The 112,240-nt window shown below is 69.2% G+C and carries 116 protein-coding genes, 4 tRNA genes and 1 pseudogene (2 of these 121 cut by a window edge); 100 read left to right on the forward strand and 21 right to left on the reverse strand.

The window, feature by feature from the left end:
• The 5 genes from ACFPZI_RS05390 to ACFPZI_RS05410 form a co-directional block, all read left to right on the forward strand.
• Positions 1–34 carry the final stretch of an NADH-quinone oxidoreductase subunit 5 family protein gene (locus ACFPZI_RS05390; RefSeq protein WP_381358879.1) on the forward strand. Its footprint begins 1,961 nt before the window's first position, so only the last 34 of its 1,995 coding nucleotides appear in the window; the start codon falls outside the window, past its left edge; it ends in the stop codon at positions 32–34.
• A gap of 6 nt (positions 35–40) precedes the next feature.
• Complete coding sequence (locus tag ACFPZI_RS05395; protein ID WP_381358881.1) at positions 41–1,669, forward strand: complex I subunit 4 family protein; 1,629 nt, start codon at positions 41–43, stop codon at positions 1,667–1,669.
• Positions 1,666–3,165: an NADH-quinone oxidoreductase subunit N gene (locus tag ACFPZI_RS05400; protein ID WP_381358884.1), complete on the forward strand. Its 1,500-nt coding sequence runs from the start codon at positions 1,666–1,668 to the stop codon at positions 3,163–3,165. The genes ACFPZI_RS05395 and ACFPZI_RS05400 overlap by 4 nt, the downstream gene beginning before the upstream one ends.
• Positions 3,166–3,483: 318 nt before the next feature.
• Positions 3,484–4,347, forward strand: coding sequence for a zinc metalloprotease HtpX (htpX, locus tag ACFPZI_RS05405; RefSeq protein ID WP_381358887.1), 864 nt, complete (start codon positions 3,484–3,486; stop codon positions 4,345–4,347).
• On the forward strand, positions 4,344–4,736 hold the full coding sequence (locus tag ACFPZI_RS05410; protein WP_381358890.1) for a YccF domain-containing protein: 393 nt from the start codon (positions 4,344–4,346) through the stop codon (positions 4,734–4,736). Before htpX ends, ACFPZI_RS05410 begins: the two co-directional genes overlap by 4 nt.
• A gap of 247 nt (positions 4,737–4,983) precedes the next feature.
• Here ACFPZI_RS05410 and ACFPZI_RS05415 read toward each other — a convergent pair whose 3' ends face one another.
• The gene (locus ACFPZI_RS05415) at positions 4,984–6,234 is read right to left on the reverse strand and encodes an APC family permease (RefSeq protein ID WP_381358893.1); all 1,251 of its coding nucleotides are present in this window, start codon (positions 6,232–6,234) and stop codon (positions 4,984–4,986) included.
• A 140-nt stretch (positions 6,235–6,374) separates the two neighbouring features.
• On the opposite strand from ACFPZI_RS05415, the gene ACFPZI_RS05420 reads away from it, so the two are divergent.
• Positions 6,375–6,641: a GlsB/YeaQ/YmgE family stress response membrane protein gene (locus tag ACFPZI_RS05420; RefSeq protein ID WP_381358895.1), complete on the forward strand. Its 267-nt coding sequence runs from the start codon at positions 6,375–6,377 to the stop codon at positions 6,639–6,641.
• 125 nt (positions 6,642–6,766) lie between these two features.
• Here the strand turns inward: ACFPZI_RS05420 and ACFPZI_RS05425 are convergent, their stop codons facing one another.
• Positions 6,767–7,255: a YajQ family cyclic di-GMP-binding protein gene (locus ACFPZI_RS05425; RefSeq protein WP_381358897.1), complete on the reverse strand. Its 489-nt coding sequence runs from the start codon at positions 7,253–7,255 to the stop codon at positions 6,767–6,769.
• A 242-nt stretch (positions 7,256–7,497) separates the two neighbouring features.
• On the opposite strand from ACFPZI_RS05425, the gene ACFPZI_RS05430 reads away from it, so the two are divergent.
• The 4 genes from ACFPZI_RS05430 to ACFPZI_RS05445 all read left to right on the forward strand — a co-directional run bounded on the left by ACFPZI_RS05430 (position 7,498) and on the right by ACFPZI_RS05445 (position 10,220).
• Positions 7,498–7,579, forward strand: a tRNA-Tyr gene (locus ACFPZI_RS05430).
• Positions 7,580–7,925: 346 nt separating this feature from the next.
• Positions 7,926–8,663 carry a DUF4328 domain-containing protein gene (locus ACFPZI_RS05435; protein WP_332429983.1) on the forward strand — a complete coding sequence of 246 codons (738 nt, stop codon included), beginning with the start codon at positions 7,926–7,928 and terminating at the stop codon, positions 8,661–8,663.
• Positions 8,664–8,869: 206 nt separating this feature from the next.
• Positions 8,870–9,712 (forward strand): IS5 family transposase, encoded by an 843-nt coding sequence (locus tag ACFPZI_RS05440; protein ID WP_381358900.1) that lies wholly within the window; start codon positions 8,870–8,872, stop codon positions 9,710–9,712.
• A gap of 295 nt (positions 9,713–10,007) precedes the next feature.
• Positions 10,008–10,220, forward strand: a complete 213-nt coding sequence (locus ACFPZI_RS05445; protein WP_381358903.1) for a hypothetical protein — start codon at positions 10,008–10,010, stop codon at positions 10,218–10,220.
• Between the two features lie 85 nt (positions 10,221–10,305).
• Here the strand turns inward: ACFPZI_RS05445 and ACFPZI_RS05450 are convergent, their stop codons facing one another.
• From ACFPZI_RS05450 to ACFPZI_RS05465, 4 genes and pseudogenes are all read right to left on the reverse strand, one after another.
• Positions 10,306–11,673 (reverse strand): tyrosine-type recombinase/integrase, encoded by a 1,368-nt coding sequence (locus ACFPZI_RS05450; protein WP_381358906.1) that lies wholly within the window; start codon positions 11,671–11,673, stop codon positions 10,306–10,308.
• Between the two features lie 69 nt (positions 11,674–11,742).
• Positions 11,743–11,916, reverse strand: coding sequence for a helix-turn-helix transcriptional regulator (locus ACFPZI_RS05455; protein WP_381359515.1), 174 nt, complete (start codon positions 11,914–11,916; stop codon positions 11,743–11,745).
• Between the two features lie 190 nt (positions 11,917–12,106).
• Positions 12,107–12,901, reverse strand: a pseudogene (locus ACFPZI_RS05460) (DUF3631 domain-containing protein); the annotation flags it as partial.
• A gap of 84 nt (positions 12,902–12,985) precedes the next feature.
• Positions 12,986–14,599 (reverse strand): ISL3 family transposase, encoded by a 1,614-nt coding sequence (locus ACFPZI_RS05465; RefSeq protein ID WP_381358909.1) that lies wholly within the window; start codon positions 14,597–14,599, stop codon positions 12,986–12,988.
• 66 nt (positions 14,600–14,665) lie between these two features.
• Between ACFPZI_RS05465 and ACFPZI_RS05470 the strand changes: the two genes are divergently transcribed.
• Positions 14,666–14,833 (forward strand): hypothetical protein, encoded by a 168-nt coding sequence (locus ACFPZI_RS05470; protein WP_381359575.1) that lies wholly within the window; start codon positions 14,666–14,668, stop codon positions 14,831–14,833.
• A 407-nt stretch (positions 14,834–15,240) separates the two neighbouring features.
• On the opposite strand, the gene ACFPZI_RS05475 is transcribed toward ACFPZI_RS05470, so the two are convergent.
• Together ACFPZI_RS05475 and ACFPZI_RS05480 are read right to left on the reverse strand one after the other, a co-directional pair.
• A complete protein-coding gene (locus tag ACFPZI_RS05475; protein WP_381358911.1) occupies positions 15,241–16,038 on the reverse strand; it encodes a bestrophin-like domain in 798 nt (265 codons plus the stop codon).
• 373 nt (positions 16,039–16,411) lie between these two features.
• Positions 16,412–17,107: a hypothetical protein gene (locus tag ACFPZI_RS05480; protein WP_381358914.1), complete on the reverse strand. Its 696-nt coding sequence runs from the start codon at positions 17,105–17,107 to the stop codon at positions 16,412–16,414.
• A gap of 839 nt (positions 17,108–17,946) precedes the next feature.
• Between ACFPZI_RS05480 and ACFPZI_RS05485 the strand changes: the two genes are divergently transcribed.
• Positions 17,947–18,159, forward strand: coding sequence for a hypothetical protein (locus ACFPZI_RS05485; RefSeq protein ID WP_381358917.1), 213 nt, complete (start codon positions 17,947–17,949; stop codon positions 18,157–18,159).
• Positions 18,160–18,204: 45 nt separating this feature from the next.
• On the opposite strand, the gene ACFPZI_RS05490 is transcribed toward ACFPZI_RS05485, so the two are convergent.
• Entirely contained in the window at positions 18,205–18,861 is a 657-nt protein-coding gene (locus tag ACFPZI_RS05490) for an NAD(P)H-binding protein (RefSeq protein ID WP_381358919.1), read from the reverse strand.
• A 104-nt stretch (positions 18,862–18,965) separates the two neighbouring features.
• Positions 18,966–20,258: an amidohydrolase family protein gene (locus tag ACFPZI_RS05495; protein ID WP_381358921.1), complete on the reverse strand. Its 1,293-nt coding sequence runs from the start codon at positions 20,256–20,258 to the stop codon at positions 18,966–18,968.
• A 294-nt stretch (positions 20,259–20,552) separates the two neighbouring features.
• On the opposite strand from ACFPZI_RS05495, the gene ACFPZI_RS05500 reads away from it, so the two are divergent.
• The 9 genes from ACFPZI_RS05500 (at position 20,553) to ACFPZI_RS05540 (ending at position 25,933) form a co-directional block, all read left to right on the forward strand.
• A tRNA-Thr gene (locus tag ACFPZI_RS05500) sits at positions 20,553–20,625 on the forward strand.
• Positions 20,626–20,671: 46 nt separating this feature from the next.
• A tRNA-Met gene (locus ACFPZI_RS05505) sits at positions 20,672–20,744 on the forward strand.
• A gap of 94 nt (positions 20,745–20,838) precedes the next feature.
• Positions 20,839–21,003, forward strand: coding sequence for a 50S ribosomal protein L33 (gene rpmG / locus ACFPZI_RS05510; RefSeq protein ID WP_006347275.1), 165 nt, complete (start codon positions 20,839–20,841; stop codon positions 21,001–21,003).
• 104 nt (positions 21,004–21,107) lie between these two features.
• On the forward strand, positions 21,108–21,560 hold the full coding sequence (locus ACFPZI_RS05515) for an FAS1-like dehydratase domain-containing protein (protein WP_381358924.1): 453 nt from the start codon (positions 21,108–21,110) through the stop codon (positions 21,558–21,560).
• An 8-nt stretch (positions 21,561–21,568) separates the two neighbouring features.
• On the forward strand, positions 21,569–21,997 hold the full coding sequence (locus ACFPZI_RS05520; protein WP_381359518.1) for a MaoC family dehydratase: 429 nt from the start codon (positions 21,569–21,571) through the stop codon (positions 21,995–21,997).
• A 124-nt stretch (positions 21,998–22,121) separates the two neighbouring features.
• Positions 22,122–22,691 carry a TetR/AcrR family transcriptional regulator gene (locus ACFPZI_RS05525; RefSeq protein ID WP_381358926.1) on the forward strand — a complete coding sequence of 190 codons (570 nt, stop codon included), beginning with the start codon at positions 22,122–22,124 and terminating at the stop codon, positions 22,689–22,691.
• A 124-nt stretch (positions 22,692–22,815) separates the two neighbouring features.
• Positions 22,816–24,258, forward strand: a complete 1,443-nt coding sequence (locus tag ACFPZI_RS05530; protein ID WP_381358928.1) for a DHA2 family efflux MFS transporter permease subunit — start codon at positions 22,816–22,818, stop codon at positions 24,256–24,258.
• A gap of 101 nt (positions 24,259–24,359) precedes the next feature.
• Complete coding sequence (locus ACFPZI_RS05535) at positions 24,360–24,740, forward strand: DUF3291 domain-containing protein (protein WP_381358931.1); 381 nt, start codon at positions 24,360–24,362, stop codon at positions 24,738–24,740.
• 137 nt (positions 24,741–24,877) lie between these two features.
• Positions 24,878–25,933, forward strand: coding sequence for a UDP-N-acetylmuramate dehydrogenase (locus ACFPZI_RS05540; RefSeq protein ID WP_381358933.1), 1,056 nt, complete (start codon positions 24,878–24,880; stop codon positions 25,931–25,933).
• A 78-nt stretch (positions 25,934–26,011) separates the two neighbouring features.
• On the opposite strand, the gene ACFPZI_RS05545 is transcribed toward ACFPZI_RS05540, so the two are convergent.
• Positions 26,012–27,052: an adenosine deaminase gene (locus ACFPZI_RS05545; RefSeq protein ID WP_381358936.1), complete on the reverse strand. Its 1,041-nt coding sequence runs from the start codon at positions 27,050–27,052 to the stop codon at positions 26,012–26,014.
• A 146-nt stretch (positions 27,053–27,198) separates the two neighbouring features.
• Entirely contained in the window at positions 27,199–28,425 is a 1,227-nt protein-coding gene (locus tag ACFPZI_RS05550; RefSeq protein ID WP_381358939.1) for a pyridoxal phosphate-dependent aminotransferase, read from the reverse strand.
• Positions 28,426–28,694: 269 nt separating this feature from the next.
• On the opposite strand from ACFPZI_RS05550, the gene ACFPZI_RS05555 reads away from it, so the two are divergent.
• From ACFPZI_RS05555 to tuf, 15 genes are all read left to right on the forward strand, one after another.
• Positions 28,695–28,767, forward strand: a tRNA-Trp gene (locus tag ACFPZI_RS05555).
• 109 nt (positions 28,768–28,876) lie between these two features.
• A complete protein-coding gene (secE, locus tag ACFPZI_RS05560) occupies positions 28,877–29,164 on the forward strand; it encodes a preprotein translocase subunit SecE (protein WP_381358942.1) in 288 nt (95 codons plus the stop codon).
• A gap of 80 nt (positions 29,165–29,244) precedes the next feature.
• Complete coding sequence (gene nusG / locus ACFPZI_RS05565; RefSeq protein ID WP_381358945.1) at positions 29,245–30,105, forward strand: transcription termination/antitermination protein NusG; 861 nt, start codon at positions 29,245–29,247, stop codon at positions 30,103–30,105.
• A 190-nt stretch (positions 30,106–30,295) separates the two neighbouring features.
• Complete coding sequence (rplK, locus tag ACFPZI_RS05570) at positions 30,296–30,730, forward strand: 50S ribosomal protein L11 (protein ID WP_055570301.1); 435 nt, start codon at positions 30,296–30,298, stop codon at positions 30,728–30,730.
• Between the two features lie 84 nt (positions 30,731–30,814).
• On the forward strand, positions 30,815–31,540 hold the full coding sequence (rplA, locus tag ACFPZI_RS05575) for a 50S ribosomal protein L1 (protein WP_381358947.1): 726 nt from the start codon (positions 30,815–30,817) through the stop codon (positions 31,538–31,540).
• A 638-nt stretch (positions 31,541–32,178) separates the two neighbouring features.
• Complete coding sequence (locus ACFPZI_RS05580) at positions 32,179–32,730, forward strand: SCO4651 family lipoprotein (RefSeq protein ID WP_381358950.1); 552 nt, start codon at positions 32,179–32,181, stop codon at positions 32,728–32,730.
• Between the two features lie 344 nt (positions 32,731–33,074).
• Positions 33,075–33,605 carry a 50S ribosomal protein L10 gene (rplJ, locus tag ACFPZI_RS05585; RefSeq protein WP_381358953.1) on the forward strand — a complete coding sequence of 177 codons (531 nt, stop codon included), beginning with the start codon at positions 33,075–33,077 and terminating at the stop codon, positions 33,603–33,605.
• Between the two features lie 115 nt (positions 33,606–33,720).
• A complete protein-coding gene (gene rplL, locus ACFPZI_RS05590; RefSeq protein WP_381358956.1) occupies positions 33,721–34,104 on the forward strand; it encodes a 50S ribosomal protein L7/L12 in 384 nt (127 codons plus the stop codon).
• 625 nt (positions 34,105–34,729) lie between these two features.
• Positions 34,730–38,215 carry a DNA-directed RNA polymerase subunit beta gene (gene rpoB / locus ACFPZI_RS05595; RefSeq protein WP_381358958.1) on the forward strand — a complete coding sequence of 1,162 codons (3,486 nt, stop codon included), beginning with the start codon at positions 34,730–34,732 and terminating at the stop codon, positions 38,213–38,215.
• A 111-nt stretch (positions 38,216–38,326) separates the two neighbouring features.
• The gene (locus tag ACFPZI_RS05600) at positions 38,327–42,226 is read left to right on the forward strand and encodes a DNA-directed RNA polymerase subunit beta' (protein ID WP_381358961.1); all 3,900 of its coding nucleotides are present in this window, start codon (positions 38,327–38,329) and stop codon (positions 42,224–42,226) included.
• Between the two features lie 267 nt (positions 42,227–42,493).
• A complete protein-coding gene (locus tag ACFPZI_RS05605; protein ID WP_381358964.1) occupies positions 42,494–42,967 on the forward strand; it encodes a DUF1707 and DUF4190 domain-containing protein in 474 nt (157 codons plus the stop codon).
• 329 nt (positions 42,968–43,296) lie between these two features.
• Positions 43,297–43,668, forward strand: a complete 372-nt coding sequence (gene rpsL / locus ACFPZI_RS05610; protein WP_003948652.1) for a 30S ribosomal protein S12 — start codon at positions 43,297–43,299, stop codon at positions 43,666–43,668.
• A 2-nt stretch (positions 43,669–43,670) separates the two neighbouring features.
• Positions 43,671–44,141, forward strand: coding sequence for a 30S ribosomal protein S7 (gene rpsG / locus ACFPZI_RS05615; protein WP_055597737.1), 471 nt, complete (start codon positions 43,671–43,673; stop codon positions 44,139–44,141).
• 39 nt (positions 44,142–44,180) lie between these two features.
• Positions 44,181–46,307 (forward strand): elongation factor G, encoded by a 2,127-nt coding sequence (gene fusA / locus ACFPZI_RS05620; RefSeq protein ID WP_381358967.1) that lies wholly within the window; start codon positions 44,181–44,183, stop codon positions 46,305–46,307.
• Between the two features lie 154 nt (positions 46,308–46,461).
• Positions 46,462–47,655 (forward strand): elongation factor Tu, encoded by a 1,194-nt coding sequence (gene tuf / locus ACFPZI_RS05625; protein WP_381358969.1) that lies wholly within the window; start codon positions 46,462–46,464, stop codon positions 47,653–47,655.
• 192 nt (positions 47,656–47,847) lie between these two features.
• Here the strand turns inward: tuf and ACFPZI_RS05630 are convergent, their stop codons facing one another.
• Positions 47,848–48,375 carry a hypothetical protein gene (locus ACFPZI_RS05630; protein ID WP_381358972.1) on the reverse strand — a complete coding sequence of 176 codons (528 nt, stop codon included), beginning with the start codon at positions 48,373–48,375 and terminating at the stop codon, positions 47,848–47,850.
• Between the two features lie 461 nt (positions 48,376–48,836).
• Between ACFPZI_RS05630 and gdhA the strand changes: the two genes are divergently transcribed.
• The 36 genes from gdhA (at position 48,837) to truA (ending at position 71,030) form a co-directional block, all read left to right on the forward strand.
• On the forward strand, positions 48,837–50,195 hold the full coding sequence (gdhA, locus tag ACFPZI_RS05635; RefSeq protein WP_381358974.1) for an NADP-specific glutamate dehydrogenase: 1,359 nt from the start codon (positions 48,837–48,839) through the stop codon (positions 50,193–50,195).
• A gap of 309 nt (positions 50,196–50,504) precedes the next feature.
• Entirely contained in the window at positions 50,505–50,837 is a 333-nt protein-coding gene (locus ACFPZI_RS05640; protein ID WP_381358976.1) for a cupin domain-containing protein, read from the forward strand.
• Between the two features lie 110 nt (positions 50,838–50,947).
• Positions 50,948–51,595, forward strand: coding sequence for a hypothetical protein (locus ACFPZI_RS05645; RefSeq protein WP_381358979.1), 648 nt, complete (start codon positions 50,948–50,950; stop codon positions 51,593–51,595).
• Between the two features lie 99 nt (positions 51,596–51,694).
• The gene (locus ACFPZI_RS05650; protein ID WP_381358981.1) at positions 51,695–51,964 is read left to right on the forward strand and encodes a hypothetical protein; all 270 of its coding nucleotides are present in this window, start codon (positions 51,695–51,697) and stop codon (positions 51,962–51,964) included.
• Positions 51,961–52,806, forward strand: a complete 846-nt coding sequence (locus ACFPZI_RS05655) for a hypothetical protein (protein ID WP_381358984.1) — start codon at positions 51,961–51,963, stop codon at positions 52,804–52,806. Before ACFPZI_RS05650 ends, ACFPZI_RS05655 begins: the two co-directional genes overlap by 4 nt.
• 739 nt (positions 52,807–53,545) lie before the next feature.
• Positions 53,546–53,854, forward strand: a complete 309-nt coding sequence (rpsJ, locus tag ACFPZI_RS05660) for a 30S ribosomal protein S10 (protein WP_003948644.1) — start codon at positions 53,546–53,548, stop codon at positions 53,852–53,854.
• A gap of 18 nt (positions 53,855–53,872) precedes the next feature.
• A complete protein-coding gene (gene rplC / locus ACFPZI_RS05665; RefSeq protein WP_326754270.1) occupies positions 53,873–54,517 on the forward strand; it encodes a 50S ribosomal protein L3 in 645 nt (214 codons plus the stop codon).
• Between the two features lie 8 nt (positions 54,518–54,525).
• The gene (rplD, locus tag ACFPZI_RS05670) at positions 54,526–55,185 is read left to right on the forward strand and encodes a 50S ribosomal protein L4 (RefSeq protein ID WP_381358986.1); all 660 of its coding nucleotides are present in this window, start codon (positions 54,526–54,528) and stop codon (positions 55,183–55,185) included.
• Entirely contained in the window at positions 55,185–55,604 is a 420-nt protein-coding gene (gene rplW, locus ACFPZI_RS05675) for a 50S ribosomal protein L23 (protein WP_326754271.1), read from the forward strand. Before rplD ends, rplW begins: the two co-directional genes overlap by 1 nt.
• A gap of 40 nt (positions 55,605–55,644) precedes the next feature.
• Positions 55,645–56,481, forward strand: a complete 837-nt coding sequence (gene rplB / locus ACFPZI_RS05680) for a 50S ribosomal protein L2 (protein WP_381358989.1) — start codon at positions 55,645–55,647, stop codon at positions 56,479–56,481.
• A 12-nt stretch (positions 56,482–56,493) separates the two neighbouring features.
• Positions 56,494–56,775, forward strand: a complete 282-nt coding sequence (gene rpsS / locus ACFPZI_RS05685) for a 30S ribosomal protein S19 (RefSeq protein ID WP_003948639.1) — start codon at positions 56,494–56,496, stop codon at positions 56,773–56,775.
• 41 nt (positions 56,776–56,816) lie between these two features.
• Positions 56,817–57,164 carry a 50S ribosomal protein L22 gene (gene rplV, locus ACFPZI_RS05690; RefSeq protein WP_030619142.1) on the forward strand — a complete coding sequence of 116 codons (348 nt, stop codon included), beginning with the start codon at positions 56,817–56,819 and terminating at the stop codon, positions 57,162–57,164.
• On the forward strand, positions 57,164–57,994 hold the full coding sequence (gene rpsC, locus ACFPZI_RS05695) for a 30S ribosomal protein S3 (RefSeq protein ID WP_381358992.1): 831 nt from the start codon (positions 57,164–57,166) through the stop codon (positions 57,992–57,994). The genes rplV and rpsC overlap by 1 nt, the downstream gene beginning before the upstream one ends.
• A 5-nt stretch (positions 57,995–57,999) precedes the next feature.
• Complete coding sequence (rplP, locus tag ACFPZI_RS05700; RefSeq protein ID WP_004927269.1) at positions 58,000–58,419, forward strand: 50S ribosomal protein L16; 420 nt, start codon at positions 58,000–58,002, stop codon at positions 58,417–58,419.
• A complete protein-coding gene (gene rpmC / locus ACFPZI_RS05705; protein WP_030831683.1) occupies positions 58,419–58,643 on the forward strand; it encodes a 50S ribosomal protein L29 in 225 nt (74 codons plus the stop codon). The genes rplP and rpmC overlap by 1 nt, the downstream gene beginning before the upstream one ends.
• Complete coding sequence (gene rpsQ / locus ACFPZI_RS05710; RefSeq protein WP_055570326.1) at positions 58,643–58,930, forward strand: 30S ribosomal protein S17; 288 nt, start codon at positions 58,643–58,645, stop codon at positions 58,928–58,930. Before rpmC ends, rpsQ begins: the two co-directional genes overlap by 1 nt.
• Positions 58,931–59,026: 96 nt before the next feature.
• A complete protein-coding gene (rplN, locus tag ACFPZI_RS05715; protein ID WP_003992364.1) occupies positions 59,027–59,395 on the forward strand; it encodes a 50S ribosomal protein L14 in 369 nt (122 codons plus the stop codon).
• 2 nt (positions 59,396–59,397) lie between these two features.
• A complete protein-coding gene (gene rplX / locus ACFPZI_RS05720; RefSeq protein WP_381358996.1) occupies positions 59,398–59,721 on the forward strand; it encodes a 50S ribosomal protein L24 in 324 nt (107 codons plus the stop codon).
• The gene (rplE, locus tag ACFPZI_RS05725; protein WP_042165103.1) at positions 59,721–60,278 is read left to right on the forward strand and encodes a 50S ribosomal protein L5; all 558 of its coding nucleotides are present in this window, start codon (positions 59,721–59,723) and stop codon (positions 60,276–60,278) included. The genes rplX and rplE overlap by 1 nt, the downstream gene beginning before the upstream one ends.
• Positions 60,279–60,283: 5 nt before the next feature.
• Entirely contained in the window at positions 60,284–60,469 is a 186-nt protein-coding gene (locus ACFPZI_RS05730) for a type Z 30S ribosomal protein S14 (protein WP_003948630.1), read from the forward strand.
• A 237-nt stretch (positions 60,470–60,706) separates the two neighbouring features.
• On the forward strand, positions 60,707–61,105 hold the full coding sequence (gene rpsH, locus ACFPZI_RS05735; protein WP_055592171.1) for a 30S ribosomal protein S8: 399 nt from the start codon (positions 60,707–60,709) through the stop codon (positions 61,103–61,105).
• Between the two features lie 24 nt (positions 61,106–61,129).
• Complete coding sequence (gene rplF / locus ACFPZI_RS05740) at positions 61,130–61,669, forward strand: 50S ribosomal protein L6 (protein WP_381359003.1); 540 nt, start codon at positions 61,130–61,132, stop codon at positions 61,667–61,669.
• Between the two features lie 3 nt (positions 61,670–61,672).
• The gene (gene rplR / locus ACFPZI_RS05745; protein ID WP_055592173.1) at positions 61,673–62,056 is read left to right on the forward strand and encodes a 50S ribosomal protein L18; all 384 of its coding nucleotides are present in this window, start codon (positions 61,673–61,675) and stop codon (positions 62,054–62,056) included.
• A gap of 41 nt (positions 62,057–62,097) precedes the next feature.
• Positions 62,098–62,703, forward strand: a complete 606-nt coding sequence (gene rpsE, locus ACFPZI_RS05750) for a 30S ribosomal protein S5 (protein ID WP_030221015.1) — start codon at positions 62,098–62,100, stop codon at positions 62,701–62,703.
• Between the two features lie 2 nt (positions 62,704–62,705).
• Positions 62,706–62,888 (forward strand): 50S ribosomal protein L30, encoded by a 183-nt coding sequence (gene rpmD / locus ACFPZI_RS05755; protein WP_381359008.1) that lies wholly within the window; start codon positions 62,706–62,708, stop codon positions 62,886–62,888.
• A gap of 2 nt (positions 62,889–62,890) precedes the next feature.
• Positions 62,891–63,346, forward strand: a complete 456-nt coding sequence (gene rplO, locus ACFPZI_RS05760; RefSeq protein ID WP_381359011.1) for a 50S ribosomal protein L15 — start codon at positions 62,891–62,893, stop codon at positions 63,344–63,346.
• 232 nt (positions 63,347–63,578) lie between these two features.
• The gene (secY, locus tag ACFPZI_RS05765) at positions 63,579–64,892 is read left to right on the forward strand and encodes a preprotein translocase subunit SecY (protein ID WP_381359013.1); all 1,314 of its coding nucleotides are present in this window, start codon (positions 63,579–63,581) and stop codon (positions 64,890–64,892) included.
• Complete coding sequence (locus tag ACFPZI_RS05770; protein ID WP_381359016.1) at positions 64,892–65,545, forward strand: adenylate kinase; 654 nt, start codon at positions 64,892–64,894, stop codon at positions 65,543–65,545. The genes secY and ACFPZI_RS05770 overlap by 1 nt, the downstream gene beginning before the upstream one ends.
• 133 nt (positions 65,546–65,678) lie before the next feature.
• Positions 65,679–66,515 carry a type I methionyl aminopeptidase gene (map, locus tag ACFPZI_RS05775; RefSeq protein ID WP_381359018.1) on the forward strand — a complete coding sequence of 279 codons (837 nt, stop codon included), beginning with the start codon at positions 65,679–65,681 and terminating at the stop codon, positions 66,513–66,515.
• Between the two features lie 189 nt (positions 66,516–66,704).
• Entirely contained in the window at positions 66,705–66,926 is a 222-nt protein-coding gene (gene infA / locus ACFPZI_RS05780; protein ID WP_003948620.1) for a translation initiation factor IF-1, read from the forward strand.
• Between the two features lie 64 nt (positions 66,927–66,990).
• Complete coding sequence (gene rpmJ, locus ACFPZI_RS05785) at positions 66,991–67,104, forward strand: 50S ribosomal protein L36 (protein ID WP_003974245.1); 114 nt, start codon at positions 66,991–66,993, stop codon at positions 67,102–67,104.
• 207 nt (positions 67,105–67,311) lie between these two features.
• Positions 67,312–67,692, forward strand: a complete 381-nt coding sequence (gene rpsM, locus ACFPZI_RS05790) for a 30S ribosomal protein S13 (RefSeq protein WP_381359021.1) — start codon at positions 67,312–67,314, stop codon at positions 67,690–67,692.
• 65 nt (positions 67,693–67,757) lie between these two features.
• Complete coding sequence (gene rpsK / locus ACFPZI_RS05795; RefSeq protein WP_003956432.1) at positions 67,758–68,162, forward strand: 30S ribosomal protein S11; 405 nt, start codon at positions 67,758–67,760, stop codon at positions 68,160–68,162.
• Between the two features lie 256 nt (positions 68,163–68,418).
• Positions 68,419–69,441 (forward strand): DNA-directed RNA polymerase subunit alpha, encoded by a 1,023-nt coding sequence (locus tag ACFPZI_RS05800; RefSeq protein ID WP_042165128.1) that lies wholly within the window; start codon positions 68,419–68,421, stop codon positions 69,439–69,441.
• 114 nt (positions 69,442–69,555) lie between these two features.
• A complete protein-coding gene (rplQ, locus tag ACFPZI_RS05805; protein ID WP_381359024.1) occupies positions 69,556–70,089 on the forward strand; it encodes a 50S ribosomal protein L17 in 534 nt (177 codons plus the stop codon).
• A gap of 77 nt (positions 70,090–70,166) precedes the next feature.
• Complete coding sequence (gene truA, locus ACFPZI_RS05810; protein WP_381359027.1) at positions 70,167–71,030, forward strand: tRNA pseudouridine(38-40) synthase TruA; 864 nt, start codon at positions 70,167–70,169, stop codon at positions 71,028–71,030.
• 37 nt (positions 71,031–71,067) lie between these two features.
• Here truA and ACFPZI_RS05815 read toward each other — a convergent pair whose 3' ends face one another.
• Complete coding sequence (locus ACFPZI_RS05815) at positions 71,068–71,895, reverse strand: hypothetical protein (RefSeq protein ID WP_381359029.1); 828 nt, start codon at positions 71,893–71,895, stop codon at positions 71,068–71,070.
• A gap of 200 nt (positions 71,896–72,095) precedes the next feature.
• On the opposite strand from ACFPZI_RS05815, the gene ACFPZI_RS05820 reads away from it, so the two are divergent.
• From ACFPZI_RS05820 to ACFPZI_RS05840, 5 genes are all read left to right on the forward strand, one after another.
• A complete protein-coding gene (locus tag ACFPZI_RS05820) occupies positions 72,096–73,271 on the forward strand; it encodes a CapA family protein (protein ID WP_381359031.1) in 1,176 nt (391 codons plus the stop codon).
• Between the two features lie 207 nt (positions 73,272–73,478).
• Entirely contained in the window at positions 73,479–75,818 is a 2,340-nt protein-coding gene (locus ACFPZI_RS05825) for a HAMP domain-containing protein (protein WP_381359521.1), read from the forward strand.
• Between the two features lie 6 nt (positions 75,819–75,824).
• Positions 75,825–77,546: a poly-gamma-glutamate synthase PgsB gene (gene pgsB, locus ACFPZI_RS05830; protein ID WP_381359033.1), complete on the forward strand. Its 1,722-nt coding sequence runs from the start codon at positions 75,825–75,827 to the stop codon at positions 77,544–77,546.
• A gap of 54 nt (positions 77,547–77,600) precedes the next feature.
• On the forward strand, positions 77,601–78,083 hold the full coding sequence (locus tag ACFPZI_RS05835) for a poly-gamma-glutamate biosynthesis protein PgsC/CapC (RefSeq protein ID WP_381359036.1): 483 nt from the start codon (positions 77,601–77,603) through the stop codon (positions 78,081–78,083).
• A 21-nt stretch (positions 78,084–78,104) separates the two neighbouring features.
• Complete coding sequence (locus ACFPZI_RS05840) at positions 78,105–79,190, forward strand: NlpC/P60 family protein (RefSeq protein ID WP_381359039.1); 1,086 nt, start codon at positions 78,105–78,107, stop codon at positions 79,188–79,190.
• A gap of 124 nt (positions 79,191–79,314) precedes the next feature.
• Here ACFPZI_RS05840 and ACFPZI_RS05845 read toward each other — a convergent pair whose 3' ends face one another.
• Positions 79,315–80,202 (reverse strand): hypothetical protein, encoded by an 888-nt coding sequence (locus ACFPZI_RS05845; RefSeq protein WP_381359042.1) that lies wholly within the window; start codon positions 80,200–80,202, stop codon positions 79,315–79,317.
• A gap of 444 nt (positions 80,203–80,646) precedes the next feature.
• Here ACFPZI_RS05845 and rplM point away from each other — a divergent pair, with 444 nt between their 5' ends.
• The 3 genes from rplM to glmM all read left to right on the forward strand — a co-directional run bounded on the left by rplM (position 80,647) and on the right by glmM (position 83,404).
• The gene (gene rplM, locus ACFPZI_RS05850; RefSeq protein WP_381359045.1) at positions 80,647–81,090 is read left to right on the forward strand and encodes a 50S ribosomal protein L13; all 444 of its coding nucleotides are present in this window, start codon (positions 80,647–80,649) and stop codon (positions 81,088–81,090) included.
• A 42-nt stretch (positions 81,091–81,132) separates the two neighbouring features.
• Complete coding sequence (gene rpsI / locus ACFPZI_RS05855; protein ID WP_381359048.1) at positions 81,133–81,663, forward strand: 30S ribosomal protein S9; 531 nt, start codon at positions 81,133–81,135, stop codon at positions 81,661–81,663.
• A 382-nt stretch (positions 81,664–82,045) separates the two neighbouring features.
• Complete coding sequence (gene glmM, locus ACFPZI_RS05860; protein ID WP_381359051.1) at positions 82,046–83,404, forward strand: phosphoglucosamine mutase; 1,359 nt, start codon at positions 82,046–82,048, stop codon at positions 83,402–83,404.
• Between the two features lie 179 nt (positions 83,405–83,583).
• Here the strand turns inward: glmM and coaA are convergent, their stop codons facing one another.
• A complete protein-coding gene (gene coaA / locus ACFPZI_RS05865; RefSeq protein ID WP_381359054.1) occupies positions 83,584–84,573 on the reverse strand; it encodes a type I pantothenate kinase in 990 nt (329 codons plus the stop codon).
• 431 nt (positions 84,574–85,004) lie between these two features.
• On the opposite strand from coaA, the gene ACFPZI_RS05870 reads away from it, so the two are divergent.
• The 4 genes from ACFPZI_RS05870 to ACFPZI_RS05885 all read left to right on the forward strand — a co-directional run bounded on the left by ACFPZI_RS05870 (position 85,005) and on the right by ACFPZI_RS05885 (position 89,944).
• The gene (locus ACFPZI_RS05870; RefSeq protein WP_381359056.1) at positions 85,005–85,796 is read left to right on the forward strand and encodes a hypothetical protein; all 792 of its coding nucleotides are present in this window, start codon (positions 85,005–85,007) and stop codon (positions 85,794–85,796) included.
• Positions 85,797–85,967: 171 nt separating this feature from the next.
• A complete protein-coding gene (glmS, locus tag ACFPZI_RS05875) occupies positions 85,968–87,815 on the forward strand; it encodes a glutamine--fructose-6-phosphate transaminase (isomerizing) (RefSeq protein ID WP_381359057.1) in 1,848 nt (615 codons plus the stop codon).
• Positions 87,816–88,198: 383 nt separating this feature from the next.
• Positions 88,199–89,227, forward strand: coding sequence for a S66 family peptidase (locus ACFPZI_RS05880; RefSeq protein WP_381359060.1), 1,029 nt, complete (start codon positions 88,199–88,201; stop codon positions 89,225–89,227).
• Positions 89,228–89,572: 345 nt separating this feature from the next.
• Positions 89,573–89,944 carry a holo-ACP synthase gene (locus ACFPZI_RS05885; RefSeq protein WP_381359063.1) on the forward strand — a complete coding sequence of 124 codons (372 nt, stop codon included), beginning with the start codon at positions 89,573–89,575 and terminating at the stop codon, positions 89,942–89,944.
• A gap of 245 nt (positions 89,945–90,189) precedes the next feature.
• Here ACFPZI_RS05885 and ACFPZI_RS05890 read toward each other — a convergent pair whose 3' ends face one another.
• Complete coding sequence (locus tag ACFPZI_RS05890; protein WP_381359524.1) at positions 90,190–91,722, reverse strand: right-handed parallel beta-helix repeat-containing protein; 1,533 nt, start codon at positions 91,720–91,722, stop codon at positions 90,190–90,192.
• On the opposite strand from ACFPZI_RS05890, the gene ACFPZI_RS05895 reads away from it, so the two are divergent.
• From ACFPZI_RS05895 to ACFPZI_RS05915, 5 genes are all read left to right on the forward strand, one after another.
• Positions 91,639–93,135 carry an NAD(P)H-hydrate dehydratase gene (locus ACFPZI_RS05895; RefSeq protein WP_381359066.1) on the forward strand — a complete coding sequence of 499 codons (1,497 nt, stop codon included), beginning with the start codon at positions 91,639–91,641 and terminating at the stop codon, positions 93,133–93,135. The genes ACFPZI_RS05890 and ACFPZI_RS05895 overlap by 84 nt on opposite strands.
• A gap of 143 nt (positions 93,136–93,278) precedes the next feature.
• Positions 93,279–94,454 carry an alanine racemase gene (gene alr / locus ACFPZI_RS05900; protein WP_381359069.1) on the forward strand — a complete coding sequence of 392 codons (1,176 nt, stop codon included), beginning with the start codon at positions 93,279–93,281 and terminating at the stop codon, positions 94,452–94,454.
• A gap of 112 nt (positions 94,455–94,566) precedes the next feature.
• Positions 94,567–95,805, forward strand: coding sequence for an alpha/beta fold hydrolase (locus ACFPZI_RS05905; protein WP_381359072.1), 1,239 nt, complete (start codon positions 94,567–94,569; stop codon positions 95,803–95,805).
• Between the two features lie 90 nt (positions 95,806–95,895).
• A complete protein-coding gene (tsaE, locus tag ACFPZI_RS05910) occupies positions 95,896–96,402 on the forward strand; it encodes a tRNA (adenosine(37)-N6)-threonylcarbamoyltransferase complex ATPase subunit type 1 TsaE (protein WP_381359074.1) in 507 nt (168 codons plus the stop codon).
• A 179-nt stretch (positions 96,403–96,581) separates the two neighbouring features.
• Entirely contained in the window at positions 96,582–96,767 is a 186-nt protein-coding gene (locus tag ACFPZI_RS05915; RefSeq protein WP_381359076.1) for a hypothetical protein, read from the forward strand.
• An 89-nt stretch (positions 96,768–96,856) separates the two neighbouring features.
• Here the strand turns inward: ACFPZI_RS05915 and ACFPZI_RS05920 are convergent, their stop codons facing one another.
• A complete protein-coding gene (locus ACFPZI_RS05920) occupies positions 96,857–97,411 on the reverse strand; it encodes a hypothetical protein (RefSeq protein ID WP_381359527.1) in 555 nt (184 codons plus the stop codon).
• Between the two features lie 209 nt (positions 97,412–97,620).
• Here ACFPZI_RS05920 and tsaB point away from each other — a divergent pair, with 209 nt between their 5' ends.
• Genes tsaB through ACFPZI_RS05940 form a run of 4 tightly spaced genes read left to right on the forward strand, consistent with a single transcriptional unit; the run spans position 97,621 to position 100,232 of the window.
• Positions 97,621–98,274 carry a tRNA (adenosine(37)-N6)-threonylcarbamoyltransferase complex dimerization subunit type 1 TsaB gene (gene tsaB / locus ACFPZI_RS05925; protein ID WP_381359079.1) on the forward strand — a complete coding sequence of 218 codons (654 nt, stop codon included), beginning with the start codon at positions 97,621–97,623 and terminating at the stop codon, positions 98,272–98,274.
• 5 nt (positions 98,275–98,279) lie between these two features.
• Entirely contained in the window at positions 98,280–98,870 is a 591-nt protein-coding gene (rimI, locus tag ACFPZI_RS05930; protein ID WP_381359529.1) for a ribosomal protein S18-alanine N-acetyltransferase, read from the forward strand.
• Positions 98,863–99,966: a tRNA (adenosine(37)-N6)-threonylcarbamoyltransferase complex transferase subunit TsaD gene (gene tsaD, locus ACFPZI_RS05935; RefSeq protein WP_381359082.1), complete on the forward strand. Its 1,104-nt coding sequence runs from the start codon at positions 98,863–98,865 to the stop codon at positions 99,964–99,966. The genes rimI and tsaD overlap by 8 nt, the downstream gene beginning before the upstream one ends.
• A complete protein-coding gene (locus tag ACFPZI_RS05940; RefSeq protein ID WP_381359084.1) occupies positions 99,963–100,232 on the forward strand; it encodes a hypothetical protein in 270 nt (89 codons plus the stop codon). The genes tsaD and ACFPZI_RS05940 overlap by 4 nt, the downstream gene beginning before the upstream one ends.
• Before the next feature lie 396 nt (positions 100,233–100,628).
• Here the strand turns inward: ACFPZI_RS05940 and ACFPZI_RS05945 are convergent, their stop codons facing one another.
• Complete coding sequence (locus tag ACFPZI_RS05945) at positions 100,629–102,941, reverse strand: beta-xylosidase/alpha-l-arabinosidase (protein WP_381359087.1); 2,313 nt, start codon at positions 102,939–102,941, stop codon at positions 100,629–100,631.
• Between the two features lie 184 nt (positions 102,942–103,125).
• Here ACFPZI_RS05945 and ACFPZI_RS05950 point away from each other — a divergent pair, with 184 nt between their 5' ends.
• From ACFPZI_RS05950 to ACFPZI_RS05960, 3 genes are all read left to right on the forward strand, one after another.
• Complete coding sequence (locus ACFPZI_RS05950) at positions 103,126–104,184, forward strand: LacI family DNA-binding transcriptional regulator (protein WP_381359090.1); 1,059 nt, start codon at positions 103,126–103,128, stop codon at positions 104,182–104,184.
• 424 nt (positions 104,185–104,608) lie between these two features.
• Entirely contained in the window at positions 104,609–104,965 is a 357-nt protein-coding gene (locus ACFPZI_RS05955; protein WP_381359093.1) for a YciI family protein, read from the forward strand.
• 135 nt (positions 104,966–105,100) lie between these two features.
• A complete protein-coding gene (locus ACFPZI_RS05960; protein ID WP_381359532.1) occupies positions 105,101–106,381 on the forward strand; it encodes an RNA polymerase sigma factor in 1,281 nt (426 codons plus the stop codon).
• A gap of 39 nt (positions 106,382–106,420) precedes the next feature.
• Here the strand turns inward: ACFPZI_RS05960 and ACFPZI_RS05965 are convergent, their stop codons facing one another.
• Positions 106,421–107,656: a THUMP-like domain-containing protein gene (locus ACFPZI_RS05965; RefSeq protein ID WP_381359095.1), complete on the reverse strand. Its 1,236-nt coding sequence runs from the start codon at positions 107,654–107,656 to the stop codon at positions 106,421–106,423.
• A gap of 112 nt (positions 107,657–107,768) precedes the next feature.
• On the opposite strand from ACFPZI_RS05965, the gene ACFPZI_RS05970 reads away from it, so the two are divergent.
• The 4 genes from ACFPZI_RS05970 (at position 107,769) to groL (ending at position 111,988) form a co-directional block, all read left to right on the forward strand.
• Entirely contained in the window at positions 107,769–108,689 is a 921-nt protein-coding gene (locus ACFPZI_RS05970) for a polysaccharide deacetylase family protein (RefSeq protein ID WP_381359098.1), read from the forward strand.
• A gap of 197 nt (positions 108,690–108,886) precedes the next feature.
• Positions 108,887–109,594 carry a polysaccharide deacetylase family protein gene (locus tag ACFPZI_RS05975; RefSeq protein ID WP_381359535.1) on the forward strand — a complete coding sequence of 236 codons (708 nt, stop codon included), beginning with the start codon at positions 108,887–108,889 and terminating at the stop codon, positions 109,592–109,594.
• A gap of 348 nt (positions 109,595–109,942) precedes the next feature.
• Entirely contained in the window at positions 109,943–110,251 is a 309-nt protein-coding gene (gene groES / locus ACFPZI_RS05980) for a co-chaperone GroES (protein WP_381359101.1), read from the forward strand.
• A gap of 117 nt (positions 110,252–110,368) precedes the next feature.
• Complete coding sequence (groL, locus tag ACFPZI_RS05985; RefSeq protein WP_381359104.1) at positions 110,369–111,988, forward strand: chaperonin GroEL; 1,620 nt, start codon at positions 110,369–110,371, stop codon at positions 111,986–111,988.
• A gap of 73 nt (positions 111,989–112,061) precedes the next feature.
• Here groL and ACFPZI_RS05990 read toward each other — a convergent pair whose 3' ends face one another.
• Positions 112,062–112,240, reverse strand: partial view of an AAA family ATPase gene (locus ACFPZI_RS05990; RefSeq protein WP_381359107.1) — the 3' end only. Its footprint extends 688 nt past the window's final position; the window shows 179 of its 867 coding nt (coding positions 689–867); its start codon lies beyond the right edge, outside the window — the gene reads right to left on this strand; the stop codon is at positions 112,062–112,064.

The following is a 112,240-nucleotide window of genomic DNA, read 5'->3' on the forward strand; positions in this document are numbered from 1 at the left end:
GGTCGCCGTCGTCCTCGCCGCCACGGGAGCGTGACCAGACGTGATCGATATCAGCGAGTCCGTGATGCAGTTCCTTCTGGCGTTCCTCGTTGTCGGCCCGCTCCTGGGAGCCGCCGCCGCTCTCCTCCCGGCCCCGCCGGGACTCAAGGGAAAGTCACCCGACCAGGCCGTGCTCCGGCACGGCATGACCGTCACCGGCGTCGTCCTCATCGCGGCGATCGTCCTCGCGCTCGGCTTCGACCACGACCAGCCGTCGACGATGCAGGCCACGACCGACATCAGCTGGATCCCCGCACTCGACGTGCGGATCCATCTCGGCACCGACGGCATCTCCCTCCCCCTTCTGGTCCTGACCGCACTGCTGACCTTCCTCAGCGCGCTCTACACGTACTTCAAACCGCCCGCGGGCCCGTCCCCGAAGGCATTCGTCGCCCTGCTGCTCGTCCTTGAGTCCGGCACCCTCGCGGCCTTCGCCGTCCTCGACCTGATCCTGTTCTTCCTCGCCTTCGAGATGGTCCTGATGCCGATGTACTTCCTCATCGCCCGCTGGGGCGGCGAGGGCCGGGCCGAGGCCGCCTGGAAGTTCATCCTCTACACGCTGCTCGGCTCCGTGGTCATGCTGCTCGGCCTGCTCCTGATCGGAATCAAGGCGGGCACATTCGACATGGTGGCACTCGCCACTGACAACGGCCGGTCACTGACCGTATCCGTGCAGGTCATCGCCGTATTGGCGATCGGGATCGGACTCGCGGTCAAGACCCCGATGTGGCCGCTGCACAGCTGGCTGCCCGACGCCCACACCGCCGCCCCGACCGTCGGCTCCGTCCTGCTGGCCGGCGTCCTGCTGAAGATGGGCACGTACGGGTTCGTGCGGATCCTGCTCCCCGCCGCACCCGACGGCTTCCGCACGTTCGCGCCCTACCTCGCCGCCTTCGCCGTCGTCGGCATCATCTACGGATCCCTCGCCTGCCTCGCCCTCGCCAGGGAAGGCGCGAAGGGCGACCTCAAACGCCTCATCGCCTACTCCTCCGTCGGCCACATGGGCTTCGTCCTCCTCGGCATCGCCACCATGACCCCGACCGGCGTCAACGGCGCCCTCTTCGCCAACATCGCCCACGGCCTCATCACCGGCCTGCTCTTCTTCCTCGTCGGCGCCCTCAAGGACCGCACCGGCACCGTCGACCTCGACACCCTGTCCCGTCCGTGGCCCGACCACCGCCCCTCAACGAGCGGCTCCGCCGCACCGGATCGAGTCCAGACCGGCGCCGCCCTCTACGGCAGGGCGCCGCGTCTCGGCGGACTGCTCGCCTTCGCCGCCGTCGCCTCCCTCGGCCTGCCCGGCCTCGCCGGGTTCTGGGGAGAAATGCTCGCCCTCTTCGGCGCGTTCGACCCCGCCGCCGGGCTCAGCCGCCCCGCCTTCCTCGTCTTCATGTCGATCGGAGCCTTCGGCACCCTGCTGACCGCCGCGTACCTGCTCGTCGTGGTCCGCAGGGTCTGCATGGGCGCCCTGCCGGAACAGGCCCCCGCGCTCACCGACGTCCGCGGCTACGAGTTCGCGGCCTGGACCCCGCTCGTCGTCCTCACCGTCGTCGCCGGACTGTGGCCCGGGGCCCTGATCGGACTGACCGACCCGGCCGTGCAGCAGCTCCTCACAGGAGGCACCCGATGAGCTCCCTCGTCCAGTCCGTCGACTGGCTGGCCATCGCGCCGCCCGTCATCGCGGCCGCGGTGGGACTCGCCGTCCTCGTCGCCGACCTGTTCGTGGGCGACGCCAGAAAGCCCGTGCTCGGCTGGCTCGCGGTGACCGGACTCGCCGCCGCCACGCTCATGCTGCTGCCCCTCCTCGACGCCGACCGCAGCACGTTCTGCCTGGTCGGCGACCCCGGAGTGTGCAGCTACACCGCCGACCGGTTCACCCTCGTCATCCAGTTCCTGGTGCTCGGCGGCGCGCTCCTGACCGCCCTCCTGTCGGTCACCGCCCTCAAGGACGCCGACAAGCGGCTTCCCGAGGGCGAGTACTGGTTCCTGCTCCTGTCCTCCGCCGCGGGCGCCGCTCTCCTGCCCGCCTCCCGCGACCTCGCGACCCTCGTCGTCGCCCTGGAGGTCGCCTCCCTGCCCGCCTTCGCCCTGGTCGGCCTCAGACACGGTGACCGGAAGTCGTCCGAAGCGGCGCTGAAGTTCTTCCTGTCCTCGGTCACCGCCACCGCGGTCAGCCTCCTCGGCATCAGCTTCGTCTACGCCGCCACCGGGACCCTCCACCTCACCCTGGTGGCCGAACGCGTCCAGACCGTCGACGGACAGCTCCACACCCTCGCCCAGACCGGCGTCGTCCTCACCCTCGTCGGCTTCGCCTTCAAGACGGCCGCCGTCCCCTTCCACTTCTGGGTGCCCGACACCTACGTGGGTGCCCCTCTGCCGATCGCCGCCTACCTGTCGGTCATCGGCAAGGCGGTCGGCTTCACCGGCCTGATCCTCGTCACCGTCGTCGCCCTCCCGTCGTACGCCGAGGTCTGGGGCCCGGCCCTCGCCGCGCTCGCCGCCCTCACCATGACCGTCGGCAACGTCGGCGCCCTCGGACAGCAGGCCACGCGCGCGTACAGCGCGGTACGCCTCCTGGCCTGGTCCTCCGTCGGCCAGGCCGGCTACCTCCTGGTGCCGATCGCCGCCGCCGCTTACTCCGGCGACGCCGAGAAGTCGATCGGCTCCACCCTCGCCTACGCCCTCATGTACGGCGCGGTGAACCTCGGCGCCTTCGCCGTCGCCGCCCTGGTAGGCCGTACGAAGTTCCTCAACCGGGTCTCCGACTACCGCGGCCTGTACGCCTCCAACCCGCTCACCGCCCTGCTCCTGGCCTTCTTCCTGCTGTGTCTCGCCGGACTCCCGCCCGGCATCATCGGCCTCTTCGCCAAGGTCACCGTCTTCTCCGCGGCCGTCGATGCCGGACTCGGCTGGCTCGCCGTCGTCATGGCCGTCAACGTCGTCATCGCGCTGGTGTACTACCTCCGCTGGACGGCCCTGCTGTTCCGTGCCCCCGACGGCGAACCGGCCGTGCACCGCGTCCCGGTCCCGCTCACCGCCGCGATCGCCCTCACCGGAGTCCTCGGCATCGCCCTGTCCGGCGCACCACAACTGATCCTGCGCTTCACCGACACCGGGCTCTTCTGATCCGCCCCCCGGGGCACGCCGGCACCCGACACTCCAAGGCCCCGAGGCCTTCCGGGCCTCCGGCACCCCTGCCCTCATCCACCGGCCGCGCTTTTCGGCCACCGGACGGGGCACGGCCGGCACGGTGCCCAGGGCGGCCGTCACCCGGACGGTTTGCACGCGCCCCCACGCGCCCCAGGGAACCTGTGCCGCCCGTCCGGCGTTGACGAATACGGGAGGGTCCACTGGACGTGAGGCCAAAGCACCCGGGGCCATCGCAGGTCAGAAGGAAGATCGGCAGACAAGGGTCCCCCCGCCGCACGATTTGGAGGGCGTACCGTGCACCGCCGGCACAACGGGCTCAGGACGGCGGTCCTCCTCGGGGGACTGTCCGCACTCATCATCGTCATCGGCAGCTTCTTCGGCCGTATGGGCCTCGTTGTCGCTGTCGTGATCGCGCTGGGCACCAACGCGTACGCGTACTGGAACAGCGACAAGCTCGCCCTGCGCGCGATGCGGGCCCGCCCCGTGAGCGAGTTCGAGGCCCCCGGCCTGTACCGCATGGTCCGCGAACTCTCCACCCAGGCCCGCCAGCCCATGCCCCGCCTGTACATCTCCCCGACCGAGGCGCCCAACGCCTTCGCCACCGGCCGCAACCCGCGCAACGCCGCCGTGTGCTGTACCGAAGGCATCCTGCGCCTGCTCGACGAGCGTGAACTGCGCGGCGTCATCGGCCATGAGCTCAGCCATGTCTACAACCGGGACATCCTGATCTCCTCGGTCGCCGGCGCCCTCGCCTCCGTGATCATGTTCCTGGTCAACTTCGCCTGGCTGATCCCGGTCGGCCGTTCCAGCGACGACGACGGCCCCGGCATCCTCGGCATGCTGCTGATCATGATTCTGGGCCCGCTCGCCGCCTCCCTCATCAAGCTGGCCATCAGCCGCTCCCGCGAGTACGAGGCCGATGCCTCCGGCGCTCAGCTGACCGGCGACCCTCTCGCCCTGGCAAGCGCCCTGCGTAAGCTGGAAACGGGCACCAAGCAGCTTCCCCTGCCCCCCGAGCCCCGCATCGAGACCGCCAGCCACATGATGATCGCGAACCCGTTCCGTCCGGGCCAGGGGTTCGCGAAGATGTTCTCGACCCACCCGCCCATGGCGGAACGCATTGCTCGACTCGAGAAGATGGCAGGTCGAACGCAGTGAAGACCATCCTGAACGTCATATGGCTCGTTCTGAGCGGCTTCTGGCTGTTCCTCGCCTACCTGCTCGCCGGCGTCCTGTTGTGCATCACGATCATCGGTATTCCTTTCGGCATCGCCGCCTTCCGGATCGGCGTCTATGCCCTGTGGCCGTTCGGGTACACGGCGGTCAAGCGCAGGGACGCGGGTGCCGCCTCCTGCGTCGGCAACGTGCTGTGGGTGGTCCTCGCGGGCTGGTGGCTGGCCATCGGCCACATCGTCACCGGCCTCGCCCTGTGCGTGACGGTCATCGGCATCCCGCTCGGCATCGCCAACTTCAAGCTGATCCCGGTCTCGTTGTTCCCGATGGGCCGCGAGATCGTACGCACCGACCAGCCGTTCGCGTCCCGCTAGTCCCGCCGGTTCGACTCGGTTTTCCACAGCCCGCAAGCGTGCCGACGAGGGTTTTCCACAGGCTTCCACGACTGTCAGCGGCGGCGTGCATCATGGATTCATGACTGATTGTGAGCATTCGCTGACACTTGGTGGTGGCCAAGTCCCGGGTGACCCAGAAGGCCGGGCCCCACCCGGAACGCCACCTGTTCCTGCCCCGCCATGGAGCTGCCCTGCCGGCCCCCGGCCCGCCCGGACCCGGGACGGTCTACCGCCCGGCAGCCCTCCACCGCCGTACCCCGTAAGCGGCCGCACCCACCGCCAGCACCCCCGCGCCGACGGCCACGGACATTCCCGGCAGCGAGAACGCCAGCACCAGACACCCGGCGAGCCCGACCGCCGGCAGTACCCGCGCCACCGGTCCCGGCCGAAGCGTCCAGGCCGACGCGTTGGCCACCGCGTAGTACGCCAGCACCCCGAAGGAGGAGAACCCGATCGCGCCCCGTACATCCACCGTGGCGGCCAGGACGGCGACCACCGCTCCCACGGCCAGCTCCGCCCGGTGCGGTACCTGGAACCGGGGATGGACGGCGGCCAGTGCGCCCGGCAGATGCCGGTCCCGGGCCATGGCCAGCGTCGTCCGCGAGACACCCAGGATCAGAGCGAGCAACGAACCCAGCGCGGCCGCGGCCGCCCCCACCCGTACCACCGGTGTCATTTCCGGAACCCCGGCCGACCGCACCGCGTCGGCCAGCGGCGCGCCCGAGTCACCCAGCCCCTGTGCCCCCAACACCGAAAGGACGGCGACCGCGACAGCCACGTACACGACCAGCGCGATACCCAACGCCAGCGGGATCGCGCGCGGGACGGTGCGCGCCGGATCCCGTACCTCCTCGCCGAGGGTCGCGATCCGTGCGTACCCGGCGAAGGCGAAGAACAGCAGACCGGCCGCCTGGAGCACGCCACCCGCGCCGCCCGGTGCCGCGAAGGAGAGGCGCCCTGCGTCGGCCTGCCCCGAGGTCAGGCACACGACCACCACGGAAGCGAGGACGGCGAGGACCACGGCCACGATCACCCGCGTCAGCCACGCGGACTTCTGCACGCCGCCGTAGTTCACCGCGGTCAGCGCCACGACAGCGGCGACCGCCACGGCGTTGGCCTGCCCCGGCCAGAGGTACGCGCCGACGGTGAGCGCCATCGCCGCGCAGGAGGTGGTCTTCCCGACCACGAACGCCCAGCCCGCGAGGAACCCCCAGAACTCGCCGAGCCGCTCCCGCCCGTAGACGTAGGTGCCGCCCGATTCGGGATACAGCACGGCCAGCCGTGCTGATGACGTGGCGTTGCAGTAGGCGACCACGGCGGCGACCGCGAGCCCGAGGAGCAGCCCGGAGCCGGCCGCCTGCGCCGCGGGCGCCAGAGCGGCGAAGATCCCGGCCCCCACCATGGAGCCGAGACCGATGACGACGGCGTCTCCCACGCCGAGCGTGCGGCGCAGTTCGGAACCGGAGTGGGCTGTCATGAGGCCGCACCCTACTGATCGCGGGAACCGTCGCACGTACACAAGCCGTCCTCCACCCCAGCACGGCATGAACGGAATACCGGGCCCGGAATCACCGCCGGGGCAGGTGAGAGCAGGGCACGAGAGGGCAGGGACAGGGCATGACGATCATTAGCTGGATCATTCTGGGACTGCTGGCCGGAGCGATCGCGAAGTTCCTGCTGCCGGGCCGCGACCCGGGCGGCTTCATCGGGACGACCCTCATCGGCGTCGCCGGAGCATTCATCGGCGGCTGGGTTTCGGCCCGTTGGCTCGACCACCCGATCACCAAGGACTTCTACGACGGCGCCACCTGGGCCGCCGCGATAGGCGGCTCCCTGGTCCTCCTGATCGCCTACCGACTCCTCTTCGGCCACTCACGCAACTGACGCCACCGGCATCTCGGGAAACAGCCGACAGCCGAGCAGGGTGGGTGCCCGGAGACACCCACCCTCCCGCATACACGCATACACGCGATGCCCGAGGCGCACGCGGCTTCGTTCTCCGCCCGGACCTAGCGGTAGTTCACGAACTGCAGGGCGAAGTCGAAGTCCTGGCCCTTGAGCAGGGAGATGACGGCCTGCAGGTCGTCACGGCTCTTGGAGGAGACCCGGAGTTCCTCACCCTGAACCTGGGCCTTCACGGCCTTGGGGCCCTCGTCCCGGATGAGCTTCGCCACCTTCTTCGCGTTCTCCTGGGAGATACCCTCCTGGATCGACGCGAAGATCTTGTACTCCTTGCCGGAGAGCTGCGGCTCCCCGGCGTCCAGGGACTTCAACGAGATGCCACGCTTGATCAGCTTGGACTGGAAGACATCGAGGACAGCCTTCACCCGGTCCTCGGAGTTGGCCTCCAGGAGGATCTTCTCCCCGGACCATGAGATCGAGGCACCTACGCCCTTGAAGTCGTAGCGCTGCGAGATCTCCTTGGCGGTCTGGTTGAGGGCGTTGTCGACCTCCTGCCGCTCGACCTTCGAGACGATGTCGAAACTGGAGTCGGCCATGTCCTGTGGCTCCTTGTATCGGGGTTGGGTATGGGACTGGGAGCCGGATGCGTACCGGCTACCGGCGTATGTGGGCGGCCGTCGAGCCCGGCATCGGTCCCGGGCCGCATCCGTACAAGCCTAGCCACCCCGGGGTCCCCGGGTGGCGATCAATCGGGTGGCGAACCACCCCTCCCCATCAGGTATCGTTTACGTCGTTGCCACGGAGCACCGCCACAAGGCGGTTCGGGGGCAGCGACCTTGGCGGTGTGCCCGAGCGGCCAAAGGGAGCAGACTGTAAATCTGCCGGCTCAGCCTTCCCAGGTTCGAATCCTGGCGCCGCCACAAGACCGAAAGGGTCTGTGACCAGCAGAAATGCTGACCGCAGACCCTTTCGGCGTTGACGGGCCACGCTTGGCCGCTATGGGTGCTTTTCCCCAGTGTGTCTCACTCTGATTCGCGTGCTGGCCAGCGCGTGTGGGGCAGGCGTGGGGCAGCTTTCGGGCCCGCTAGGCGGGTTGACCGAAGTCATGTGCTGAACCCGGGGGCTGCCAAGGGGCCGATGGGCTGGGCCAGCTGCGCTGCGGGGCCCGTGAACTGCTTGGACAGCGGCGGACAGCCTGACTATCGTCCTGTCTGGCCCGCCGGTCGGCGAGCGTTTCGCTGCCCATGGGGGGGGGCTTGCTCAGCCATGTCCGACACTTCGCAGAACACATTCGATCCGCCTCCGGCGACCACCGGACACCTTCCGCCGTACGTCGCGCCGTTCCGATCGCCGAGGGGTCTCGCGACGGCGCTCACCGCACTCTTCAGCCTCACTATCGGGGTGGACCTGCTCGCCGCTGTCTTCGACGTCAATATGTGGCGGCTGATGGACGAGATACTGGGCGGCGGGTCCGTCGAGGACGCCGATCTGACGCGGGCCGACTACCTCCAGGCTGTGGGAGGCGTGCTGCAAGTGACGCTCCTGGTGGCGACGGCTGTGGTCTTCGTCATCTGGTTCTACCGGGTGCGCAGGAACGCCGACTTCTTCGCGCTCGACTCCTGCGAGATGAAGAGCGGCTGGGCCATCGGCGCCTGGTTCATACCGATCGGCAACCTATGGTTGCCGCGCAAGGTCGCGGGCGAGGTGTGGAACGCCAGCACTGACTGGGACTCCGAGGCGCGCCGCACGTCCCGCACCCCGATGAACGTCTGGTGGGCGTTGTTCGTGGCGACATGGTTGGTCGACCGGGTCGCAGGCTCGGCCTATGAGGACGCCGCCAGCGCGGCGAAGTTGAAGCAGGCCGCGGGAATGATGATGTTCTCCGACGTCCTCGACGCGGTGGCAGCAGTCTTCGCGCTCCTCTTCGTACGGAAGCTGACCCGCATGCAACTCGACAAGGCGACCGCGCGCCAAGAGCAGATCCTGCCGCAGACCCAACCGTAGTCCTGACGGGTCGGGCGAGGTCAGATGCCCGCGTTCTAGGCTACCAAGGCACCAACCTGAATGAGAGCACGAGGATCAGCACCGCGCTTTCTCCAGGCCGCTTAGAGGGCGCGCGGATAGGCGTGGTCGAGTACTCCCGGGCGGTGGGCGGGCACAGGTCGAGGCGATCATGGAGTTATTACGCTCTGTGACCACCGGAGAGACCTGTGCCTGTACTGCCATCATGGCTGGCCGAACCGCTGTGGAACCAATTCGCGGCACTGTTGCCGAAGCGGCCGGTCTATCACCCGGATCATCCCCTGGGTTGCCATCGTCCCCGGATCAGCGACCGGGTCGTCTTCGACAAGCTGCTGCAACTGCTGCGGTTCGGTTGCTCCTACGAGGCGATCGCTGATACCACGTGTTCCGCCAGTACGATCCGCAGCCGTCGCGACGAATGGATCCGGCTCGGGGTGTTCAGCCGCTTCAAGCAGATCGCGCTGGAGTCCTACGACCGGATTGTCGGCCTCGTCCTCGACCAGATAGCAATCGACGGTGCCATCACCAAGGCCCCCGGCGGCGGCGAGGTCGCTGGCCGTTCCCCGGTCGACCGGGGCAAGCAGGGGCTGAAACGCTCCGGCATGACCGATGGGTACGGCATCCCGCTGGGACGGGTCTTGAGCGGAGCCAACCGCCACGACTCCCCACTGCTGGCCCCCACCCTGGACCTCCTGGACGGTCTTGGCCCACTGCCCGATGAGATCACCGTGCACCTGGACGCCGGCTACGACTCCGCCGCTACCCGTGCCGAACTTGACGGACGCGGCCTGCACGGCAGGATCGCTCACAAAGGCGAGAAGGCCCCGATCCAGGCCGGCCAGCGTTGGCACATCGAACGCACCCACGCCTGGCAGAACAGTTTCCACCGCCTCGCCCGCTGCCACGAACGCCGCACCATCGTCATCGACGCCTTCTTCGACCTCGCCGACACGGTCATCGCCGTCCGCGGTCTCATTCGCCGCTCCTGGAAAACCCACCGCTGGGACGCGCGGCCTTCTCGGTGCCCGTGACCCTCACCGCGGGCCGACATCGGGAGGCGTACGAGCGAGAATGGGCGCCACCATGGACGACAAGACACCACGACCCAGGTGGCGATTCACCCTGCCCTGGGGAATCCTCGACGTGTTCGCCGACGGCCCCGTCCCCTTGGCGCTGCAACCCACTGCCGCAGTCCTCGCTCACATGGAAGACCGCTTCCGTCCCGCGCTGCTCCGCCCGCACCGATGGCCGGAGGGCGCCTACGCGGCAGTCTGGCCTGCAAACCGACCGGTGCCTGAGCATGCCGAAACTTCAACCGAACCGGGCTTGCAGAAGTTGGAAGACGTCGTCCTCGCCGAGATCCACCCCCTGGCCTGCCACGTCTGCACGGCACGCTTCCAAGCGGTCTACCCAGCCCCGGGCATCCCGTTCTTCGGTCCCCACCTGGCAGCACACCAACTGATCCGCGGATGCACCGTCTGCGGCAGCGACTTCGCAACCTCCCGGCTCCAGGCTCTCGCCCTGCTACCGGCCCCGTAACAATCAGCCTGTCACAATCCGTCACCGTGGCACGAAATACAGACCCTGATTCGCTGTCCCCGGCTTCACCAATCCGCGTGAGTTCTTAGCCGCCGTTCTTCAGGGCCCGTTCGATTCGGGCGTTCGCCGTGGCGGCAGCGTCGTCCAGGCACTTCGCGTACACCCGGAACAGCACTGCCACACTGTGGCCGGCGCGCGCGGCGACGACCTGTGGTTCCACCCCAGAGCTGAGCCATGTGGAGACGGCAGCGTGGCGGAGATCATAGGGACGCTTGGCCAACTGCGACGCGCGCTGAGCGGGTGTGAGGGCGCGTAAGCGAGCCTCGGCCCAGACTTCGCCGTATCCGGTGTCCTGGACGAGTCCGCCGCGCTGGGTCCGGAACAGCCGGCCGTCGGGGGCGACGCCGTAGGCGGTGACGTGCCACCGCAGCAGGGCGACAAGGTCAGGCGGAATCGGCACGGTGCGGACCGCCTTCCGGGGTCGGTGCTTGAGCCCGCGCCGGTCGTGTGCTTCACCGCTGTCGGTCCACGCCGACCCCGAGCGCGGGCGGGTCTCCCGGAGCCGCAGGGTTCCCCACCCACGGCGGGGCAGGTCGCAGTCCGACAGACGGAGGCCGATGACTTCGGCCGGCCGCGCCGCCGCGTAGTACATGCACCCGAAGAACGCCACCAGACGGCGCCCACGTGGGCTCTGCGTGCGCACGGCATCGAGCAGGGCGAGAGCCTGGCGAGGGTCCGGGACAGAGGCAAGGTCCAGTTCCTCGGCCACCTGCTCCGGAGCCTTCCACTGCACCTGCGGCAGCGGGTTGTCCATGAGACGGCCGGCGTCGACGGCGTAGCCAAGCGCGTTGTGGAAGATGGCCCGCTTGCGACGGATGGTCGACGCGGATGCCGTGGCGCCGTCCAGCTTCTTGGTCAGGGCGTCCAGGGCGGCGCGTACCTGCATGCGGTCGGCAAGCGCGGACGTGGGGAGGGACTTCCGCTCGAACCAGGCGAGCACCGCGGCGACTTCGGCCGGGGGCTCCTCACTGCGGCGGCTCACGTTGAATGCCCAGCTGTAGAGAGCCGTCCGCACCGTTCTGGCATCGGCCATGCCCGCTGTGTCCTTCACCAGGGCGGGCGTGACTGTGGCCATGGCTTCGGCAAGCGTTCGCCGGGTCGACCCGGGGGAGTGCTGCCACTTCATCTCGATGTATTCGCGTGCGTGGCGGTACCAACTGACGTCGTTGCGCTGCCGCAGTTCGGCGACCGGCATCCCGGTCGACTCGTCGAAGGGTTCACCGGCGTGCGCGGCTCGCAGCAGCTCGGCCCGCCGGCCCTCGGCCAGTGTCTTGGTGCGGAACGTTTGGGAGTGCGGAGTCTCACCAGTCTTCCAGCGCAGTTCCGCAGATGCCTGCCGGCGGTCCTTCCGTTGCCGAACGGCCCAGATACGAACGTCGTACGTCTTCCCCATCGGGGGCCTTCCTACGAAAGGGGCCCGGCTAGTGCCGGGCCCCTCGGTGGTGTTGGCGAATCGGTGATGTCAGTAGGCGGGCGAGTCGAGGTTGCTGAGCCACATGTCGAGGTCGCTACGACGCACCCGCAGGTGCCCGTTCGGCAGTTTCACCAGCCGCGGCGCCTGCCCACGGGCGCGCATGCGGTAGAAGGCGGCGCGGCTCATGCCGATCTCGGAGAGGACTTCGGGGAGCTTGAGCATTTTGGTGCCGACCAAGGTGGTGACTCCTTCTCGGAGGTGAGGGGTCTGGGGGCCGTCTCAGAAGTCCGCTACATCCGCTACAGCGCTACATCGCAGGTCAGCGGGTGGTTTTTTGTAGCGGACGGGTGGCGTGTAGCGGCTACGCACGCGCTACGGGGTAGCGGACGTAGCCGCTACACGTTGGGTGCCGCTACAGATTCAGGGGCTCTGAGCTGGGCTGTAGCGGTGTAGCGGATGTAGCGGAGTCCTGGGGAGGGGGCGGGCAGTAGCGGGCCCACGCGTCTTCCAGGTCGGCGGCGTGGAATCCCTTGAGGACTCCGCCGGCGGTGCGGATGTTGCGGGAGCGGATCGGCTCGTTGTCGGCCGTCATGTACTCCCCGAGCATCCGGGACAGGCGTCGGTTGTCGAGCGGCTTGCCGTTCAGGTCGGCCCAGGGTGCGTCGTCGAGGGCGTTGAGCCGGTCGATGATGGCGATGGTGGGAAGGCGGTCGATGCCGATGAGGACGTGGTCGCGCAGGTCGGTGAGCAGCCGGATGCCGAGGCTGTGTTTGTCGGTGTACTGCGCGGCCTTGACCAGCGTCATGCACGCCTCGCGGGCCCGGTGGGGCCAGTCGCCCCCGGCGGCGTCGGCGACGGCGAGCAGGGGTTCCCACACGTCGGCGGGCCGGTCGGTGACCCCGTCGGGCATCTGGGGCCACGCGCCGGTGACCTGGGCGCGGGCGTGTTCGGCCCACTGTGCGAGCCGGTCGCGCAGCTTGTGCCCCTCGGCTTCATGGATGCGGGCCCGGAAGGGTTCCACCTTCTCGTTGCGGGCGCGGCGGCGCATGCGGATGACGACGGAGCGGGTCAGGATCGTGTCCGGCAGCGACCCGAGACCGGCGACCGCGACCGCGCAGTACGAGGGGAAGGCCTGCACGGTCTGGTTCCCTCCGTCCCCGATGCACCGGTAGGTGACCCCGGAGCGGCGGTGACCGGCGTTGAGGAATGTCGGGGGCGTCTGAACTCGGGTTCTGGATCACTTTTGGTGCAGGACTGACGGACGGTCACCGTCACGGGGTGTCCGGCACGGTCAGCGGCTGAGGAGGATGCGCTTTCGCAGGAGGTCCACGCCGGCCCGGCCGAACATCTGTCGCTTCAGCATCTTGATCCGGTTCACCTGCCCCTCCACTGCGCCCGAACTGAACGGCAGCGTCAACCCCGCCGTCACCGCCTCAAGATCAGACCTGATCCCCACCACAAACGACTGCAACTCGGGCAGGTCGGTGGCGTGGGCCTCGGTGAGCCACTCGGTGAGGTGGTGGCCGGCGCGGTCGCGCATCATCTCCGCGAAGGAGCGGACATGTGCGGCGGCGGTGCTGAGCTGGGGACAGCGGGCGAGGATGCTCTTGATCTTGACGGTTTCCTCGGAGGTCAGGCTGTCGGGGTGCTTGGTGATCCAGCCCGTCACGTCCCGCACCGAGGGCGGCTTGGGCGCGCGGCCTGCTGGGTTCAGTCCGGATCGAAGCGGGCGCAGGTACTCGCGGACGATCGTGCACTGGCCCCGGAATCCGGCGGACCTGATCTCCTCGAACAGTGTTCGGGCGTTGGTGCAGCCTTCCTGCCAGCGCTGATGCAGGTAGGGCTTGAAGGGGTCCAGGATGCTGGGGAGGTTCTGCCACTTCCCTGTGCTGAGTTCTTCGGGGGTGGCGGCGCGGGCGAACCTGCGCACGGTGTTGCGGGCCAGGCCGAGTTCGTGGGCGATCGCACGCTGGCTGTGTCCCCGGTCGAGCAGGTCGTGGACTGCTCGGTGGCGCTCGCGGGTGCGGTCCGCGTAACGATGAGCGGATCCCACCACCTTGCCCGCCCGGGCGGCGCTCTCCAGTTCGGCGACCGCGGCTGCTGTGGCGGCCTGGGTCGGGACCTGGGCGGGTTCGCGCAGATCGGAGGAGTGGCGGGTGACGCATCTATCGACGGCTTCGCAGAGGTTGTGCCACAGGTGCCACCTGTCGGCGACCTGGACCGCGGCGGGTGCGCCGAGTCGGGAGCCCTCGGCGTAGGCGCTGGCTCGGTCGCGGCAGATGACCTCCACTCCGGGATGGTCGACCAGCCACCGGGTCAAGGTGGCTGCTTCCCGATCAGGGAGTACGTCCACGGGCCGGCGTGTCTCGACGTTGATCAGGATGGTTCCGTAGACATGCCCCTTACGCAGGGCGAAGTCGTCGACCCCCAGCACCCGGGGCGTGGATATCTGTGGGTCGGGCAGCGCCCGGATCAGACGCAGCAGGGTGGAGCGGCTGACTGAGGTGTCGAGTGCTTTGGCCAGCCGGGCCCCGGCCCTGCCCGCGAGCATCAGAGCGATGGCCTGCAGGTTCGTGTGCAGGCGAGCACTTCGGCGCCCGTGGCGGAAGGTCAGGCCGGCGACCTGCTCGACGAAGGTCGTGCGTGGGCACCAGGCCGTCGCGCAGCGGAACCGCCGGACCCGCAGCCGGACGACGACACGGCGGCCACCCACCGCCGCGTCCGTGAGCCGGCGTTCGTAGCCGCTGTGGACCCGCAGCGACAGCGCGCCGCAGGTCGGACACCCCGCCCCGGTCGCGCAGGTCCGTGCCGCTACCTGCACTTCGTCCCCGACGAGTTGGACGTCCTGCACCAGCAGGCCGTCCAGGTCTGGGAAAAGCACGTCTTCCACGATCACGTCGCTCATCGTCACACCAGCTGGGACCCCCGCCGACCAGAGACCGAAAGTGATCACAAGAGGTTGCAGTCGTTTGTGGTGGGGATCAGGTCTGATCTTGAGGCGGTGACGGCGGGGTTGACGCTGCCGTTCAGTTCGGGCGCAGTGGAGGGGCAGGTGAACCGGATCAAGATGCTGAAGCGACAGATGTTCGGCCGGGCCGGCGTGGACCTCCTGCGAAAGCGCATCCTCCTCAGCCGCTGACCGTGCCGGACACCCCGTGACGGTGACCGTCCGTCAGTCCTGCACCAAAAGTGATCCAGAACCACGGTTCAAGCGACGCCGACAGCCGGGCTGGGTTCAGCGCTTCGTGTGGCCCCTGACATCCACCGCTGACATCAACGGCGGTGGATGTCAGCGGACTCGCGTGGCCCCTGGGAGACGACGCGACGGCATGCTTCTTGGCTGAGTAGCGTCCGGATCGAACTCCTAATGCGGTGCTCACGCACGAGCGCCCTCCCGGGCCGTCCGGGGGTCGTGAAAGGGCTCAATGGTGACCAACATCGACAGCTGTCGCCAGCTCGACAGCAGGTCGGGGCGTTGATCGATTAGGCGGCCGCAGGTCACGGCAGCCGGTGATCAGTTGTCGGCGTACTGATCGCACCCGCCGCTTACGGCCCGCCGGTGAAGAAGCCGGACTTCAGGTCCCCGATGACGGCGTCGAGTGGATGCCCACTGACGATCAACGGTCCACTCCAGGGCGCGCTGAGTGCGAAGAGCAACGCCAGGCTCAGCCCGACCACACTTGCCACACCCGCGACGAGCAGTGACGTTCGCAGGCTGCTGCGGAAGACCAGTGCGCCGGAGTTCACGATCAAGGCCAGTCCGCTGACCACAAGCGTGACGACGTAGAGCGTGGGAACGTCGCGCGAGGCGGCCGCGATGCGGGCGCGACGACTATTGGTGACACCGTCCAGGGAAACCACCAGCTCCGTGCCTGTCGTGGTTCCCACCTCGGGCCGGGCTGCCTCGGTGCGCACGCTCCGCTCCAGCCATGCGATCGCGCGAGCGGTGGCAGGGTCGTCACCGGACGCCGCTGCTGGACTCTTCCATTCCTTGGCACGCGTGGTCTGCAAGTAGTCCAGCAGTGCCGCATGGATCGGCTCCGACTGGACTCGCGGACTTGTCGCCGCCCATGCCAGGCGGGAGGCCGCGGCCGCCTCGTCGCTCACCAGCCCCTCGGCTGCGCGCAGGTAGCCAGCCTCGCTGGCCAGTGAGAGTGCCGCAAAGATCGCGAAGGCAGCGCCGAGCGTCGGCATCAGGGGCGTGGCGATCTGCGGCACCCGGTCCCGTTCCTCGGCCGGTACGAGCGCCCGGACGCCGATCCGCGCCACGGCCGCGACCAGTAAGGCAAGTAAGAGCCCGCCCACAACCAGCACCGCCGCCGGCAGCGAAGTCAACCAGTCCACCACATCACCTACAGCGCGTTCCCGCGAGCGTCCCACGGCGGCGGCACATCGGCCCCCGCGACCTGGAACTCCTCGTCGATCACTTTCAATGAACGCTCCATGGTCACAGGTCGAAGGCCTTTGACGCTCGCGACGCCCGGCACGGCATCTCGCTTCGTCGGCCAAACAGCCGAGTACGGCCCAGTACGAGGCTGTACTGACAACGACCGCCGCGCCCGTCTCACTTTCCGTCTCATTCGGCCTGGTTCACCGTCATTCAGCCGAGACCGGAAGCCGATCTCCATCCGGTGGCGAGCCGCCCATGAATGCAGGTGAACGCCCCCGTACACACACCCACACCCAACCAACACAGTTGGAAAGCGTGCGCCCTGCATCAGCAGGTGCGAGTGCCGGCAAGCCACGTCCTCCAAACGTGTCGGGTGTTCGGCACCTCGGGATGGTCCAGGAGCCAGAGAACGTAGCCCGAGTGGAGCTGTGCCCACGAGTTCCCCGAGCGATGAGCCCTGTGGAGCCTGCCGCGCAGCTCGTCTCCGTCTACCGCCCGGGCCACACGCACGTATTCACGGTCCTTGCACCGATAGGGTCGCTGGACAGCGAGGTCGACCAGATCGACGAGTTTCGTTCTCACCTGGTCGTCGTGGTTGGCAGTGGCCAGCTTCCTGATCAGAGATTGCTTCGTACCCCACGCCTTCGCGTGCTGGGTCCACTCCTGTGGGTACCGGGCCTCCCATTCCAGGAACAGCAGGGCGAAGGGCAGCCCCGCCCACGTGTTGATCTCCCCGGGGGGCTGCCTGCTCCACAGGGCTTCGGGCAGACAGCGACTTGCGGCCTCGTCGTAAGCCTCCTGGGCAGCTGCCCGGTCCCGCGCCTTGAACCGCAACCGAGGGGCCGGGAGCCAAGCCTTGGTGACCCGGAGACGAGCAGACTCGACCTCTCCTCGGGCACTGGCCAGTCGATCAAGGGCAGCGGCACGTTCGGCAGGGTCCGGTGCTATCAAGCCGTAAGCCCACGCCAAACGCTCAGTCCACCCGTGGTCGTCGTCGACGCCCGAGCCTGCCCTCTCTGTCACGCGGCAGATCATCGCCTGATCGGCACGCCGGCGCGATCCCTTATCCGCATGGCAGCGAAGGCGAGGTGACATCAACGACGCCGGACGGGGACGTACACCAGCGTCTCTGTCCGGCCGTCGCACCAGCCGCCGACAGAGCTGCGGGATCGGATCGAACTTCTTAATGCGGTGTTCTCGGGGGCTTTCCCCCAGGTGTGCCCCAGCGGCCTCCAGTGGTGGAGAAGCCGCAGGTGAGCGGGGTTGAGGGGAGCCCGCTGTAAATCTGCCGGCTCAGCCTTCCCAGGTTCGAATCCTGGCGCCGTCACAAGGTGAACGAGGGGCCCGTTACCTGCTGAAACAGGTAACGGGCCCCTCGTCATGCCATCTCGGAGGTGGCCCCTGTTTCACCCTGTTTCGCGTTCGAACAATCCGTCTCGGAGTGTGTGGACGCGTGGCGTCCAGCGGAGTAGGTGGGTCTCTCAAGGTCTGCGTGGAAGCGGCCCGCCCCGGGATGTGTCGGTGCCCATGGTCACTGTCCGGTGGTCACTGTCCGGCCGGCCAGGACGGTCGTAGCCGCGGAGACTCTTCGACGCGAAGTGCAGCGGGCGTCATGATCGTGGGGCGTTCGGTGGAGATCCGGCGTGCGGACCGGGAACGACAGCACAGCGGCATGCCCTGGCCGGTCGTGGAAACGGTTCGGCTTGGGCGCGGCCTTGCGCTTGCTCCCCTTCGGGGAAGCGAGGAACCCGACGCCCTCGGGAGCGACGTCCACCACGCCGCGGGAGTGGGCCGACTGGGCCGTGACCGGTCTCCTCGTCATGGCGTGTGTGGAAGTCGGGAGGCTCGGGGACACTGGCGGGATGTCGTCGCGTCGTAGGGGTTGTCCCGAGTGTCGTCGTGAGATCGCCGTCGTCGCCGGGCGGTACGCGCGTCACGATCCGCCCGGCGCCCGGGGGAGCGGGGAACTCACCTCGTGCCCGGGGTCCCGCCGGTACGCCCAGGCCGGCGCCGAACAGCCGTCGCTGGACGGATACGTCGTACCGGAGTTTCCGGGGCAGATGCCGCTGTTCTAGCCGTCCTCGAGAAGCTTTCCGGATCCTCCCGGCTCCCCCCGCGGCTCACTCGCCCGCCACCGCCTTCACCGCCACCGGGACCGGCACGGGGCCGCTGATCAGTTCCAGGGTCAGGCCGGCCGTCGAGGAGCCCTCCACCAGCTCGGCCAGGACGGCGGCCACATCGTCGCGGGGGATCGGGCCGCGGCCGGTGTGGGCCTCCAGGCGGACCAGGCCGGTGCCGGCGTCGCCGGTGAGCAGGCCGGGGCGCAGGATCGTCCATTCGAGGGCGTCCAGGCCGCGGACGTACGAGTCGGCCTCGCCCTTGGCGCGCTGGTACACGTCGAAGACCTCGTCCCCCTCATGGGCCGGGTCCGCGCCCATCGACGAGACGACCACGAACCGCCGCACGCCCGCGCGGACCGCGGCGTCGGCGAAGAGGACCGCCGCGGCCTTGTCCACCGTCTCCTTGCGTGCCGCGCCGCTCCCCGGACCGGCGCCTGCGGCGAACACCGCGGCGTCCGCGCCCCGGAGTTGCTCCGCGACGTCCGCCACCGACGCCGACTCCAGGTCGAGTACGACCGGCTCGGCACCCAATTGTCGCAGCGCGTCGGCCTGTTCGGGCTTGCGGATGATGCCCGCCACTTCGTCCCCGCGCGCGGCGAGCAACCGCTCCAGCCGCAGCGCGATCTGACCATGACCACCAGCGATGACAATGCGCATGCCTTCGACCGTACGCCGCGACGATCGCATCCGCCGCACGGCACGGCCTGGAAGGAGAGGAGCGGAAGGAACAGCAGGAAGAACGGGAGGAACTGGCGGAGGGGCTACGTGGTTCCTGCCCACCCCTGTCGGGGCAGGCCCGTTGCCGGTTCCGTTGCCGGTTCCATGGTCGTCGTCAACGGACCGCAGTACTCCCGTACCGCGCTCGTCCGTGCGACCACGCGTCCCTGGTGCACCACGATCCGGCTGTACGCCAGGGACAGTGCCGCCGACAGCCGGTCGCCGCGGACCGCGAGCAGTTCGGCGGGGAAGCCCGCCTCCACCCGTACCTCGGGCAGTCCGAGGGCAGCGCGAGCCGACGTGCTCACCGCCTGGTAGGCGTCCTCGGGGGACAGCCCGTGGCGGGAGGCCAGCAGGTACGCCGCCTCCAGTGGGTCGCCGCGGCCGACCGGGTTCGACGCATCCCGCAGGGCACCGCTTCCGGCCGCCACCCGTACACCCGCCGCGCGCAGCAGCCGTACCGGAGCCGTGCCCGTGCCCCGGCGGTCGAGGCCTCCGCAGCCGCCCTGGGGCAGGCACACCACCGTCACTCCGGCCGCCGCCAGTTGGTCCGCGGTACGTGCGGCGGCCTCGGCGGGCAGCCGGCCGAGGCCGCCGCACGGGCTGAGCGTCACCCCCGGCCGCAGCCCGCCCGCCATCGCGGCGAGCCGGGCCACGCGGGCGGGGTCGGCGGTGTCCGTGTGCAGGTCGACGGGGCAGCCGTGCTCGGCGGCGACCTCCAGGACCGCTTCCACGTACCCCGTGGGATCGGGGTCGACGTCCGGGCAGCCGCCCACCACCGACGCGCCCATCTTCATTGCGTCCCGCAGCATCGCGATCCCGTCGGCCCCGGCCACCCCGGTCAGCACGCGCGGCATCGCCACCGTGGTCAGTTCGGTCAGTCCACGCAGCGAACGCCCCGCCTGCAGAACGGCGGTGAGTGCGTCGAGTCCGGTCATGTCGTCCACGCGCACGTGCGCCCGAAGTGCCGTCGCCCCGTGTCCGAGCTGGAGCAGCGCGGCCTCCGTCGCCCGGCTCCGGACGTCGTGGGGGTCGTACGAGACGGGGCCGTCGGATGCTGCGGACAGGGCGGTGTCGGAGTGGGCGTGCGGCTCGGCGGGGGCCGGGAGGAGCAGATGGCCGGTCAGGTCGACCCGGGTGCCGCCCGTACGGGTGCCGTCCACGGTCAGGCTGCCGGCCGTGCCGACCGCCTCGATGTGCCCGCCGCCCAGCCGTACGTCCACGGTCCGGCCGTCGGTGAGCCGCGCGCCGCACAGCAGGAGTGGCGCCGGGTCGGACGGGTCCGGGGACGGTACGGGCGACGAGGGGGGCGGCGGCTGCGGCCGGTTGTCGGGCATCGCGCTCCTGAGGCTCGGACTGCGCACGGTTGTCGCAGGATCACACAGAGAGAAGATCACGCAGAGTGAGTCGAGCCTAGGGCGGAGGCTCCTTCCTCGCCGGGAGGAGCGTAAGAGTCAGCAATAGTCGTACTGGTGTGGCCGGGTAGGGGCCGCCGTGGTCCGGTGCGGGTGTCGCGGAGGGCCGGACGTGGCGTCCGAGACCGCCGGGAGGGAGTGGCCGACAGGGTGGGACAGGGGCCGCGAAACGGATTTGGGTGAACGGCGGCAGAGCGTGTAATGTCTTCCTCGCTCGCCCCAATAGCTCAGTCGGCAGAGCGTCTCCATGGTAAGGAGAAGGTCAACGGTTCGATTCCGTTTTGGGGCTCTGGTGTGTGAGGTTCCCGTCGCGAGGCGGGAATCGATCGCATCACAGCGGTGTAGCTCAGTCGGTAGAGCAAGCGGCTCATAATCGCTGTGTCACCGGTTCAAGTCCGGTCACCGCTACACACAGTAGCCGATTGCGGGGTCGGTCCTTCGATCGGCTACTCTTTCTGCGTTCATTCAGTTTCATTATCCCGTCCGTCCAAGGAGCACTCACGTGGCTGCCACCGACGTCCGCCCGAAGATCACGCTGGCCTGCGTGGAGTGCAAGGAGCGGAACTACATCACCAAGAAGAACCGGCGTAACAACCCGGACCGTCTGGAGATGAAGAAGCACTGCCCGCGTTGCAAGGCGCACACCGCGCACCGCGAAACGCGATAAATCAGGCTCGTACGCGAGGCCGTCCCCCTTGTCGGGGGGCGGCCTCGCGTTGTTCTTCCCGCCGGCCGACCAGGGCCGCACGAGACACAGGAGGTGCCGCGCGCATGGCGCTCGACCAGTCCTTCGTGGGGCGGAGCTACCCGCCCACTGTTCCTTATGAAGTGGGCCGGGAGAAGATCCGCGAGTTCGCCGAGGCGGTGGGGGACACCAACCCGGCGTACACGGATGCGGAGGCCGCCAAGGCGCTCGGCCACCCCGATGTGATCGCCCCGCCGACCTTTGTGTTCGCGATCACCTTCAAGGCCGCCGGGCAGGTCTTCACCGATCCCCAGCTCGGCCTGGACTACAGCAGGGTGGTGCACGGCGACCAGAAGTTCGCCTACCGCCGTCCGGTGCGCGCCGGTGACCGGCTCACCGTCACCTCGACCATCGAGGCGATCAAGTCCATGGCGGGCAACGACATCCTGGACGTCCGCGGCGAGGTGCACGACGAGGCCGGCGAGCACGTCGTGACCGCCTGGACCAAGCTGGTGGCCCGCGCCGCCGAGAGGGCGTGAGCAGCATCATGACGGCGAAGATCTCCTACGCCGACGTCGAGGTCGGCACCGAGCTGCCCGCACAGACGTTTCCCGTGACCCGGGCCACCCTCGTTCAGTACGCGGGTGCCTCCGGCGACTTCAACCCCATTCACTGGAACGAGAAGTTCGCCAAGGAGGTCGGCCTGCCCGACGTCATCGCGCACGGCATGTTCACCATGGCCGAGGCGATCCGCGTGGTCACCGACTGGGTGGGCGATCCGGGTGTGATCGTCGAGTACGGCGTCCGCTTCACCAGGCCGGTCGTCGTCCCCAACGACGATCAGGGTGCCACCGTCGAGGTCATCGGCAAGGTCGCGGCCAAGCTCGACGACCACACCGTCCGCGTCGACCTCACGGCGACCAGCGCCGGGCAGAAGGTGCTGGGGATGTCGCGGGCGGTCGTACGGCTCGCCTGACCGGGAGACCGGACTGCGGGGCATGACGTAAGGGGCGTTCTCCATGGAGAACGCCCCTTACGTCGTACCGGGTGCACCGGACCCACTCTTGACGTAGTTAGTGATTGCGTACTAACTTGCAGACATGGTCAGGATGAGTGCGGCGGAGAGGCGCGAGAGCATCGTCCGCGCGGCGAGTGCCGAGTTCGCCCGCGGTGGGTATCACGGCACGTCGACCGAGGCGATCGCCAGGCGGGTCGGTGTCTCGCAGCCGTATCTCTTCCGGCTCTTCCCGGGCAAGAAGGCCATCTTCCTGGCGGCGGCGGAACGCTGCGTGGAGGACACCATCCGCATGTTCACGGAGGCGTCCGAAGGGCTGGAAGGTGAAGAAGCCCTGCACGCCATGGCGAACGCCTATACGCGGACCATCGCGGAGCGGCCCGAGCTGCTCATGATGCAGATGCAGATGTACCTCGCGGTGGCGGCCGCCGAGCAGGAGGGCGATCAGGAGTTCGGTGCGACCGTGCGCGCCGGCTGGCTGCGGCTGTGGGACACCGTCCACCTCGCGCTGGGGGCCGACGTCAACGAGACGACGACCTTCATGGCGTACGGCATGCTCGTCAACTGCGTGGCCGCCATGGGGTTCCCGCCCGGACACCGGATCTGGGAAGGGATGTACCCGTCGGCGCGGCTCAAGGGTCCGCTGAAGAAATAGGAAGCAGTGCAATCGGTGGATCCGGTGGAGGCGACCGAAGTGGAGGAAGGCGTTATGGTGCCGCCTTTTTCTGCGTGTGAAAGTTAGTCATCAATAACTAACACCAGCATCTCCTGGGGGAGCGATGTCACAACAGACCGCACGCGGCGGCTCGGCCGCCTGGGCGCTCGTCATCACCAGCGTCGCCGGCTTCATGGCGGCCCTCGACAATCTCGTCGTCACCACCGCGCTGCCCTCCATCCGCAAGGACCTGGGCGGCGCCCTGCACGACCTGGAATGGACCGTGAGCGCCTACACGCTCACCTTCGCCGTCCTGCTGATGTTCGGCGCGGCACTCGGCGACCGCTTCGGCCGCCGTCGGCTCTTCATCGCCGGCATCACCGTCTTCACCGCGTCCTCCGCCGCCGCGGCCATGGCCCCCGGCATCGACTCCCTGATCGCCGCCCGCGCGGTGCAGGGCGCCGGTGCCGCGGTCATGATGCCCCTCACCCTGACCCTGCTCACCGCAGCGGTACCCGAGGCGCGGCGCGGCATGGCGTACGGCATCTGGGGTGCCGTGAACGGCCTCGCGGTGGCCTCCGGACCGCTGGTCGGCGGCAGCCTCACCGAACACATCTCCTGGCAGTGGATCTTCTGGCTGAACGTCCCGCTCGGTCTGGTCCTCATCCCGCTCGCCCGCCTGCGCCTCGCCGAGTCCCACGGCACCGGAGCCCCGCTCGACCTGCCCGGCACCCTGCTCGCCAGCGGCGGACTCTTCGGCATCGTCTACGGACTGGTCCGGGGACCCGTCGACGGCTGGACCGGCGCCGTCGTCCTGACCGGCCTGTTCGCCGGGACGGCGCTGCTCGTGGGCTTCGTGCTCTACAGCATCCGCGCCGAGAACCCCATGCTGCCGATGCGGCTGTTCCGCTCCCGCGCCTTCGCCGGCATCAACGCGGCGAGCCTGCTGATGTTCCTCGGCATGTTCGGCTCGATCTTCCTGCTCAGCCAGTACATGCAGGGCGTGCTCGGCTACTCGCCCACCGAGGCGGGCCTGCGGATGCTGCCCTGGACCGGCATGCCGATGCTCGTGGCCCCGATCGCCGGCATCCTCTCCGACCGCGTCGGCGGCCGTCCGGTCGTCGCCACCGGCCTCTTCCTGCAGGCCCTCGGCCTCGGCCACCTGGCCGTGGTGGCGACCGCCGACGCCTCCTACGCCGCCCAGCTGCCCGCCCTGATCATCAGCGGCATCGGTATGGCGCTGTACTTCGCCCCGGCCTCCAACCTGGTGATGTCCAGCGTCCGCCCGAAGGAACAGGGCATCGCCTCCGGAGCCAACAACGCCCTGCGCGAGGTGGGCGGCGCCCTCGGCATCGCGATCATGGCGTCGATCTTCGCGTCCCGGGGCGGTTACGAATCCGGCCGGGCATTCGTCGACGGTATGCGTCCGGCGCTGGTGACCGGCGCCGCGGCGGTCGCCCTCGCGGGCGTCGCGACCCTGTTCATACCGGCCCGCAGGCGGCCCACCGCCCCCACCGCGCCCCCGGCCGGTCCGACGCCGGAACCGGTACTGGAAACGGCCTCCTGAACCCCGTGGAACCCCTCGGAACCCCGTGGAACCCCGTGGAACCCCTCGGAACCCCTCGGAATCCCATGGATCCCTCCACCCACCACGGAAGGACACCGGTCATGCCCACGCTTCCCTGGACCGTCCCGACCACCCCGCCGCCCCACACCGAAGTGCACGTCTTCGCCTCCCGCTTCGAGACCCACACCCTCTGGGGAGCCCTGCGGTTCTTCCTCAAAACCCCCAGTGTCTGGCGACAGGTGAGCAGGGCCCCCGGCGCGTACGGAGCCTCCCTGAAGGCGCAGCCGCTGCGGCGGACGTTCTGGACCGTGTCCGCCTGGGAGTCCCCGAAGGCCCTCGGCGCCTTCGCCCGTACCGGCCCGCACGCGCCGACCGCCCGCGGGCTCGTCCCGCGGATGCGTGACGCCAAGTTCGTCGGCTGGACCGCGAAGAGCGAGGACCTCCCCGTCGACTGGACCGAAGTACGGCGCCGCCTCACCTGAACACCCGCCCGCGCGTGCGTACGACAACACCCGCCCGCGCGTGCGTACGACAACACCCCGCGCGGACACGGCACCCGCGCACGACAGCACGCACGGCCCCCGCCGCCCCGTCCGGCGGGGGCCTTAGTCTTGAGCCCGTGCAGGAACTCCACGACGCCCCCCTCGCCCCGCTGACCACGTTCCGCCTGGGCGGCCCCGCGACCCGGCTGGTCACCGCGACGACCGACGACGAAGTGATCGCCGTCGTCCGTGCGGCCGACGACAGCGGTACGCCCCTGCTGATCATCGGCGGTGGCTCGAACCTGGTCATCGGCGACAAGGGCTTCGACGGCACCGCACTCGTCATCGCCACCCGGGGCCTCACCCTGGACGGCACGCGCCTGGAACTGGCTGCCGGAGAGGTGTGGACCGACGCCGTCGCCCGCACCGTGGAGGCCGGCCTGGCCGGCCTCGAGTGCCTGGCCGGCATCCCCGGCTCGGTGGGCGCGACCCCCATCCAGAACGTCGGCGCGTACGGCCAGGAGGTCTCCTCCACCATCACCGAGGTCGTCGCCTACGACCGCCGGGCCCACGAGACGGTCACCCTTACGAACGAGGAGTGCGCCTTCTCCTACCGGCACAGCCGCTTCAAGGCCGACCCCGAGCGCTACGTCGTCCTGCGTGTCCGCTTCGGCCTGGAGGACGCCGACGGTCTCTCCGGCCCCATCCGGTACGCCGAGACGGCCCGCGTCCTCGGCGTCGCACCGGGCGACCGCGTCCCCTTGTCCACGGCCCGCGAGACGGTCCTGAAGCTCCGTGCCGGAAAGGGCATGGTCCTGGACCCCGAGGACCACGACACCTGGTCGGCCGGCTCCTTCTTCACCAACCCGATCCTCACGGGTGAGGAGTTCACGGCCTTCCGGACCCGGGCGAAGCAGCACCTCGGCCCCGACACCGAGCCCCCGGCGTACCCCGCCGGCGAGGGCCGTACCAAGACCTCCGCCGCCTGGCTGATCGACAAGGCCGGCTTCACCAAGGGCTACGGCGAAGGCCCGGCCCGCATCTCCACCAAACACACTCTCGCCCTCACCAATCGCGGCGAGGCGACCACCGAGGACCTGCTGGCACTCGCCCGCGAGGTGGTGGCCGGCGTGCGCGAAACCTTCGGCATCACCCTGGTCAACGAGCCGGTGACGGTGGGGGTCGGCCTCTGAGGGGCCGCGGATCGCCCGCCCCCGCCCCGCCCCGCCCCGCCCCGCCCCGCCCCGCCTCGGCCCGCCCCGACCTCGCCCTCACCTCATCGGGGCCGTCAGCCACCGGTCGACCCCCGCCAGCAGCTCCGCCCTGACCGCCTCCGGCGCCGTCGACCCGCGCACCGACTGCCGCGCCAGCTCCGCCAGCTCGGCGTCCGTGAACCCGTGGTGCTCGCGCGCGATCTCGTACTGGGCCGCCAGCCGCGAGCCGAACAGCAGTGGATCGTCCGCCCCCAGCGCCAACGGCACGCCCGCGTCGAACAGCTTCCGCAACGGCACGTCCCCCGGCTTCTCGTACACACCCAGTGCCACGTTCGACGCCGGGCACACCTCGCATGTGATCTGCCGGTCCGCGAGCCGCTGGAGCAGCCGCGGGTCCTCCGCCGCCCGCACCCCGTGCCCGATCCGGTCGGCCTCCAGGTCGTCCAGGCAGTCCCGCACGGACGCGGGCCCGCTCAGCTCACCGCCGTGCGGCGCGGACAGCAGCCCGCCCTCGCGCGCGATGGCGAACGCCCGGTCGAAGTCCCGGGCCATGCCACGCCGCTCGTCGTTGGACAGCCCGAAGCCGATGACCCCCCGGTCCGCGTACCGCACCGCCAGCCGGGCCAGCGTGCGCGCGTCAAGGTGGTGCTTCATCCGGTTCGCGGCGACCAGCACCCGGATCCCGAGCCCGGTGTCCCGCCGCGCCGAGTCCACCGCGTCCAGGATGACCTCCAGCGCCGGGATCAGCCCGCCCAGCCGCGGCGCGTACGACGTCGGATCGACCTGGATCTCCAGCCAGCTCGAGCCGTCCTTGAGGTCCTCCTCCGCGGCCTCCCGCACCAGCCGCTGGATGTCCTCCGGCTCCCTCAGGCACGAGCGCGCCGCATCGTACAGCCGCTGGAACCGGAACCAGCCCCGCTCGTCCGTGGCCCGCAGACTCGGCGGCTCCCCGCTGGTCAGCGCGTCGGTCAGCGCCTCGGGGAGGCGCACGCCGTACTTGTCGGCCAGTTCCAGCACGGTGGCGGGGCGCATCGACCCGGTGAAGTGCAGGTGCAGATGGGCCTTCGGCAGCAGGGAGAGGTCACGTACACGTTCCATCCCGAAATCCTGCCGCACCTCCCGGGGGCCCCGGTAGCGCTTTCCCCGAACGTGGCCTTGCTCGCACGTCAGCACGAGGGAAACGGAAGCGGGCCGCCTCCCCCGAGGGGAAACGGCCCGCCGTGCACTCACGTGAGTACACGGGATCAGTCCTGAGCCTCCGCCAGCAGCTTCTGGATCCGGCTCACGCCCTCCACCAGGTCCTCGTCGCCCAGCGCGTAGGACAGCCGCAGGTATCCCGGCGTACCGAAGGCCTCACCGGGTACGACCGCGACCTCGACCTCCTCAAGGATGAGCGCGGCCAGCTCCACGGAGTTCCGCGGCCGCTTGCCCCGGATCTCCTTGCCGATCAGGGCCTTCACCGACGGGTAGGCGTAGAAGGCGCCCTCGGGCTCCGGGCAGAGCACGCCGTCGATCTCGTTGAGCATCCGCACGATGGTCCTGCGCCGGCGGTCGAAGGCCTCGCGCATCGTGGCGACCGCGTCCAGGGAGCCGGAGACCGCGGCCAGCGCCGCCACCTGGGCGACGTTCGACACGTTGGACGTGGCGTGCGACTGCAGGTTGGTGGCGGCCTTCACGACGTCCTTCGGAGCGATGAGCCACCCGACCCGCCAGCCGGTCATCGCGTACGTCTTCGCGACACCGTTGACCACGATGCACTTGTCCCGCAGCTCCGGCAGGACGGCGGGCAGCGAGGTGAAGGTGGCGTCGCCGTAGACCAGGTGCTCGTAGATCTCGTCGGTCAGCACCCACAGACCGTGCTCGACCGCCCAGCGGCCGATCGCCTCGGCGTCCTCGGCGCTGTAGACCGCGCCGGTGGGGTTAGAGGGGGAGACGAACAGGACGACCTTGGTCTTCTCCGTTCGCGCGGCCTCCAGCTGCTCCACGCTGACGCGGTAGCCAGTCGTCTCGTCGGCGACGACCTCGACCGGGACACCGCCGGCCAGGCGGATCGACTCCGGGTACGTCGTCCAGTACGGGGCCGGGACGATGACCTCGTCGCCCGGGTCGAGGATCGCGGCGAAGGCTTCGTAGATGGCCTGCTTGCCGCCGTTGGTGACGAGGACCTGGGCGGGGTCCACTTCGTAGCCGGAGTCGCGCAGCGTCTTCGCGGCGATCGCGGCCTTCAGCTCGGGCAGCCCGCCGGCCGGCGTGTAGCGGTGGTACTTCGGGTTCCGGCACGCCTCGATCGCGGCGTCGACGATGTAGTCCGGAGTCGGGAAGTCGGGTTCACCGGCGCCGAAGCCGATCACCGGTCGCCCGGCGGCCTTGAGGGCCTTGGCCTTGGCGTCCACGGCGAGGGTGGCGGACTCGGAGATCGCACCGACCCGGGCGGAGACCCGGCGCTCGGTGGGAGGGGTTGCAGCGCTCATGGACCCATCGTTCCAGACCGGGAACCTGCCCGGCACGGGGGTTTCACAGACTGAACAGGTCCTGGCCAACCTCTGAACACCAGTCCGGATCCGTCCCGCCGACCCCCTCCGTCAGGACGATCTTCGGTCGGGAGACCGGCCACGGGCGCTTTCTGTTCGACGCCCGGCCCCGGAACACGTACACTCACACCTCGTTGGCCTTCTGCGGCCGCGCTCACCGGGTTCACACCAAGCATCCGGTTGGATGCGGTACGTTGGGGGGCACGCAAAGGGTCGTAGCTCAATTGGTAGAGCACTGGTCTCCAAAACCAGCGGTTGGGGGTTCAAGTCCCTCCGGCCCTGCTATGCACAACCTTAGCCAGGATGTGTACGCATGTACGTACAGCAATGCACCGCCGTGCGGCTCCTACCGGGCGCGGCACGGCCATGACCCGGAATCAGGTGAGGACGAGTGACGGACGCCGTGGGCTCCATCGACATGCCTGATGCCGAGGACGAGGCGCCGGACTCCCAGAAGAAGACCCGTAAGGGCGGGAAGCGGGCCAAGAAAGGCCCGTTGAAGCGCCTCGCGCTCTTCTACCGCCAGATCGTGGCGGAGCTTCGCAAGGTTGTCTGGCCGACCCGGAACCAGCTGTCGTCGTACACAACCGCAGTGATCATCTTTGTGGTCGTCATGATCGGCCTCATTACTCTGATCGACTACGGGCTCAGTCACGTTGCCAAGTACGTCTTCGGCTGAGCAGCCTGCGAAGAGCGCCGAGGTACCCGGCGCTCCTTTCGCGTGTTCCACCCCTATGTATCCAGGAAGAAGCAGCCACCGTGTCTGACCCGAACGTGAACGACGCCATCGAGCCGGTCGAGTCCGTCGAGGACGAGCTCGACACCGTCGGGGGCGCGGACAGTGAGGCCTCCGAGGCCTCCGCCGAGGTCGAGGCTGCCGACGCCGCCGCGGACGAGTCCGAGACGGCGGCCGATCCGACCCCCGAGGCCGAAGAGGCCGACGACGCGGACTCCGACGAGGAAGCCGCCGCCGAGGACGAGGCCGAAGAGGTCGAGGCCGACCGCGACCCGGTCGAGGAGCTCCGCGAGGAACTGCGGACGCTGCCCGGTGAGTGGTACGTCATCCACACGTACGCGGGGTACGAGAACCGGGTGAAGACCAACCTGGAGCAGCGCGCCGTCTCGCTGAACGTCGAGGACTTCATCTTCCAGGCCGAGGTGCCGCAGGAAGAGGTCGTCCAGATCAAGAACGGCGACCGCAAGACGATCAAGCAGAACAAGCTCCCGGGTTACGTCCTGGTCCGCATGGACCTGACGAACGAGTCCTGGGGCGTCGTCCGCAACACCCCCGGTGTCACCGGCTTCGTGGGCAACGCCTACGACCCGTACCCGCTGACCCTGGACGAGATCGTCAAGATGCTCGCCCCGGAGGCCGAGGAGAAGGCCGCCCGCGAGGCCGCCGAGGCCGCGGGCAAGCCGGTTCCGCAGCGCAAGGTCGAGGTCCAGGTGCTGGACTTCGAGGTCGGCGACTCGGTCACTGTCACCGACGGCCCGTTCGCCACCCTCCAGGCGACCATCAACGAGATCAACCCCGACTCCAAGAAGGTCAAGGGCCTGGTGGAGATCTTCGGCCGCGAGACGCCGGTCGAGCTCTCCTTCGACCAGATCCAGAAGAACTGACCCGGTTCCGGGCAGTTCCGGAGAGTCTGGACAGCAGCTTCCGAGCAGGTCAGGCGAACGCTCAGGCGTCTGCCTGACCTGCTCGGTTTTTGGCCGCACACCCATACCCGCTATCGTTGTGCGGTATGCCTGTGTCCGGGTTGATTCCCGGTACGCGGGCAGGACCCGAATCGAAAGGACCCGGAGAGTCATGCCTCCCAAGAAGAAGAAGGTCACGGGGCTCATCAAGCTCCAGATCCAGGCCGGTGCCGCCAACCCGGCTCCGCCGGTGGGCCCCGCGCTGGGTCAGCACGGCGTCAACATCATGGAGTTCTGCAAGGCCTACAACGCCGCGACCGAGTCGCAGCGTGGCTGGGTCATCCCGGTGGAGATCACGGTCTACGAGGACCGTTCCTTCACCTTCATCACCAAGACCCCGCCGGCCGCGAAGATGATCCTCAAGGCCGCGGGTGTGGAGAAGGGCTCCGGCGAGCCGCACAAGACCAAGGTCGCGAAGATCACCGCTGCCCAGGTCCGTGAGATCGCCACGACCAAGCTGCCCGACCTCAACGCCAACGACCTGGACGCCGCGTCGAAGATCATCGCCGGCACCGCCCGTTCCATGGGCGTCACGGTCGAGGGCTGATCTCCACCCCCGTAAACCAAGCAGAAGTGTGGATGGGCCCGCTCGGCCCGGACCACGACTCCTAAGAACCCACAGGAGCTATACGTGAGCAAGCGCAGCAAGTCTCTCCGCGCTGCGGACGCCAAGATCGACCGGGAGAAGCAGTACGCCCCGCTCGAGGCCGTCCGTCTCGCCAAGGAGACCTCCACCTCGAAGTTCGACGGCACCGTCGAGGTCGCCTTCCGCCTGGGCGTTGACCCGCGCAAGGCCGACCAGATGGTCCGTGGCACCGTGAACCTCCCGCACGGCACCGGCAAGACCGCCCGGGTCCTGGTCTTCGCGACCGGCGACCGTGCCGAGGCCGCGCGTGCCGCGGGCGCCGACATCGTCGGCGCCGACGAACTGATCGACGAGGTGTCGAAGGGCCGTCTGGACTTCGACGCCGTCGTCGCCACCCCGGACCTCATGGGCAAGGTCGGCCGCCTCGGCCGCGTGCTCGGTCCCCGTGGTCTCATGCCGAACCCCAAGACCGGCACCGTCACCCCGGACGTCACCAAGGCTGTCAACGACATCAAGGGTGGCAAGATCGAGTTCCGCGTCGACAAGCACTCGAACCTGCACTTCATCATCGGCAAGACGTCCTTCGACGACACCAAGCTGGTGGAGAACTACGGCGCCGCGCTGGACGAGATCCTCCGTCTGAAGCCGTCCGCCGCGAAGGGCCGGTACATCAGGAAGGCCGCGATCACCACCACGATCGGCCCCAGCATTCCGCTCGACTCGAACCGCACCCGCAACCTCCTCGTCGAGGAGGACCCGGCGGCGGTCTGAGCCCGTCGGGCCGGCCCGTCCGGCCCGCGCGCCCACCGAGCATGCCCCGAACCCGTCCCCGTGCCTTCCCAGGCGCGGGGACGGGTTTTTCTTCGTGCAGCGGTGTCAGTCAGGCGGGTTACGGTTCAACGGACTTCACTGAGTAGGCGAAACAACCAGAGGTCGTCAGCTGCTTGCCGGAGGGCGCGCGAGGGCGGTTTAACTCGATCGTGTGGTGGTCGGCTTCCGGGCTTGCGGCGTGGTGGGCCGTCCGGGTCAGCGTGGTCGTGCGATCTGGGACGTCGGGTACGGCGCCAGTGAGCGGGGCCCCTGCTCCACCGGCGTGATGGTTCGGGGCCTCCCCGTTGCCTCTGGCTGTACTCATGTGGCCAGGTCGCTCAGGGAACTGGCCTCCCGGGCTCGGACCACGCACAGGGTGCGTGTCGCCGCCCCGGGGTTGAGTACGCCGGGGACCTGGGGGTACCTCCCACGCCCTTGAGGCAGTGGGGGAGCGCCCAAGACCGTTCGGGGCGTGCGGCCGAGCAGGCTCACCCCTGCTCAGTCCAGAGGAACGGTGGGATTCATGGGCATGTCCGCATGGAAGCGCGTGGGTGTCTGTGTGACGGTCGTCGCGGGTGGCGCGGGCTGTCAGGCCGGTGATGGGGGAACGAAGGGCAAGGCGACGGCGGAGCCCAAGGTCCTCTCCTGGGGGAGGCGGCCGAGGCCTTGCAGGCCGCCCTCAAGAAGACGACGGAGGCGAAGTCCGCCAAGGTTCGGATGACCACCAGGACCCGGCCCGGCAGCTGGCCCTGCTGCTCGAGTCGCCCAACCTGAAGCACGTCGGTCCGCAGAAGGTCGACGGCGTCCAGGCGCAGCACTACAAGGGCACCCTGACCTTCGAGGAGATCATCAAGGGCAACGAGTCCCTCGACCTCCTCTCCGAGAAGGAGCGCAAGGAGCTCATCGCCAACGCCGGGAAGTCGGGCGTGAAGGGCTACGACACCGAGGTCTGGGTCAACGAGGACGACTACCCGGTCAAGATGGTCCTCGGCATGGAGTCGGACGAGGGCACGGTCGACATCACGACGCACTACTCCGACTACGGGGCCCGGGCCGAGGTCGAGGCGCCGCCGGCCAAGGACACGGTCGACCTCTTCGAGATGCTGCAGGGCTTCGAGGAGGGGCTCACGGACATCGGAGCGGACGTCTGAGTGTCGTGACTGTCCCGATGGCTCGACCGTCCTGACGGTCCGTCCCGAACGTCCCGACGGGAACGGATTTGCCTCGTGGCGATCGGTTCCCGTACTCTCCAGAGGAAGCCAAAGACCGCTGGTCGTTGCCGTGCACTCGCAAGAGGGTGCGGTGGCCGAAGGATCCGCTGAACTGCGGACGACCCGCGCAGGTGACTGTGGAAGAGTTCCCGGAATTCGCGGCCGCGAGGATGTGAATACCGGTTGAGCCTCGCCCCGTGCGCCTGCGCCCGGGGCGTTTCGTTTTTCCCAGTCCTCCTTCGGGTCCGCGCGGTCCGAATCACCCGGAAGGAGGCCGAGACTCTATGGCGAGGCCCGACAAGGCTGCCGCGGTTGCCGAGCTGACGGACAAGTTCCGCAGCTCCAACGCCGCCATGCTGACCGAGTACCGCGGTCTCACCGTGGCGCAGCTCAAGACGCTGCGTCGTTCGCTCGGTGAGAACGCCCAGTACGCCGTGGTGAAGAACACGCTGACCAAGATTGCGGCCAACGAGGCCGGGATCACGCTGGACGATCAGCTCTTCGCTGGTCCGACGGCTGTCGCCTTCGTCACCGGTGACCCGGTGGAGTCGGCGAAGGGTCTTCGTGACTTCGCCAAGGACAACCCGAATCTCGTCATCAAGGGCGGTGTCCTTGACGGCAAGGCGCTGTCCGCCGACGAGATCAAGAAGCTCGCGGACCTCGAGTCCCGCGAGGTTCTGCTCTCCAAGCTGGCGGGTGCCTTCAAGGGCAAGCAGTCCCAGACTGCTCAGCTCTTCCAGGCGCTTCCGTCGAAGCTCGTCCGCACGGTGGACGCGCTGCGCGCCAAGCAGGACGAGCAGGGCGGTGCCGAGTAATTCGGCTCGCTTTCCGACCCTGGCCGATATGAGGCAAGGGTCATAGCGGGCCCGACGTACGCCCGCCTCACCCAGTACATCCGGCACCTGCCGATTTAGTGGAAGGACCGCCATCATGGCGAAGCTCACCCAGGACGAGCTGCTGGCCCAGTTCGAGGGCATGACTCTCATCGAGCTCTCCGAGTTCGTGAAGGCCTTCGAGGAGAAGTTCGACGTCACCGCCGCCGCCGCGGTCGCCGTGGCCGGCCCCGCCGCCCCGGGCGCCCCGGTCGAGGCCGAGGCCGAGCAGGACGAGTTCGACGTCATCCTCACGGGCACCGGCGACAAGAAGATCCAGGTCATCAAGGTCGTGCGCGAGCTGACCTCCCTCGGCCTGAAGGAGGCCAAGGACCTGGTCGACGGTGCGCCGAAGCCCGTCGTCGAGAAGGTCAACAAGGAAGCCGCGAACAAGGCCAAGGAGGCCCTCGAGGGCGCCGGTGCCTCCGTCGAGGTCAAGTAAGACCTTCCGGGTCCGACAGGACCCCAGCGGCCCGGCAGTGCCGGATCCGCACCGCGTCCACCAGGGCGTGTAACGCGTAAGCGCCGAGGAGCGATCATCCATCCGGGTGGTCGCTCCTCGGTGTCTCCGGGACCGGTGGCGGTTGCCTCGGACCCGGGACGGCGGGGGTAGGCTGATCTTCGTCGTGGCCCTGTGCGGGCTGCGGCGGATCGCCTGTCGAAGCGCGGTATCGGGCAAGGAGGCCTTGACGAACCGCACGTGGCGCGCAATTCTCAGGACGCGTCGTCACACGGATCCGAATCCGAGGCATGGATCGACGGCGAAGAGGGCAGTATCACGGTGCGTTGAGGGACAGGACCGTGTCACAGGAGTTGAGAGCAACGAGGGCCTCCGAGGGTCTTGAAAACCCGCACTGGACATCAGTGTGCCAAGTGGCTACACTGACCCTTTGCGCTGCCTGTTAGCTGTCCCCTGCCCGTCACCAGGGGCGTGCCCTCACTTGAGCACTGACGATCAGAGCCTCTCTGACCTGGCCTTTCCCGCCGGGAAGTGAAGTGTCTGCCGTGGTGTCCCGTGGGGGGCCGGTACGCGCGTAGTGAGTCCGAGCCCTCGGAAGGACCCCCTCTTGGCCGCCTCGCGCAATGCCTCGACCGCGAATACGAACAATGCTGCCAGCACCGCCCCGCTGCGCATCTCTTTTGCAAAGATCAAGGAGCCCCTCGAGGTTCCGAACCTTCTCGCGCTGCAGACCGAGAGCTTCGACTGGCTGCTCGGCAACGACGCCTGGAAGACTCGCGTCGAGGCCGCTCTGGAGAACGGTCAGGACGTCCCCACCAAGTCCGGTCTTGAAGAGATCTTCGAGGAGATCTCGCCGATCGAGGACTTCTCCGGGTCGATGTCGCTGACCTTCCGCGACCACCGCTTCGAGCCGTCGAAGAACTCCATCGACGAGTGCAAGGACCGCGACTTCACGTATGCGGCGCCGCTCTTCGTCACCGCCGAGTTCACCAACAACGAGACCGGCGAGATCAAGTCCCAGACCGTCTTCATGGGCGACTTCCCGCTCATGACGAACAAGGGCACCTTCGTCATCAACGGCACCGAGCGTGTCGTGGTGTCGCAGCTGGTCCGTTCGCCGGGTGTCTACTTCGACTCCAGCATCGACAAGACGTCCGACAAGGACATCTTCTCCGCCAAGATCATCCCGTCCCGGGGTGCCTGGCTGGAGATGGAGATCGACAAGCGCGACATGGTCGGCGTCCGCGTCGACCGCAAGCGCAAGCAGTCCGTCACCGTCCTGCTCAAGGCGCTCGGCTGGACCACCGAGCAGATCCTCGAGGAGTTCGGCGAGTACGAGTCCATGCGCGCCACCCTGGAGAAGGACCACACCCAGGACCAAAACGACGCGCTGCTCGACATCTACCGCAAGCTGCGTCCGGGCGAGCCCCCCACCCGCGAGGCCGCGCAGACGCTGCTCGAGAACCTCTACTTCAACCCCAAGCGCTACGACCTTGCCAAGGTCGGCCGCTACAAGGTCAACAAGAAGCTGGGTGCCGACGCGCCGCTCGACGCGGGCGTGCTGACCGTCGAGGACGTCATCTCGACGATCAAGTACCTGGTGAAGCTGCACGCCGGCGAGATCGAGACCGTCGGTGACAGCGGTCAGACGATCGTCGTCGAGACGGACGACATCGACCACTTCGGCAACCGCCGCCTGCGCAGCGTCGGCGAGCTCATCCAGAACCAGGTCCGTACGGGTCTGGCCCGGATGGAGCGCGTCGTGCGTGAGCGCATGACGACCCAGGACGTCGAGGCGATCACGCCGCAGACCCTGATCAACATCCGGCCGGTCGTCGCCTCCATCAAGGAGTTCTTCGGCACCAGCCAGCTGTCGCAGTTCATGGACCAGAACAACCCGCTGTCCGGGCTGACGCACAAGCGCCGTCTGTCCGCGCTCGGCCCGGGTGGTCTCTCCCGTGAGCGGGCCGGCTTCGAGGTCCGTGACGTGCACCCCTCGCACTACGGCCGCATGTGCCCGATCGAGACGCCCGAAGGCCCGAACATCGGTCTGATCGGCTCGCTCGCCTCCTACGGCCGGGTCAACGCGTTCGGTTTCGTCGAGACCCCGTACCGCAAGGTCATCGACGGCCAGGTCACCGACGACGTCGACTACCTGACCGCCGACGAGGAGGACCGCTTCGTCATCGCGCAGGCCAACGCCCCGCTGAGTGACGATATGCGGTTCGCCGAGGCCCGCGTGCTGGTCCGCCGCAAGGGCGGCGAGGTCGACTACGTCAGCCCCGACGAGGTCGACTACATGGACGTCTCGCCGCGCCAGATGGTGTCGGTCGCGACCGCCATGATCCCCTTCCTCGAGCACGACGACGCCAACCGTGCCCTCATGGGCGCGAACATGATGCGTCAGGCCGTGCCGCTGATCAGGTCCGAGGCCCCGCTCGTCGGCACCGGCATGGAGTACCGCTCCGCCGCCGACGCCGGTGACGTGGTCAAGGCCGAGAAGGCGGGTGTGGTCCAGGAGGTCTCCGCGGACTACATCACCACCACCAACGACGACGGCACGTACATCACGTACCGCCTGGCCAAGTTCGCCCGCTCCAACCAGGGCACCTCGGTCAACCAGAAGGTCATCGTCAACGAGGGCGACCGCGTCATCGAGGGCCAGGTCCTCGCCGACGGTCCGGCCACCGAGAACGGCGAGATGGCGCTCGGCAAGAACCTGCTGGTCGCGTTCATGCCGTGGGAGGGCCACAACTACGAGGACGCGATCATCCTGTCGCAGCGCCTCGTCCAGGACGACGTCCTCTCCTCGATCCACATCGAGGAGCACGAGGTCGACGCCCGTGACACCAAGCTCGGCCCCGAGGAGATCACCCGGGACATCCCGAACGTCTCCGAGGAGGTCCTCGCCGACCTCGACGAGCGCGGCATCATCCGTATCGGTGCCGAGGTCGTCGCCGGTGACATCCTCGTCGGCAAGGTCACGCCCAAGGGTGAGACCGAGCTGACCCCGGAAGAGCGACTGCTGCGCGCGATCTTCGGAGAGAAGGCCCGCGAGGTCCGTGACACCTCCCTGAAGGTGCCGCACGGCGAGATCGGCAAGATCATCGGCGTGCGCGTCTTCGACCGTGAGGAGGGCGACGAGCTTCCCCCCGGTGTGAACCAGCTGGTGCGCGTCTACGTCGCGCAGAAGCGCAAGATCACCGACGGTGACAAGCTCGCCGGCCGTCACGGCAACAAGGGCGTCATCTCGAAGATCCTGCCGATCGAGGACATGCCGTTCCTGGAGGACGGCACCCCGGTCGACATCATCCTCAACCCCCTCGGTGTGCCGTCCCGAATGAACCCGGGACAGGTTCTGGAGATCCACCTCGGCTGGCTCGCCAGCCGCGGCTGGGACGTCTCCGGCCTCGCCGAGGAATGGGCGGAGCGCCTGCAGACCATCGGCGCCGACAAGGTCGAGCCCGGCACCAACGTCGCCACCCCCGTCTTCGACGGTGCGCGCGAGGACGAGCTGGCCGGCCTGCTGCAGCACACCATCCCGAACCGGGACGGCGAGCGCATGGTGCTCCCGACCGGCAAGGCGAGGCTGTACGACGGCCGCTCCGGCGAGCCGTTCCCGGAGCCGATCTCGATCGGCTACATGTACATCCTCAAGCTGCACCACCTGGTCGACGACAAGCTGCACGCCCGCTCGACCGGTCCGTACTCGATGATCACCCAGCAGCCGCTGGGTGGTAAGGCCCAGTTCGGTGGCCAGCGCTTCGGTGAGATGGAGGTGTGGGCGCTGGAGGCGTACGGCGCCGCTTACGCCCTCCAGGAACTGCTGACCATCAAGTCCGACGACGTGACCGGCCGCGTGAAGGTCTACGAGGCCATCGTCAAGGGCGAGAACATCCCCGAGCCGGGCATCCCCGAGTCCTTCAAGGTCCTCATCAAGGAGATGCAGTCCCTGTGCCTCAACGTGGAGGTGCTGTCCTCGGACGGCATGTCCATCGAGATGCGCGACACCGACGAGGACGTCTTCCGCGCTGCGGAGGAGCTCGGCATCGACCTGTCGCGGCGCGAGCCGAGCAGCGTCGAAGAGGTCTGACGGGAGTTCCGGCCAGGAGGTTCGGTGATGAAGATCCCTGAGCCTCCGGCCGGCCCCAGGACCCCCGTATCAGACCCCATGACTTACAACCCTGAGAGGGATTGACGCATAGTGCTCGACGTCAACTTCTTCGATGAGCTCCGGATCGGCCTGGCCACCGCGGACGACATCCGTCAGTGGAGCCACGGCGAGGTCAAGAAGCCCGAGACCATCAACTACCGCACCCTCAAGCCCGAGAAGGACGGACTCTTCTGCGAGAAGATCTTCGGTCCGACCCGGGACTGGGAGTGCTACTGCGGCAAGTACAAGCGTGTCCGCTTCAAGGGCATCATCTGTGAGCGCTGTGGCGTCGAGGTCACGCGCGCCAAGGTGCGCCGTGAGCGGATGGGCCACATCGAGCTCGCCGCGCCCGTCACGCACATCTGGTACTTCAAGGGCGTTCCGTCGCGCCTCGGCTACCTGCTCGACCTCGCCCCGAAGGACCTGGAAAAGGTCATCTACTTCGCGGCGTACATGATCACGTTCGTCGACGAGGAGCGCCGCACCCGCGACCTGCCCTCGCTGGAGGCGCACGTCTCCGTCGAGCGCCAGCAGGTGGAGAACCGTCGCGACGCCGACCTGGAGGCCCGGGCCAAGAAGCTCGAGACCGACCTGGCCGAGCTCGAGGCCGAGGGTGCCAAGGCCGATGTGCGCCGCAAGGTGCGCGAGGGTGCCGAGCGTGAGATGAAGCAGCTGCGCGACCGTGCGCAGCGCGAGATCGACCGCCTCGACGAGGTGTGGAACCGGTTCAAGAACCTCAAGGTCCAGGACCTCGAGGGCGACGAACTGCTCTACCGCGAGCTGCGTGACCGCTTCGGCACGTACTTCGACGGCTCGATGGGTGCCGCGGCGTTGCAGAAGCGCCTGGAGTCCTTCGACCTCGAGGAGGAGGCCGAGCGTCTCCGCGAGATCATCCGCACCGGCAAGGGCCAGAAGAAGACCCGTGCGCTCAAGCGCCTCAAGGTCGTCTCCGCGTTCCTGCAGACCAGCAACAGCCCCAAGGGCATGGTGCTGGACTGCGTGCCGGTCATCCCGCCGGACCTGCGTCCGATGGTGCAGCTGGACGGTGGCCGCTTCGCGACCTCCGACCTGAACGACCTGTACCGCCGTGTCATCAACCGCAACAACCGCCTGAAGCGGCTTCTCGACCTCGGCGCGCCCGAGATCATCGTGAACAACGAGAAGCGCATGCTCCAGGAGGCCGTCGACGCGCTCTTCGACAACGGCCGTCGCGGCCGCCCGGTGACGGGCCCCGGCAACCGTCCGCTGAAGTCGCTGTCCGACATGCTCAAGGGCAAGCAGGGCCGCTTCCGTCAGAACCTGCTCGGCAAGCGCGTGGACTACTCGGCGCGTTCCGTGATCGTCGTCGGTCCGCAGCTGAAGCTGCACCAGTGCGGTCTGCCGAAGGCGATGGCGCTGGAGCTGTTCAAGCCGTTCGTGATGAAGCGCCTGGTCGACCTGAACCACGCGCAGAACATCAAGAGCGCCAAGCGCATGGTCGAGCGCGGCCGCACGGTCGTGTACGACGTGCTGGAAGAGGTCATCGCGGAGCACCCGGTTCTGCTGAACCGTGCGCCCACGCTGCACCGCCTCGGCATCCAGGCCTTCGAGCCGCAGCTGGTCGAGGGCAAGGCCATTCAGATCCACCCGCTCGTCTGCACCGCGTTCAACGCGGACTTCGACGGTGACCAGATGGCCGTGCACCTGCCGCTGTCCGCGGAGGCGCAGGCCGAGGCCCGCATCCTGATGCTGTCCTCGAACAACATCCTCAAGCCCGCCGACGGCCGTCCGGTGACGATGCCGACCCAGGACATGGTCCTCGGTCTGTTCTTCCTCACCACCGATGGCGAGATGCGCGAGCTCAGGGGCGAGAGCCGTTCCTTCTCCTCCGTCGCCGAAGCGATCATGGCCTTCGACGCGGGCGAGCTGTCGCTCCAGTCGAGGATCGACGTCCGCTTCCCGGTCGGCACCATCCCGCCGCGTGGCTGGATGCCGCCGGCGCGCGAGGAGGGCGAGCCGGAGTGGCAGCAGGGTGACACCTTCCGCCTGAACACCACCCTGGGCCGTGCGCTCTTCAACGAGCTGCTGCCCGAGGACTACCCGTTCGTCGACTACGAGGTCAGCAAGAAGCAGCTCTCCGAGATCGTCAACGACCTCGCCGAGCGCTACCCGAAGGTCATCGTGGCGGCGACGCTCGACAACCTGAAGGCGTCCGGCTTCCACTGGGCGACCCGTTCCGGCGTCACCGTCGCCATCTCCGACGTCGTCGTTCCCGAGGCGAAGAAGGAGATCGTCAAGGGTTACGAGGCGCAGGACGAGAAGGTCCAGAAGCAGTACGAGCGCGGTCTGATCACCAAGGACGAGCGCACGCAGGAGCTCATCGCGATCTGGACCAAGGCGACCAACGAGGTCGCCGAGGCGATGAACGACAACTTCCCGAAGACCAACCCGATCTTCATGATGGTGAACTCGGGCGCACGAGGCAACATGATGCAGATGCGTCAGATCGCCGGTATGCGTGGTCTGGTGTCGAACGCGAAGAACGAGACGATCCCGCGGCCCATCAAGGCCTCGTTCCGTGAGGGTCTGTCCGTGCTGGAGTACTTCATCTCCACGCACGGTGCCCGTAAGGGTCTGGCGGACACCGCTCTGCGTACCGCCGACTCGGGTTACCTCACCCGTCGTCTGGTCGACGTCTCCCAGGACGTCATCATCCGCGAGGAGGACTGCGGCACCGAGCGCGGTCTGAAGCTGCGGATCGCCTCGCGCGCCGCCGACGGGACGCTGCGCAAGACGGACGACGTCGAGACCAGCGTGTACGCCCGCATGCTCGCCGAGGACGTCGTCATCGACGGCAAGGTGATCGCGCCGGCCAACGTGGACCTCGGTGACGTGCTCATCGACCAGCTGGTGCACCACGGTGTCGAGCAGGTCAAGACCCGTTCGATCCTGACCTGCGAGTCCGCCGTCGGCACCTGCGCCATGTGCTACGGCCGTTCGCTGGCCACCGGCAAGCTGGTCGACATCGGTGAGGCGGTCGGCATCATCGCCGCCCAGTCCATCGGTGAGCCCGGCACCCAGCTGACGATGCGTACCTTCCACACCGGTGGTGTGGCCGGTGACGACATCACCCAGGGTCTGCCGCGTGTCGTCGAGCTCTTCGAGGCCCGTACCCCGAAGGGTGTCGCCCCGATCTCCGAGGCCGCCGGCCGCATCCGGATCGAGGAGACCGAGAAGACGAAGAAGATCGTCGTCACCCCGGACGACGGCAGCGAGGAGACGGCGTTCCCGATCTCGAAGCGTGCCCGTCTGCTGGTCGGCGAGGGCGATCACGTCGAGGTGGGTCAGAAGCTCACCGTGGGTGCCACCAACCCGCACGACGTGCTGCGCATCCTGGGTCAGCGGCAGGTCCAGATCCACCTGGTCGGCGAGGTCCAGAAGGTCTACAACTCGCAGGGCGTGTCGATCCACGACAAGCACATCGAGATCATCATCCGGCAGATGCTCCGCCGCGTGACGATCATCGAGTCCGGCGACGCCGAGCTGCTGCCCGGCGAGCTGGTCGAGCGGTCGAAGTTCGAGACCGAGAACCGTCGTGTGGTGCAGGAGGGCGGTCACCCCGCTTCCGGCCGTCCGCAGCTGATGGGTATCACCAAGGCCTCGCTGGCGACCGAGTCGTGGCTGTCGGCGGCGTCCTTCCAGGAGACGACCAGGGTCCTCACGGACGCGGCGATCAACGCCAAGTCCGACTCCCTGATCGGCCTCAAGGAGAACGTCATCATCGGTAAGCTCATCCCGGCCGGTACGGGTCTGTCCCGCTACCGCAACATCCGGGTCGAGCCGACCGAGGAGGCCAAGGCCGCGATGTACTCGGCCGTCGGCTACGACGACATCGACTACTCGCCGTTCGGCACGGGCTCCGGCCAGGCCGTTCCGCTGGAGGACTACGACTACGGTCCGTACAACCAGTAAGCGAGTCGCCCGACGTACCGCAGGGGCGGTCACTCCCGTTTCGTACGGGGTGGCCGCCCCTGCGGCGTTCCCACGACCTGTACCGGTTTCGTGACGTGCTGCGGTGCCGGAAGGCGTCGCGGGGGCGCATCATGGGATGACGTGTGCAGTCGGGGGAGGTACCTGGTGTCGCAGTCGCCGTATCCGTCGTGGCAGCCCTGGCAGGGGCGGGGTGTTCCGCAGCCGTGGGGTGGGCCGGGGGGACCGGTCGGACCGGGCGGGCCGCCGATGTTGGCCTCGCACGCCGACCGGGAGCGCACCGTGGACGTGCTCCGGGCCGGGTATGCCGAGGGCAGGCTGGACCAGCAGGAGCTCGAGCGACGGGTGGAGCGGGCCTACCAGGCGCGTACGGTGGCGGATCTGGCGCTGCTGGTGGCCGACCTGCCGCAGGGGCCCGTGCCGCAGACCGCGCCGGTGCAGCACGTCGTGCCCATGGCGCCGGCGACGTTCCTGCCCCGGCCGCCGAAGACCAACGAGAAGGCGGTCGGGGCCATGGTGTGCGGGGTGCTGTGCCTGGCGACGGGTGGTCTGACCGGCATTCCGGCCGTGATCCTCGGGCATACGGCCCGCGCGGAGATCCGGCGGACGGGCGACGGCGGCGACGCGTACGCGATGACCGGTCTGGTGCTCGGCTGGCTGTCCACGGCCGGCTGGGCCCTGCTGATCATGCTGACGGTCTTGTTCGGCGTCTCGTCGGGCTGACGACCGGGCGGTGTCCGAAGGGCCGGAGACCGCCCATTCGAAGATCATTACCCGTGTCCGGGCTTCACTCGCTTCGTGCGGCGGTGGGGTGAAGGCCCATTTGTTTTGACCGCAGCCAATGCTATAGGTACGCTCAGACCTTGTGCCTGGGGTGTGCCCTGGCCTCCGTGCGTGCCATCACCCGCATCGGGGGTTGTGAACGGCCACCGTGATCATGCGTTTCTTTCCGCTTTGCGGCGGAAGTCCGCGGGATTCGACACACCCGACCGCGTGGGTCGGTGGCGTTCCAGGTTAGCTCTACCTATCGGCACACAGAAACCGGAGAAGTAGTGCCTACGATCCAGCAGCTGGTCCGGAAGGGCCGGCAAGACAAGGTCGAGAAGAACAAGACGCCCGCACTCGAGGGTTCCCCTCAGCGTCGTGGCGTCTGCACGCGTGTGTTCACGACCACCCCGAAGAAGCCGAACTCGGCCCTGCGCAAGGTCGCGCGTGTGCGTCTGACCAGCGGTATCGAGGTCACTGCTTACATTCCGGGTGAGGGACACAACCTGCAGGAGCACTCCATCGTGCTCGTGCGCGGCGGCCGTGTGAAGGACCTGCCGGGTGTTCGCTACAAGATCATCCGTGGTTCGCTCGACACCCAGGGTGTCAAGAACCGCAAGCAGGCCCGCAGCCGCTACGGCGCCAAGAAGGAGAAGTAAGAATGCCTCGTAAGGGCCCTGCCCCGAAGCGCCCGGTCATCATCGACCCGGTCTACGGTTCTCCTCTTGTCACGTCGCTCATCAACAAGGTGCTGATGAACGGTAAGCGCTCCACCGCCGAGCGCATCGTCTACGGCGCCATGGAGGGCCTTCGCGAGAAGACCGGCAACGACCCGGTCATCACGCTGAAGCGCGCTCTCGAGAACATCAAGCCGACCCTCGAGGTCAAGTCCCGCCGCGTCGGTGGCGCCACCTACCAGGTGCCGATCGAGGTCAAGCCCGGCCGTGCCAACACCCTGGCGCTGCGCTGGCTGGTGGGTTACTCCCGCGCCCGTCGCGAGAAGACCATGACCGAGCGTCTGCTCAACGAACTCCTCGACGCCAGCAACGGCCTCGGTGCCGCGGTGAAGAAGCGCGAGGACACGCACAAGATGGCCGAGTCCAACAAGGCCTTCGCGCACTACCGCTGGTAGTCGCTACCCACATCGAGACCGAGAGAAGACCGAAGCCTTATGGCTACTACTTCACTTGACCTGGCCCATGTCCGCAACATCGGGATCATGGCCCACATCGACGCGGGCAAGACGACCACCACCGAGCGGATCCTGTTCTACACCGGCGTGTCGTACAAGATCGGCGAGACCCACGAGGGTTCCGCCACGATGGACTGGATGGAGCAGGAGCAGGAGCGTGGCATCACGATCACCTCTGCTGCGACCACCTGTCACTGGCCGCTCGAGGACAACGACTACACGATCAACATCATCGACACCCCGGGGCACGTCGACTTCACCGTAGAGGTGGAGCGTTCCCTGCGAGTGCTCGACGGTGCCGTGACCGTGTTCGACGGTGTCGCCGGTGTCGAGCCGCAGTCCGAGACGGTGTGGCGTCAGGCCGACCGTTACGGCGTGCCGCGTATCTGCTTCGTCAACAAGCTTGACCGTACCGGCGCGGAGTTCCACCGCTGCGTCGACATGATCAAGGACCGCCTGGGTGCGCAGCCGCTGGTCATGCAGCTGCCGATCGGCGCCGAGGCCGACTTCACGGGCGTCGTGGACCTGGTCCGCATGAAGGCGTTCGTGTGGTCCGCCGAGGCCGCCAAGGGCGAGATGTACGACGTCGTCGACATCCCGGCCACGCACGCCGAGGCCGCCGAGGAGTGGCGCGGCAAGCTGATCGAGGCCGTCGCGGAGAACGACGAAGAGATCATGGAGCTGTACCTGGAGGGCCAGGAGCCCACCGAGGAGCAGCTGCACGCCGCGATCCGTCGTATCACCATCGCGTCCGGCAAGTCCGACGAGATCACGGTCACCCCGGTGTTCTGTGGCACCGCGTTCAAGAACAAGGGCGTTCAGCCCCTGCTCGACGCGGTCGTGCGCTACCTCCCGACCCCGCTCGACATCGAGGCCATCGAGGGCCACGACGTCAAGGACCCCGCGGTCGTGGTCAAGCGCAAGCCGTCCGAGGACGAGCCGCTGTCGGCCCTCGCGTTCAAGATCGCGAGCGACCCGCACCTCGGCAAGCTCACCTACGTCCGGGTCTACTCGGGCCGCCTGGAGTCCGGCACCGCCGTGCTGAACTCCGTCAAGGGCAAGAAGGAGCGCATCGGCAAGATCTACCGCATGCACGCGAACAAGCGTGAGGAGATCGCGTCGGTGGGCGCCGGTGACATCGTCGCCGTCATGGGCCTGAAGCAGACCACCACCGGTGAGACGCTGTCCGACGACAAGCAGCCGGTGATCCTGGAGTCCATGGACTTCCCGGCGCCGGTCATCCAGGTCGCCATCGAGCCCAAGTCGAAGGGCGACCAGGAGAAGCTGGGCGTCGCGATCCAGCGTCTGGCCGAGGAGGACCCGTCCTTCCAGGTCCACTCGGACGAGGAGACCGGCCAGACCATCATCGGTGGTATGGGCGAGCTGCACCTCGAGGTGCTGGTCGACCGTATGCGCCGTGAGTTCAAGGTCGAGGCCAACGTCGGTAAGCCGCAGGTCGCCTACCGTGAGACGATCCGCAAGGCCGTCGAGCGCGTGGACTACACCCACAAGAAGCAGACCGGTGGTACCGGTCAGTTCGCCAAGGTGCAGATCGCGATCGAGCCCATCGAGGGCGGCGACACCTCGTACGAGTTCGTGAACAAGGTGACCGGTGGCCGTATCCCGAAGGAGTACATTCCTTCGGTGGACGCCGGCGCGCAGGAGGCCATGCAGTTCGGTATCCTCGCCGGCTACGAGATGACGGGCGTGCGCGTCACGCTCATCGACGGTGGCTACCACGAGGTGGACTCCTCCGAGCTCGCGTTCAAGATCGCCGGTTCGCAGGCCTTCAAGGAGGCCGCGCGCAAGGCTTCGCCCGTGCTCCTCGAACCGATGATGGCCGTCGAGGTCACCACGCCCGAGGACTACATGGGTGAGGTCATCGGCGACATCAACTCCCGCCGTGGCCAGATCCAGGCCATGGACGAGCGCGCGGGTGCTCGTGTCGTGAAGGGGCTCGTGCCCCTGTCGGAGATGTTCGGCTACGTCGGGGACCTCCGCAGCAAGACGTCGGGTCGCGCAAGCTACTCGATGCAGTTCGACTCCTACGCCGAGGTTCCGCGGAACGTCGCCGAGGAGATCATCGCGAAGGCCAAGGGCGAGTAACGGTCTCCGTTCACACGCTTTAGGCTTGACCCCGGAGCCTGCTTGGGGCATTTCACCGAGAACCGGTGGAATGCCCCCGGCCCCGGGCTTTCCAGCAAAGATCACCTGGCGCCGATGAGTAAGGCGTACAGAACCACTCCACAGGAGGACCCCAGTGGCGAAGGCGAAGTTCGAGCGGACTAAGCCGCACGTCAACATCGGCACCATCGGTCACATCGACCACGGTAAGACGACCCTCACGGCCGCCATTACCAAGGTGCTGCACGACGCGTACCCCGACCTGAACGAGGCCTCGGCCTTCGACATGATCGACAAGGCGCCCGAAGAGCGCCAGCGTGGTATCACGATCTCGATCTCGCACGTCGAGTACCAGACCGAGTCGCGTCACTACGCCCACGTCGACTGCCCTGGTCACGCGGACTACATCAAGAACATGATCACGGGTGCGGCGCAGATGGACGGCGCCATCCTCGTGGTCGCCGCCACCGACGGCCCGATGCCGCAGACCAAGGAGCACGTGCTCCTGGCCCGCCAGGTCGGCGTGCCGTACATCGTTGTCGCCCTGAACAAGGCCGACATGGTGGACGACGAGGAGATCCTGGAGCTCGTCGAGCTCGAGGTCCGCGAGCTGCTCTCCGAGTACGAGTTCCCGGGCGACGACCTGCCGGTCGTCAAGGTCTCGGCGCTCAAGGCCCTTGAGGGCGACAAGGAGTGGGGTCAGACCGTCCTCGACCTGATGAAGGCCGTCGACGAGAACATCCCGCAGCCCGAGCGTGACATCGACAAGCCGTTCCTCATGCCGGTCGAGGACGTCTTCACGATCACCGGTCGCGGTACGGTCGTCACCGGCCGTATCGAGCGTGGTGTCCTGAAGGTCAACGAGACCGTCGACATCATCGGTATCAAGCAGGACAAGACCACCACCACGGTCACCGGTATCGAGATGTTCCGCAAGCTGCTCGACGAGGGCCAGGCCGGTGAGAACGTCGGTCTGCTGCTCCGCGGCATCAAGCGCGAGGACGTCGAGCGCGGCCAGGTCATCATCAAGCCTGGCTCGGTCACCCCGCACACCGAGTTCGAGGCCCAGGCCTACATCCTGTCGAAGGACGAGGGTGGCCGTCACACCCCCTTCTTCAACAACTACCGCCCGCAGTTCTACTTCCGTACGACGGACGTGACCGGCGTCGTGACCCTCCCCGAGGGCACCGAGATGGTCATGCCGGGTGACAACACCGAGATGAAGGTGGAGCTCATCCAGCCCATCGCCATGGAAGAGGGCCTGAAGTTCGCCATCCGTGAGGGTGGCCGGACCGTGGGCGCCGGCCAGGTCACCAAGATCAACAAGTAGGCTCCGGCTGCTTGCTGATCCGACCTGGTAGCTCCACCGCGAGCACCTGAGAGGGCCCGCACGACTTCGGTCGTGCGGGCCCTTTCGTGTCTCGGGCGGACGCGCGGGTGGGCCGAGGACCGGGAGCGTGTCATCGGATGCCGTGACCTGGGCACACTGGATGTCTGGTTCACCCGGGCGACGGCCGCTTCCTCATGTTCCAGGATCATGGATGACGGGCTGATGGCAGGGCCCGGCGGTGGCGTCGGAGCACGGCGGACCGCTCAAGTCTCCAGTGGGAGCGAAGGCTGTTCCGCAGCCGGCCCCAGGGACGTGTACGCGGTGGCACGCGCGATGCCGACGGCGTCCAGGCGTTGTCTGAACCGGGACGTTGTCCCCGAGGCCGGGGCGCATGCGGAGCAGGGTCTCGGGGTCCTCGAAGTGGACGTCGTAGGCGGGGGCGTTCTTGGCCGTGCCCGTCTTCACCTTGACCCAGCCGCTCTCCCGCAGTTCGGTGATACGGCCGGAGATGGTGATCTCCTGGTCGCGGGGCCGGGTGTCGCGGAGACGTTCGACGTACTGCCGGCCGCGTTCGCCGAGCCGGGCGCTGCGCATGCCTCCGCCAGTATCCGGCCGGCACACCGCATCCCGTTCCCGCACAGCAGCGCCTCGGACCCGTCCGGGGTCGGCGGCCCCGGCGCTGCGGGCGGGATCGTCGGTGGTCAGGGTGGAACGGGTCACCTCCGTCACCACCCAGGGGCGGTTGCGCACGGTCACCAGCCGGCCGGGGCGACGGGCGCCGCGCCGTCGGCCGGGCGCGTCAGGTCGGCGCCGCCGTCGGCCGCCGCGTCGGCGGTGTCATCGGTTCCCGGCCCCGTTTTCCCGTCCCGCCCCGATCAGCGACTACCCCACATGGGGGCAGCACCGTCACGAAAGCCTGAGGGGCGGTGTGGGAGATGTGGGCAGGTATGACAAAGGGGGTACCTGAACCCGGTCAGCTGTCCCGCGCTCTGTACGAAGGGTCTCGAATAGCGGACATTCCTGCGGGGCCCTTGGCCTTCCGCTTAACACATGAGTAACACTGAAGGGTCGACTGCCGTACCGAGGGCTCCCCGGGCAGTCGCCGTCCCCGCGCGAGGCAATGGCGCCGCGCGCCCATCACCGGGCCCGTTCCGGTGTCAGCCGCGCCAGAAAGGGACCCCGTGACCTCACGACCCGACCGCACCACAACGCTCGCCCACCTGCATGCCGAGATCGTGCGCCGCAACCCGGCCGAACCCGAGTTCCACCAGGCCGCACGCGAGGTGCTGGACAGCCTCGGGCCGGCGCTCGCGGCGCGCTCCGAGTACCGGGACCCGGGGCTCGTCGAGCGGCTGATCGAGCCGGAGCGGCAGATCATCTTCCGGGTGCCGTGGCAGGACGACCAGGGTTGTGTCCACGTCAACCGCGGATTCCGGATCGAATACAACAGCGCCCTGGGCCCGTACAAGGGTGGCCTGCGCTTCCACCCCTCCGTGAACCTGGGGATCGTCAAGTTCCTCGGCTTCGAGCAGGTCTTCAAGAACGCGCTGACCGGGCTCGGTATCGGCGGCGGCAAGGGTGGCAGCGACTTCGACCCGCAGGGGCGCAGCGACGCGGAGGTCATGCGCTTCTGCCAGTCCTTCATGACGGAGCTGTACCGGCACATCGGCGAGTACACCGACGTCCCCGCGGGTGACATCGGTGTCGGCGCGCGCGAGATCGGCTACCTGTTCGGCCAGTACCGGCGGATCACCAACCGCTGGGAGGGCGGCGTCCTCACCGGCAAGCGTGCCGGCTGGGGCGGCTCGCTGATCCGGCCGGAGGCGACCGGGTACGGCAACGTGCTGTTCGCCGAGGCGATGCTGCGCGAGCGCGGTGAGGACCTCGAGGGCCAGACCGCGGTCGTCTCCGGCTCCGGGAACGTCGCGATCCACACCATCCAGAAGCTGATAGCGCTCGGCGCCAACCCGGTGACCTGCTCCGACTCCAGCGGCTACGTCGTCGACGAGAAGGGCATCGACCTGGGGCTGCTGTGTCAGGTCAAGGAGGTCGAGCGCGGCCGGGTGAGCACGTACGCCGAGCGGCGCGGCTCCTCCGCGCGGTTCGTGCCCGGCGGGCGGGTCTGGGAGGTCCCGGCCGACATCGCCCTGCCGTCGGCCACGCAGAACGAGCTGGACGAGGACGCGGCCGCCACGCTCATCCGCAACGGCGTGAAGGCCGTCTCGGAGGGCGCGAACATGCCCACGACACCGAAGGCCGTGCAGCTCCTCCAGCGGGCCGGAGTCGCCTTCGGTCCCGGCAAGGCGGCGAACGCGGGCGGGGTCGCGGTCAGCGCCCTGGAGATGACGCAGAACGCGTCGCGTACGACGTGGAAGGCCGACCAGGTCGAGAACGAGCTGGCCCGCATCATGACCGACATCCACCGAACCTGCGCCGAGACCGCCGAGCGCTACGGCGCCCCCGGCGACTACGTCACGGGCGCGAACATCGCCGGATTCGAGCGGGTCGCGGACGCGGTTCTGGCGCAGGGCGTCATCTGACGGTGCCGAGCGGGGAGAACCGAGGGCCCGGGCCCTCCCCGGATGCTGTGGGCGCATCCGGGGGACCCGGGGCATGAGCCCGCCGACCGTGACACTTTCCGGGAATGTGTCACGGTTCGCAGCCGGAGTACTCGTGCCGTCGGTACGGGCTCGCGAGGCCCGGAACGCCGGGCCGAATCGACCAACAGCGTCCTTCCCCGCTCAGGGCCCCAGGTCCTCCCCGCTCGGGCCTGACCCCAACCCGCTCGGCGGGGGATTGCCCCACATGGCCCTGGTGTCCGCACGGCCCGGCCGTGGAGAATCGGAGCCATGCAGAAGCTCTCCCTCGACGTCCTCGCCCGCGAACACCTGGAACGCGCTGCCGCCGCCTCCACCGGCCGCAGCGCGAGCACGGTGTACGGCGGCCACGAGCACACGCTGCGCCAGACCCTCCTCGCGCTGACCTCCGGCACCTCCCTCGCCGAGCACGAGAACCCGGGCGAGGCGACCCTGCTGGTGCTGCGCGGCCGGGTCCGCCTCACCAGCGGCGACACCGCGTGGGAGGGCCAGGCCGGCGACCTGCTCGTCATCCCGCCGGCCCGGCACGCCCTGGAGGCCCTGGAGGACGCGGCCGCGCTCCTCACCGTCGCCAAGCCGAACTGAGAGAACCGGTCGACGCGAACGAGGACCGGATCCCCCGCCACGAAGCCGCGCCGAACAATGGGACGATGCCGGCGCAGACAGTCGAACCGTGAACGGGGGAGTGCGGCGTCGTGGCCCGTTATATGGAGGCACTGACCGTCGAGCGGGGCGGTTTCCGGATCAAGGTGCCGGAGTCCTGGTGGGAGTTCGACGTCCGGCCGGAGTCGCGGGACGACTCCATCCACCGGATGGTCACCGAACGCCTGCGCCGGCACCCGGAGTTGGAGCCGCACCGGGACACATGCACCACGTTCCTGCGGAAGGCCGCTGCGGACGCCTGGAAGTCGGGCGCGCTGTACTGCGGTTGCATGGCCGAGAGCTTCGGCGGGGACACCCCGATCACCGGCTCGGTGACGGTGTCCCTGGTCGGCGGCCGTACGGGCAAGGGCGACCCGCTTCCCACCGACCCGGCCGCCATCACCGCCCAACTCGCCGTCAAGGAAGCCAAGAAGCCGGGTGACTCCTGGCGCAAGGTGACCACCGTCGACATCCCGGGCGTCGGCCCGGCCGCCCGGACGTACGGCATCGAGGACATTCCCGTACCCGGCGACGAACTCCACCGGACCATCCGCGCGGTGCTGACGCAGACCTTCATCCCGGTCCCCGGCCAGGAGGGCAAGGTCGCCCTGGTGGCCGGCAGCGGCCAGGTCCTCGACCTCGCGGACCCCTTCTTCGACATCTTCGACGCGATCACGTCGACGTTCCGCTTCACCGACTGAGCCACGCGTCCCGCGCAGCCTTCCGCTCGAACTGCCGTTCCTTGTAAGTCCACGTGTGCATACGGTGGTTGATGATGTGCGCGTGACGGGGGTTGCGGGATGGCGGGCCACAGGCCGAGTGACTGGCATGTCCTGGACCTGGACAAGGACCCCACGCCCGGTGACCCGGAGCGGGTGTGCAGGCTCGCCAAGGTGCTGCACGACTTCGCCGACGACGTCTCCGAGGCACTGCGCCTGGTGAAGGGCATGGCCGGCGAAGGGACGCTGGCGGAGTGGGCCGGGCAAGTCGGCGACCGTGTTCAAGGAGGAGTTCTCCGGGGTTCCGAAGAACCTCAAAAAGCTGGAGAAGTCGTACGGGATGTGCGGTGACGCGCTCGCCGCCTACTGGCCGAAGCGGGCGCAGGCGCAGGCGCAGGCGCTGGCGGACAGGGCGCTGGCCCAGGGCCCGCGAGGCCCGCGCCGATCTGCTCTCGGCCCAGTCCCGGCTGTCCTCGGCCGAATCGTGGGTGGGCCGGGCGTCGAAGGAGGCCGACCAGTACAAGGACGACCCCACCGGCTCCAAGTCGGACGCGGACAAGCCGGACGAGGCCAAGGTAAGGGCGGCGACCCGGGACGCGCGCAACGCGGAGTCCGCCGAGACCTCGGCCCGCTCGGACGTCTCGGACGCGCAGGACGCGCTGGCCGCGGCGAAGAAGATGGCCGCGGACGCGCGCACGATGCGCGAGGAGGCCGCCCGCGACGCCAAGAGCAAGATCGACGAGGCCTCGGACGCCGGTATGCAGAACCGGTCCGTGTGGGGGGAGATCGGTGACTGGTTCACCGACAACTGGGACACCATCGTCGCCGTCCGTAAGGTCGTCGTCGCGGTCGTCGGTATCGTCGCGATGATCATCGGAGGCCCGATCCTCGGCGCGATCGTGCTGATCGCCGCCCTCGTGGTCCTCGCGGACACGCTCTACAAATATTCCAAGGGGCAGGCGTCCCTGTGGGACGTGGGGCTGGCCGTCGAGTACCGGGACGGAAGCGCTGCCGCGCACTACCGCGCCAGGGTCGATGTGCCGTCCGATCAAGGGGGGAGTGAGATCGTCGAGCCCGTGCTGCTCGGATGGGCGGCGGGGCGTGCGGGCTGGCGCCCCCGGCTCCCGTGGACGCGGTGGGATGCGACGCGGGAGTGCCCGTGGGACGAGAACTCCACGATCGACGAGGAATGACCCTGAGAGCCGGCTGGAAAAGGAGAGGCGTCAGTGCCGGTCCGGGCGCCGACGGAGCAGCAGTGGATGATCATGTCCTCGGCCGCCCGACGCCATCCCGTCCACCGGGACTCCATCGAGGCGGCCCACGAGGCGATTGATCTCGGGTCAGTGCTCCCACGGCGGCCTCGAACACGCGAGTGGTTCGTTGCCCGCTCTACCCCTGGGAGGGAACGCGCCGGCAGGCGCAGCATGTGATCGCCGCAGAGCCCGGTCCGCGTGGCAAGGGAGGAGCAAGAGGCGGGGTGGGGCCGACCCTTTGCGGAGCCTGGTTTGGTCCGCGTCACCCCCGGGGTATTCTCTCCGGCCCGATTGGCCAGGCCGCTCCCCGCTGTGGCAGACTAGCGGGGTTGCTCGGTCGAGTGCCGATGCTGCGCGCCTCCCGTCGGGAGGACCGGAAGCGAGTCCCACAGTACTCGTCGTCCCACGCGATACATCGAGAGATGTAGGGGCGGACGTACGGGAATCTTTCGGGAAGCGTCAGCGGGGTGCCGGCCAGGCGCCCGGTGGGCCTCTCGCCCCCGCCCGCGGTTCCGGAAGGGCCCGCACTCCCACGCAGGGAAGTTCCGAAAAGGGACATTCATGTCGACGGGAGCGCGACACGCCCGACCGCGTGGGTCGGAGGAGGGGAGGGTGAGTGACAGAGCAGGCAAACCATCGGGTTCCGGAGCGTTACTAGAGACAGGACTACGAAGTAGCCATGGCGGGACAGAAGATCCGCATCCGGCTCAAGGCCTACGACCACGAGGTCATCGATTCCTCGGCGAAGAAGATCGTCGAGACGGTGACACGTACTGGTGCGTCGGTCGCGGGCCCGGTGCCGCTGCCCACTGAGAAGAACGTGTACTGCGTCATCAAGTCGCCGCACAAGTACAAGGACTCGCGCGAGCACTTCGAGATGCGCACGCACAAGCGCCTCATCGACATCCTCGACCCGACCCCCAAGACCGTTGACTCCCTGATGCGACTCGACCTCCCGGCCGGTGTCGACATCGAGATCAAGCTCTGAGGGCCGGTGATCTGAGAGATGACCAAGCAGATCAAGGGCATCCTGGGCGAGAAGCTCGGCATGACGCAGGTGTGGGACGAGAACAACCGCGTTGTTCCCGTCACCGTCCTCAAGGCCGGGCCCAATGTCGTCACCCAGGTCCGTACGAACGACGCCGACGGCTACGAGTCCGTCCAGATCGCGTTCGGTGAGATCGACCCGCGCAAGGTGAACAAGCCCCTCAAGGGCCACTTCGCCAAGGCCGACGTCACCCCCCGTCGTCACCTCGTCGAGATCCGCACCGCGGACGCCTCCGAGTACACGCTGGGCCAGGAAGTCACTGCCGAGGTGTTCGAGGCCGGCGTGAAGGTCGACGTCACCGCGAAGAGCAAGGGCAAGGGCTTCAGTGGCGTCATGAAGCGCCACAACTTCAAGGGCAACAACTCCTCGCACGGTGCCAAGCGTGTGCACCGCATGCCCGGTTCCATCGGCGGCTGCGCCACCCCGGGTCGTGTGTTCAAGGGCCAGCGCATGGCGGGCCGCATGGGCAACGAGCGGGTCACCACCCAGAACCTGACCGTCCACGCCGTTGACGCGGAGAAGGGTCTGCTGCTCATCAAGGGCGCGGTTCCCGGTCCGAACGGCGGCCTCGTCCTGGTCCGCACTGCGGCCAAGGGGGCCTGAGGTAACCGATGAGCACTGTTGACATCCTTTCGCCTGCCGGCGAGAAGACCGGAAGCGTCGAGCTCCCCACGGAGATCTTCGGCGTGGAGAAGATCAGCATCCCGCTGATCCACCAGGTCGTCGTCGCGCAGAACGCCGCTGCCCGCCAGGGCACGCACAAGACCAAGCGTCGCGGTGAAGTCCGTGGTGGCGGCAAGAAGCCGTACCGCCAGAAGGGCACCGGCCGCGCCCGTCAGGGCTCGACCCGTGCGCCGCAGTTCGTCGGCGGTGGCGTCGTCCACGGCCCGCAGCCGCGCGACTACTCGCAGCGGACCCCGAAGAAGATGAAGGCCGCGGCCCTGCGCCACGCCCTCACCGACCGGGCCCGCCACGACCGCATTCACGTCGTCACCGGCGTGATCGAGGGCGAGACCCCCTCCACGAAGGCCGCCCGGTCGCTGTTCGGCAAGATCTCGGAGCGCAAGAGCCTGCTCCTGGTCGTCGACCGCGCCGACGAGGCCGCGTGGCTGTCCGCCCGCAACCTGCCCCAGGTCCACATCCTGGAGCCGGGCCAGCTGAACACGTACGACGTTCTCGTCTCGGACGACGTGGTCTTCACCAAGACCGCTTTCGAGTCCTTCGTCGCCGGCCCGAACAAGGCCAACGACAACGAAGGGAGCGAGGTCTGATGGCAGTCCGTCACCCCTCCATCGCCTCCAAGGCGGCGAAGAAGGCCAAGGCCGCGCGCGTCGCCAAGGCACACCGCCACGCCACCGAGGGCAAGAACACCGTCGTCACCCCGGCGAGCAAGGCGTACACGGACCCCCGTGACGTCCTGATCAAGCCGGTCGTGTCGGAGAAGAGCTACGCGCTCATCGACGAGAACAAGTACACGTTCATCGTCGCTCCGGGCTCCAACAAGACGGAGATCAAGGAAGCCGTGCAGGCGGTCTTCTCGGTCAAGGTCACCGGGGTCAACACGATCAACCGCCAGGGCAAGCGCAAGCGCACCCGCACCGGCTTCGGCCAGCGCGCGGGCACCAAGCGCGCGATCGTGACCCTTGCCGAGGGCGACCGTATCGACATCTTCGGCGGTCCGACCTCCTGACGGAGGTTCGGATCGTCCGGAATCGGACGAGGACTGAGAAATGGGAATCCGCAAGTACAAGCCGACTACGCCGGGCCGTCGTGGCTCCAGCGTCGCCGACTTCGTCGAGGTCACGCGGTCCACGCCGGAGAAGTCGCTGGTCCGCCCGCTGCACAGCAAGGGCGGCCGTAACAACTCAGGTCGTGTGACCGTTCGCCACCAGGGTGGCGGACACAAGCGCGCCTACCGCGTGATCGACTTCCGTCGTCACGACAAGGACGGCGTGCCGGCGAAGGTCGCGCACATCGAGTACGACCCCAACCGCACCGCGCGCATCGCGCTGCTGCACTACGCCGACGGCGAGAAGCGCTACATCCTCGCCCCGCGCAACCTGCAGCAGGGTGACCGCGTCGAGAACGGTCCCGGGGCCGACATCAAGCCGGGCAACAACCTCGCCCTGCGCAACATCCCGGTCGGTACGACGCTGCACGCCATCGAGCTGCGTCCCGGCGGCGGCGCCAAGTTCGCCCGCTCCGCGGGCGCCTCGGTGCAGCTGCTCGCGAAGGAGGGCTCGATGGCCCACCTGCGCATGCCGTCCGGAGAGATCCGCCTGGTCGACCAGCGCTGCCGCGCCACCGTCGGTGAGGTCGGTAACGCCGAGCAGAGCAACATCAACTGGGGCAAGGCCGGGCGCAAGCGCTGGCTGGGCGTCCGCCCGAGCGTGCGTGGTGTGGTCATGAACCCGGTGGACCACCCGCACGGTGGTGGTGAAGGCCGTACCTCCGGTGGTCGCCACCCGGTGTCCCCGTGGGGTCAGAAGGAAGGCCGTACTCGTTCGCCCAAGAAGGCGTCGAACAAGTACATCGTCCGCCGCCGCAAGACGAACAAGAAGCGCTAGGAGCGGGTTTAGATGCCGCGTAGTCTCAAGAAGGGGCCCTTCGTCGACGACCACCTGATCAAGAAGGTGGATGTCCAGAACGAAGCCGGCACCAAGAACGTCATCAAGACCTGGTCCCGTCGCTCGATGATCGTCCCGGCCATGCTCGGCCACACGATCGCGGTGCACAACGGCAAGACCCACATTCCGGTGTTTGTCACCGAGTCGATGGTCGGCCACAAGCTCGGCGAGTTCTCGCCGACGCGCACCTTCCGGGGTCACGTCAAGGACGACCGGAAGTCGAAGCGCCGCTAAGGCGGGGTGGAATGACCATGACAGACACTGGAAGGACAACCATGGAAGCCAGGGCCCAGGCGCGGTACATCCGCGTTACGCCCATGAAGGCCCGCCGCGTGGTGGACCTTATCCGTGGCATGGATGCCACGGAGGCTCAGGCGGTCCTGCGTTTCGCCCCGCAGGCCGCGAGCGTGCCGGTCGGCAAGGTGCTGGACAGCGCCATTGCCAACGCCGCGCACAACTACGACCACACCGACGCCGACAGCCTCGTCATCTCCGAGGCGTACGTCGACGAGGGTCCGACCCTGAAGCGGTTCCGGCCGCGTGCCCAGGGCCGCGCCTACCGGATCCGCAAGCGGACCAGCCACATCACCGTGGTCGTCAGCAGCAAGGAAGGAACCCGGTAATGGGCCAGAAGGTTAACCCGCATGGGTTCCGGCTCGGCATCACCACCGACTTCAAGTCGCGCTGGTACGCCGACAAGCTGTACAAGGACTACGTCAAGGAAGACGTCGCCATCCGTCGGATGATGACGTCCGGCATGGAGCGCGCCGGTATCTCGAAGGTGGAGATCGAGCGCACCCGTGACCGTGTGCGGGTGGACATCCACACCGCGCGTCCGGGCATCGTCATCGGCCGCCGTGGCGCCGAGGCCGACCGCATCCGCGGCGACCTCGAGAAGCTCACGGGCAAGCAGGTCCAGCTGAACATCCTCGAGGTCAAGAACCCCGAGACGGACGCTCAGCTCGTGGCCCAGGCCGTTGCCGAGCAGCTCTCCTCCCGCGTCTCCTTCCGCCGCGCCATGCGTAAGAGCATGCAGTCGTCGATGAAGGCCGGCGCCAAGGGCATCAAGATCCAGTGCGGTGGCCGCCTCGGCGGCGCCGAGATGTCCCGCTCGGAGTTCTACCGCGAGGGCCGTGTGCCCCTGCACACGCTCCGCGCGAACGTGGACTACGGCTTCTTCGAGGCCAAGACGACCTTCGGCCGCATCGGCGTGAAGGTCTGGATCTACAAGGGCGACGTCAAGAACATCGCCGAGGTCCGCGCCGAGAACGCCGCTGCCCGCGCCGGCAACCGTCCGGCCCGTGGCGGCGCTGACCGCCCGGCCCGTGGTGGTGGCCGCGGTGGCGAGCGTGGCGGTCGCGGTCGCAAGCCGCAGCAGGCTGCCGCTGCCGAGGCCCCCAAGGCCGAGGCTCCGGCTGCCGCTCCGGCTGAGAGCACCGGAACGGAGGCCTGACCGACATGCTGATCCCCCGTAGGGTCAAGCACCGCAAGCAGCACCACCCGAAGCGCCGTGGTCAGGCCAAGGGTGGTACGACGGTCGCGTTCGGCGAGTACGGCATTCAGGCCCTCACGCCGGCGTACGTGACCAACCGCCAGATCGAGGCGGCTCGTATCGCCATGACCCGCCACATCAAGCGTGGCGGCAAGGTCTGGATCAACATCTACCCGGACCGTCCCCTGACGAAGAAGCCTGCCGAGACCCGCATGGGTTCCGGTAAGGGTTCTCCGGAGTGGTGGATCGCGAACGTGCACCCGGGTCGGGTCATGTTCGAGCTGTCCTACCCCAACGAGAAGATCGCCCGTGAGGCGCTGACTCGCGCAGCCCACAAGCTGCCGATGAAGTGCCGGATCGTCAAGCGCGAGGCAGGTGAAGCGTGATGTCGGCCGGTACCAAGGCGTCCGAGCTGCGCGAACTGGGTGACGAGGAGCTTCTGGCGAAGCTTCGCGAAGCCAAGGAAGAGCTGTTCAACCTCCGCTTCCAGGCGGCGACCGGACAGCTCGAGAACCACGGTCGGCTGAAGGCCGTCCGCAAGGACATCGCGCGGATCTACACCCTGATGCGCGAGCGCGAGCTGGGCATCGAAACGGTGGAGAACGCCTGATGAGCGAGAACAACGTGACTGAGACGAACACCGAGGCTCGAGGCTTCCGCAAGACCCGCGAGGGCATCGTCGTCAGCGACAAGATGGACAAGACCGTCGTCGTCGCTGTCGAGGACCGCAAGAAGCACGCGCTGTACGGGAAGGTCATCCGCAGCACGAGCAAGCTCAAGGCCCACGACGAGCAGAACTCGGCCGGCGTCGGCGACCGTGTCCTCCTGATGGAGACCCGGCCGATGTCCGCGACGAAGCACTGGCGCATCGTCGAGGTCCTCGAGAAGGCCAAGTAATCTCCTGCGAGGCACCCCTCGCAGGACAGTTCCGCCAGGCTCCGGGGGCCGATCCGATCGGCCCCCGGGGAACCGGCAGACAAACAGGAGATAGACGTGATCCAGCAGGAGTCGCGACTGCGCGTCGCCGACAACACGGGGGCGAAGGAAATCCTTTGCATCCGTGTGCTCGGTGGCTCCGGTCGCCGCTACGCGGGCATCGGTGACGTGATCGTCGCCACCGTCAAGGACGCGATCCCCGGTGGCAACGTGAAGAAGGGTGACGTCATCAAGGCGGTCATCGTTCGCACCGTCAAGGAGCGTCGCCGTCCCGACGGCTCGTACATCCGCTTCGACGAGAACGCCGCCGTCATTCTGAAGAACGACGGCGACCCTCGTGGCACCCGTATCTTCGGCCCGGTCGGCCGAGAGCTGCGCGAGAAGAAGTTCATGAAGATCATCTCCCTCGCGCCGGAGGTGCTGTGAGCATGAAGATCAAGAAGGGTGACCTGGTCCAGGTCGTCACCGGCAAGGACAGGGGCAAGCAGGGCAAGGTCATTGCCGCTTACCCGCGGGAGGACCGTGTCCTGGTCGAGGGCGTCAACCGGGTCAAGAAGCACACCAAGGCCGCTCCGACCGCCGGTGGTTCGCAGGCCGGCGGGATCGTGACCACCGAGGCCCCGGTCCACGTGAGCAACGTTCAGCTCGTCGTGGAGAAGGACGGCCAGAAGGTCGTCACCCGCGTCGGCTACCGCTTCGACGGCGAAGGCAACAAGATCCGCGTTGCCAAGCGGACGGGTGAGGACATCTGATGACGACCACCACCACTCCGCGTCTGAAGACGAAGTACCGCGAGGAGATCGCGGGCAAGCTGCGTGAGCAGTTCTCCTACGAGAACGTCATGCAGGTTCCCGGCCTCGTCAAGATCGTGGTCAACATGGGTGTGGGCGACGCCGCCCGCGACTCGAAGTTGATGGACGGCGCCGTGCGCGACCTCACCACGATCACCGGTCAGAAGCCGGCCGTCACCAAGGCCCGCAAGTCCATCGCGCAGTTCAAGCTGCGTGAGGGTCAGCCGATCGGTGCCCACGTCACCCTCCGTGGCGACCGCATGTGGGAGTTCCTGGACCGCACCCTGTCGCTCGCGCTGCCGCGCATCCGCGACTTCCGTGGTCTGTCCCCCAAGCAGTTCGACGGCCGTGGCAACTACACCTTCGGTCTCACGGAGCAGGTCATGTTCCACGAGATCGACCAGGACAAGATCGACCGCGTCCGGGGTATGGACATCACCGTGGTCACCACGGCGACCAACGACGAAGAGGGCCGTGCCCTTCTCCGTCACCTCGGCTTCCCGTTCAAGGAGGCGTGAGCGAGATGGCGAAGAAGGCTCTCATCGCGAAGGCTGCTCGCAAGCCCAAGTTCGGAGTGCGCGGCTACACCCGTTGCCAGCGCTGCGGTCGTCCGCACTCCGTGTACCGCAAGTTCGGCCTGTGCCGCGTGTGCCTTCGTGAGATGGCTCACCGTGGCGAGCTGCCGGGCGTGACCAAGAGTTCCTGGTAATCCGGTAATTCCGGACTCCCAGGGCTCTCGGTAAGCAAGGGGAACGGCAGGAGGCCTGCTCCGCATGGCTTAGGCTTGCGGAGTTGGGCACCTGCCGTGTCCCGAAGCACGCGGGCAACACCCGCTCATGTTTGCTTACTACGCCGTAGGTCCACCGCGCCGCACCCGTCCCGTCTCGGATCGGGGAGAGGGATGGCGCACCAGGAAACCACGGCGAGAGAGGCCGAAGGCCAATTCATGACCATGACTGATCCGATCGCAGACATGCTGACGCGTCTGCGGAACGCGAACTCGGCGTACCACGACTCCGTGACGATGCCGGCATCCAAGATCAAGTCTCACATCGCGGAGATCCTCCAGCAGGAGGGCTTCATCACGGGCTGGAAGACCGAGGACGCCGAGGTCGGCAAGAACCTCGTCCTCGAGCTGAAGTTCGGCCCCAACCGTGAGCGCTCCATCGCGGGCATCAAGCGGATCTCCAAGCCCGGTCTCCGGGTGTACGCGAAGTCCACCTCCCTGCCGAAGGTGCTGGGCGGCCTCGGCGTGGCGATCATCTCCACGTCGCACGGGCTCCTCACCGACAAGCAGGCCGGCAAGAAGGGCGTGGGTGGGGAAGTCCTCGCCTACGTCTGGTAGCAGAAGGGAACGGAGGAAACAGCTATGTCGCGCATCGGCAAGCTCCCCATCGCGGTTCCCGCCGGCGTGGACGTCACCATCGACGGCCACACGGTCGCGGTCAAGGGCCCGAAGGGCACGCTGACCCACACCGTCGTGGCGCCGATCGAGATCGCCAAGGGCGAGGACGGCGTGCTGAACGTCACCCGCCCCAACGACGAGCGTCAGAACAAGGCCCTCCACGGCCTGTCCCGCACGCTGGTGGCGAACATGATCACCGGCGTGACCCAGGGTTACGTGAAGAAGCTCGAGATCAGCGGTGTCGGTTACCGCGTGCTCGCCAAGGGTTCGAACCTGGAGTTCTCTCTCGGTTACAGCCACCCGATTCTGATCGAGGCCCCCGAGGGCATCACCTTCAAGGTGGAGTCCGCGACCCGGTTCTCGGTCGAGGGCATCGACAAGCAGAAGGTCGGCGAGGTTGCGGCGAACATCCGCAAGCTGCGCAAGCCCGACCCGTACAAGGCCAAGGGCGTCAAGTACGAGGGCGAAGTCATCCGGCGCAAGGTCGGAAAGGCGGGTAAGTAAGCCATGGCATACGGGCAGAAGATCCTCAAGGGCGACGCCTACAAGCGTGCTGCTATCAAGCGTCGTCACATCCGGATCCGCAAGAATGTCTCTGGTACCGCCGAGCGTCCTCGCCTGGTCGTGACCCGCTCCAACCGCCACATCGTGGCGCAGGTGATCGACGACCTGAAGGGCCACACGCTGGCTTCGGCGTCCACGCTGGACGCATCGATCCGTGGTGGCGAGGCCGACAAGTCCTCGCAGGCCAAGCAGGTCGGTGCCCTGGTCGCGGAGCGCGCCAAGGCCGCCGGTGTCGAGGCTGTCGTATTCGACCGCGGTGGCAACCAGTACGCGGGGCGCATCGCCGCCCTGGCGGACGCCGCCCGCGAAGCCGGACTCAAGTTCTGAGTCGGTTCCGTAGCTAGCGGAAACAGAGAGAGGTAATTCCAATGGCTGGACCCCAGCGCCGCGGTGGCGGTGCCGGTGGCGGCGAGCGGCGGGACCGGAAGGGCCGTGACGGTGGCGCAGCTGCCGCCGAGAAGACCGCATACGTTGAGCGCGTCGTCGCGATCAACCGTGTCGCCAAGGTTGTGAAGGGTGGTCGTCGCTTCAGCTTCACCGCGCTGGTCGTGGTGGGCGACGGTGACGGCACCGTGGGTGTCGGATACGGCAAGGCCAAGGAGGTGCCGGCCGCCATCGCCAAGGGTGTTGAGGAGGCCAAGAAGCACTTCTTCAAGGTCCCCCGCATCCAGGGCACCATCCCGCACCCGATCCAGGGTGAGAAGGCTGCCGGCGTCGTGCTGCTCAAGCCCGCGTCCCCGGGTACCGGTGTGATCGCCGGTGGTCCGGTGCGTGCCGTGCTCGAGTGCGCCGGTATCCACGACATCCTGTCGAAGTCGCTCGGCTCCGACAACCAGATCAACATCGTGCACGCGACCGTGGCGGCCCTCAAGGGCCTGCAGCGTCCCGAGGAGGTCGCGGCCCGCCGCGGTCTGCCGCTCGAGGACGTCGCTCCCGCGGCTCTTCTCCGTGCGCGTGCCGGGGCGGGTGCGTAATCATGGCGCAGCTCAGGATTACGCAGGTCAAGTCCTACATCGGCAGCAAGCAGAACCACCGTGACACCCTGCGTTCGCTGGGCCTGAAGAGGCTGGGCGGCGTGGTCGTCAAGGAGGACCGCCCCGAGTTCCGCGGAATGGTGCACACCGTCCGCCACCTCGTGACGGTCGAGGAGGTCGACTGATCATGGCGGAGCAGAACCCGCTCAAGATCCACAACCTCCGTCCCGCCCCGGGCGCCAAGACCGCCAAGACCCGTGTGGGTCGTGGTGAGGCGTCCAAGGGTAAGACGGCCGGTCGTGGTACGAAGGGCACCAAGGCCCGTTACCAGGTTCCGGAGCGCTTCGAGGGTGGCCAGATGCCCCTTCACATGCGTCTCCCGAAGCTGAAGGGCTTCAAGAACCCGTTCAAGACCGAGTTCCAGGTCGTGAACCTCGACAAGCTGGCCGCGCTCTACCCCGAGGGTGGCGAGGTCACCGTCGAGGGTCTGGTGGACAAGGGGGCCGTTCGCAAGAACAGCCTCGTCAAGGTCCTCGGCCAGGGCGAGATCTCCGTGGCACTGCAGGTGACGGTCGACGCCGTCTCCGGCTCCGCCAAGGAGAAGATCACCGCCGCCGGCGGTACCGTCACCGAGCTCGTCTGAATCACTCAGGCGTGCCGATGACATGAGCGATCCCGACCGGGGATACCCCACATATGGGGTATCCCCGGTTGGTCGTTCCTAGGGCGGTGTCTCGCCGGTAAGGTGACCTGTACTGCCCACTTTCCCCGGGCGCCCCACACGGGCACTCCGGGCGGAAGTTGTCCGTTACGTATTCGTCGAACCTCAAGACCATCACCCTTGACGCGGTTGCGCGGGGGTCGCAGGAGGCACCGTGCTCACCGCGTTCGCCCGGGCGTTCAAGACGCCCGACCTGCGCAAGAAACTGCTGTTCACACTCGGCATCATCGTGGTGTACCGGATCGGTACGAAGGTGCCGGCTCCCGGTGTCGATTACCGGAACGTGCAGACCTGTATCGACGCGGCCCAGGCGAACCAGGGCCTGTTCGGGCTGGTCAACATGTTCAGCGGCGGCGCGCTGCTGCAGATCACGGTCTTCGCGCTGGGCATCATGCCCTACATCACGGCGAGCATCATTCTCCAGCTGCTGACCGTGGTGATCCCGCGGCTGGAGGCGCTGAAGAAGGAGGGTCAGGCCGGTACCGCGAAGATCACGCAGTACACCCGATACCTGACGATTGCGCTCGCCGTCCTGCAGGGCACCGGCCTGGTGGCCACCGCCCGCAGCGGCGCCCTCTTCCAGGGCTGCCCGGTGGCGAGCGAGATCGTCCCCGACCAGTCGATGTTCGTGACCATCACCATGGTCGTCACGATGACCGCCGGTACGGCCGCTGTGATGTGGCTCGGCGAGCTGATCACCGACCGCGGCATCGGCAACGGAATGTCGATGCTGATGTTCATCTCGATCGCCGCCACCTTCCCCTCCGCCCTGTGGGCCATCAAGGAGCAGGGCAGCCTGGCGGACGGCTGGATCGAGTTCGGCACGGTCATGCTCGTCGGTCTGGTCATGGTCGGCCTGGTCGTCTTCGTCGAGCAGGCTCAGCGCCGGATTCCCGTGCAGTACGCGAAGCGCATGATCGGCCGCCGTTCCTACGGCGGCACGTCGACCTACATCCCGCTCAAGGTGAACCAGGCGGGTGTCATCCCCGTCATCTTCGCCTCGTCGCTGCTCTACATCCCGGCGCTGATCGTCCAGTTCTCCAGCTCCACCGCGGGCTGGGCGACATGGGTCACGAAGAACCTGGCCGACACCGGCGCCACGCCGCACATCATTCTGTACTTCTTCTTGATCGTGTTCTTCGCGTTCTTCTATGTGGCGATTACCTTCAACCCCGAAGAAGTCGCTGACAACATGAAGAAGTATGGTGGTTTCATCCCGGGCATCCGGGCTGGCCGACCGACCGCTGAGTACCTGAGCTACGTACTCAACCGGATCACCTGGCCGGGTTCGCTGTACTTGGGGCTGATCGCTCTCGTGCCGACGATGGCGTTGGCCGGTTTCGGGGCAAACCAGAACTTCCCGTTCGGCGGGACCAGCATCCTGATCATCGTGGGTGTCGGTCTCGAGACGGTGAGGCAGATCGAGAGTCAGCTCCAGCAGCGCAATTACGAAGGGTTCCTCCGCTGATGCGAATCGTCCTCGTCGGGCCGCCGGGTGCTGGCAAAGGCACCCAGGCCACCCGCCTTGCCGAGAAGCTGAGCATCCCCCACATCTCCACGGGCGACCTGTTCCGCGCCAATATCAGCCGGCAGACCGAGCTGGGCAAGCTCGCGAAGTCCTACATGGACGCGGGCAACCTGGTACCGGACGAGGTCACCATCGCCATGGCGAAGGACCGCATGGAGCAGCCGGACGCCGAGGCCGGCTTCCTGCTGGACGGCTTCCCGAGGAACGTCTCCCAGGCCGAGGCCCTGGACGAGCTGCTGGAGACCGAGGGCATCACGCTGGACGCGGTACTGGACCTGGAGGCCCCCGAGGCCGAGGTGGTCAAGCGGATCGCCGGGCGGCGGATCTGCCGCAAGGACTCCAGCCACGTCTTCCACGTGACGTACAGCCCGCCGAAGCAGAAAGGCGTCTGCGACGTCTGCGGCGGCGAGCTGTACCAGCGTGACGACGACGCCGAGGAGACGGTGCGCACCCGGCTGGAGGTCTACCACACGCAGACCGAGCCGATCATCGACTACTACAAGGCCCAAGGCCTCGTGGTGACGATCGGGGCGACGGGTCCGGTGGACGAGGTCACCGGGCGCGCGCTGGAGGCGCTCAAGCAGGACCAGTAGTTTGTGCCCGTCGGCCGCGGTTCCCTGCGGGGAGCCGCGGCCGACGTGTGTGCGGGGGAGCGGGCGCGGACGCCGTCCCCCGTATCGTTGACGGTGTCCGTACTCTCTCCGGTCCAGAAAGGCCGTCGCCCTCATGGTGCAGATCAAGACCCCCGAGCAGATCGCCAAGATGCGCGAGGCGGGGCTGGTGGTCGCTGCCATTCACGCGGCCACCCGCGAGGCGGCCGTGCCGGGGGCCACGACGAAGGACCTGGACCAGGTCGCCCGCAAGGTGCTCGTGGAGCACAACGCGAAGCCGAACTTCCTCGGCTACGGCGGCTTCCCCGCGACGATCTGCACCTCCGCCAACGAGGTCGTCGTCCACGGCATCCCCTCCGACGACGTCGTCCTCAAGGACGGGGACATCATCTCCATCGACTGCGGCGCCATCATCGACGGCTGGCACGGCGACGCGGCCTACACGGCGTTCGTCGGGTCCGGGCACGCGCCGGAGCTGGTCGAGCTGTCCCGGGTGACCGAGGAATCGATGTGGGCCGGCATCGCGGCCATGAAGTCGGGCAACCGGCTGGTCGACGTCTCCCGCGCCATCGAGACCTACATCCGCCGGCAGCCGAAGCCCGGCGGCGGGCGCTACGGGATCATCGAGGACTACGGCGGCCACGGCATCGGCACCGAGATGCACATGGACCCGCATCTGCTGAACTACGTCGAACGCCGCCGGGGCAAGGGGCCCAAACTGGTCCCGGGCTTCTGCCTGGCCATCGAGCCGATGGTCTCGCTGGGCACGGCGAAGACGCGGGTGCTGGAGGACGACTGGACCGTCATCACGACGGACGGTACCTGGTCCTCGCACTGGGAGCACTCCGTCGCGCTGACGGAGGCGGGCCCGCTGGTGCTGACCGCCCCGGACGGCGGCAGGGCGAAGCTCGCCGAGTACGGGGTCACGGCGGCGCCGGATCCGCTGGGATGAACCCCGGAGCTTGCGGAAGCCCGCGGGTTAAGGATCTCGTGGGTGGGGCAGACTTTCCCGATTCGTCTTTCCTAGGGCCCTGACGTAGACTGACTCGTCGGCTCTTGTGCACCCGCATGTCTGCATGCACGTAATGCGCGTACGGTGCGCAGCAGAGTCGATCAAGGTAGTCGATTCGAAGGGCGAAGCGTGGCCAAGAAGCAAGGTGCCATCGAGATCGAGGGCACTGTCGTCGAGTCTCTTCCGAACGCCATGTTCAAGGTCGAGCTCCAGAACGGCCACCAGGTTCTGGCACACATCAGCGGCAAGATGCGCATGCACTACATCCGCATCCTCCCTGATGACCGGGTCGTGGTGGAGCTCTCTCCGTACGACCTGACCCGTGGCCGGATCGTCTACCGGTACAAGTGAGCAAGTAGATCTTGCCCCCTCTCCCTGTGATGCGGGGGCACTGAGCCCGGAGAACTTCAATCCCATGAAGGTCAAGCCGAGCGTCAAGAAGATCTGCGACAAGTGCAGGGTGATCCGCCGTCACGGCCGGGTCATGGTCATCTGCGACAACCCGCGCCACAAGCAGCGCCAGGGCTGAACCGCACGATCCACCCTCTGCGACTTTCCGCAGAACTTCGCGCGACGCGAGCAACACATGTTCATACGCAGAGCCCGAGCCTTCCGGCTCGACACCCCTGGCTCGGAGGCTGGGGACCCAGTCCGTACCAAATCGTCGAAGCAGGCGAGGACGGCGGTTGGGAAACGGTTCTGCGGAAGACCTCCGACAACAAACTGGAGCCATTGAATGGCACGCGTTTCCGGTGTTGACATCCCGCGCGAAAAGCGCGTGGAGATCGCCCTCACCTACGTGTTCGGCATCGGCCGAACCCTTTCGCAGCAGACGCTGGCCGCTGTCGGCGTCGACCCGAACACCCGCGTTCGCGACCTCTCCGAGGAGCAGCTCGTCGCGATCCGTGAGTTCGTCGACAACAACATCAAGACCGAGGGTGACCTCCGTCGCGAGATCCAGGCCGACATCCGCCGCAAGGTCGAGATCGGCGCCTACCAGGGTCTGCGTCACCGTCGCGGTCTGCCCGTCCGCGGTCAGCGCACCAGCACCAACGCGCGTACCCGCAAGGGCCCGCGTCGCGCCATCGCCGGCAAGAAGAAGCCGGGCAAGAAGTAGTCCGCAGCGGACACCTGTCCACGGTCTTCGCTGAAGGACCGACCACCTCCCGTAGGAGTTAGTAGATGCCCCCCAAGGGACGTCAGGGCGCTGCCAAGAAGGTGCGCCGCAAGGAAAAGAAGAACGTCGCTCACGGCCACGCGCACATCAAGAGCACGTTCAACAACACGATCGTCTCCATCACGGACCCGTCCGGCAACGTGATCTCCTGGGCCTCCGCCGGCCACGTCGGCTTCAAGGGCTCCCGGAAGTCCACGCCGTTCGCCGCGCAGATGGCCGCCGAGTCGGCTGCCCGCCGCGCCCAGGAGCACGGCATGCGCAAGGTCGACGTGTTCGTCAAGGGCCCGGGTTCCGGTCGTGAGACCGCCATCCGTTCGCTCCAGGCGACCGGTCTCGAGGTCGGCTCCATCCAGGACGTCACCCCGACCCCGCACAACGGCTGCCGTCCGCCGAAGCGTCGCCGCGTCTGAGTTGCCGGTTCGGTCGGTCGGCCTCCTGCTGGGGGTGCGGGGGTCGTCCTCCGCAGTATCGCAGCACGACTGCCGTCCGCCGAAGCGTCGCCGCGTCCGAGCCTTTGGCTCAGTGTCACGCGGGTAGTGATTTTTCGGGCGGTACGCTCCGTATACGGACCGTACCGCCCGTACCCTTGCAGTGCCCGCACTCTTCACCGGGTGCGGTTTCCGTCGGACGTCAAATAGCGGGCGTCCACGAAAGAAGGATCCACACATGCTGATCGCTCAGCGTCCCTCGTTGACCGAAGAGGTCGTCGACGAGTTCCGGTCCCGGTTCGTGATCGAGCCGCTGGAGCCGGGCTTCGGCTACACCCTCGGCAACTCCCTCCGCCGTACCCTCCTGTCGTCGATCCCCGGCGCTGCTGTCACCAGCATCCGCATCGACGGCGTCCTGCACGAGTTCACCACCGTGCCGGGCGTCAAGGAGGACGTCACCGACCTGATCCTCAACATCAAGCAGCTGGTCGTCTCCTCCGAGCACGACGAGCCCGTGGTGATGTACCTGCGCAAGCAGGGCCCGGGTCAGGTCACCGCCGCCGACATCGCGCCCCCGGCCGGTGTCGAGGTGCACAACCCCGACCTCGTCCTCGCCACGCTCAACGGCAAGGGCAAGCTGGAGATGGAGCTGACCGTCGAGCGCGGTCGCGGCTACGTCTCCGCGGTGCAGAACAAGCAGGTGGGCCAGGAGATCGGCCGTATCCCGGTCGACTCCATCTACAGCCCCGTGCTGAAGGTCACGTACAAGGTCGAGGCGACCCGTGTCGAGCAGCGCACCGACTTCGACAAGCTGATCGTCGACGTCGAGACCAAGCAGGCCATGCGTCCGCGTGACGCCATGGCGTCGGCCGGTAAGACCCTGGTCGAGCTGTTCGGTCTGGCCCGCGAGCTCAACATCGACGCCGAGGGCATCGACATGGGCCCGTCCCCGACGGACGCCGCTCTCGCCGCCGATCTGGCGCTGCCGATCGAGGAGCTGGAGCTCACGGTCCGCTCGTACAACTGCCTCAAGCGTGAGGGCATCCACTCCGTGGGTGAGCTCGTCGCCCGCTCCGAGGCCGACCTCCTCGACATTCGCAACTTCGGTGCGAAGTCGATCGACGAGGTCAAGGCGAAGCTGGCCGGCATGAGCCTGGCTCTGAAGGACAGCCCGCCCGGATTCGACCCCACCGCGGCTGCGGACGCCTTCGGCGCGGACGACGACGCGGACGCCGGGTTCGTCGAGACCGAGCAGTACTGAGCCCCTTCCGGGGCTTCCCTTCGGGGGCGCCCCGGATCTCCGACAGGCGACCGCCTGCTCGGATACTGACCCCAGTACCTGATACGGCCGGGGCAGACACCTAGGAGAAACACCATGCCGAAGCCCGCCAAGGGTACCCGTATGGGCGGCAGCGCCGCGCACCAGAAGCTGCTCCTCGCGAACCTCGCGAAGGCGCTCTTCGAGCACGGCCGGATCACCACCACCGAGGCGAAGGCGCGCAAGCTGCGTCCGTACGCCGAGCGTCTGGTCACCAAGGCGAAGAAGGGCGACCTTCACAACCGCCGCCAGGTGCTCCAGGTCATCACGGACAAGAGCATCGTGCACACGCTCTTCACCGAGATCGGCCCGCGGTACGAGAACCGTCCGGGTGGCTACACCCGTATCACCAAGATCGGTAACCGCCGTGGCGACAACGCGCCCATGGCCGTCATCGAGCTGGTCGAGGCCCTGACGGTCGCCCAGGAGGCCACCGGTGAGGCCGAGGCCGCGACCCAGCGCGCGGTCAAGGAAGACGCCCTCACGAAGGACGCGGCCGTCGAGGACGCCAAGCCCGAGGACGCCAAGCCCGACCTGGCCAAGGACGAGGCCGCCGAGGCCCCGGCCGAGGACAGCGCCAAGGACGCCTGAGGCAGCACTGCTTCACGCCGAGCGGGTCCGCCCTTCCGGGGGCGGGCCCGCTTTCGTATGCCTGAGAGGATCTGTACGTGAGTGACGAAGCGCAGCCCGGACACGTCCGTATCCGCCTGGATCTCTCCTACGACGGGACCGAGTTCTCCGGCTGGGCCAAGCAGGCCGGGGGCAGGCGGACCGTGCAGGGGGAGATCGAGGACGCCCTGCGGACCGTCACACGGTCCGGGGAGACCACGTACGAACTGACCGTGGCCGGACGGACCGACGCCGGGGTGCACGCCCGCGGCCAAGTGGCCCATGTCGACCTCCCGGCCGAACTGTGGGAGGAGCACCGGGAGAAGCTGCTCAAGCGGCTCGCGGGACGGCTGGCCCGCGATGTGCGGATCTGGTCCCTCGCCGAGGCCCCGGTGGGATTCAACGCCCGCTTCTCCGCGGTCTGGCGGCGCTACGCGTACCGCGTCACCGACCACCCCGGCGGGGTGGATCCGCTGCTGCGCGGCCATGTGCTGTGGCACGACTGGCCGCTTGACGTCGACGCCATGAACGAGGCGGCGGGCCGGCTGCTGGGGGAGCACGACTTCGCCGCGTACTGCAAGCGGCGGGAGGGCGCGACGACCATCCGTACGCTCCAGGAGCTGAGCCTGGTGCGCGGTGCGGACGGGGTGATCACGGCGACGGTCCGGGCCGACGCCTTCTGCCACAACATGGTGCGCTCGCTGATCGGGGCGCTGCTGTTCGTCGGCGACGGCCACCGCGCGCCCGACTGGCCGGGCAAGGTGCTGGCGGCGGGCATACGGGACTCGGCAGTGCACGTGGTGCGTCCGCACGGGCTGACCCTGGAGGAGGTCGGTTATCCGTCCGACGACCTCCTGGCCGCCCGCTCCAAGGAGGCCCGGAACAAGCGCTCGTTGCCGGCTCCGCCGGCCCGGTGCTGCTGATTCCGGGTCCGGCTCGGCTCCTCGCTCGACTCTCCGCTCACCTCCCGGACCCTTCCTCCGCCCAGGTCGTGAGCAGTCCCGACAGGGCGTCCACGACCTCCTGGGAGTCGGGTCCTTCGCCGCGGCCGTCCGGGGCGAGTTCCAGGTGCAGGAAGGTCGCGTGGTGCTGCTGCGCCGTCTTGCCCTGGACGTTGGAGGTGCCCTCCAGGGGGCAGTGGGCCGACCAGCCCCGGCAGACCCGCAGCCCGTCCGCCTCCAGACGGTCGGCCAGCGCGGACGCCTCGCCGGGCGCGCTCTGCGCTGCACCGCTGGAGAGGACCGCGTCGTAGCGCTTCACGGAGGACTCGGCGAAGCCGTGCAGCTGGATGCCGGGCACCCCGCGCTTCTGCAGCTCCACGACCATCAGGTGGAAGGCGCTGTCCTCGCGGTGGGCCACATCCGCGACGCGGTCACTGCCGTCGCCCGCCCGGCGGTGGGCGCCGGCCAGGACGAGCGCGCCGCCCGGGTTGTCCTCCAGCAGCCGTAGGCCGAGCGCCTCGGTCGCCCGGTCGGCGACGGGATGCGGCACCTGGGCACTCCAGCGGACCGGGGAGTCCGCGTTCAGGTACAACCGCCCCCACCGTGCGCTCGCGCCCTTGCCCGAGGCCGAGACCTCGTCGTAGCGCCGGCCGGTCGCGGTGTCGGTGAGCCGGGTGACGCGCAGGCCGATCGGGGCGAGGAGTTCATCCGCCTTCCGCGCGTCCTGGTCCAGGAGCAGCCCGATGCCGCGGGCGAGCCGGTCGCGCTGGTCGGCGTCGGGGGACGTGTAGGGGCCGTCGGGCTTGAAGGCCTCCGTGTACGTGAGGATGCGGCTGCGGAGGTCCACCAGTTCCCGGGATGTCGGAACGTTTTCCTCCGGTTCCTCCCCCGTGTTCGCCTGGCAGCCCGTCATTGTCAGAACAAGTAGCACCAGGGCGAGAATTAGAAAGAAACGTGACTGTCTCGTAATGGTAATCGGCGCGACGGGTGTGTGGACCATGTAAATATGACCGAGTGACACAGCGTAAGTCTCTCCCTAAGGTTCGGGTGGCCGCCACCCTGATCGCGCTGACCGGGCTGCTGGCCTCGTGCGGGACCGCCGACGGCTCCGTGGAGCCGCAGGCCAAGCCGGGAGGACGCTCCTTCACCGTCGCGGCCGCGGGTGACGTGCTCATCCACCCCGAACTGGTGGAACAGGCGGCCAAGGACGCCGAGGTGACCGGCAAGGGCGAGAAGGGGCTGGACTTCGGGCCGCTGCTCGCCGGGGTGAAGCCTGTCATCAGCAAGGCGGACCTGGCGATCTGCCACATGGAAACTCCCGTGGGCAAGCCCGAGGGCCCCTTCGAGGGGTACCCGGAGTTCCTGGTCCCGCCGCAGGTCCTGACGTCGCTGAAGGACGTGGGCTACGACACCTGCTCGACCGCCTCCAACCACACGTTCGACCACGGGATGGACGGCGTGCGGCGCACGCTGGACATCATGGACGACCTGGGCCTCGGGCACGCCGGGTCTGCGCGGTCGGCCAAGGAAGCGGAGTCGATCAACATCCGTGACGTCAAGGGCGTCAAGGTCGCACATCTCTCCTTCTCCTGGGAATCGTTCCTGAACCCGACGCCCGAGAAGCAGAAGTGGGCGTTGAACCGGCTCAACACCGAGGAGATCAAGAAGGCCGAGGCCCAGGCCCGGGAAGATGGCGCCGAGGTGGTCATCCTCTCCGTCCACTGGGGGCTGGAGCACTACAACGAGCCCAGCGTGCCGCAGCTGCAGCTGGCGCAGCGGCTCACCGAGGAGACCGACGTCGACCTCGTGATCGGGCACCACGCCCACGTCGTCCAGCCGATCCAGAAGGTGAACGGCACCTGGGTCGCCTACAGCCTCGGCAATCAGCTGGCCCGGCACTCCTCGCCGACGGGGCTGACCGAGGAGGGAGCCCTCGGCTGGTTCGAGTTCCAGGAGACGACCGAGGGCTGGGACGTGAAGGCGCGCTACCGCACCACGCTGGTGGACATCCCGCCGGAGGTGGAGGACGAGGAGGAGGTGCCCGACGGCGCCGTGCAGGACCTCCGGCTGGTGGACGCCCAGCTGATGCTCGACGAGCCGGGCGACCTGTCCGAGGAACGGCTCGCCCGCTACCGGCTGGCGATCGACCGGACCCGGGGCTTCCTCTACAACCGGGGCGCCCCCGGCGGCGACGGTCTCGAGCAGCTCTCGCTGGAGAAGTGACCGTTCCCACACTTGAAGTCCGCGCCGGGGTCGCAACCTTGGCGGCGCTCATCAGTCTGTTCAGTGACGACGTCGCACGGCCGCGGTCCTGGTGCGCCGGCGTACGCCCGGCACCCGCGTAAAGACCAAGGAAGACCACCGGTGACATCGAGCCATGGCGCGCCGCCCTCGGCACAGGAACGGCGCCGCAACCGCAGACGGGCGGACATGCCGCTGCTCGGCGGCATCCGCCCGCCGATCGCGGTGCTGTGCGTACTGATCCTCGCCCTGGCCGGGCTGACCGCCAAGGTGCTCGGTCCCGGCAGCGACCCCGTCGTACCCAAGGCCGTGCTCTCCTCCCAGCAGCACTACGCGGAGGACGGGGCGATCGCCCTGCGCGCCTCGATCGACGAGCGGGTCACGGACCTGCGGCGCACCGCCACCGCGCTGAACGCCGGGAAGCCGGCCGAGCCGGAGGACGTCCTCTCCGACCTCGGCAGGACGTACCAGAAGTGGACCGGGACCACCGTGGTGGACCTGGAGAGCGGGGACGTGCTCGCCGCCCGAGGCGAACGCATCCCGCTCGCCTGGCTGGACAAGGACGTCCTCACCGGAAAGAACGCCCTCGCCCCGCACATGGTGCGGCTGGAGACCGGTGACGTTCGGCTGATGACGATGGCCCTCCTCGACTGGAAGGACCGTCCGCAGCAGCTCCTGATCGCCTCCAACAGTCTGTCCGTGCCGCCCATCACGCTCGGCCCGTTCCGCACCATGGCGGTCGTGGCACGCGGCGGCGAGGTGCTCGCCACGGCCGGCTTCGAGCAGTCCGAGGCGCTCAACTCGGACCAGGAGCGCAAGGAACTCGAATTCCTCCAGAAGCAGATGTCCGACCTGTCCGACCAGGCGGCCGAACGGGCCGAGGAACACCCCGTCATCGCCAAGGAGCCCGGTTCCCGCGGCTACCCCGGCGTCAGCGGGACCCTGACGGGCGGCGAGTACAACGGCCGCGTCGTCGCCTCCGGATACGCCTCGCTCGCCTCCTCCGACCCCGAGGAGAAGGACAGCGTCGCGGCGGGCCTCGGCCTCACGGTCGTGGCCATGCTGCCCGTGGTCACTGAGCAGAGCGGCAGCACGGGCCGGGAGCTGTACGGACTGATCGCGGCCGGTGCCCTGGTGGTGCTCGGCCTGCTGGCCGCCGCGGTGCTGTGGGCGCGGGTGCAGCGGCCCCTGCTGCGGCTGTTCCTGGAGTCCCGCCGACTCGCCCGCGGGGACCTGACCCGGCCCGTCGGCACCTTCCGCGGCGGCGAGGCCGCCCGCATCGGCAACGCCCTGGAACGACTGCGGGGGCAGCTCAGCGGCTCGGGCGGGCCGAACGGACCCGGCGCACCCGGTGGCTCCGACGGAGGAAGCGGCGCGAAGCGCGGCGGCAAAGCCCGGTTCGGCATCCGGGTGCAGCTCGTGCTGACCGCCGTGCTGCTGCTCCTGTGGTGCGTGCCGGTCGGCCTGCTGCTGAACCGCACCGACGACTCGGTCAGCGTGCCCGCCAGCATGGTCAACGACCAGCGCGACCGCACCGACCTGGTGTCCGACCGCGTCCGCCGGGCACTGAACGAGGCCCAGGCGGACCTGGTCTCCACCTCCCGTCTCGTCGACGTCTCCGACCGGGCCGCCACCGAGAACGTGCTCAAGGACGCCCTGCGCAAGCACACCCGGTACGCCGCGCTGTACGTCGTCGACGCGGGCGACGAGGTCGTCGCCCGCGCCGGTGGCGACCCGCACGACTGGAGCGACAAGAAGGATCTGCCGCTGGTCCGGGTGTCCGGGGAGGGCGGCAAGAGGCCGGTGGTCCAGGCCGGCGCGCCCGTACCGGAGAAGAAGGGCGTCACACTGGTCGGCGAAGTGCGGATCGAGTTCCTCAACTCGCTGCTGAAACGTCCCGGCCTCGGCGAGGTCCGCGTGGCGGACGCGAAGGGGAGGACCCTCGCCGCCAGCAACGGCTTCCTCGCCTTCGAGGAACTGCCCCGCGAGGCCCTGACCGACCTGGTCCGGGCGGCCGGGGTGCGGGTCGGCGCCGGTCCCGTCGAGAACGGACTCCTCCTGCGAGACGGCGGCAACGTCACCGTCGCGGCCGCGGCTCCCTTCAGCGGCGGAGGTGTCGCCGCCGACGCCGGCTGGACCGTGGTCAGCTGGCAGAACGCCGACCGCTTCCAGATCACCGCGTACGAGCGGGAGGACCGCAGCGTGCTCGCGGGCCTGCTCGGGCTCGCCGCGATCGTGGTCTGCCTGGGCTGGGTGCACCTGGTGGTCGCCCGGCCGCTGCGCGCCCTCGCCACCAGCGCCGAGAAGCTGGCCGACGGCGAACTCAAGGCGGTGCTCTACCCCACGTATCACGACGAGGTGGGAGCGGTCGTCCGCAGCCTCGAACTGATCCGTCAGCAGCTCCAGGCCCGCCGGCAGCAGCAGCCCCGCCGACCCGCCGAGCCCCGACCCGCCGAACCCCGGCCGACCGAACCCCGGCCGACCGAGCCCCGACCCGGTGAACCCCGGCTCGGCGCCGGAGGAAGGTGACCCGCCGTGCTCTACCTCTACTGCGCCCTGCTCGTCTGCTGCCTGCTTCTCTTCGTCGCGGGTGTCATCGAGCAGCGCCGGCACTACGCCGCCCTGCACTCCATAGAGTCCCGGGTGCTCGTCAACGGCATCCGCGGCAAGTCCTCCATCACCCGGCTGTGCGCCGGCGCCCTGCGCGGCGGTGACCTCACCACGGTCGCCAAGACGACCGGCACGGCCGCCCGGTTCATCCACCCGGACGCGACCGAGGAGCCGGTCTACCGCAAGTTCGGCATCGCCAACGTGGTGGAGCAGATCGGCATCGTCCGCCGGGCCGCCGCGTACCGGCCCGACGCGCTCGTCATCGAGTGCATGGCGGTCATGCCGGCCCTGCAGGAGGTCAACCAGAGCAAGCTGATCCGTTCGACGATCGGCGTGTTGTGCAACGTCCGCGAGGACCACCTCGCCGAGATGGGTCCCACGCTCGACGACGTGGCCCGTTCGCTGTGCCGCTCGATGCCCCAGGACGGCATCTGCGTCACCGCCGAGAAGGATCGTTTCGACATCCTCCAGGAGGAGGCCGACGCCCGGAACTGCAAGCTGATCTACGCCGACCCCGAGATGGTCACCGACGAGGAGCTGCGGGGCTTCAGCTGGTTCACGTTCAAGGAGAACGTCGCGATCGCCCTGGTCGTGGCCGAGCTGCTCGGTGTGGAACGCGACGTCGCCCTGCAGGGCATGTACGACGCCCCGCCGGACCCGGGTGTGCTCTCCGTGGAGAAGTACGTGACCGAGGAGAACAAGCGGCTGGCCTTCGCCAACGTCTTCGCGGCCAACGACCCCGAGTCGACGCTGATGAACATCAACCAGCTGCTCGACCTCGGCGCCATCCGCCGTCCGCTGAACGTCGTGATCAACTGCCGCCCGGACCGTGTGGAGCGCAACGGGCAGATGGGCGAGATCATCCCCGACCTCCAGCCGGACAACGTCTTCGTCATCGGACACCCCGCCAAGAGCGCCATCGACGCCATCCCCGCCGAGTGGCGGGACCGCGCGGTGGACCTGGGCGGCGACCGCCGCGACGCCCACGAGTTCATGCCGGAACTGCTCGGCCGCATGTCCGACGGTTCCTCGCTCGTGGCCATCGGCAACATCCACGGCCAGGGCGAGGAGCTGCTGGAGTACCTGGCCGAACTCCCCGCGGACGAGACGCCCGACCCGGATCAGCCGGCCGGTCCGGAGCAGCAGAGCGACCCGGACCGGACGACTCCGGGCCCGGCCGCCGCCGTTCCGGCGCAGCAGGCGCCCCGCCTGGACCCGTTCGCCGCCTACCCGACGGCGTACGAGGAGCGCTACCAGGCCTCCCAGACCCAGGAGATCCCGCTCATCCGCCGCCGCGCCCCCGTCCAGCAGGCGGTACCCCAGGCGGCATCGCAGGCCGCGCCCCAGGGACAGCAGGGGCTGTACGGGCAGCAGGGCCAGTACGCCCAGCGCGGTCAGTACCCCCAGCAGGACCGGCACCCGCAGCAAGGCCAGTACCAGCAGCACGCGCGGTACGCAGAGAACGAGCGGTATGAGCAGCAGCGGCGCGCCCAGCACGCACCGCAGCAGGGGCAGCGCCCTCCGCAGCACGGGCAGTACCAGGAGCGCGGGCCCGAGCAGCGGCGCCCGCCGTACTACGACGAGCCCGACGGCGGTCCCTGGTACCCGACCGACGAGGACGGCGGCGGACCGCCTCCACGTCGCTGACCCCCCGCGGCCCGACCGCCCTCCTTCCTTCCGCACACCTGCCCGGAGACCCCGTTGATCACCGCCGCACTGACTCCCGAGATGGCCGCTCTGGGCATCGCGATAGGTCTGTTCTTCTCACTGCTGTGCTACCTCACCACCAACCTGTCGCCCGGTGGCATGATCACCCCGGGCTGGATGGCGCTCACCCTGATCGAGGACCTGCAGCGCGCGGCGATGGTGGTGGGCGTGACGGCCCTGGTCTACGCGGGCACCAAGGTGATGCAGCGGCTGGTGATCCTGTACGGCAAGCGGCTGTTCGCCTCGGTGGTGCTGCTGGGCGTGCTGCTCCAGGGCACCGTGATGATCCTGCTCTCGCTCGAGTTCCCGCTGCTGTACGGCAACCAGACCCTCGGGTTCATCGTGCCCGGTCTGATCGCCTACCAGTTGGTGCGTCAGCCCAAGGGGCCCACCTTGCTGGCCACAGGCACCGTGTCACTCATGGCCTACATCGTCATCGCCGCCGGCCTGCTGCTCGGCGTCATGCCCACCGTCTGACAACAACCGAGGAGCATTCCGATGGCAGGGAAAGGGAAGAAGAAGACGCGCCACATAGTCCCCGGACTGGTGGTGCTCACACTCGTAGGGGCTTCCGGCTACCTCACCGTGGAGCTGCGCAAGCAGGAAGTGCCCGGGGTCACCGAGGTCCGCAACGTCGGTGTCCTCGACGGCACCGGCGGGTCCGGGGGCGGGGCGGACGACAGCAAGGCGACCTGGTCCCGGCTGGAGAACCCGGCGCGCTCGGTGCTGCGCGGCGGCGACGGACAGATCGTGGCGGTCCTCACCGACGGGTCGTATACCGCGACGCTGACCGGGAAGGCCCGCACCTTCCAGGAGCCGGCCGCGACCAAGTCCAAGGTGTCCAGCCGCGACTGGGTCCGGATCATGCCCGAGGAGTGGGAGAAGGGCGCGGAGAAGGAGCAGTGGTTCAAGGACTGGTACGCCGAGAACAAGGACAGCGAGGAGGACGACCTCTTCGCGTTCGCCTTCCAGTACGTGGCCGGCGCCCCGGACAAGAAGGACGAGCAGGGCACGCTCTACGCCGGTGACGCCAACTTCGGCCCGCTGAACACCACCGGTGCGGAAGGCGGCGACCTGCGCCTCGAACAGTCCGACTTCTACGACTTCCTCGGCGTCCAGTACCCGTTCCGGGACGGTGTCATCGGGGCGCCGGAGACCATGCGCGCCAGGTCCCTGGACTGCTCCGGCTTCATCCGCATGGTGCTCGGCTACCGTGCCCGCTACCCCCTGATGTCCTCGGACACTTCCACCGGTGACGGGCTGCCGCGTACCGCCAACGGCATGGCCCGCTCCAAGCTGGGCGCCGACGTGCTCCCGCTGACCGGGGTGGCCGCGGAGGACCGGCCCGCCAACATCGACCAGCTGCAGCCCGGCGACCTCGTCTTCTTCAAGCTCGACGCGCGGACCAAGGACCGGCTGGACCACGTGGGCATGGTGCTCGGCTACGACACCGAGGGCCACCTGATCTTCGTCTCCAGCCGCGAGGAGGTCAACGGCCCGACCATCGGCGACATCGGCGGTGTCTCCCGGCTGGACGGCAACGGCTACTACGCGAAGACGCTGCGCAGCGCGAAGCGGCTGTGAGGCGCTGAGGGAACGAGGAACTGAAGAACCGAGCCGGGCCCGGAGTCACTGACCCCGGGCCCGGCTCGGCTCGCCGTCGGCTCTGTCTTTGTTGTCGTCGTTGAGGAAACTCGTCCGGCCGTCGTCACTCGTTCGCGGCGGCCGAGGCCTGGGCCTCGCCGCGGCGGCGGATCTGGCGGAAGGTGAACTCGGCGAGATCGTTGCCGGTGGAGAAGACGGCCTGGTCCTTCTCCGTCACGTTCTTGGCGGCGGTGAAGCCGGAGAGGGTGAAGTAGGCGTAGCGGCCGTAGGAGTTGGTGGTCGAGCGGCAGACCGCGCCGTCGCAGAACTCCTTGACGCCGCCGCCCGCGAGGGACTTGACGATGCTCTTCTTGTCCGCCTGCTGCTTGGCCTTGGTGGCCTGGGCCTCGGTGTCGAAGACGGCCACGCCCACCGTCACCGCGATGTCGTCCTTGGTGTAGGTGACCCGGAGCAGGCGGCTGCAGCCGTTGTCCGTGAGGGCCTTGGGCAGTGTGCCCTTGGCGGCCGAGGCGCAGTTGCGGGTGTCGGCCGTCGGGCCCTTCTTGTACACCGTGTCGCCCATGGTGAGCTGCGTGCCCGGGAAGAGGACGTCGGGGCCCAGCGGCGCCCGGTCCTTCTGCGCGCTGGAGACGAAGTCCTTCGGGTCCAGCGGCGGCGGCGCGCTCGTCGGGGCGAACGACGGGACCGTGCCGGTGGCGCTCGGCAGGCCGGCGGTCGCCGGCAGCTGGGAGGACGGGTCGGAGGCCTGGTTGCTGCCGTTCGCCGAGACGACGGCCACCGCGACGGCCGTGCCTATCGCGATGGTGGCGATCGCACCGCCGCCGATGAGCAGCAGCCGCCGTCGCTTGTGACGTGTCTCGGACGCATCGGCGAGCGCGGCCCAGTCCGGTGACTGGCCGCTGCCGCTGCGGCCCCCGCTGCTCCAGGGCTGCTGAGACTGCGGTTTCCAGGGATCCCACTGTGAAGGAGGTCCCCCCTGCCCATAACTCATGGGCGCATCTTAGACGGGGAGCGAGGTGCGCCGGGCCCGCCCCAACCCCGCGCACAGTCCGCGCCGTTGCCACCACCCGAGGGGCAAAAGCGACAACTCCGGGTGGTTGGTGCGAGTCGTGCGCGGAAGGCTCCGACGAACGAGTGGGAGGGGGCGGACCCGGTGAACGGGAGAGGGGTGGGGGGTGGCGAACCCCTGTAAAGTCGGTGTAGTCCACACCCGGCGGACTCGTTTTGACCTGTCCGGCCGAGCGTGGGTATTCTGCATGTTTGTTATGTGTATTGGCTTGCTCATTCTCACGTGAGGGGCCCTTACACCGGTCCACCGGGCCGATGACCAGCGACCTGCACGCGGTATGCGTCACCGCGGTGCGGTCAGGGCTGTCGTGATCGTCTTCGGTGACCATGTCAGGACCACTCACTGAAGAAGCGAAGGCTACGAACCGTGCGTACGTACAGCCCCAAGCCCGGCGATGTGACGCGCCAGTGGCACGTCATCGACGCTCAGGACGTTGTCCTGGGTCGTCTGGCCACCACTGCGGCCACCATCCTGCGCGGCAAGCACAAGCCGATCTACGCCCCTCACGTCGACACCGGTGACTTCGTCATCATCGTCAACGCCGACAAGGTGCACCTCTCCGGCAACAAGCGGACCCAGAAGATGGCGTACCGCCACTCGGGCTACCCGGGCGGTCTGCGCTCGGTCAGCTACGACGAGCTGCTGACGAAGAACCCCGAGAAGGCCATCGAGAAGGCCGTCAAGGGCATGCTCCCCAAGAACACCCTGGGCCGTCAGATGCTGTCGAAGCTGAAGGTCTACTCGGGCGACCAGCACCCGCACGCTGCGCAGCAGCCGGTGCCGTTCGAGATCACCCAGGTCGCGCAGTAGTTCCGGCCACCCCCTAAGACTGAAGAGAATCTGAGGAGCATCGTGGCCGAGACCACTGCCGAGCAGCCGCTCGAAGAGACCGACATCGACACCGACATCGACATCGACAGCTACACCACCGAGTCCGAGGTGCCCGTCGAGGGCGAGTACACCTCGGAGTCGATGGCGTCCCACTTCGGCGAGCCGCAGCCGGCCGCCGGCCTGGGCCGTCGCAAGAACGCCATTGCCCGCGTCCGGATCGTTCCGGGCACCGGCAAGTGGAGGATCAACGGTCGCACCCTCGAGGACTACTTCCCGAACAAGGTGCACCAGCAGGAAGTGAACGAGCCCTTCAAGGTGCTCGAGCTCGAGGGCCGCTACGACGTCATCGCCCGCATCGCGGGTGGCGGTGTCTCCGGTCAGGCCGGTGCGCTCCGTCTCGGTGTCGCCCGTGCGCTGAACGAGGCGGACGTCGACAACAACCGCGGCGCGCTCAAGAAGGCCGGCTTCCTCCGCCGCGACGACCGCGCGGTCGAGCGCAAGAAGGCCGGTCTGAAGAAGGCCCGCAAGGCCCCGCAGTACAGCAAGCGCTGATTGCAGCTGCCCCTGCATGTACTCCGAACGCCCCGGCGGCACGCCACAGTGCCGCCGGGGCGTTCGTTTTCTCTCCACTGCGGGCGTATAACGGCACAAGGTGCTCGACGGCTAATCTGATCGGATGGCCCGGGAGCGCTTGCCTCGGGATGCGGGAGCCGCACACGCATCGCGACCGTCGAACACCTCACCTGCGCCCATGGGCCGTGGCCTACGGGCCAAGGGTCATGCCCGGTGGCCGGTGCCTGGTGGCCGGATCCGCGGTCCGCGGTCCGCGGATCCGGCATCACGCCATCGCGGCATTGCGACATCACGCTTGATACGACTTCCGGTACGGCATTTCGATACGGCATTTCGATACTGACGCTTCTCAGGAGGACAAGTGGGACGACTCTTCGGCACGGACGGCGTGCGCGGTGTCGCCAACGCGGACCTGACGGCCGAGATGGCGCTGGGCCTCTCCGTGGCCGCCGCGCACGTACTGGCCGAGGCAGGCACGTTCGAGGGGCATCGGCCGACCGCCGTGGTCGGGCGTGACCCGCGGGCGTCCGGGGAGTTCCTGGAGGCCGCCATGGTCGCCGGGCTGGCCAGCGCCGGTGTGGACGTGCTGCGGGTCGGCGTGCTGCCGACGCCCGCCGTGGCGCATCTGACCGGAGCGCTCGGCGCCGACCTCGGCGTGATGCTGTCCGCGAGCCACAACGCCATGCCCGACAACGGCATCAAGTTCTTCGCGCGCGGCGGCCACAAGCTCGCCGACGAGCTGGAGGACCGGATCGAGTCCGTGTACGAGGAGCACCGGACCGGCGCCCCCTGGGAACGCCCGACCGGCGCCGGCGTGGGCCGCGTGCGGGACTACGAGGAGGGGCTCGACACGTACGTCGCCCACCTCGTCGGTGTCCTGCCGAACCGGCTGGACGGCCTGCGGATCGTCCTCGACGAGGCGCACGGCGCCGCTTTCCGGGTCTCGCCGGAGGCGTTCGCGCGGGCCGGGGCCGAGGTCGTCACCATCGGCGCCCAGCCGGACGGGCTCAACATCAACGACGGCTGCGGCTCGACCCACCTGGAGCAGCTGAAGGCCGCGGTCGTCGAGCACGGGGCCGCCCTCGGTATCGCGCACGACGGCGACGCCGACCGCTGTCTGGCCGTCGACCACACCGGTGAAGAGGTGGACGGGGACCAGATCCTCGCCGTGCTCGCGCTGGCGATGCGGGAGCGTTCCGCACTGCGCTCCGACGCCGTCGTCGCGACCGTGATGTCCAACCTCGGGTTCAAGCTCGCCATGGAGCGCGAGGGCATCCACTTCGTGCAGACCGCGGTCGGCGACCGGTACGTGCTCGAGCAGATGAAGCAGCAGGGCTACGCCCTCGGCGGCGAGCAGTCCGGCCACGTCATCGTCCTCGACCACGCCACGACCGGCGACGGCACGCTCACCGGCCTGCTGCTGGCCGCGCGTGTCGCCGAGACCGGGCGGTCGCTGCGCGAGCTGGCGTCGGTGATGGAACGGCTGCCGCAGGTGCTCATCAACGTGCCCGACGTGGACAGGACCCGGGTGCGGACCTCCGGGGAACTCGCGGAGGCCGTGACGGAGGCCGAACGCGAGCTGGGCGAGACCGGCCGTGTGCTGCTCCGCCCCTCGGGCACCGAACCGCTGGTCCGCGTGATGGTGGAGGCCGCCGACATCGACCAGGCCCGCTCGGTCGCGGGACGCCTGGCGGACGTGGTGAAGTCGGCACTGGGCTGACGGGGCGGGTGGCCGCTGTCCGGCAGTGCCGGTCCGGCGGTCACCGCCCACCGACTGCCCACCGACTGCCCACCCACCGACCGCCCGCCAGTGGGCGGGCGGCTGCCGGGCTGGCGGCTGCGGGGCGGCGACGGCGATCGCCCCGCCCTCGGGCCGCGACCGGTGCCCCGCCCCCGAGGTCACAGTTTGCGCAGGCTGAGGCGCTGGACCGTGTGGTCCGGGCCCTTGCGCAGGACGAGGGTGGCCCGGCCGCGGGTGGGGGCGATGTTCTCCACCAGGTTGGGCCGGTTGATCGTCCGCCACATCGTGCCGGCGTAGTCGAGGGCCTCCTCCTCCGAGACCTGGGTGTACTTGCGGAAGTACGAGGAGGGGTCCTGGAAGGCGGTCCCGCGCAGCTTGCGGAAGCGGTTGAGGTACCAGCGCTCGATGTCCTCGGTGCGGGCGTCCACGTACACGCTGAAGTCGAAGTAGTCGGCGAGCCCGACCCGGGTGCGCCCGTCCTTGCCGGGGAGCGCGGGCTGCAGCACGTTGAGTCCCTCGACGATCAGGATGTCCGGGCGGCGCACGGTGAGCAGTTCGCCCGGGACGATGTCGTAGATGAGGTGGGAGTAGACCGGGGCCGTCACCTCGTCCTTGCCGGCCTTGATGTCGGCGACGAAACGGGTGAGCGCGCGACGGTCGTACGACTCGGGGAAACCTTTCCGCGACATCAGGCCGCGCGCCTGGAGCTCTTTCGTCGGCAGCAGGAACCCGTCCGTGGTGACCAGCTCGACGCGCGGGTGCTCGGGCCAGCGTGACAGCAGGGCCCGGAGCAGCCGGGCGACCGTGGATTTCCCGACGGCGACGGAACCGGCGACCCCTATGACGAAGGGCGTGCCGGACTGGGAGCCCTGCTCACCGAGGAAGGTGTTCAGCGCGCTGCGGAGCCCGTCGGTGGCACCGACGTAGAGGTTGAGCAGCCGGGACAGCGGGAGGTAGATGTCCCGCACCTCGTCGAGGTCGATGACGTCACCGAGCCCGCGCAGCTGCTCCACCTCGTCGGCGGACAGCGGCAGCGGCGTCTTGTGGCGCAGCGCGCTCCACTCCGCACGGGTGAGGTCGAGGTAGGGAGTCGCCTCCGGCCGCTGCCGGTGGGCGCTCCGGGACGTCGAGGAGACCGGTGAGATCACAGTCCATTGTTAACGGAGTTTGAACAGGATGGTTCGTGGGCTGCGTCACGCGATGGGCGGGAGTGGAAGAAAACCGAGGGGAGTTGCGAGAAGTCGCGTGCCCCGTGTCCGACTTTTCTTTGCATCGCGTTTGGCGTTTCGTAGCGGCTCGGGCCGCCGTCGGGTCCACAGTCACAGCCGGGGTGCCGTGTGAAGCGCACCATGGTCCTGATCGGCCCCGCCGTCCGCTTCCGGGTGCGCCGCCTCTCCAAGCCCGGTGGGAAGGGCTGACCGGGCAGGGCCGGAACGGCGGACGCACGAGGCAAGATCACGTGGCTGTCACGGTTCCCCTACAAGCGATCTTTCGGTGATCATTTGCGAGGGGGGCTGTGTCTATATTTCGTTCACTGTGCTGCGGACTTCTCCGCGCCTTCGAAGAAAGAGTTTCCCACGTGAGAACCACCGCCGTCCGCCGTTCCGCTCTCGCCGCCTCCGCCGCCGCGCTCGCCCTGCTCATCACCGCCTGTGGCGGCTCCGGCGACAGCGAGAGCGACAGCGGCAAGAGTGACGAGGGCAAGGCCGGCTCCTCCGCTTCCGCCGCGCCCGCGGCCAAGGCGCTGACCGCGGCCGAGCTGGAGAAGGTCGCGCTGGTCCAGGCCGACATGAAGGACGGCAAGGTGGTCACCAAGGTGCCCGCGACGGACGACCTGAGCGCCGACAAGGTCAAGGCGGACGACGAGGCGTGCCAGCCCCTCGCCAACCTGCAGCTCGCGGTCCCGGTCGGCTCGCCCGCCGCCACCGTCAAGCGGTCCTGGACCGGTGAGCCGAAGAAGCCCGCCGAGGGTACGGCCCCGGAGGAGGCCCTGCTCGCCGGCCTCGCCGTGGACAAGGTCTTCGTCACTCTCGCCTCCTACGAGGACGGCGGCGCCGAGCAGGTCGTCAAGGACGTCGACGCCGCTGTCGAGAAGTGCGCCGGAGGCTTCACCGTCACCGCCGCCGGTGAAAAGATCAAGTTCCTGAAGGCCGCCAAGGCCGAGGGGCCGAAGGGCGCCGACGAGGCCGTCGAGATCACCCTGACGATGGCTGCCGAGGAGGGTGTCGAGGCACCCGTCAAGGTCGTCGTCACGCGCACCGGTGCCACCGTCGTCGGCTTCTCGGCGGTCAACTTCGGCGCGATCGCCACCGGCGAGGAGGCCCCCTTCCCGACGCAGATCTCCGACGCCCAGCTCGCCAAGCTCGGCTGACAACCACTCGGCTGACGCCTGCCCAGCTGACACCCGCTCGGCTCGGTCGGCACTCATCCGCCGCCGGGGTTCCCACCGGTGCGTGACCGAGGTTCGCGCACCGGTGGGAATTTCCGATTCCGGGCACGTGGCAGTCATTTTCGGCGCCTGACGGATCGTAGGCTGCCGGGCATGTGCGGAATCGTGGGATACGTGGGGCCGCAGTCGGCGCTGGACGTCGTGACGGCCGGACTGAAACGGCTGGAGTACCGGGGCTACGACTCGGCGGGCGTGGCCGTCCTCGCGGACGGCGGGCTCGCCACGGCGAAACGGGCCGGGAAACTGGTCAACCTGGAGAAGGAACTGGCAGCCCGGCCGCTGCCCACCGGGGCGACCGGCATCGGCCACACCCGCTGGGCCACGCACGGCGGCCCCACCGACGCCAACGCACACCCGCATCTCGACAACACGGGCCGGGTCGCCGTCGTCCACAACGGCATCATCGAGAACTTCGCCGAGCTGCGGGCCGAACTGGCCGGGCGCGGCCACGTCCTGGCCTCCGAGACGGACACCGAGGTCGTCGCCCACCTGCTCGCCGAGGAGTTCTCCTCCTGCGCCGACCTCGCCGAGGCGATGCGCCTGGTCTGCAAGCGGCTGCTCGGCGCCTTCACCCTGGTCGCCGTCCACGCGGACGCGCCGGACGTGGTCGTCGGCGCGCGCCGCAACTCGCCGCTCGTGGTGGGCGTCGGCGAGGGCGAGTCGTTCCTCGCCTCGGACGTCGCCGCGTTCATCGAGCACACCCGCTCCGCGATCGAACTGGGCCAGGACCAGGTGGTCGAACTGCGCCGCGACAAGGTCACGGTGACCGGTTTCGACGGCGGACCGGCAGACGTCCGCTCGTACCACATCGACTGGGACGCGTCGGCCGCGGAGAAGGGCGGCTACGCCTCCTTCATGCTCAAGGAGATCGCCGAGCAGCCCAGGGCGGTCGCCGACACCCTGCTCGGCCGCATCGACGGCTTTGGAGCCCTGTCCCTGGACGAGGTGCGCATCCCCCCGAAGGCGCTGCGCGAGGTCGACAAGGTCGTCATCGTCGCCTGCGGTACGGCCTTCCACGCCGGGCTGATCGCCAAGTACGCCATCGAGCACTGGACGCGGATCCCCTGCGAGGTCGAGTTGGCGAGCGAGTTCCGCTACCGCGATCCGATCCTCGACCAGCAGACCCTCGTCATCGCCATCTCCCAGTCCGGCGAGACCATGGACACCCTGATGGCCCTGCGGCACGCACGCGAACAGGGCGCCCGCGTCCTCGCCATCTGCAACACCAACGGCTCGACCATCCCCCGCGAGTCCGACGCCGTCCTCTACACCCACGCCGGCCCCGAGGTCGCCGTCGCCTCGACCAAGGCCTTCCTGACCCAACTGGTCGCCTGCTACCTGGTCGCCCTGTACCTCGCCCAGATCCGCGGCGCGAAGTACGCCGACGAGATCCGCACGGTCGTCCGGGACCTGACCTCCGTCGCCCGCTCGGTGGAACGGGTTCTGGAGACCATGGAGCCCGTACGGGAACTCGCCCGCACTCTCGCCCACAAGAACACCGTGCTGTTCCTGGGCCGGCACGTCGGCTACCCGGTCGCCCTGGAGGGCGCGCTCAAGCTCAAGGAGCTCGCCTACATGCACGCGGAGGGCTTCGCCGCGGGCGAGCTGAAACACGGCCCGATCGCCCTCATCGAGGACGACCTGCCCGTGGTCGTGGTCGTCCCGTCACCGCGCGGCCGCTCCGTCCTCCACGACAAGATCGTCTCCAACATCCAGGAGATCCGCGCCCGCGGCGCCCGCACCATCGTCATCGCCGAGGAAGGCGACGACGAGGTGACCCCCTACGCCGACCACCTCATCCGCATCCCGCCCACCCCGACCCTCCTTCAGCCCCTGGTCGCCACGGTCCCCCTCCAGGTCTTCGCCTGCGAACTGGCCACGGTCCGCGGTAACGAGGTGGATCAGCCCCGCAACCTGGCGAAGTCGGTCACGGTGGAGTGACGCCGGAGCCCGGTGGAGGCCGGGGACCGGGACGTGTGAGCATTCTGGGCGTCATTGCCCATACGCCGCTCGTTCGAGCGGTCATGCGGCATCCGCTTGCTGACTGCTCACGCCCTTCGGGTAGGGCACCTGCTGTCGGCCCGAGGCCTTCGCGTTCGCGAGCCCGGCGGGCGGGAGGACCGCGCACCGAGTCGATGCGGACCCGGCTTGCCCTGAGTGTCCCCCTGAAGCGTTGGCGCCCTTCGGCCGGTCGGTGGATGAGGAACGGAGGAAGGGCGTGGGCTGCCACGGGGCCGGCAACTCGGTGGAACGAGCCGTCGACCAGAGGACATGCGCTGAAACTCGTTGTCCCGCCGACACGGTGCCGTGCCAGAATCCAGCGCATGCCAGTTCGATACCCGCGCCCCTTACGCCCTGGTGACCGCGTCGGAGTCACCTCTCCGTCCAGCGGAGTCGACGAAAAGCTCCGCGAGCGCCTCCGCGTGGCCGTCCGCGACGTGGAGGCACGCGGATTCGAGGTGGTCCTCGGACAGTGCATGGACGGCTCGGGACATGTCAGTGCTCCCGCCGCCGCGCGCGCGGACGAACTGATGTCGCTGCTGACCGACCCCGACGTCGGTGCTGTGGTGCCGCCGTGGGGCGGGGAGTTGGCGATCGACCTCCTGCCGCTGCTCGACTGGGACCGACTACGCGTCGCCGAACCGACCTGGCTCGTGGGGTTCTCCGACCTGTCGACCGTCATCACCCCGCTGACCCTCCTCACCGGGACCGCGACCGTTCACGGCAACAACCTCATGGACACTCCCTACCGAACTCCCGACGGGCTGGTCTCCTGGCTCGACATCGTCAGCGCACCACGGGGACACCGGTTCACACAGATCCCGCCCGGCCACCACAGATCCACCGGCTGGGACGACTACGCCGTCCAGCCCGAGGTACGGGAACACCCACTCGATGCCCCTGGTGCATGGACACGGCTGGACGGAAGCGGAGATCTGGAAGTCGAGGGCCGCCTGATAGGGGGCTGTATCGAGACACTGTGCAACCTCACCGGGACCGGCTATCTCGACGTGTCCGGCTTCGCACGGACCGAGGCCGCGGGCGGGCTGCTGGTGTATGTGGAGGCCGCCGGCGGCGATGCCTTCACCATCTGCCGGAACCTGCACGGTATGCGGCTGGCCGGCTTCTTCGACGCGGCGAACGCGGTGCTCGTCGGACGGACCTCGGCACCGGGCGCCCCCTCACTGTCCCAGCATCAGGCCGTGCTGGACGCGCTCGGCCCGTTGAACGTGCCGATCATCGCCGACGTCGAGTGCGGTCACGTCCCGCCGTACATGCCGATCGTCAATGGGGCGCACGGCCGCCTGGTCCACACGGCACTGCGGAGCGAACTCACCCAGACCTTGGTCTGACACACCGGTTCGCCCCTCACCGCCCATGAGCCAGCGGTAGCGGAGCGCACGGGGCACCTGGCTACCGCCGTCCGTATGGTCCGGGGGCGAGACGGCGCTGTCGAGCGTGAGCCCGTTCAGGAAGCGGAGGCCTTTGAGGCCCCCGTGGCATTCGATGAAGACGGTGTGGCCCATGAGTCGGTGCTTCTGCTTCCCCTGTGTTCTTGCGCGCGGTTGCTGACGCACTGTAAGGCCCGCCACCGACCGGGTGCCGATGCCTCGGGAGGGTGAACCGGCAGGGGTGGGGAGAGCGGTGGGAACCCGCCCGGCGTTCGCGCCGGGGTACGGGCTCGTAAGGTGCTGCGCATGAGCATTATCGGAGTCGGGATCGACGTGGCCGAGATCGAGCGGTTCGCGGCGTCGTTGGAGCGGACGCCCGGCCTCGCGCGGCGGCTGTTCGTGGACGGCGAGTTGCTGCTGCCCAGTGGGGAACGGCGGGGGATCGCCTCGCTGGCGGCGCGGTTCGCCGCCAAAGAGGCGCTGGCCAAGGCGCTCGGCGCGCCCGGCGGCCTGTACTGGACCGATGCCGAGGTGTACTGCGAGGACAGCGGGCAGCCGCGGCTGCGGGTGAAGGGGACGGTGGCGGCGCGGGCCGCCGAGCTGGGCGTGCGGTCCTGGCACATCTCGCTCAGCCATGACGCCGGGGTGGCGTCGGCGGTCGTCGTCGCCGAAGGGTGAGGGATATGGACCGGCCGAGCTTGCTGGGATTTCCCGGGGGCGGGGAGGTCGGGGGGCGGCTGCCGGTGTGGGGAGAGGCGCTTCTCGCCGCTGCCGCCCTGCTCGTCGTGGTGTTCACGGTCGTGAGAATGGTGCGGATGACTCGGCGGGCGGGGCGCGGGCGGTGGCGGCGGTGACCGGCCGGGCGTGCGGGGCTTCGCCTTCGCCGGCCGGTCACCTTGCCGTTGTCCGCCGGGTCGGCCGCGTCAGCAGATGGACTGGCTGCTGTTGACCAGCCTGTTGTTGCGGAACGTGATGTTCTCGCCGCACGGGCTCTCGCGGATCGACGAGTTGGTCACCGTCAGGTTCTGGACGGTGATGTCCCTGTTGTTCGCGAACTCCGTGCGGGCGGCCAGCCGGATCTCGCCGCCGCCGGTGACGGTGCCGCTCTGGGCGGCGAGGTTCACGTTGTAGCAGTTCTCGATCAGGATCGCGTTGTTGCCGGTGTTGGAGAGACTGATCCGGTCGATCGTCGCGCCGCCGCTCTCCGAGACGCAGAAGACGCCCCGTCCGCCGCCGCGCGCGACGACCTCGCCGACGCGGATATTGGTCGCGTACGAGCTGCCGATCCGGCCGTTGCGGTTGGCCATGCGGAAGGCGGCGTAACCGGTGCCGGTGCCCGCGTTCTCCGCGTCGACCTTGCCGACCGTGGCGTTGATGGTCTGGTTGAGGAGAAGTCCCGACTCGCCGACGTTGCGGGCCGTGACCGTGCCGACGGTGAGGCCGTCGACTCCGTACGTCTCCACGGCGTGGCTGGAGGCGCCGGACACGTAGACGTTGTCGATCCGGACGTTCCGCGTCCACTGGCTGGTGTCGCCGCGGTTGTCGATGCGGACGCCGAGGCCGCCCGAGAGGCGCATGTCGATCTGGCCCAGGACCACGTTCTGCACGTTGCGCATGAAGACGCCGTACAGCGGGGCGCCGGTGACGCTGAGGTTCTGGACCTCGACGTCCCGTGTGCCGCGGGAGTAGACCGGTGCCTGGTCGCCGGAGCCGCTGCCCGTGACGTTGATCGTGCCGCAGACGTCGAGAACCGTGTAGCTCGGCAGCGAGATACGCGAGTTGGCGGAGAGCGAGCCCGAGCCGCGGACCACCACCCGTTCCTTGGAGGTGCGGCCGGTGGACAGGCTGCCGATCGCGGCCTGGACCGCCGCGCGCAGGTCGGTACCGGTGTGGACGACGGTGCTGCCGCGCCGGGCGGTCCAGGTGCTGCCGCTCAGTACGGCCTCGGCCTGGTAGGAGCCGTCCCCGCAGGCGGCGGCCTGGATGGGGGCCTCCTGGGTGACGGGAGCGGGCGCGACGGGTGCGGCGGTGGCGGGTGCGGTCAGCGCGCCCGCGGCGGTGAGGAGTGCGGTGGCGCCGGCTGCGGCGAGGAGTGCGGCTCTGCATCCCATGGGTTCTCTGCTTCCTCTTCCTCTGGTCTGTTCGTCGAACCGATTCGACTGAATCGATTCATCCGGCGGGGGGTGGTGAGTGTGGCGAGGGCGCGGCATGCCGTCAATGCATGCGGCCGGGGGACGGGCTTCGACAACTTTCGACCGGCTTGCGGGGTGCGGAGCGACCGGCTTCCTGGGTATGGGAGGGACGGCTTCCGGGGTGCGGGGCGGCCTCCGACAAGCGGCAGTCGGACCGTTCCGTGCGGGACACTCGGACGTATGCGTACTGCGTACAGCGTGGAGACGGTCAGGGCGGCGGAGCGGGACCTGATGGCGCGGCTGCCGGAGGGCGCGCTGATGCAGCGCGCCGCCGCCGGGCTCGCCGCGGCCTGCGCGGATCTGCTCGGGCGGGGTTACGGCCGGGTCTACGGCAGCAGGGTCGTCCTGCTGGTCGGCAGCGGGGACAACGGCGGCGACGCCCTCTATGCCGGCGCCCGGCTGGCCCGGCGCGGCGCGGGCGTCACGGCGGTGCTGCTCGCGCCGGAGCGCGCCCATGCCGCCGGGCTCGCGGCACTGCGCCGGGCGGGCGGCCGGACCGTGGGGATCACCGACGCCGACGCCGACATGGGCGCCGATGCCGATGCCGATACCGCTGCCGTCGCGGCGGTCCGGCGGGCCGATCTCGTCGTGGACGGCATCGTCGGAATCGGCGGCACGGGCGGGCTGCGCCCGGAGGCGGTGCCGCTTGCCGAGGCCGCCGAACGGTCCGGTGCCACGGTCGTCGCCGTCGACCTGCCGAGCGGCGTCGACGCGGACACCGGCGAGGTACGCGGCACCGCGCTCCGGGCCGACCTCACGGTGACCTTCGGGACGCACAAGCCGGGGCTGCTCATCGACCCGGCGCGGGAGTACGCGGGGTCGGTGCGGCTCGTCGGCATCGGTCTCGACCTGCCCGCCGAGCCGGAACTCGAGGCGCTCCAGCACGCCGACGTGGCCCGGCTGCTGCCGGTGCCCGGCGCGGAGAGCGACAAGTACCGGCGCGGTGTCGTCGGGATCGCCGCCGGGTCCGCCCGCTACCCCGGGGCCGCCGTGCTCGCGGTCGCCGGTGCGTTGCGGGGCGGGGCCGGGGCCGTACGGTACGCCGGTCCCGCCGCGCGGGACGTGATCGCCCGCTTCCCCGAGACGCTGGTGTCCGACCGGGGGCCGAAGCACGCCGGGCGGGTGCAGGCGTGGGTCGTCGGGCCGGGTGCCGGGGACGACGCCGGTCCGGTGGCGGAGGTGCTGGCGGCGGACGTCCCGGTGCTGATCGACGCGGACGGCCTGCGGCTGGCCGACGCCTCGGCCGTACGGGCCCGCTCCGCGCCGACCCTGCTGACCCCGCACGCCGGAGAGGCCGCCGCGTTGCTCGGCGTGGAGCGCGAGGAGGTCGAGGCCGGCCGGCTGGTCGCGGCGCGTGAACTGGCCGGACGGTACGGGGCGACCGTGCTGCTCAAGGGCTCCACGACGCTGGTCGCCGACCCGAAGGACGGGGAGGGTACCGCCGTACGGGTGAACCCGACCGGGACGTCCTGGCTGGCCACGGCGGGAAGCGGGGACGTTCTGTCCGGCCTGGCGGGTTCGCTGCTGGCGGCGGGACTGCCGGCCCGGGACGCCGGCAGCGTGGCGGCCTACCTGCACGGGCTCGCGGGACGTCACGCGGCGGACGGCGCGCCGGTGGGGGCGCACGACGTGGCGGAGGCGATCCCGGGGGCGTGGCGGGACGTCATGCGCGGGTGAGACCGCGGGATTCCGCACCCGGGCCGGGCATGACAGGGAGTCCGGGCCGGGCCCCGGTCGCGGGCGTCGTCGTACTATCCCACCGCGGCGGTCCTATACCACTCCCGGTGAGGCGGCGTACCGCTCTGAGAGACTGGGGTGCGATGAACGAGAACGATGCTGTGCGCAAGGCGACCTTCAGGGCCCGTGCCGAGATCGATCTGGGCGCGCTGCGCGCCAATGTGCGGAGCCTGCGCGCCCACGCGTCCGGTGCCGCCCTCATGGCCGTGGTCAAGGCGGACGCCTACGGGCACGGCGCCCTCGCGTGTGCGCGGGCGGCCGTCGAGGCCGGGGCGTCCTGGCTCGGCACGGCCACCCCGCAGGAGGCGCTGGCGCTGCGCGCGCCCGGCGCCGGGGTCCCCGCCGACGTGCGCGTCATGTGCTGGCTGTGGACGTCCGGCGGGCCCTGGCGGGAGGCGATCGAGGCCGACCTCGACGTCGGCGTCAGCGGCATGTGGGCGCTGGAGGAGGTCGCCGCGGCCGCGCGTGCCGCCGGGCGGCCCGCGCGCGTGCACCTCAAGGCCGACACCGGCCTGGGGCGGGGCGGCTGCGTGCCCGCGGACTGGGCCGAGCTGGTCGCCGCGGCCCTCGCCGCCGAGGCCGACGGACTGCTGAGTGTCGTCGGCCTGTGGTCGCACCTCGCCTGCGCCGACGAGCCGGGGCACCCCTCCATCGACGCCCAGCTCATCCGCTTCCGGGAGATGGTGGCGTACGCCGAACAGCAAGGGGTCGACCCCGAGGTCCGGCACATCGCCAACTCCCCGGCCATCCTCACCCTCCCCGACAGCCACTTCGACCTCGTCCGGGCCGGCATCGCGATGTACGGGGTCTCGCCCAGCCCCGAGATCGGCGCCCCCGCCGACTTCGGGCTGCGCCAGGTGATGACCCTGACCGCCTCCCTCGCCCTGGTGAAGCACGTCCCCGGCGGGCACGGTGTCTCGTACGGCCACCACTACGTCACCCCGGGCGCCACCACCCTCGGCCTGGTCCCGCTCGGCTACGCGGACGGCATCCCGCGGCACGCCTCCTCCGCCGGTCCGGTACTGGTCGAGGGCAAGTGGCGTACGGCCGCGGGGCAGATCGCGATGGACCAGTTCGTCGTCGACCTCGGCGGGGACGAGCCCCCGCCGGGCACCGAGGCGGTGCTCTTCGGCCCCGGCGACCGAGGCGAGCCCACCGTCGAGGACTGGGCGCAGGCCGCGGGCACCATCGGGTACGAGATCGTCACCCGGATCGGAACCCGCGTCCCGCGCGTCCATGTGAATGACGTGACGGCGTGACGGCGTGACGGCGTGAGGCGTGACGGCGTGACGAAGTAGTACGCCAGAACGCCCGTACGTCCGTACGCTCATCCGACCGCATACGCATGAGGAACGACAGAGGAGCCAGTACGTGAGCGAGAGCAGCGCGGAGGCCGTCAACACCGCCGTCACGATGGCTGCCGCCTCCGTCGCCGAAGCGTCCGGTGGCTGGCGCCGGGCGACCGGGATCGCCGGCGTCGCGATAGGTGTGCTCGCCACGGGTGCCGCCGCCGGGGTCGCCATAGAGCGGATGACCGTCGGCCGGAGCATACGCAAGAAGGCCCGGCTCGCCCTCGACTCCACCGGACCGTACGGCTCGCTGCGCGGCACCCCCGGCAAGGCGTACGCCGAGGACGGCACCGAGCTGTACTACGAGGTCGACGACCCCGACCCCGACCCGGACGCCACTCCCGCGCGCCGCCGCCGGCTGTTCGGCCGCAAGTCACCCACCCCCGTCACGGTCGTCTTCAGCCACGGTTACTGCCTCAACCAGGACTCCTGGCACTTCCAGCGGGCCGCGCTCAGGGGTGTCGTACGGGCCGTGTACTGGGACCAGCGCAGCCACGGCCGCTCCGGGCGGGGCGCGGCCCAGGTCGAGCGGGGCGAGCCGGTCACCATCGACCAGCTGGGGCAGGATCTCAAGGCCGTCATTGACGCCGCCGCCCCCGAGGGGCCGATCGTACTGGTCGGGCATTCCATGGGCGGGATGACGGTGATGGCCCTCGCCGACCGGTACCCCGGGCTGATCCGTGAGCGGGTCGTCGGTGTCGCCCTCGTCGGCACGTCGCCGGGACGGCTGGGCGAGGTCAATTTCGGGCTGCCCGTGGCCGGGGTCAACGCGGTGCGGCGGGTGCTGCCGGGGGTGTTGAAGGTGCTGGGGCAGCGGGCCGAGCTGGTGGAGAAGGGGCGCCAAGCCACCGCGGACCTGTTCGCCGGGATCATCAAGCGGTACTCGTTCGCGGCCCGGGACGTCGACCCGGCCGTCGCCCGGTTCGCCGAGCGGATGATCGAGTCCACCCCGATCGACGTCGTCGCCGAGTACTACCCGGCCTTCAGCGAGCACGACAAGACCGAGGCCCTCGCCCACTTCACCGGTCTCCCGGTGCTCGTGCTGGCCGGGGTGAAGGACCTGATCACGCCCAGCGAGCACAGCGAGGTCATCGCCGGGCTGCTGCCGGACGCCGAACTGGTACTGGTACCGGACGCCGGGCACCTGGTCATCCTGGAGCATCCGGAAGTGGTCACCGACCGCCTCGCCGATCTGCTCGCCCGCACCGGGGCGGTGTCCGCCACGGCTACCGTGGGTGGCTGTGACCCCGCCTCCTCCTGACGGAGACGGCTGCCGGCCTTTTTCGGCGGTGGTCAGCCCGAACCGACCCCTTGCGGGGTGTGGCCCCTGTACTACTGCAAGTGAGTGATGATGGAAGAAGTCGCAGCGTCCCCCCCGTCCGTCCGGTTGGTCGTCAGTTCCCCCGACCGGATGCGGGACCTGGGCCGTGCCCTCGCCAAGCTGCTGCGCGCCGGCGACCTCGTGATGCTCACCGGCGAGCTGGGCGCGGGCAAGACCACGCTGACCCGCGGGCTCGGCGAGGGGCTCGGAGTACGGGGTGCCGTCACCTCCCCGACCTTCGTGATCGCCCGCGTGCACCCGTCCCTGGGGGACGGACCGCCGCTGGTCCACGTCGACGCGTACCGGCTGTCGGGCGGACTGGACGAGATGGAGGACCTGGATCTCGACGTCTCGCTGCCCGAGTCGGTGATCGTCGTGGAGTGGGGCGAGGGCAGGCTCGAGGAGCTGACCGACGACCGGCTCCAGCTCGTCATCCACCGCGCGGTCGGCGACACCACGGACGAGGTCCGGCACGTGACGCTGACCGGCCTGGGCGACCGCTGGGCGGGCGCGGACCTGAGCGCGCTGTCGGCCTGAGCGCACCGCCGGCCTGGGCGGGGCGGGCCGGCGCGCTGTGCCCGTGGTGTCCGTTCTCCGCGCGTTCCGACAAGGTGTCGGTAAAATCTTGCATTTGGTGTCCCGGGCGTGGTCACATGGTATTCAGCTCGTAGTTAGGTCTACCTAACTACGTCCGCCCCCGGCCTCAGGAGGCGTCCATGCCGGTCACCGAGAGCTCTCGCCGGACCGAGGTGCGGCCGCAGTCGTTCGCCGGGGTGTCGATGCGCGACCTGCTGGCGGCCGGCGCGGCCGCCGCCGCGATCTCCACCCCGCCCCGCGCTCCCGAACCGCACCCGCGTCCCCGGCTCGCCGAGCCGGGCAACGGCCACCGCGAGGCCGCCTGACCCAGGCCCGTCACCGCCGTAGCCGTACGTCATGCGTCATTCGTCATGCGCCGTACGTCATGCGTCATGGGTTGTGGGCGATGTCGCGGCTACCGCACGACGACGACCTCGCGGCCGATGGTGGCGAACTTCCACATCGCCTCGCCGTCCGCGCGGGTTTCGCGGATGCCGCCGGTGGGGACCTTCGGGTCCGGTTCCGGGGCCGATCCGTCGAGCGCCGCGCTGAAACCGATCGCCGTGCCGTCGTTGCCGGCGAAGCGGACGACGTGTTCGACGGGGATGCCGTCCGATCCCGTGATGGCCTTCGAGCGGGAGGTGACCCGGTAGGTGCCCGGCTCCGGGTCCACCGTGCTGGGACTGACCGCGAAGGTGTGCCGGACCTTGCCGCCGTCCTCGACCAGCCACACCCGGTCGTCGCCCAGGGCGTAGACGACCCGGGGGCCCCGGCCGGAGCCCTTGGGCAGGGCGGCGGGGGAGTGATTGCCCCGGTCCGCCTGCAGGGCGGCCCGTGCGGTGTCCGTGTCCGTGCGGGCCGCGTGCGGAGCGGCCGGTGCGTGGGCCGACGCCTGGTAGCCGAGGACGCCGACCGTCAGGAGGGCCGCCGCGGTCAGCCCCGCCACGGTCGCCGAGCTGTTCCCTGCCACCGCCGTCACCACCTCTGTCCCGTCCTGGCCCGCCGTGTCGCGTCGCACCCGCTCTCGCGTCGTACCCGCTGCCGCCACCACCCCGGTGGTGATCATTCGGGATCGTCCGGGATCGTCCGGAATGTGCATACGTCGATGTGACGGTAGCAGTACGTGACCGTCCGACCGGGCCGTCCGACACGGGGTGCGGGGAGCCGTAGGCTGTTTGTGTGCTCCTGCTCGCTCTGGATACCGCCACCCCTGCCGTCACCGTCGCGCTGCACGACGGCGACGACGTCATCGCCTCGTCGAGCCAGGTGGACGCCCGCCGCCACGGCGAACTGCTGCTCCCGGCGATCGACCGGGTGCTCGCCGAGGCCGGTCTGAAGGTGGGCGCCCTCACCGGGATCGTCGTCGGTATCGGCCCCGGACCGTACACCGGGCTGAGGGTCGGCCTGATGACCGCGGACACCTTCGGGCTCGCGCTCGGTGTCCCCGTGTACGGCGTGTGCACGCTGGACGGCCTCGCGTACGCCACCGGCCTGGAGGGCCCCTTCGTCGTGGCGACCGACGCCCGCCGCAAGGAGGTCTACTGGGCGCGGTACGCCGACTCCCGTACCCGCCTCACCGACCCCGCCGTCGACCGGCCCGCCGACATCGCCGGTCAGGTCGCGGGGCTGCCCGCGGTCGGCGCCGGCGCGCTGCTGTACCCCGACACCTTCTTCACGGCGCACGAGCCCGAGTACGTGAGTGCCGCCGCCCTCGCCCGGCTGGCCGCCGAGCGGCTGGCGGCCGGCGTGGAACTGCCCGCGCCCCGACCGCTGTACCTGCGCCGCCCCGATGCCCAGGTTCCCAAGAACTACAAGGTGGTCACCCCCAAGTGACACAAGTGACAGGGCCCGAGAAGGTCGCGTTGCGCGAGATGCGCTGGTGGGACATCGAACGCGTGTTCCGGCTGGAGCGTGAGCTGTTCCCCGAGGACGCCTGGTCACGGGGGATGTTCTGGTCCGAGCTGGCCCATGCGCGCGGTCCCGCGGCGACCCGCCGTTACGTGGTCGCCGAGGAGGACGGCCGTCTCGTCGGATACGCGGGCCTCACCTCCGCCGGTGCGGCGGCCGACGGCGACGAGGGCACGGGCGCGGCGACCGGGGTGGCCGACGTCCAGACGATCGCCGTCAGCCGGGACCACTGGGGCACCGGCCTCGGCTCGCGGCTGCTGACGGAGCTGCTGCGGGCGGCGACCGCGTTCGAGTGCGCCGAGGTGCTGCTGGAGTGCCGGATCGACAACGTCCAGGCCCAGAAGCTGTACGAGCGCTTCGGCTTCGAGACCATCGGGGTCAGGAAGGGCTACTACCAGCCGGGGAACGTGGACGCCCTGGTGATGCGGCTGGCCGACCCGTCCACCCCCGTCAATCCGGCGAACCCCGGGAACCCCGCGACCCCGGTGAACGGCGTAGAAGGAACCGAGACCCATGGCTGACGAACCCCTGGTGCTGGGGATCGAGACCTCCTGCGACGAGACCGGTGTCGGCGTCGTCCGGGGCACCACTCTGCTGGCGGACGCCGTCGCCTCCAGCGTCGACGAGCACGCCCGCTTCGGCGGTGTCGTCCCCGAGGTCGCCTCGCGCGCCCACCTGGAGGCGATGGTTCCCACCATCGAGCGCGCGCTGAAGGAGGCGGGGGTGAGCGCCCGGGACCTGGACGGCGTCGCCGTCACCGCCGGTCCGGGCCTCGCCGGCGCGCTGCTGGTCGGCGTCTCGGCGGCGAAGGCGTACGCCTACGCCCTCGGCAAGCCCCTGTACGGCGTCAACCACCTCGCCTCGCACATCTGCGTCGACCAGTTGGAGCACGGGCCGCTCCCCGAGCCGACGATGGCGCTGCTGGTCTCCGGCGGACACTCCTCGCTGCTGCTCTCCTCGGACATCACCTCCGACGTCCGCCCGATGGGCGCCACCATCGACGACGCGGCCGGCGAGGCCTTCGACAAGATCGCGCGCGTGCTCAACCTCGGCTTTCCCGGCGGCCCGGTCATCGACCGGTACGCGCGCGAGGGCGACCCGTCCGCGATCGCGTTCCCGCGCGGGCTGACCGGGCCGCGCGACCCGGCGTACGACTTCTCCTTCTCCGGTCTGAAGACGGCTGTGGCCCGCTGGATCGAGGCCAAGCGGGCGGCGGGGGAGGAGGTCCCGGTACGTGACGTGTCGGCCTCCTTCCAGGAGGCGGTCGTGGACGTGCTCACCCGCAAGGCCGTACGTGCCTGCAAGGACGAGGGCGTCGACCATCTGATGATCGGCGGTGGAGTGGCCGCCAACACCCGGCTGCGGGCGCTGGCCCAGGAACGCTGCGAGGCGGCGGGCATCCGGCTGCGCGTACCGCGCCCGGGGCTGTGCACGGACAACGGCGCGATGGTGGCCGCCCTGGGCGCCGAGATGGTCGCCCGTAACCGGGCGGCTTCCGACTGGGACCTGTCCGCGGACTCGTCCCTCCCGGTGACGGAACCGCACGTGCCGGGCCACTCGCACGCCCACGCCCACGACCATGTGCACGAGGTGAGCAAGGAGAACCTGTACTCGTGACCGTCGCGCTGATGTGGGAGGCGCGGGCCGTGCCCGGCCGGGGCGAGGCGCTGCTGACCTGGGCCGAGGAGCGGGTGCGGGAACTGCCCGCCGATCCCGCCCCCTTGCGCCGGGAGACCTTCCGCGCCCCGCAGGACCGGGTCCTCGTCATCACCTGGTGGGACGCCCCGTACGACGCCGACCTGCCCGAACTACCCGAGCCGGAAGCGGACTTGGTCACGCGGGCGACGCACCGGTGGCGGTTCGAGTCGGTGGGGACGGGCTGACCGCGGGCTGACCGCCTCTTGAGTGCGGGGTGAATGTGGGGTGGCGAGGGGCGGGATGCTGTGGGCGCATCCGGGGGACCCGGGGCATGAGCCCGCCGACCGTGACACTTTCTGGGAATGTGTCACGGTTCGCAGCCGCAGTACCCGTGCCGTCGGTACGGGCTCGCGAGGCCCGGAGCGCCGAGCCGAATCGACCAACGGCATCGGGTGGTTGCGGGCCCCCGGCCGACAACGCCCCTCGCCACCCCTGCTCCTGCTCCTGCCCCTCACCGCCCCTGCTCCTGCCCCTGCTCCTGCCCCTGCTCCTGCTCCTCGCCGTCCCTGCCCCGCCACTCCTGCTCCCCGGCACTCCTGTCCCCTGGCCCTGGCCCTGGCCCTGTGTCCGTCCCCGCCTCGTCACGCTCCGTCCGACACCTCCGTTCCGCACACCAGCCGCCGGTCGGGGCCGAGTTCGCGGAGGGGGCCGGTGAGGGTGAGGTGGGCCGTGTGGCGTATGTCCGCGCGGGAGGCCGCCAACCGCAGTTCCAGGGCGCCGGGTTCGACCACGCGCCGGCCCGAGCGGTCGGTGAACGCCGAGAGGTCCGGGTGGAAGCGGAAGGTCACCCGGGCCGCCGCGCCCGGCGTCAACTGCACGCGCTGGTAGCCGATCAGGCGCAGGTCCGGGCGGGTCACCGAGGCCACCGGGTCGTGCAGGTAGAGCTGTACGACCTCCGCGCCGTCACGGTCGCCGGTGTTGCGCACGGTCAGGGAGATGTCGTACGTCCCGTCGGTCGCGAGCTCCACCGGTTCGTCGCCGCCCGTGAAGTCCTCCCACGCGAACGTCGTGTACGAGCGGCCGTGGCCGAAGGCGTACAGCGGGGTCGGGTCGAGGTTGCTGACCTCGCCCGCGAGGCCGAGCGGCGGCTGGAGGTATGTCCACGGCTGGCCGCCGGGCACCTGGGGCACGCTCACGGGCAGCCGGCCGGACGGGTTGACGCGGCCCGACAGCACTCCCGCCACCGCCGGGCCGCCCTCCTCCCCGGGAAAGAACGCCTGGACGGCCGCGCCCAGGCGGCTCTGCCAGCGGCCGAGCGCGTAAGGACGCCCGGTGAGCAGGACCAGGACGACCGGTACGCCGGTGGCGACCAGCGCGTCCAGCAGTTCGCCCTGGACGCCGGGCAGGCTCAGGTCGGTCGCGTCGCAGCCCTCGCCGGAGGTGCCGCGGCCGAACAGCCCGGCCCGGTCGCCGAGGACCGCCACGCACACGTCCGCCTCGGCGGTACGGGCGACGGCCTCCTCGAAGCCGCCGGTGTCCGGGTCCAAGGTGTCGCAGCCCTCCGCGAACGTCACCTTGGCATCGGGCAGTTCGGCGCGCAGCGCTTCCAGCACGGTCGGGATGCCGATGCCCGTCGGCTTGCCGGGATGGTGGGTGAGGACGTGGGAGGGGAAGGAGTAGCAGCCCAGCATGGCCAGGGCGTCGGCCGCGCGGGGGCCGACGACCGCGATCCGGGTGTCGGGGGAGAGCGGGAGCAGCCCGCCGGGGTTGTCGAGGAGGACCACCGACTCCTCGGCCAGGCCGCGGGCCAGGGCGCGGTTCCCCGTGGAGTCCAGGTCGACGGGGATGCCCGGCTCCGGGGTCCAGTCCTCGTCGAGGAGGCCCAGCTCGCACTTCTGGAGCAGCACCCGGCGGGCCGCCCGGCCCACCAGTGCCTCGGGGACCTCGCCGGCCCGGACCGCGTCCAGGAGGGGCTCGCCGTAGCACTTCAGGGTGGGCAGTTCGACGTCGATGCCGGCCAGCAGTGCCGCGTGCGCCGCCTCGGCCGGGGTCGCGGCGACCCGGTGCAGGCTCTCCAGGAAGCCGATGCCGAAGTAGTCGGCGACGACCGTGCCGGTGAATCCCCATTCCTCCCGCAGGAGCCGGGTCAGCAGGGCCGGGTCGGCCGAGGCGGGCACGCCGTCCGTCTCGGTGTACGCGGCCATCACCGAGCGCGCCCCGCCCTCGCGCAGCGCCATCTCGAACGGCGGCAGGGTGACGTCGGCGAACTCCCTCACGCCCGCCCGCACGGGAGCGAGGTTGCGGGCGCCGGCCGAGGAGGCGTACCCGGCGAAGTGCTTGAGGGTGGCGACCACCCCGGCGGACTCCAGTCCGCGCACATAGGCGGTGCCGATGGTGCCGACCAGGTACGGGTCCTCGCCGATCGTCTCCTCCACCCTGCCCCAGCGCGGATCGCGGACGACGTCCAGGACCGGCGCGAGGCCCTGGTGGACGCCGACCGAACGCAGGTCGTGGCCGATGCGACGGGCCATCTCCTCGACCAGCTCGGGGTGGAAGGTGGCGCCCCAGGCCAGTGGCACCGGGTAGGCGGTGGCCTGCCAGGCGGTGAATCCGGCCAGGCACTCCTCGTGCGCGACCGCCGGGATGCCGAACCTGCCCGCCCGCGCGATCCGGCGCTGGGCGCGGGCCAGCGCCTGCGTACCGAGATCCGGGTCGACGGGGGCCGTGCCGAAGGAGCGGGTGAGCTGGCCGAGGCCGTGGACGATCAGCTCGTCCCAGTCGTAGTCGGAGGTCATGTCGTGCTGGTGCGGGGCGACTCCCCCGCCGTCCGTGTCCGCGCCCACCCAGACCCCGTACAGCTGGGCGGTCTTCTCCTCCAGGGTCATCCGGGCGAGCAGGTCGTCGACACGGGCGGCGGCGGGCAGGGCGGGATCACGCCAGGGCGCGGTGGTCATGAAACTCCTGTCGGGGGACGGACGGCCCTCTCACGAACGTTCTCCATGACGGGCTCTGCGGCGGGGTCTGCGGGGGACTACTGCCTCGGGTTACGAATGTTTCGGACTGTGTATCGAATGTTCCGGGAACCTGTGGCGCAAGGAAGACTTCGTCAAGGGGGTCCGCAGGGATACGATCGCGGCCATGACTTCCTCGCAGCCCGCCGAAACCCGGACGCGAGGGCGCAGCACGCAGACTGCGACCCTCGCCGAAATCGCCCGCGAGGCCGGCGTCTCGGCGCCGACTGTTTCGAAGGTCCTCAACGGCCGTGCCGATGTCGCCCCCGCCACCCGGAGCCGGGTCGAGGAACTGCTGCGTGCCCACGGCTACCGGCGCCGGCGGGCCGAGGCCACCCGCTCGCCGCTGATCGACCTGGTCTTCCACGAACTCGAGAGCGCCTGGGCGATGGAGGTCATCCGGGGCGTGGAGAACGTGGCGAGGGACGCCGGACTGAGCGTCGTGCTCTCCGAGAGCGCGGGGCGGCTCACCCCGGGGCGGACCTGGGCCGACCAGGTCGCCGCGCGCCGCCCGCACGGGGTGATCCTCGTCCTGTCCGGCCTCGACGAGTCCGGGCGGGCGCTGCTGACCAGCCGTTCCATCCCGTTCGTGGTGATGGACCCGGCCGGTGACCCCGGCACCGACGTGCCCTCCATCGGCGCGACCAACTGGCAGGGCGGACTCGCCGCCACCCGGCACCTGGTCGAGCTGGGGCACACCAGGATCGGGGCGATCAGCGGGCCCTCGCAGATGATGTGCAGCCGCGCCCGTATCGACGGCTACCGGGCCGCGCTGGAGACCGGCGGGCTTCCGGTGGACCCCGGGCTGATCATGACCGGCGACTTCCATCATGAGACCGGGTACCGCCAGGGCCTCGCCCTGCTGCGCCGCCCCGACCGGCCCACCGCGGTCTTCGCCGGCAACGACCTCCAGGCGCTCGGTCTCTACGAGGCGGCACGTGAGCTGGGCCTGCGGATTCCCGAGGACCTGAGCGTGGTCGGGTTCGACGATCTGCCGGTGGCCCGCTGGGTGGGGCCGCCGCTGACGACCGTACGGCAGCCGCTGACGGAGATGGCGGAGGCGGCGGCCAGGCTGGTGCTCGACCTCGGCAAGGGCGAGGACGCGGCGGCGGCCGCGACCCGGGTGGAACTGGCGACGAGCCTGGTGGTGCGCAGCAGCACGGGGGCGCCGCCGGCCGGAGGCTGACGGTTTTCGGGCTTCTGGGCGTCGGCGGGGCGGCACTCGAAGCCTGTCGCTGACGAGTCCGAAAGGTTCGCTTCTCGGGGCTCGCGCGGTCACCAGCAGCCTCACGACCGACACCGGCCCGGACTCGCCGGCCGAGCTGACCCGCTTCGCCCAGAGCCTGAAGGGCCTGTCGTCGCCCGCGGTCACCACCGTCATGATGCCGGTGCTCCCGACGCCCTGGGACGCCAACCGGGTGGTGGCGGACCAGCCGGAGGCGGAGGAGGTGTGGGCGTCGCTGCGGTGACTCGCGGCGCGCCGGAAGAAGGTTCAAGAAAGTTCAGGGAAATCCGGGGGAGCGTGTCGATTCCGGCGTCGCCCGTTCGACGCGGGGGTGAGAGGCCGGGGAGGGCCCGGCCCGTACGACACGACGACATGAGGAGTCACCATGCCGCGCTTTCTCTCCCTGATCCGGATCGACGAGTCCGACGCGCCCGCGGAGGGGCCCAGCCCCGAACTGATGCAGCGGATGGGCGAGCTGATCGAGGAGATGACGAAGGCCGGGGTCCTGCTGGACACCGCCGGGCTGACCCCGACGGCCCAGGGCACCCGGGTGCACTACGAAGGCGGCCGACTGTCCGTGACGGACGGGCCGTTCACCGAGTCCAAGGAGGTCATCGGAGGCTACGCGCTGATGCAGGCCAAGGACTCGGCCGAGGCGATCGAGTGGGTCGAGCGGTTCCTGAAGGTGCACGAGGAGCACTGGACGGTGACCTGCGAGGTGCGGGAGATCGTCGAGGGCTGACCGAGGGCTGACCGGTGGCGGAGCGGCCCGGCGGGGTCGCTTCCCGGCCTCCGGTGTCGTAGGGGTGTGTGAGGGTGGGCTGTGACATCGCAACCCACCCCCATCCCGCCCATCCCGCACGGCGCGGCCGAGACGGTGGCAGCCACCGCGCCCGGTGACCCGGCCGAGTCCCCCGCGGCGGTCCGGGCGCGCCGGACCGTCGAGACCGTCTTCCGCCTGGAGTCCCCACGCGTCATCGCCGGCGTGGCCCGCCTCGTCCGTGACGTCGGCATCGCGGAGGAGCTGGCGCAGGACGCCCTCGTCGCCGCGCTGGAGCAGTGGCCGAGGGACGGCGTGCCCGACAACCCGGGCGCGTGGCTCATGGCCACCGCCAGGAACCGTGCCGTCGACCTGATCCGGCGCCGCGAGAACTACGCCCGCAAGCTGGCCGAAATCGGCCGGGACATCTCGGCGGTGGCGCCGCCGGAGGAGCCCGCCGACCCCGACGGCATCGACGACGACCTGCTCCGGCTCGTCTTCACCGCGTGCCACCCGGCCCTGTCCGCCGAGGCGCGCATCGCCCTCACCCTGCGCCTGCTCGGCGGTCTGACCACGGCCGAGATCGCCCGCGCGTTCCTGGTCCCGGAACCGACGGTGGCTCAGCGCCTCGTGCGTGCGAAGCGGACCCTCGCGACGAAGAACGTCGCCTTCGAGGTGCCCTACGGCCCCGACCGCGAGACCCGCCTCGGCTCGGTCCTGGACGTCATCTACCTGATCTTCAACGAGGGGTACGCGGCCACCGCGGGCGACGACTGGCTGCGCCCCGGCCTGTGCGAGGACGCGCTGCGGCTGGCCCGTGTGCTGTCCGGGCTGATGCCCAAGGAACCCGAGGTCCACGGCCTCACCGCGCTGCTGGAGTTCCAGACCTCCCGCGCCGCCGCCCGCACCGGCCCGGACGGCGAACCGGTCCTGCTCAAGGACCAGAACAGGGCCCGTTGGAGCCGCATGCTCATCGCCCGGGGCGTCACCGCCCTCACCCGAGCCGACGCGACGGCGGGCGGCGCCCTGGGCCCGTACGCCCTCCAGGCCGCCATCGCCGCCTGCCACGCGCACGCGTACCGCTACGAGGACACCGACTGGCGCCGCATCGCCGCCCTCTACGGTCTCCTCGCCGCCCGCGCCCCGTCCCCGGTCGTCGAACTCAACCGCGCGGTCGCCGTCTCCATGGCCGACGGCCCCGCCGCCGCCCTCCCCCTCGTCGACGCCCTGACCGACGTACCGGCGCTCCGGGACTACCACCTCCTGCCGAGCGTCCGAGGAGACCTGCTGGCCCGCCTCGGCCGCACCGAGGAGGCCCGCGCGGAATTCGAACGAGCGGCATCCCTGACCAGGAACGAGCGGGAACGGGAGATGTTGCTGCGACGGGCGGGAGGCTGACGGGCTGGAGGCTGAGGGAGGCGGCTTCCGGCTCGAAGCTCAGCGCAGTGGGTGGCCGAGCAGCATGGTCGGGGCGCCGGCGACGCGGGTGAGGAAGACGGTGACGGACGCGCGGCCGTGGGGTTTGGGGAGGGCCTTGCGGCGGAGTTCCTCCGGTTCCACCGCCGAGCCGCGCTTCTTGACGGTCAGTGTGCCGACCTGACGCTCCCGCAGCAGCGCCTTCAGCTTCTTGACGTTGAAGGGGAGCCGGTCGGTGATCTCGTAGGCGGTGGCGTAGGGCGTCGGGCGGTGTTCGTCGGCGGTGATGTAGGCGATGGTCGCGTCGATGAGCCCGCCGTCGAGCTGTTCGGCGACCTCGGCGACGAGATGCGCGCGGATGACGGCGCCGTCGGGCTCGTACAGGTACCGGCCGGGCGGACGCACCGCCGGGTCGGGCAGCCCGCGGGAGAGCAGCGTGCGGGGGCCGGGCAGCAGGGTCGCGCGCACCGCGCCGGGGCCCGGGTCGGGGCTCGCCTGCGAGGGGGCGGCCGCGTGCCCGGTGCCGAACCACAGCACCGCCTCCTTCACGTCCCCGCCGTCCGAGATCCACTCGGCCTCCGCGTCACCGGGAACGGCCTCGTGCGGGATGCCCGGCGCGACCTTCAGGGCGGCGGCGCGGGGCGCCCTGCGGGCCGCCTCGATCGCCCAGGACAGCGGGGGCGAGTAGGCCTCGGGGTCGAAGATGCGGCCGCGGCCGCCGCGCCGGGCCGGGTCGACGAAGACGGCGTCGTACCCGGCGGTGTCCACCTCCGTCACGTCTGCCTCCCGCACCTCGATCAGATCCGCGAGCCCCAGCGTGTCGGCGTTGGCCCGGGCCGCCGCCGCGGTGAGCGGGTCCCGGTCCACCGCAAGCACCCGGATTCCGGTGCGGGCCAGCGCGATCGCGTCCCCGCCGATCCCGCAGCACAGGTCGGCCACCGAGGTCACCCCCAGCTCCTTCAGCCGCCCCGCCCGGTATGCCGCCACGCTCGCCCGGGTCGACTGCTCGACCCCGTTCGGCGTGAAGAACATCCGCCCGGCGTCCTCGGCCCCGAACTTCGCCACCGCCCGCTGCCGCAGCCGCGCCTGGCCGAGCGCCGCCGAGACCAGTTCCGCCGGATGCTCACGGCGCAGCCGGGTCGCGACGGCGAGTTCATGCGCCGGATCGGTGTCGCGCACTTCGTCGAGGAGGGCGCGGCCCTCGGGGGTGAGGAGCGGGGCGAGGGATGGGGCAGGAAGGGGGGCGCGGTCGTTCACCGGCCCATTGTGGGTCAGGTACGGGCCCGTTGTGGGCCAGTCGGTGGACGGTGTGCCGCCGACCGCGGTGTCGGGCCGGGTCCGGGGCGGGGGACTGAGAGGATCCGACGCCATGCGAGTAGTAGGACAAAATGACAAAAGGTGGTCACTGGTGGGAGTGCGGGCCGGTGTCGCCGTACTCGCCCTCGCGACCCTCGCCCCTCTCGTCGCGGGCTGTGAAAAGGGCCCCGACGCCGCCCCGCCCGCGGGCGGGCAGCAGCCCCTCCATGCGCCCTCGGCCCGCGCGCTCGACCCCTACGCCACCGAACTGCGCGCCGCGCGGGTGGCCACCGCGAAGCGCTGGGGGCTCAAGCGGGTACCCCGGACCGCTCCGCCGGCGCCCGAGAAGAAGCCGAGGATCACCACCCGTGAGGGCTTCGAGGTCGACGGGCACCGGGAACTGGGCCTTCCCCCGGTCTTCACCACCGTCCCCACCGAGGAGAAGGTCGTCTTCCTCACCATCGACGACGGTGCCGAGAAGGACCCCGCGTTCCTGCGCATGATGAGCGAGCTGAAGATCCCGTACACCGTGTTCCTCAGCGACTACGTCATCAAGGAGGACTACGGCTACTTCGAGAAGATGCGGGACCGGGGCGTCGGCCTGAACAACCACACCCTGAACCACCCGTACCTGCCCGGCCTGTCCTACGCCCGCCAGAAGCGTGAGATCTGCGGCATGCAGGACGTCATCGAGCAGCGGTACGGCGACCGCCCCGTCCTCTTCCGTCCGCCGTTCGGCAACTACAACAAGGACACCCTGCGCGCGGCCAAGTCCTGCGGCATCGAGTACGCCCCGCTGTGGAACGAGGAGGTCTTCGTCGACCGCTGGGACTACCGCGAGGGGGACCGGGACCTGCACCCCGGCGACATCGTCCTCTCCCACTTCCGGGGCCGTGACGAATGGGAGGGCACCATGCCCGACATGATCCGCCGCTTCCTGGACAAGGTCACGGCCGAGGGATACGCGGTGGGGCGCCTGGAGGACTACCTGTGATCCGGCGGGGGGTCGCGGCGGTTCTCCTGGCCGCGGGTCTCGTCCTGCCCGCGGCACTCGCGGGCTGCGGCCCGGCCGGCGGGCAGCCGGTCGCGGGCCCGACAGTCCCAGGGCCAGTCCCAGGGCCAGTCCCAGTCCCAGTCCCAGGGTCAGGGGCAGGGCCAGGGATAGGGGCAGGGACAGTCCCAGGGCCAGGGATAGGGGCAGGGGCAGGGGCAGGGGCAGGGGCAGGGGCAGGAGAAGAGGCGGGGACGGGTGCGGGTGCGGGGAAAGGCGCCGGGGACACGGGCGACGGAGCGGGCCAGTCGCCCGGCCGCCTCCCGCCCGTCGTCGACCACGTCCCGACCCGGGACAAGGTCGTCTTCCTGACCTACGACGACGGCGCCGAACGCGACCCCCGCTTCATCGACCTCGTCCGCGGGCGTCGCCTCCCCGTCAGCATGTTCCTCACGGACAGCGTGGTGGGGCCCGGTTACGGCCACTTCGCCCGGCTGCGCTCGGTCGGCGCGAGCCTGCAGAACCACACCCTCGACCACCCCGCCCTGCGCGGCCTGCCCTACGCCGGTCAGCGCGCCGAGATCTGCGGCCAGCAGCGCAAGCTCACGTCCCGCTTCGGTATCCGCCCCCACCTGTTCCGCCCGCCCTACGGCACGTACGACACCACCACCCTCCGGGCCGCCGCCGACTGCGGCATCAAGGCGGTCGTGCTCTGGCGGGTCACCCTGGAAGGCGACGGCACCCTCACGTACATCCGCGGCGCCCACCGCCTGGCCCCCGGCGACATCATCTCCGTCCCCGCGGGCGAGGGCCCGCCGCTGACCCTGACGCAACGGACGACACGTTTGCTGCGCGAACTGGAGGAGCGGGGGTTGAGGGTCGGGAGGCTGGAGGACTACGTCCGGTGAATGGGTCCGTCCGGGGGGCACCCCCTGCTCGTAGAGCCCGGGGGAGATCGAGGACGAGGCCGTTCAGGCCGAAACGGAGGTCCGGGGGCGGCAGCTCTCAGGCGACGGCCACTCGAATACAGGCCGAATTCTCGGACTGACGTACCCAGGAACCCCGGCGACGCCACGCAGTGAATTGGCACTCCGCTTGACCGAGTGCTAATCGCGGTCATAGTCTCAGTTCTGGCACTCCCCCCTGGAGAGTGCCAACACAGCGACGGGCAGGTCCGGCACCCGCGACGACGGATCCACCTGGTCGCCACCTCAGACAGTTAACCCCGTGAGATCTCCGAAGGGGGAGGTCGGATCGTGACGACCGCCAGCTCCAAGGTTGCCATCAAGCCGCTCGAGGACCGCATTGTGGTCCAGCCGCTCGACGCCGAGCAGACCACGGCTTCGGGCCTGGTCATTCCGGACACGGCCAAGGAGAAGCCCCAGGAGGGCGTTGTCCTGGCCATCGGCCCCGGCCGTATCGAGGACGGCAAGCGCGTCGAACTCGACGTGTCGGTCGGCGACGTCGTGCTCTACAGCAAGTACGGCGGCACCGAGGTGAAGTACAACGGCGAGGAGTACCTCGTCCTCTCGGCCCGCGACGTTCTCGCGATCATCGAGAAGTAAGTCACCTCGTAGCAGATTTGCTCCGAACTGCGCCCCTGGTCCCGACACGCTTACTGAGCCGGGGGCCCGGGGCGCAGTGTTTTTTCACCCCAGAATTCCGAGAGGGCTCCCGCTGCCATGGCGAAGATCCTGAAGTTCGACGAGGACGCCCGTCGCGCCCTTGAGCGCGGCGTCAACAAGCTTGCCGACACGGTGAAGGTGACGATCGGCCCCAAGGGCCGCAACGTCGTCATCGACAAGAAGTTCGGCGCCCCCACCATCACCAATGACGGTGTCACGATCGCCCGCGAGGTCGAGGTCGAGGACCCGTTCGAGAACCTCGGTGCCCAGCTGGTCAAGGAGGTGGCGACCAAGACCAACGACATCGCGGGTGACGGTACGACCACCGCGACCGTGCTGGCCCAGGCCCTGGTCCGCGAGGGCCTGCGCAACGTCGCGGCCGGCGCCTCCCCGGCCGCCCTCAAGAAGGGCATCGACGCCGCGGTCGCCGCGGTCTCCGAGGACCTGCTCGCCTCGGCCCGCCCGATCGACGACAAGGCCGACATCGCCGCCGTCGCCGGGCTGTCCGCCCAGGACCAGCAGGTCGGCGAGCTCATCGCCGAGGCGATGGACAAGGTCGGCAAGGACGGTGTCATCACCGTCGAGGAGTCCAACACCTTCGGTCTGGAGCTGGACTTCACCGAGGGCATGGCCTTCGACAAGGGCTACCTGTCGCCGTACTTCGTGACGGACCAGGAGCGCATGGAAGCCGTCCTGGACGACCCGTACATCCTCATCACGCAGGGCAAGATCGGCTCCATCGCCGAGCTGCTGCCGCTGCTGGAGAAGGTCATCCAGGCCAACTCCTCCAAGCCGCTGCTGATCATCGCCGAGGACGTCGAGGGCGAGGCCCTGTCGACCCTGGTCGTCAACAAGATCCGCGGCACGTTCAACGCCGTCGCGGTCAAGGCCCCCGGCTTCGGTGACCGCCGCAAGGCGATGCTGCAGGACATGGCCGTCCTCACCGGCGCCACGGTCGTCTCCGAGGAGGTCGGCCTCAAGCTCGACCAGGTCGGCCTGGACGTGCTGGGCTCCGCCCGCCGCGTCACCATCACCAAGGACGACACCACGATCGTCGACGGCGGTGGCAAGAAGGAGGACGTGACCGGTCGCGTCGGCCAGATCAAGGCCGAGATCGAGTCCACGGACTCCGACTGGGACCGCGAGAAGCTCCAGGAGCGCCTCGCGAAGCTGGCCGGCGGCGTGTGCGTCATCAAGGTCGGCGCCGCCACCGAGGTGGAGCTGAAGGAGAAGAAGCACCGTCTGGAGGACGCCATCTCCGCGACCCGCGCCGCGGTCGAGGAGGGCATCGTCTCCGGTGGTGGCTCCGCGCTCGTCCACGCCGTCAAGGTCCTCGAGGGCAACCTCGGCAAGACCGGCGACGAGGCCACCGGTGTCGCGGTCGTCCGCCGCGCCGCCGTCGAGCCGCTGCGCTGGATCGCCGAGAACGCCGGCCTCGAGGGCTACGTCATCGTCTCCAAGGTCGCCGAGCTCGAGAAGGGCAGCGGCTTCAACGCCGCCACCGACGAGTACGGCGACCTGATCAAGGCCGGCGTCATCGACCCGGTCAAGGTCACCCGCTCCGCCCTGGAGAACGCCGCCTCCATCGCCTCCCTCCTCCTCACGACCGAGACCCTGGTCGTCGAGAAGAAGGAAGAGGAGGAGCCGGCTGCCGGTGGGCACGGCCACTCCCACTGAGTGACGCGCTCGTAGAAGGCCCCCGCTCCGGTCCCGGAGCGGGGGCCTTCCCCGTGCCGTCAGCCGTCAGCCGTCAGCCCTCAGCCGTGAGCCAAGCTGTCAGCCGTCCTGGCGCAGCAGGAACCGGACCGGTTCCGCCAGGGCCGCCCGTGCCCCTTCGGCGTCGCCCAGCCGAGCGGCGAGGGTGGCCTCCGCGAGCCGCGGGGGCAGGCAGCGCCGACGGTTCCAGGGCGAGCCGCCGCCACGACTGCA

The sequence above is a fragment of the Streptomyces chlorus genome, assembly GCF_042655885.1.
Lineage (GTDB): Bacteria > Actinomycetota > Actinomycetes > Streptomycetales > Streptomycetaceae > Streptomyces > Streptomyces chlorus.

Bases quoted from the DNA above. Each gene is read 5' to 3' on its own strand.
- rplJ (WP_381358953.1), top strand. From the start codon at position 33,075: ATGGCGAGGCCCGACAAGGCTGCCGCGGTTGCCGAGCTGACGGACAAG.
- ACFPZI_RS05915 (WP_381359076.1), top strand. From the start codon at position 96,582: ATGCCGGTCACCGAGAGCTCTCGCCGGACCGAGGTGCGGCCGCAGTCG.
- ACFPZI_RS05425 (WP_381358897.1), bottom strand. From the start codon at position 7,255: ATGGCCGACTCCAGTTTCGACATCGTCTCGAAGGTCGAGCGGCAGGAG.
- ACFPZI_RS05400 (WP_381358884.1), top strand. From the start codon at position 1,666: ATGAGCTCCCTCGTCCAGTCCGTCGACTGGCTGGCCATCGCGCCGCCC.
- rplV (WP_030619142.1), top strand. From the start codon at position 56,817: ATGGAAGCCAGGGCCCAGGCGCGGTACATCCGCGTTACGCCCATGAAG.
- ACFPZI_RS05515 (WP_381358924.1), top strand. From the start codon at position 21,108: ATGGCGCTCGACCAGTCCTTCGTGGGGCGGAGCTACCCGCCCACTGTT.
- alr (WP_381359069.1), top strand. From the start codon at position 93,279: ATGAACGAGAACGATGCTGTGCGCAAGGCGACCTTCAGGGCCCGTGCC.
- rpsE (WP_030221015.1), top strand. From the start codon at position 62,098: ATGGCTGGACCCCAGCGCCGCGGTGGCGGTGCCGGTGGCGGCGAGCGG.
- ACFPZI_RS05535 (WP_381358931.1), top strand. From the start codon at position 24,360: ATGCCCACGCTTCCCTGGACCGTCCCGACCACCCCGCCGCCCCACACC.
- rpsS (WP_003948639.1), top strand. From the start codon at position 56,494: ATGCCGCGTAGTCTCAAGAAGGGGCCCTTCGTCGACGACCACCTGATC.
- rpsC (WP_381358992.1), top strand. From the start codon at position 57,164: ATGGGCCAGAAGGTTAACCCGCATGGGTTCCGGCTCGGCATCACCACC.
- glmS (WP_381359057.1), top strand. From the start codon at position 85,968: ATGTGCGGAATCGTGGGATACGTGGGGCCGCAGTCGGCGCTGGACGTC.
- ACFPZI_RS05880 (WP_381359060.1), top strand. From the start codon at position 88,199: ATGCCAGTTCGATACCCGCGCCCCTTACGCCCTGGTGACCGCGTCGGA.
- ACFPZI_RS05465 (WP_381358909.1), bottom strand. From the start codon at position 14,599: ATGAGCGACGTGATCGTGGAAGACGTGCTTTTCCCAGACCTGGACGGC.
- fusA (WP_381358967.1), top strand. From the start codon at position 44,181: ATGGCTACTACTTCACTTGACCTGGCCCATGTCCGCAACATCGGGATC.
- ACFPZI_RS05955 (WP_381359093.1), top strand. From the start codon at position 104,609: ATGCCGCGCTTTCTCTCCCTGATCCGGATCGACGAGTCCGACGCGCCC.
- ACFPZI_RS05550 (WP_381358939.1), bottom strand. From the start codon at position 28,425: ATGAGCGCTGCAACCCCTCCCACCGAGCGCCGGGTCTCCGCCCGGGTC.
- ACFPZI_RS05970 (WP_381359098.1), top strand. From the start codon at position 107,769: ATGCGAGTAGTAGGACAAAATGACAAAAGGTGGTCACTGGTGGGAGTG.
- rplC (WP_326754270.1), top strand. From the start codon at position 53,873: ATGACCAAGCAGATCAAGGGCATCCTGGGCGAGAAGCTCGGCATGACG.
- ACFPZI_RS05640 (WP_381358976.1), top strand. From the start codon at position 50,505: ATGCAGAAGCTCTCCCTCGACGTCCTCGCCCGCGAACACCTGGAACGC.
- ACFPZI_RS05650 (WP_381358981.1), top strand. From the start codon at position 51,695: ATGGCGGGCCACAGGCCGAGTGACTGGCATGTCCTGGACCTGGACAAG.
- rplB (WP_381358989.1), top strand. From the start codon at position 55,645: ATGGGAATCCGCAAGTACAAGCCGACTACGCCGGGCCGTCGTGGCTCC.
- rpsH (WP_055592171.1), top strand. From the start codon at position 60,707: ATGACCATGACTGATCCGATCGCAGACATGCTGACGCGTCTGCGGAAC.
- rplF (WP_381359003.1), top strand. From the start codon at position 61,130: ATGTCGCGCATCGGCAAGCTCCCCATCGCGGTTCCCGCCGGCGTGGAC.
- groL (WP_381359104.1), top strand. From the start codon at position 110,369: ATGGCGAAGATCCTGAAGTTCGACGAGGACGCCCGTCGCGCCCTTGAG.
- rplE (WP_042165103.1), top strand. From the start codon at position 59,721: ATGACGACCACCACCACTCCGCGTCTGAAGACGAAGTACCGCGAGGAG.
- ACFPZI_RS05950 (WP_381359090.1), top strand. From the start codon at position 103,126: ATGACTTCCTCGCAGCCCGCCGAAACCCGGACGCGAGGGCGCAGCACG.
- ACFPZI_RS05525 (WP_381358926.1), top strand. From the start codon at position 22,122: ATGGTCAGGATGAGTGCGGCGGAGAGGCGCGAGAGCATCGTCCGCGCG.
- rpmD (WP_381359008.1), top strand. From the start codon at position 62,706: ATGGCGCAGCTCAGGATTACGCAGGTCAAGTCCTACATCGGCAGCAAG.
- ACFPZI_RS05605 (WP_381358964.1), top strand. From the start codon at position 42,494: ATGTTGGCCTCGCACGCCGACCGGGAGCGCACCGTGGACGTGCTCCGG.
- ACFPZI_RS05825 (WP_381359521.1), top strand. From the start codon at position 73,479: ATGCCGCTGCTCGGCGGCATCCGCCCGCCGATCGCGGTGCTGTGCGTA.
- rplO (WP_381359011.1), top strand. From the start codon at position 62,891: ATGGCGGAGCAGAACCCGCTCAAGATCCACAACCTCCGTCCCGCCCCG.
- ACFPZI_RS05435 (WP_332429983.1), top strand. From the start codon at position 7,926: ATGTCCGACACTTCGCAGAACACATTCGATCCGCCTCCGGCGACCACC.
- rpsM (WP_381359021.1), top strand. From the start codon at position 67,312: ATGGCACGCGTTTCCGGTGTTGACATCCCGCGCGAAAAGCGCGTGGAG.
- map (WP_381359018.1), top strand. From the start codon at position 65,679: ATGGTGCAGATCAAGACCCCCGAGCAGATCGCCAAGATGCGCGAGGCG.
- rpsQ (WP_055570326.1), top strand. From the start codon at position 58,643: ATGAGCGAGAACAACGTGACTGAGACGAACACCGAGGCTCGAGGCTTC.
- rpmJ (WP_003974245.1), top strand. From the start codon at position 66,991: ATGAAGGTCAAGCCGAGCGTCAAGAAGATCTGCGACAAGTGCAGGGTG.
- ACFPZI_RS05485 (WP_381358917.1), top strand. From the start codon at position 17,947: ATGTCGTCGCGTCGTAGGGGTTGTCCCGAGTGTCGTCGTGAGATCGCC.
- ACFPZI_RS05730 (WP_003948630.1), top strand. From the start codon at position 60,284: ATGGCGAAGAAGGCTCTCATCGCGAAGGCTGCTCGCAAGCCCAAGTTC.
- ACFPZI_RS05520 (WP_381359518.1), top strand. From the start codon at position 21,569: ATGACGGCGAAGATCTCCTACGCCGACGTCGAGGTCGGCACCGAGCTG.
- tsaE (WP_381359074.1), top strand. From the start codon at position 95,896: ATGGAAGAAGTCGCAGCGTCCCCCCCGTCCGTCCGGTTGGTCGTCAGT.
- rplR (WP_055592173.1), top strand. From the start codon at position 61,673: ATGGCATACGGGCAGAAGATCCTCAAGGGCGACGCCTACAAGCGTGCT.
- rpsG (WP_055597737.1), top strand. From the start codon at position 43,671: ATGCCTCGTAAGGGCCCTGCCCCGAAGCGCCCGGTCATCATCGACCCG.
- ACFPZI_RS05530 (WP_381358928.1), top strand. From the start codon at position 22,816: ATGTCACAACAGACCGCACGCGGCGGCTCGGCCGCCTGGGCGCTCGTC.
- rplD (WP_381358986.1), top strand. From the start codon at position 54,526: ATGAGCACTGTTGACATCCTTTCGCCTGCCGGCGAGAAGACCGGAAGC.
- ACFPZI_RS05840 (WP_381359039.1), top strand. From the start codon at position 78,105: ATGGCAGGGAAAGGGAAGAAGAAGACGCGCCACATAGTCCCCGGACTG.
- rpmC (WP_030831683.1), top strand. From the start codon at position 58,419: ATGTCGGCCGGTACCAAGGCGTCCGAGCTGCGCGAACTGGGTGACGAG.
- ACFPZI_RS05945 (WP_381359087.1), bottom strand. From the start codon at position 102,941: ATGACCACCGCGCCCTGGCGTGATCCCGCCCTGCCCGCCGCCGCCCGT.
- ACFPZI_RS05895 (WP_381359066.1), top strand. From the start codon at position 91,639: ATGCGTACTGCGTACAGCGTGGAGACGGTCAGGGCGGCGGAGCGGGAC.
- ACFPZI_RS05770 (WP_381359016.1), top strand. From the start codon at position 64,892: ATGCGAATCGTCCTCGTCGGGCCGCCGGGTGCTGGCAAAGGCACCCAG.
- ACFPZI_RS05800 (WP_042165128.1), top strand. From the start codon at position 68,419: ATGCTGATCGCTCAGCGTCCCTCGTTGACCGAAGAGGTCGTCGACGAG.
- rpsJ (WP_003948644.1), top strand. From the start codon at position 53,546: ATGGCGGGACAGAAGATCCGCATCCGGCTCAAGGCCTACGACCACGAG.
- ACFPZI_RS05545 (WP_381358936.1), bottom strand. From the start codon at position 27,052: ATGGAACGTGTACGTGACCTCTCCCTGCTGCCGAAGGCCCATCTGCAC.
- rplQ (WP_381359024.1), top strand. From the start codon at position 69,556: ATGCCGAAGCCCGCCAAGGGTACCCGTATGGGCGGCAGCGCCGCGCAC.
- tsaD (WP_381359082.1), top strand. From the start codon at position 98,863: ATGGCTGACGAACCCCTGGTGCTGGGGATCGAGACCTCCTGCGACGAG.
- rplW (WP_326754271.1), top strand. From the start codon at position 55,185: ATGGCAGTCCGTCACCCCTCCATCGCCTCCAAGGCGGCGAAGAAGGCC.
- ACFPZI_RS05580 (WP_381358950.1), top strand. From the start codon at position 32,179: ATGGGGGAACGAAGGGCAAGGCGACGGCGGAGCCCAAGGTCCTCTCCT.
- ACFPZI_RS05490 (WP_381358919.1), bottom strand. From the start codon at position 18,861: ATGCGCATTGTCATCGCTGGTGGTCATGGTCAGATCGCGCTGCGGCTG.
- ACFPZI_RS05845 (WP_381359042.1), bottom strand. From the start codon at position 80,202: ATGAGTTATGGGCAGGGGGGACCTCCTTCACAGTGGGATCCCTGGAAA.
- rplX (WP_381358996.1), top strand. From the start codon at position 59,398: ATGAAGATCAAGAAGGGTGACCTGGTCCAGGTCGTCACCGGCAAGGAC.
- ACFPZI_RS05495 (WP_381358921.1), bottom strand. From the start codon at position 20,258: ATGCCCGACAACCGGCCGCAGCCGCCGCCCCCCTCGTCGCCCGTACCG.
- ACFPZI_RS05415 (WP_381358893.1), bottom strand. From the start codon at position 6,234: ATGACAGCCCACTCCGGTTCCGAACTGCGCCGCACGCTCGGCGTGGGA.
- rplP (WP_004927269.1), top strand. From the start codon at position 58,000: ATGCTGATCCCCCGTAGGGTCAAGCACCGCAAGCAGCACCACCCGAAG.
- ACFPZI_RS05455 (WP_381359515.1), bottom strand. From the start codon at position 11,916: ATGCTCAAGCTCCCCGAAGTCCTCTCCGAGATCGGCATGAGCCGCGCC.
- rpsK (WP_003956432.1), top strand. From the start codon at position 67,758: ATGCCCCCCAAGGGACGTCAGGGCGCTGCCAAGAAGGTGCGCCGCAAG.
- ACFPZI_RS05420 (WP_381358895.1), top strand. From the start codon at position 6,375: ATGACGATCATTAGCTGGATCATTCTGGGACTGCTGGCCGGAGCGATC.
- rplL (WP_381358956.1), top strand. From the start codon at position 33,721: ATGGCGAAGCTCACCCAGGACGAGCTGCTGGCCCAGTTCGAGGGCATG.
- ACFPZI_RS05885 (WP_381359063.1), top strand. From the start codon at position 89,573: ATGAGCATTATCGGAGTCGGGATCGACGTGGCCGAGATCGAGCGGTTC.
- ACFPZI_RS05450 (WP_381358906.1), bottom strand. From the start codon at position 11,673: ATGGGGAAGACGTACGACGTTCGTATCTGGGCCGTTCGGCAACGGAAG.
- rplK (WP_055570301.1), top strand. From the start codon at position 30,296: ATGCCTCCCAAGAAGAAGAAGGTCACGGGGCTCATCAAGCTCCAGATC.